Here is a 113,349-nt window from a genome sequence, read left to right as displayed (position 1 = left end):
GGACCCAGCGGTGAGCCCGGTGGGCCACCGGCCCCCGGGCACGTGATCCCCACGAGGAAAGGAACGACGACATGGGTATCGGCGCACGCGAGATCATGATCCTGCTGGTGATCGCCCTCCTGCTGTTCGGCGCGAGCAGGCTTCCCACACTGGCGCGGTCGCTGGGGCGCAGCGCGCGCATCCTCAAGGCCGAGGCCAAGGGGCTCAGCGACGAGAGCGACAACCCCGACGAGGAGGGCGCCGCGCCGCCCGCCCAGCAGGCCGGGCAGCAGGCCGGGCACGACCGGCCGCAGGGGCAGCAGCCCGGGTACGACGCTCCGCCGCCCGCGCAGTCCGCGGGCTACGCCCGGCCCCAGGGACCGGCGCACGGCTACGGACACCACCAGGCGCGTCCGGTCCCCCGGGCCTCCCTGGAGGGTCCGGCGGCACGCTCGGACGACCGCGAGGAGCTTCCGCGGGAGAGGCCCGCCACCGACCGGTGACGTGTGGCCGGACCCCGGTCCCGGCCCGCCCGTCCCCGCGCGGGGACGGGCGGGCCGCCGTCGGTCCGGAGGGACGCGGCCCGTGGGGTCGGGACACCGGGGCGGCCGGACCGCGGTACACCGCTGACCGGTGGCCGGCGAACGCTCCCGCGGGGGCGCCGTTACAGTTCGTTCCATGACGGGACACCTCCACGCGCGGAGTCAGCGCACCTTCGTGGTGCTGCTGGTCTCACTCGTGGTGATGTGCTTCCTGTGCGCCCTGTGCCACGGCACCCCGTTCGGCTCCCGGACGGCACCGGTGTCGACGGTGACGGCCCCGGTGGTGTCCGCCCAGGACTGCCCGGACGGCGACGAGGGGATCGGCGGCGCGGACGCGGCGGACGGCACGGTGACCGCCGGCGGCCCGGCCCCGGACCACACCTGCGATCCTGCCGACGGCCAGGGGCTGCCGACCGCCCAGCCGCTGCTGCCCGCGCTCGGGGCCGCCCTCACGCCGCCGGCGCTCCTCGCGCCCCGTGCCGGTCCCCGTCCGCGCCCCGCGCGCCCCGCCCCGTCGGCCCCGCACGGCCACGGGCTCCTCACCCTGCTCTGCGTCCGAAGGGTCTAGTCACGACCGCACCCGCGCCCCCGCGCGCGGGTGATCCGCCACGCCCCGCCGCGGTGTGGCCCCTCCGTCGTGACCGACCCGGGCGCGTCCGCGCGTCCCCTCCCTTCGGGACACCCACATGAGCAGAAACCTCTGGATCACCGTCTCCCTCCTCTGCGTGATCGCCCTGGCGGGCGCCTCGCTGCTGTTCCTCTCCGGCCGGGGCGACGCGCCGCCCGGGCAGGGCGGCGCCGCCTCCGGGACGCCCGCCCCCGCCCCCGCCGAGCTGCTGGTACGGGAGGACAGCCACCACCTCACCCGGTCCGAGGGCGCCGAGGTGACGGTGGTGGAGTTCCTCGACTTCGAGTGCGAGGCCTGCCGGGCGCAGTTCCCGGTCATGGAGCGCGTCCGCGAGGACTACGAGGGCCGGATCAACCTGGTCGTCCGGTACTTCCCGCTCCCCGGACACGCCAACTCCCGGCCCGCGGCCGCAGCCGTGGAGGCCGCCGCCCAGCAGGGGGCCTTCGAGGAGATGTACGTGCGGATGTACGAGACCCAGGCCGCGTGGGGCGAGTCGCAGGAGTCCCAGATCAGGGTGTTCCTCGGTTTCGCGGAGGAGTTGGACCTGGACATGGCCGAGTTCACCCGCACCATGGCCGCCCCCGAGACCGCCGAGCGCGTGCAGGCCGACTTCGACGACGGGGTCGCGCTGGGCGTGCAGGGCACCCCGACCATCTACGTCAACGGGCGGCAGACCGAGAGCATGCCCGGCTACGAGGCGCTGTCCGCGCTGATCGACGCGGAGCTGGGCGAATGACCGCCGTGACGCCCTCCCCCGGCGCCGCCCGCCCCGGAGCCGACACCCCGGTCGTCAGCCGCGCCCTGCCGTGGCTGCTCGCCGTCGGCGGCACCCTGGGCCTGGTCGCCGCCACCGCGCTGCTGGTCGAGAGGATGCGCGTGCTGGCCGACCCCGGGCACGTGCCCTCGTGCAGCATCAACCCGGTGCTGTCCTGCGGAACCGTCATGGGGACCGCGCAGGCCTCCGCCTTCGGGATCCCCAACCCGGTCCTCGGCGTCGCCGGCTTCGCCGTGGTCGCGACCGTCGGCGCGGCGCTGCTGGCGGGCGCGGGGTTCCGCCGCTGGTTCTGGCTGGGGCTCCAGACGGGCACGTTCCTCGGAGCGGTGTTCGTGCACTGGCTGATCTTCCAGAGCCTCTACCGGATCGGGGCCCTGTGCCCCTACTGCATGGTGGTGTGGGCGGTGACGATCCCGCTCTTCTGGTACGTCACCCTGCACAACCTGCGCTCCGGGCACCTGCCGGCGCCTCCCGGGAGCCGTCGGGTGCTCGCCGTCCTGGCACGCAACCACACCGTGGTCCTCACCCTGTGGGGCACGGCCGTCCTCGCCGCCGTCGGGCAGGCGTTCTGGACGTACTGGTCCACACTGCTCTGAGCGGTGGGTGTCCGCGGGCCGGGGAGGGGCGCCGCCCCGGCCGGTCCCTCTCCGGCCCCTCCGCCGCGCCCCGGCCGCAGGCGCCGGGGCGCGGCGGTGCGCGGGAGATCGTCGCGAGGAGCGCAGGTCCGGACGGGCGGCGCGCGGTCCGCGTGGAGGCGGGCCGCGATTACCCGCCCGGTCGTCGGGTAGACGTGTAGCACCCTGGAACACACCTACTCCCCCCGGAGGCTCCCGTGTTCGCCACCATCGCCGCGGTCCTGTTCGGGCTGGCCCTGCTCCTGGAACTCCTCGGAGAGAACATCCAGGACCTGGTCACCCCGAGGACCCTCACCCTCGGCGGCCTGCTGTTCCTGGCCCTGCACGTGGCCGGCTACGGCACCGGTTGGGGGCGCCGCCGCCGGTGACCCCGGACGGGACCCGGACGCGCCGTCCGCCGAGCGGTCCCACCGGTCCGTGATCCCGACGGCCCGGCCCGGTCCCGGCGGGCGCGAGGGCCCCGCTCGGCGCGCCCCGGATCGAGGACGCCGACCGCCCGCGACCGGCGGACCGGGTCCGACCCGGGCTTTCGACACCCGGGAAAAGCGGTTTACTTTCCGGCCGGCCATCCCCTACAGTGGCGCACGTCCTGTTGTCGACGATAGAGGTGGACGTTGCGCATCTGAGGTCCGCGATCATCACGCGGTACGGCTGAGCCGTACACCGGTCACCCCACGACTGGCTTCCACGCCGTCCGTGACCGCGCGTGCATGCGACCTCGGCGCCAGCAGTCCCCGGCCTCTCGGGGACCTCGTCCGTCTCCCTCGACCCGGCCGCCGCGTGGTGTTCGCCCATCAAGCCACCCGTCAAGCGCTTGCGACCGCGAGGACCACCATGCCAAGTACGCCCACCGCCGGCGTCTCCCTGACCTGCTCCGCCCTGTCCTTCCAGTGGGCGGACGGCACGCCCGTGTTCGACGGGCTCTCCCTCACCATCGGCCAGGGCCGGACCGGGCTCGTCGGCGCCAACGGCACCGGCAAGTCCACCCTGCTGCGGCTGCTGGCCGGGCGGCTGCGCCCTGCCTCCGGCACGGTGACCGCGGGCGGAAGCCTGGCCTACCTCCCGCAGAACATCACCCTGGACACGTCCGTGCGGGTCGACCAGGCCCTGGGCATCGCGGAACGTCGCGCCGCCCTGCGCGCCATCGAGGCCGGTGACGTGGACGAGGCGCACTTCGACGCGGTCGGAGACGACTGGGACGTCGAGGAGCGAACCCTGGCCACACTGGGGTCGCTCGGCCTCGGCCACGTCGAACTGGACCGCACCGTGGGGCAGATGTCCGGCGGGGAGACCGTCCTGCTGCGCCTGGCAGCCCTGCTCCTGGAGCGGCCCGACGTCCTCCTCCTGGACGAGCCCACCAACAACCTCGACCTGTTCGCCCGCCGGCGGCTCTACGAGGCCGTCGACACCTGGCGTTCCGGGGTGCTGGTCGTGGTGAGCCACGACCGCGACCTGCTGGAGCGCGTGGACCGCGTCGCCGAGCTGCGGTCGGGATCGGTCACCTGGTACGGCGGCAACCTGTCCGCCTACGAGGAGGCCCTGGCCGCCCAGCAGGAGGCGGCCGAGCGGACCCTGCGGGCCGCCGACGCGGACGTGCGCAGGCAGAAGCGCGAGCTGGAGGAGACCCGGACCAAACTGGCCCGCCGCCAGCGGAACGGCAAACGGCTGGACGCACAGGGCGGCATCCCCAAGATCATCGCCGGAGGGCTCAAGCGGTCCGCGCAGGAGTCCGCGGGCAAGCTGCGCGGCGTGCACGAGGAGCGCCTCGACGAGGCGCGCGAGCGGCGCGAGGAGGCGGCGAACGCGATCCGCGACGACGCGGAGATCAGGGTGAGCCTCCCGCACACCGCCGTCCCCTCGGGCCGCACCGTGCTGCGGGCACAGGACCTGTCACTGCCGTTCGGGAGGCTGCGCGGGGGCGGCCTCGAACTGCGCGGACCCGAGCGCGTCGCGTTGATCGGGCGCAACGGGGCGGGGAAGACCACGCTGCTGCGCACGCTCACCGGGCAGCTCGCGCCGTCGTCCGGCGGGGCCGAGGTGTTCGTGCCGATGCGGTTCCTGCCGCAGCGGCTGGACCTGCTCGACGACGGGCTGAGCGTGATGGAGAACGTGTCGCGCATGGCGCCGGGGGTCACCGACCAGCACATCCGGTCCCAGCTCGCGCGGTTCCTGTTCAAGGGGAAGCGCGCAGAGCAGCCCGCGGGCACCCTCTCGGGCGGGGAGCGCTTCCGCGCCGCCCTCGCCGCGACGATGCTCGCCGCGCCGGCCCCGCAGCTGCTCCTGCTGGACGAGCCGACCAACAACCTCGACATGGCCAGCGTGCGGCAGCTGTCGGGCGCGCTCGACTCCTACGAGGGCGCGCTGGTGATCGCCAGCCACAACCTGTCCTTCCTGGAGTCGGTCGGCATCACCCGGTGGCTGCTCCTGGACGAGGAGCTGCGGGAGACCACCGCCGACGGGGTGCGCGAGGTGCTGGAGGCGGAGGAGTCGGGGTGACGGGCCCGCGGGTCGCGTTCCGATCCGGGGGCCGGTGAGTAGCGTGGTTTCCATGAGCAACGGAGAGAACGCTGTTCCCGAGATAGACCCGTCCGTCCCGCCGAGCGGGACCGGCTGCCGGGAGTGCCAGGAGGGCGGCGGATGGTGGGTGCACCTGCGCCGGTGCGCCGCCTGCGGGCACGTCGGCTGCTGTGACTCGTCGCCCGGGCAGCACGCCACGCGTCACCACGAGGGCACGGGCCACCCGATCATCCAGAGCTTCGAGCCGGGCGAGGACTGGTTCTTCGACTTCCGGGGCCAGCAGATGGCGATCGGCCCGGAACTCGCGCCGCCGAGCAGCCACCCGGTGGACCAGCCGGTCCCCGGGCCCGAGGGCCGCGTTCCGCCCGACTGGACGCAGCGCGTCAACCCCTGAGAACGGGGGCGTCCGATGCCCGCCCCGGCCGCACGGGGGCGGGCCGGGCGGGCCGCCGCCCGCGCCAATGACGCCCCCAGGTGGCGGCCCGGACCGGCCGTGTGGCTAGGGTGCCCGTGATCCACCCTCCCGTGGGCCCCGGCAACGGCGCCGGACCGTACGCCCCGGCATCACCCCTGACGATCAGGAGGAACCCGGCATGTTCCGCAAAGTGCTCGTGGCCAACCGGGGCGAGATCGCCATCCGCGCCCTGCGCGCCGGATACGAACTGGGCGCCCGCACCGTCGCCGTCTTCCCCCACGAGGACCGCAACTCCCTCCACCGGCTCAAGGCCGACGAGGCCTACCAGATCGGCGAGCCCGGCCACCCGGTCCGCGCCTACCTGTCCGTCGACGAGGTCGTCCGCGCCGCGCGCGAGGCCGGGGCCGACGCGGTCTACCCGGGCTACGGCTTCCTGTCCGAGAACCCCGGGCTGGCCCGCGCCTGCGCGGAGGCCGGCATCACCTTCGTCGGCCCGCCCGCCGAGGTGCTGGACCTGACCGGCAACAAGGCCAGCGCCGTGGCCGCCGCCCGGGAGGCAGGCGTCCCGGTCCTGGAGTCCAGCGAGCCCTCCGACGACGTGGAGGCGCTGGTCGCCGCCGCAGACGGGATCGGCTTCCCGCTGTTCGTCAAGGCCGTCGCGGGCGGCGGCGGACGCGGCATGCGCCGCGTCCTGGACTCCGGGCAGCTGCGCGAGTCGATCGAGGCCGCGATGCGCGAGGCCACCACCGCGTTCGGGGACGCCACGGTGTTCCTGGAGAGGGCCGTGGTCAACCCCCGCCACATCGAGGTGCAGATCCTCGCCGACGGCCAGGGCGGTGTGGTCCACCTCTTCGAGCGGGACTGCTCGCTGCAACGGCGCCACCAGAAGGTCATCGAGCTGGCCCCCGCGCCCAACCTGGACCCCGCGCTGCGCGACCGCATCTGCGCGGACGCCGTGCGCTTCGCCCGCCAGATCGGCTACCGCAACGCCGGCACGGTCGAGTTCCTGGTCGGCGAGGACGGCACCCACGTCTTCATCGAGATGAATCCGCGCATCCAGGTCGAGCACACGGTGACCGAGGAGGTCACCGACGTGGACCTCGTCCAGTCCCAGCTGCGGATCGCGGCCGGGGAGACCCTGGCCGACCTCGGGATCGCGCAGGAGACCGTCTACGTGCGCGGAGCGGCCCTCCAGTGCCGCATCACCACCGAGGACCCGGCCAACGACTTCCGCCCCGACACCGGGATCATCAGCGCCTACCGCTCCCCCGGCGGCTCGGGTATCCGCCTCGACGGCGGCACCTCCGCCGCGGGCACCGAGATCAGCCCGCACTTCGACTCCCTGCTGGTCAAGCTGACCTGCCGCGGCCGCGACCTGGCCACGGCGGTGAGCCGGGCCCGACGGGCCGTGGCCGAGTTCCGCATCCGCGGCATCGCCACCAACATCCCGTTCCTCCAGGCGGTGCTGGACGACCCCGACTTCCAGGCCGGACGGATCACCACCTCCTTCATCGAGGAGCGCCCGCAGCTGCTGACCGCACGGCCCTCCGCCGACCGCGGCACGCGGCTGCTGACCTACCTGGCCGACGTGACGGTGAACAAGCCGCACGGGGAGCGCCCCCACCTGGTCGAACCGGCCACGAAGCTGCCGCCGCTGCCCGCCGGGTCGCCGCCCCCGGGGTCGCGCCAGCGCCTGGCCGAGCTCGGCCCCGAGGGGTTCGCGCGATGGCTGCGCGAGTCGCCGCGCCTGGGGGTGACCGACACGACGTTCCGGGACGCCCACCAGTCGCTCCTGGCCACCCGGGTCCGCACGAAGGACCTGCTCGCGGTGGCGCCCACGGTCGCCCACACCCTTCCCGAACTGCTGTCCCTGGAGGCCTGGGGCGGTGCCACCTACGACGTGGCGCTGCGGTTCCTGGCCGAGGACCCCTGGGAGAGGCTGGCCGCGCTCCGCGAGGCCGTCCCCAACCTCTGCCTCCAGATGCTGCTGCGCGGGCGCAACACCGTGGGGTACACCCCGTACCCGACCGAGGTCACCAACGCCTTCGTCCGGGAGGCCGCGGCGACGGGCGTGGACATCTTCCGGATCTTCGACGCCCTCAACGACGTCGAGCAGATGCGCCCGGCGATCGAGGCGGTGCGCGAGACCGGCACCGGCGTGGCGGAGGTCGCGCTGTGCTACACCTCCGACCTGTCCGACCCGGCGGAGAAGCTGTACACGCTGGACTACTACCTCAAGCTCGCCGAGCGGATCGTCGACGCGGGCGCGCACGTGATCGCGGTCAAGGACATGGCGGGTCTGCTGCGCGCCCCGGCCGCCGCACGCCTGGTCTCGGCCCTGCGCCGGGAGTTCGACCTGCCGGTGCACGTCCACACCCACGACACGGCGGGCGGTCAGCTGGCCACCTACCTCGCGGCGGTCAACGCCGGGGCGGACGCCGTGGACGGGGCGGTGTCGTCGATGGCCGGCACCACCTCGCAGCCGTCGCTGTCGGCCATCGTGGCCGCCTTCGACCACTCCGAGCACACGACCGGCCTGAGCCTGGACGCGGTCAACGAACTGGAGCCGTACTGGGAGGCCGTGCGCCGGGTCTACGCCCCCTTCGAGGCCGGGCTGTCGTCGCCGACGGGGCGGGTGTACCACCACGAGATCCCGGGCGGGCAGCTGTCCAACCTGCGCACGCAGGCGATCGCGCTGGGGCTGGGCGACCACTTCGAGGACGTGGAGGCGATGTACGCCGCCGCCGACCGGATGCTCGGCCGCCTGGTGAAGGTCACGCCCTCCTCCAAGGTCGTGGGAGACCTGGCCCTGCACCTGGTCGGGGCGGGGGTGTCCCCGGCCGACTTCGAGGCCGAACCGGGCCGGTTCGACGTCCCGGACTCGGTCATCGGGTTCCTGCGCGGCGAACTGGGCGTCCCGCCCGGCGGGTGGCCGGAGCCGTTCCGCACGCGGGCGCTGGACGGCCGCGCGGACGCGCGCCCCGTGGAGGATCTGACGGAGGAGGACCGCGCCGGGCTGGACGAGGACCGGCGGGCGACGCTCAACCGGCTGCTGTTCCCCGGCCCGACGCGCGAGTTCGAGGAGCACCGGGACGCCTACGGCGACACGAGCGTGCTGTCCAGCGCGGACTTCTTCTACGGCCTGTACGCGGGAGAGGAGCACGCGGTCGACCTGTCCCCGGGCGTGCGGCTCCTCATCGAGCTGGAGGCCCTGGGCGAGGCCGACGAGCGCGGGGTGCGCACGGTGATGGCCACGCTCAACGACCAGTTGCGACCGCTCCAGATCCGGGACCGGGCGCTGGCCTCCAAGGTGCGCGCCGCGGAGAAGGCGGACAAGTCCAACCCCGGGCACGTCGCCGCGCCCTTCGCGGGCGTGGTCACGCTGGCGGTCGCCGAGGGCGACGAGGTCGAGGCCGGAGCGACGGTCGCCACCATCGAGGCGATGAAGATGGAGGCGTCGATCACGGCGCCGAAGGCGGGCACCGTCACACGTCTGGCGATCGACTCCGTGACGCGGGTGGAGGGCGGCGACCTGCTGGTCTGCCTGCGCTGACACCGGACGCCGGGCCGCCCGCGCGGCGGCCCGGCCCGGGTCCGACCCGGGTTCGGAACAGGAGCGCGGGGCGGTTCCCGCGCGGACGGCGCAGACCCGGAGGCCGGGATCCGATCCGCCGGGGAGACCGCGCCGGGGGTCCGCGTACCCTCGAAGGGTGACGAACACGCTCGATCCCGACAACTCCGGGGTCGCGGCCGCCCGCATGCGGGAGGTCCTGGGAGAGGGACCGGTGGTCGCGCTGACCGGGGCCGGTGTCTCCACGGACTCCGGGATCCCCGACTACCGGGGCCCCGGCTCCCCGCCGCGCACACCGATGACGTACCAGCAGTTCGTCGGCGACGCCGCGTTCCGACGCCACTACTGGGCGCGCAACCACGTCGGCTGGCACTACGTGCACCGGACACTGCCCAATGACGGCCACCGCGCGCTGGCCGAACTGGAGGCGGCGGGCGCGGTGTCCGCCGTCATCACCCAGAACGTGGACACCCTGCACGAGGCAGCGGGCAGCAGGCAGGTCGTCGACCTGCACGGCCGCTACGACCGGGTGGTGTGCCTGGGCTGTTCGGAGGTCGTCAGCCGGGCGAGCCTGGCCGAGCGCCTCCTCGCGCTGAACCCCGACTTCGCCGACGGCGTCGCCGACGTCGAGGTCGCGCCGGACGCCGACGCGGTCCTGGCGTCCACCGAGGGGTTCCGGGTGGCCGACTGCGGGTCCTGCGGCGGCATGCTCAAACCGGACATCGTGTACTTCGGCGAGAACGTGCCCAAGCCGCGCGTGCTGGAGGGCTACCGGCTCGTGGACGAGGCGTCGGCCCTGCTGGTGGCGGGTTCGTCGCTGACGGTCTTCTCGGGGCGCCGGTACGTCAAGCGCGCCGTCGAGCAGGGCAAGCCGGTGGTGATCCTCAACCGGGGGGAGACCCGGTCGGACGACGTCGCCGCGCTCACCGTGGACGCGGGCTGCTCGGAGGTCCTGCGCTCCCTCGTGCGCGCCTACACCGCCTGATCTCCGGGCCGCCCCGCCGGGGCGGGTTCCAGGGGTCGCCGCGACGCCGAAGGCCGGTTGCCTGCCCGGAGCAGTTCAGCGGGGCGCTCGGCCGGGACGTCCCGGCCGAGCGTTGTGGGCGGGCGCCCGTCGGGCTGGACGGCCACCGCTCCCGGATGCTCGCCGCACGAGGGTCGCCGCCCCGGAGGCCTCCTGACGGCACTCCCTAGCGGACGCGCTGGAACTCCACCATCCGCTCCACGCGCCGGAAGCCGAACCGCAGGTTGACGTCCCTCATCGGCGCGTTGTCCGGGTCGACCCAGGTGCGCACCTGCGTGGACCCCGGGTGCTCCCGGGCGAGCACCTCCAGGTTGCGCAGTTTCAGCGCGGAGCCGAGCCGCAAACCCCGGTGGGCGCGCATCACCAGCGTGTCCTCCTGGTACACCTCTCCCCCGCTCCCGGAGGGGACGAGGACCATGCTGTAACCGGCCAGCTCACCGGAGGGGGCCTCCGCGACGGAGACGACGGTGCCGTACTCCTGCCCCTCGCGCCGCCGCTCCTCGGCCCGGACCCGCGCCGCGTCCCACACCTCGGGCTCGGTGTCCAGCTCCCCCGTGGGCACGTCCTGCGCCATGGCCGTGCGCATCGTCGCGTAGGCCTCCACCAGCTCCTCCGGGCACCGGCCCGTCCAGGTCCGCAGCCGGTACGGCCCGGTGTGGGTGGGGATCGCGGACAGCCGCTCCGGCTCCACCGGCAGGTCGAGCACGAGGTAGTCCTCCTCGTGCGCGGACTCGAAACCGTGCGCCAGGGCGAACGCCGCCCCGGGCCAGTCCCCGGGCGCCCACCCGTCGGGCACGTAGACCTCGCCCAGCGCCGTGGTGCGCCCCTCCTCCGCCATCACCTCCCCGGCGAAGGCGAGCAGGGCGCTGCCGTGCCCCCGGCGGCGGCAGTCCCGGGCCACGGACACGTCCAGCTCGGCCAGGTGCCGGTTCTCCAGGTCGGGCAGCTCCATGAGCAGGGTGCCCACGACCCGGCCGGCCTCGGTCGCGGCATACACCCGGTACCTCCGGTCCTCCCGGGGCGCGGTGACCATCCCCCGCAGGTCCGCGTAGCCCATGACGGCGGCTTCCGGCCGGTCCGCCAGGGCCGCCTCGCGCATGGTCGAGTGCCAGGCGCGCAGCGCCGTGTCGTCCGTGGTGTCGATGCGGCTGATCACCGGATCTCTTCCTCTCGTCGGGTCGGTGTACTCATCGGGTCGGCGCTCCCTCCCGCTCCGGTTCGTCGAAGCGGCGCAGGCGGGGCGACGCCGCGGCCAGCAGGGCCGCGGTGAGGCCCGCCAGTCCGGCGAGCCCCAGCAGCAGGGCCGTCGCCCCCGTTCTGCCCTCACCGAGGAGGCCGGACGCCATCTCCGCGCCGCCCCCCTCGAACAGCGGCGTCAGGACGTAGTCGACCACGGGCCCCGCCACGAGGAGGCCAAGCGGCAGCGATGACTGTGCGAGGAGTCGGCGGGCGCCGAAGACGCGCCCCTGCACCCGCGCCGGCACCCGCGCCTGCCAGACGGCCTGGTAGGCGGCGTTGACGGCGGGCAGGGCGGCCCCCGCCGCGAACGCCGAGGCCGCCCACAGCCAGGGCGTCTGCGCGACCCCCATCAGGAGCGGCCCGGCCGCGGATCCGAACGCGGTCCCCCCGAGGACGAGGGGGATGCGGCCCACCCTCGCTCCGACCGCGCTGACCGCCAGCGCCCCCGCGACCCCGCCGGCGCCGCCGACCGCCAGCACCGCTCCCAGGACCGCGGGGTCGTCCCCGCCGCGCAGCATGAGCAGGGGTGTGGTCAGGGCGTAGGACACGGCACCGGAGAGGTTGAGCACGAAGAAGAGGGCGAGGAGGATCCACAGCCCCCGGCGCCGCGCGATGTAGAGGAAGCCGAACGCCAGGTCGGCGCGGAGCGCCGGCCACGGCCGCGGCCCCGCGGCCGGCCCGCCCTCCGCGTCCGGGCGCCCCGCCGTCCGGACCGGCTCGGGAACGCGCACCGCCAGGAGGGTGACGACCGCGAACCCGAAGGTGAGCAGGTCCAGGGCGAGGACGACGGACAGGTCCGTCGTCCTCAGCAGGACACCGCCCAGGGCGGGGGCGAGGATCTCCGAGCTCGGGTCGGCGAGGCTGATCATGCCGTTGGCCCGGGTGAGGCCGGACTCGGGGACCAGGAGGGGCACCAGCGCGGAGTAGGCGACCATGTGCAGGGACTCCATCACGCCCTCGACCACGGCGATCGCGTACAGGTGCCAGACCTCCAGCCCGCCGTTGAGGTAGAGGACCAGGACCGTGCAGGACGTGGCCGCGAGGACGGTGTCGCTGACCAGGATCGCGGCGCGGCGGCCGCAGCGGTCCACGACCACCCCCGCGACGGGCGCCACGGCGAGGCCCGGCGCGAGGGAGAGCAGGGTCAGCAGGGCGAAGAGCGTCGCCGAACCCGACTCGCCCCACACCCACAGGGTCACCGCGAACCAGGCCGTGCCCGATCCGATCATGGAGAGGAGCTGGCCCGCCCAGACCAGGGAGAATCCGCGCATGCCCGGCGCTACCCCGCCCCGCCCCGGGCCGCGTCCTCCCGGTGGGGAAGCGGCGGGATGGTGACCAGTGTGAAGCGCTCCTCCCCGGCGACGGGGTCCACCCAGTGCCAGGCGCGGGGGTCGTGCTCGACGAAGGTTCCGGCGCGGTCGGGCACGAACACCACCGTCGCCTCGTCGTGCTGGGCGTTCAGCCCGTCCTTGTCGGAGGTCGTGAGCATGTAGAGCCCCTGGCGCAGGGAGTCGCGGTGCGGCAGCACGTAGTCGCCCCGGTCGTACCGGTTGACCTGGACGTAGTAGTCGCCCGGGCGGGTGCCCGCCGGGGCGGCGCCCGCGAAGATCGCCGCCCTGAGGTCGTCGGGCATGCGGTCCGACGGGAGGACGTGGTACCGGTCGTCGTCCTCGTACTCGGAGTCCCGGTAGGGGTCGAAGGGGTCGCTGCCCGGCGGCCGGGGAGGGGCGGACGGGTCGGGGTGGTCGGTGAACAGGCGCCGGTGGCGGCGGGCGAGGGCGACGATCCCCGCGCAGTCGGCGACTGCTCCGGGGACCACTGTCAGGGGTTTCATCGGACTCCCATCAGAACGGTGTGGCGCGACCGGTCCTGGCGGACGGGGCTCACCCACGTCCACGCGTGCGGGGGCAGGAGGAGGGCGGTGCCCGCCCGGTCGAGGAGCCGGTCGAAGCGCGCGCCGGTCCAGGCCGTGACCCCGTCGGTGTCGGAGTCCTCCAGGGGGAGGACCAGGGCCCACCCGCCGTCCGCGGCGTCGCCAGCCCTCCGCGGGAGGGTGAAGTCGCCGGTGCCGTGCCGGTGGGCGCGCACGGTGGACGGGTCCGGCGTGCAGGGCAGGTGGGCGACGGCGGCGAGAACGCGTGCGCGGAGCCCGGGGAGGGCGTCGCCCACGACGAGCTCGGTGTGCCGGGAGCGGGCCCCGTCGAGGTCGGCCGGGGCGGAGGGCGGCAGCCCGGCCATCGCCGCCGCCACCTCCCCCAGCAGGGTGCGGGCGGCGGGCACGTCCACCCGCCCGGTGGTGGGGGGCATCGGGGTCTCCTTCACTCCAGGTCCGTCAGGTCGACGGGTTCGGCGCCGGGGAAGGCGCGCCGCAGGGCGGCCGTGTCGGGGTGGGCGGCGACCTCCAGGAGGAGTTCGAGGACGGCCGTGCGACCCCACCCGGCACGGGAGCCCATCGCGACCTTGAAGAGTCCGCGCCCCTCCCTGAGGGAGGGGATGACGCACTCGAACCGGTGGGCGCGGAAGCCGAAGCTGGACCCGTGGACGAGGGGGAGGCCGCGGCGCCGGGCCTCGTCGCGCAGGACACCCAGCAGGACTCCGTGGTGGTCGAGCCGGTCCTCGCGCAGGTGGCAGACGACGAAGGGCGCCTGTGCCCACGGCAGGGCCCGGTGGTCGGACAGGGAGGGGTGGGCGATCCTGGCGAAGAGGCCGCGTTCCTGGTCGTCGAGGAGGCGTGCGGCGAGGGCGTTGTTGCGGAAGACGCCGCGCGCGTGGTCGCGGGCGCTCGCCCGGTCCAGGACGAACGGCGCGCTGAGCAGGGAGAGGGTGGCCAGGGCGGGGCCGGCGCCGGTGACGGTGCGCATCTTGCGCAGGTAGGCGGCGAGGTCGCGGGCCGGGGGCAGGGAGGGATCGTCGCGGCGCGCGTACAGGGACACGACGCCCAGGTTGCCGAGTTCGAGGCCGCGCTGGTCAAGTTTGAGCCCGGAGCGCACCTCGGCGAGCAGGACTCCGGGGGCGCCGATCTCCTCGACGATCCGTTCCATGGGCCAGGCCGGGGAGACGAGGGTGGAGTCGACGACCACCAGCCCCGGGCGTCCGCCGCGCCGCTCCGTCCACGCGCGCAGCAGGGCGGGCAGGTCCAGGGCCTCCAGCTCCCAGTCGTAGCGGACGGGTTCGAGGAGGAGGACGTCGGCGCCGCCGCGGGTGACGGTGGCGCACAGCTCCTCCTGGGTCGCGGCCCGCGACCACCGCAGGCAGTCGTCGCCGATCAGGTCGAGCAGGACCGCGGTCTCGTAGTAGGCGCCCCACATCGTCAGGCGCAGGGGCCGGTCGGCGGTGGGGCGGGTGAGCCCCTGGTACCCCTGGACGACTCCGGCGATGGCGGCCATGCCGCTGGAGTAGACGACGTGGGCCCCCTCGTGGGCGCGGAGCCGGGTGTCCTGGGCGGTGAGCCGGTCCTCCAGGGCGTGGCACTCGATGTTGCGCTCGTAGCTGTGCCGGGAGGGCCTGCCCGCGGGCAGCCGTACGGGGGTTCCCAGCGGCGGTGACTTGAGGAGGTGGTCCGTGAAGCCGTGGGCGTGGGCCGTCCACAGGGCGCGGAACCCGGACTCGGCGTCGTCGAGCGCGCGTTCGAGCCGGGGGCCGGGGACGAGCCGGTGCAGCGCGGCGGTCTCCTCACGCCAGCGGTCCAGGCCGGGGACGGTACGGGCGGTCCCGTGCGGGGCGTGCGTGCCGTCGGCGCCCGGGGGGAAGCAGAGGTCCGCCAGCCGTTGGAGGGCCGTGACGTCCGGGTCCGGGCCGGGAGCGGCGGCTGCCGAGGGGGCGCCGCCGCCCTGCGGCTCCGGAGCCCGGGCCACGGGCGCCGGGGCGGCGGGGGCCGGGTGCCCGAAGGCCCCGGTCCCCAGCGCTCCGGCACGGTCGGCCCGCGGCGGCTCACCGGTCGGCGCCGCGCGACGGGACGTCTCGGTCATACCCCACCCCCTCCGCTCCCGCCCACGGCGACCTCCCGTGGGCGACCCCATCCGTGCAGGTCGCGAGCCATGCTCGCGGTGTAGGCCCCGGCGGCGTTGAACACGAGGCGGTCCCCCTCGCGCAGAGGGGGCAGCGTCACCTCCTCCGCGAGCACGTCGTTCTCGTAGCAGGTCACCCCCGCGATCAGGTGGGGCTCGGGCGTCCCGCCGCGTTCGGGCATGCGGGCCACGACGCGGGGTCTCCCCCAGGTGAAGAGGTTCCAGCCGGAGGCGTCGGCCGTCGCGCACCTGCCGAGGTCCGGGTGGGCGTCGACGGAGCGCAGGGACACCACGAGGAAGCCCGCGAGGGCGGTCAGCAGCATGCCGGGTTCGAGCAGGACGCGGACCTGTGCGCCCGCGAGGCCGGCGGCGACGCGCTCCCACGCCTCCCTCGCCCTGCGCCGGTCGGCGTACAGGGCCGTGAACCCGCCGCCGAGGTTGAGCTCCCGGACCTCGGGGAACACGCGCGTGCAGGCGGCGAGCGCGGCGGCCAGGCGCTCGGCGCGCCGGGGCGTGCCGATCTCGCCGCTGTGGACGTGCAGCCGGGTGACCCTGGTCCCCGTCCCTGCGAGGAGGCGGTGCAGCTCGGGCGATGCAGGGTCCACGCCGAACCGGCTCAGACGGCGTCCGGCGGTCCGGTCCGCCTCCGCGACGGGGACGCGCAGGCGCAGCCCGATCTCGGCCGGGGGGTCGGGGGCGCGGGTGAGTGCCCGCAGCTGGTCGAGGCCGTCGACGTCCACCAGTGCGCCCTCCCGTGCCATGGACGCCAGGTCCGCCCCGGTCAGCCCGGGGCCGGTGACGCTGACCGGCGACATCCCGGCGTCCCGCGCCGCACGCCACTCCGCGGGCGAGGCGGCGTCGGCCCCGACCCCCAGCCCGGCCAGATGGCGGAGCAGGGGCGGGAAGCGGTTGGCCTTCAGCGCGAAGAGCAGGACGGGGTCGCCGAGACAGGCCAGGTCGTCGCGCAGCGCGCCCACGGTGGCGGAGACCGCGTCCAGGTCGAGGAGGAGGGCGGGCGTCGGGATCCGCTCGGCGGCGCGCAGGACCGCGGCGCCGGGGGCCGTCGGCACGATTGTCACCGGCTCCCCCGGGTGGCGGCGTCGAGTACGCGCAGCAGCAGGTCGGCGACGATCAGCCCGTCGGCCTCACCCTCGCCCGGCAGGAGTTCGACCACGTCGACGCCGACGATCCGGCGCGCGGAGCACAGCCCGGTGAGGAGTTCGGCCAGCTGGGCGTGGGCGAAGCCGCCGGGGAGGGGGGTCCCGGTGGCGGAGAGCACGGACGGGTCGAGGGCGTCCACGTCCACGGTCAGGTGGTACGGCAGGTCCTCCGGGAGCTCGGCGAGGATGCCGTCGAGGGGGGTACGGCAGGCGGACGTCCCCGGCCAGCGGCGGAGCTTGGCGTCGGCCTGTCCCGGCCGGTCCTCCAGCTGGCGGACGCCGAACTGGGCGAGGCGGACCACGCGGGGGTCCCCGACCACCCAGTCCATGACGTTGCCGTGGTGGCAGTGGAGGTCGGCACCGTCCAGGCGGGGCCGCCCGTAGTCGCTGTGGGCGTCGACGTGCAGCACCCCGAGGGAGCCGTGGGCTTCGGCGAGCCCCCGCACGACGGGGAGGGTGACGGAGTGGTCCCCGCCGAGGACGACGGGCAGGCGGCCGTGTCCGGCGACGCGGGACACGATCCTCTCCAGGGAGCCCCACGTGGGGCCTGCGGAGCGGTGGACGTTCGCGGCCACGTCGCCCGTGTCGGCGAGGCGGACCCCGGCCAGGACCCGCCGACCGGTGACCGGGTCCAGCGCCCCGGGGGGACCGGAGGCGGTGTCCCTGTACTGGAAGAGCGCACCGCCGGTGCGACGCAGGTAGGCGGGGGCGAAGCGGCTCCCGGGACGGTGGGAGGCGCCCAGGTCGTAGGGCATGCCGAGGAAGACCACGTCGCAGCCGTCGCCGCGCAGGGCCTCGGCGAGGCTGAGCACGGGGGCGCCGAACATGCCGCCCCGGCCGCCGGGGACCGGGACGCCGTCCGGATCGTGCCGCCGGATGAGTCCGCGCTCGCCCAGGGTGCGGACGACGGCGCGCGTGCGCAGCCCGTTCTCCCCGGACGGGAGGCTGGAGAGGGTGCGCGGCAGGGCGAACGCGGTCAGGACGGCGGCGGTGGCGGGGCCGATGCCCAGCTCCCACCCCTGGACGGTGTGCCACACGACGGTGCGGCCGTCGTCGGCGCCCCGCAGGGCGAGTGCGGGGTCGGTGGCGAGGAGGGTGTCCTCGGTGAACGGGGTGTCCGCCGCGGGCGCCCGTTCCGAGGGGTGTGCTCGCGCGGTGGCGGGTTCCCCCGGCGCGGGGGCCTGCGCGGCGGGGCGCGGTTCCGTGGCGGTCATCGGCGGCTCCGAGGGGTCCGTGTTCAGGGCGCGGTCCCGGCGGCGGTCGCGGACGCCGCGGCGGTCGCGGGGACGGTCTCCTCCGCGGCGGGGAGCATCCGTTCTCCGTCGAACAGGAACTCCTCCGGCGGCGGGATCCGGTTGAACCACCGGGCGTTGGTCATCGTGTAGGCGCCCGTGGCGGTGACGACCAGGCGGTCGCCGCGGCGGCACTCGGGCACGTCCAGGAGGGTGCGCGCCCTGGCCGGGGTCGCACCGAAGAAGTCGTTCTCGTAGAGGGTGCAGCCGGCCACGAGCGCGGGGACGTCCGACGGGCGCGCGTCCAGGGCCAGGACCTGCGGCCGGTTGTGCCAGGGCGCGAGGTTCCAGGCCGAGGCGTCGAGGGTCACGACCCTGGCGCCGAACACCGGGTGCAGCGCCTCCACCGACCGCACCCGGGCGACCAGGTAGCCGTAGGGGGCGAGCAGGGCGCCGCCGGGCTCGAAGCGCAGGGCGATCCGGCGCCCGGTCATCACCTGCCAGCCCGAGACGAGGAAGGCCACGTCGTCGAGGGCGGCGAGGGCCCGCTCGCGGTCCCGGTACAGGTGGAGGAATCCGCCGCCGAGGTCGAGGGTGCGGACGTCGGGCAGGTGCTCGGCCACGGTGAGCAGGTAGCGGGCCTTGTAGCGCAGCGAGTCGGGGGTCATCTGGCCGGTGTGGGCGTGCAGGCGGGTGACGCGCAGGCCGTGCCTCTCCAGCAGGCGGGGCAGGTCGGGGTCGCCGGGGAGGATGCCGAAGCGGCTGTCGGCGGCGAAGGTCGCGTCGCCCTCCAGCGCGCGCGGCAGGGAGACGCGTACGCGGAGCCCCACCTCGGTGCCGGGGCGTCGGCGGCCGTAGGCGTCGAGCTGGTCCGCGGAGTCGCAGTCCGGGGTGACCCCGTGGGCGGCCAGGGTGTCGAAGTCGGCTCCGCCGAAGACCGGTCCGGTGGCGGAGACCTCCGCGAACCCGCATTCCAGCGCCAGGGCGAGTTCGCCGGGGCCGGCGACGTCGCAGCCCAGGCCGAGGGAGGCCATCTCGCGGAGCACCGCGGGTGTGTGGCAGGCCTTGAGGGCGAGGTTGAGGCCGGCGTCCGGCAGCCGGGCGACGTCCCGCCGCATCGTTGTGGCGCCCGCGCGGATGCCGGGGAGGTCGTAGACGAGCGCGGGTGTCGGAAGGTGGGCCGCTAGGGCGAAGAGGCGTTCGCTCGGCGGTGTGAACAGGGGAGTTGCTGATGTCATCGGCGTCCTCCGTCGGGGGCGGGGCGGCCCTCCGGGCCGGTGTCTTGCGGGGACCACCGGCCCGGAGCGGCCCCCCGGGCGCTCCGGGAACTAGTTGGTACGGGGGCGGCTGCCGCCGAGGGTGCCGAGATCCATGGAGATCTCGCGTACGTCGGCGCCGCCGATCTCGCGGATGGACTCGTCGGAGGCCGCGGGGCCCTCGACCCAGGCGTCACCGGTGAACGTGGCGTCGAACTCCTCTTCGAGTTCGACGAGCTTCATCTCCAGCGTGGACATAGGTCTTCCTTTCACTGCATGTGGTGACAAAGGGCCGCATTCGGCCCCGCATACTTCGCGCGAAAGGAGGACCGAACACACCGACCACAGTAGGTTCGCCCACCGGCGGACAACAGCGGAGTGACCGAATCCGGACAGGAAGGCATGCCGACACACCCGAAAGAAAAAGGAGAAAGATCTTCCTCAATGCGATTTACCTCGCAAAACACGAGGCCATAACCCCACAAAAGCCCCATCGCCGACTCGACGAGGAACCAAAGGGAGTTCCTTCCGGAGGAGAAATCAGGCCACCTGGACGCGCTCGGCCAGAACCGCACGGACACGAATCCGGGACCGCCCCGACCCGTGGCACGACCCGGAATGCCGGGGGCGGCGCCCCCGGCAGGGAGTGCCGCCCCCGAAACCTCCAGAATTCCCGCGCGCCCTTTTCCGACCCGGTCGGCCCCGGGGGCGGAAAAGGTGTGACGCCGTCTACCCCGCCGCGTCCCCCGCCTCGACGTGGGCGAAGAAGTCCAGGAGAGCGGCGTTCACCTCGTCCGGACGCTCCTGCTGGGTCCAGTGGCCGCAGCCGGGCAGGGTGACGTCCGCGTGCAGGCGGGGAACGAGGAGCGGCAGGATCTCCCGCAGTTCGGGGATCCCCCGCATGACGGTGACCAGGTCCATGTCCCCCACCATGTACAGCGCGGGGACGTCGATGCCGCGCCCCTGGAAGGGCGACATGAGCGCCTGGTTGCGCTCGATGTTGCGGTACCAGTTGAGCCCGCCGGTGAAGGCGCGGGCGCCGTGCGTCGCGTGGTCGCGGGCGAAGGCCGCCACGTCCTCCTCGGTGAGCCAGGAGGGGAGCTCGTCCGCGGGGGGCAGGGCGTCGAGGAGCGTCCCTCCCTCGGGGACCATCCACAGCCGCGCCTCGTCCGTCTCCGGGTTGTCACCGGAGGCGCCGACCAGGATGCGGCGCAGGGACGAGGCGGGGTCGGCGGCGAGTTCGGCGTCGGCGACGCCGGGCTCCTGGAAGTAGACCTGGTAGAAGCCCTCCCCGTAGATCTGGCGGCTGACCGACGGCGCGGGCATCATCGCGGGCGGGAACGGCGGGACGCTCAGGCCCACGACGCCGCGGACCAGGTCGGGCCGCATCATGGCGGTGCTCCAGGCGACGGGGGCGCCCCAGTCGTGGCCGACGATGATCGCCTCCTTCTCGCCGAGTGCGGCGATCAGGGCGACGACGTCGCCGACCAGGTCCGGCAGCGTGTAGGCGTCGGCGTCCTCGGGCTGGTCGCTGCGCGCGTAGCCGCGCTGGTCCGGGGCCACCACCCGGTACCCGGCCCCCGCCAGCGGCGCGAACTGGTGGCGCCAGGAGTACCAGGTCTCGGGAAAACCGTGCAGGAGCAGTACCAGCGGACCGCTCCCCTGTTCTGCGACGTGCAGCCGGATCCCGTTGACATCGACGTCCCTGTGTTCGACGTTCATCGTGCGCTCCTCGGTGCCTCGGTCAGCAGTGCTGGACACGCTATCCCAGGCGCGGCGGGCCCTCCCGGGTCCCGGCGGGGGGACGCGGGGCGGACCGGAGGGGCTCCCGCCGCCCCCGGCGGCAGGTGTTCGGAGGGCCGGCGGGCGGTTCCCGCCGCTCGTCGTCGGGCGCTCGGCCTCCCCGCGCCGCGCCCGTTGCCGCACGGCGCCCGGCCGGGGCGGGGCACCGCGGAGGCGTCGACGGTACGGGCCCGGTGCCGCCCGTCCGCCACTGGTGCATAGTGGGCGCATGACGGACGAACGACCCGAGGTATCCGACGCGACGGACGGGAACCGCTACGAGATCGGTGTCGGCGGCGAACTCGCCGGGTTCACCCAGTACACGGACACCGGCGCCCGGAGGATCTTCTTCCACACCGAGATCGACGACCGCTTCGCCGGGCAGGGGCTGGCGAGCGCGCTGGTGTCGCGGGCACTGGAGGACACGAGGAGCGCGGGGCTGCGTATCGTCCCGGTCTGTCCCTACGTCGCGCGTTACGTCAAGAAGCACCACGGCTTCGACGACGCCCTGGACCCGGTCACCCCCGAGGCGCTGGCCGCCGTTCGGGCGGCCCAGGGCTGAACCGGGCGGCCCCGCCGACGGTGGCTCCGCCCCACGGCGACCGGGGCCGGTCAGGCCTCGCCGACGGAGGCCGCGCGGCGGTCGAGCAGGGCCAGGACCCGCTCGCCCCAGCGGATGTTCTCCTCCTCCAGGGCGATGCCGCCCATGAGGGTGAGGTAGGGACCGACCCGTTCGGCGCGGGCGATGTGCTCGTCCTCGGTGCGTCCGTCGAGCAGCCGCAGGCGCAGGCGTTCGTAGCGGGCCAGTTTGCCGCGCGCCCAGGTGATCCGCTCGGCGACGGAGGCCCGGACGGCCTCGGCGTTCCCCGCGTCCACCGCCTGGACCTGGACGAGGAGCTCGTCGCGCATCGCGGCGGGCCTGGGCAGGCGCTCCGTGTACTCGTGGAGCGCGCGGTGTCCGGCGGCGGTCAGGGAGAAGACCCGCTTGTTGGGACGCTTCTCCTGTTCGACGACGACGGCGCCGATCAGCCCTTCGGCCTCCATGCGGTCGAGTTCCCGGTAGAGCTGCTGGGGGGTGGCCATCCAGAAGTTGGCCACGGAGGCGTCGAAGTTCTTCGCCAGGTCGTATCCGGACGCCGCGCCGTCCAGCAGCGCGGCCATCACAGCGTTGCGCAGTGCCATCCCGGCAGCATAGCCCGTCGCTAGGAAACGACGCGTCTAGACAACTCGTTGCCTAGGGCGGACAACCCTGGACACACGCCGGCGGCCGCTGTTACCCTCCTCCACACTTATTCAACAAGTTGACTATGGAGAGCGCGATGACGCACCCGTTCCGCACGGCGGTCGAGGCGGACGACCACGACGCGATCCACGCCCTGCTCGCCGAGGACGTCGTGTTCACGAGCCCGGTGGCGTTCCGGCCCTACCGGGGCAGGGCCATCACGGCCGCCATCGTGCGCGGCGTCTCCCGGGTCTTCGAGGACTTCCGCTACGTCCGCGAGTTCTCCGGCGCCGACGGCCGCGACCACGCCCTGGTGTTCGAGGCGCGGGTCGGGGACCTGGCGGTCAACGGATGCGACCTCCTGCACACCGACGGCGAGGGCCGCATCGACGAACTGGTCGTCATGGTCCGCCCCCTCTCCGCCGCCACGGCGCTCGCCGAGGCCATGGGAGCCCAGTTCGACCGCATCGCCGGTGAGGCCCGAGAGGAAGAGGAGGGCCGGGGACGGCCGTCAGGACGCTGACCGCGGCGGGGCGGCGCGCCCCCGCCGAGGGGGACACTTCGGGGGCCTCCGCCGGGGACCGCGGGCACCGCGTCTCACAGGAACACGGCGAACACCGTGAGGAGGACCGCGAACACGAGGAACACCGCACCGCCGATCGCGGACGACCTGCGCGCGGAGGCCGCCCCGTCGTCGCCCCGCCAGGGCAGCTCCGGCCAGCGGAGCACCGCGCCGGACAGCGCCGCCGCGACGAGGACGACCAGCAGGTACCACAGGGCCGCCGGGAGGTGGATCCACTGCACGACGACGAGGATCAGGACGGTCATGGCGGTGATGTTGAGCGTCCGGGAGAGCACGTCCCAGCGGTCGGCGAAGCGGAATCGGCCCGACGCGCGCCAGCCCCGCAGGGCGATCAGCGCCGCGTCCACGGAGAGGTAGGCGGCGAGGACCGCCCCGATGGCGAGGGGGATCCAGGTGGTCACGCTTCCTCCAGGAGCAGGGTGTTCGCGACGTCGTCGACGGCCATGGTGGAGTCGGCCAGGACGATGACCGCCCGGCCGCCCTCCCTGTCCAGGGCGAACATCGAGGAGAACCCGCCCGTGCCTCCGTTGTGCCAGGTCACCGTCGTTTCGCCGTGGACGTCGATCCACCAGCCGAGACCGACCTCCGTGCCACCGCCCGCGTCGTGGCGCGGCTCCATGGCGTCGGACCCCGGAGCGTCCCCCTCCAGCAGGGCGCGTGCCAGGAGCTCCATGTCGTCGGGGGTGGACCGCACGCCGCCCATCGGGGCGTAGGCGTGCGAGGTCCAGGGATCGGCGGTGCGCCCCTGGGGCCCGTGTCCGACGGACGCGTCCTCGGGGAGGTTGTCCGGGGTGACGGGCAGCGTGGTCGCGTCCATCCCCACCGGGTCGAGGAGCCGCTCGCGGAGGAGGGAGGCGTAGTCGGCGCCCGTGGCCGCGGCCACGGCGTGGCCGAGGACGGCCGTGCCCATGTTGGAGTAGGCGACCTCGCCACGACCGCTCAGCTCCGCCGCGGCGACCTGCTCGACGAGCGTGTCCAGGTCGGCCTGGTAGGGGTCGCTCCCCCGGTAGTTCGCGACGGCCATGCCGAACGTGGAGGAGAAGCCGGCGGGGAGCCGGGGCAGGCCGGAGCGGTGGCCGGCCAGCTCCGCGAGGGTGACCGACGCGGCGGGAGCGTCGCCGAGGTCGAGGAGCGTGCCGAGTTCGGTGTCCTCCGTGACCTCGCCCCTCTCCACGGCGTCGGCCAGGAGCAGGGAGGTCATGGCCTTGGTCACCGAGCCGATCTCGTAGACGGTGCCGCCGTCGGCGCCGAAGTGGGCGACGCGCGTCAGGTCGCCGTCGATCTCCACGACGCTGGCGCGCTCGCGGGCGTCGGCGGCGAGCAGGGGTCTGGCGCGGTCGAGCAGGCCGGGGTCTCCCGACTCCTGCCCGGACAGCGACGGGACCTGCGGGCGCGCGGCGACGCCGAGGACGAGGACCAGTGCGGCCACCGCACAGGCGGCCACGACGGTCCGCGTCGCGGGTCCGGATCTCATGGGGTGCTCTCCTCTGCCGTTCAGGACGTGCCGCCCACCGCTGTGAGGATGGCCAGCAGGGGGACGACGCGCTCCGGGGGGACGATGTAGTGCCCGCGCCTGACCGAGGTGAGCCACCCGGCCGCGACGAGCAGGTTGACGTGGTGGTAGATCTGGCCGGTGGTGCCGAAGCCGGAGAGCTCGGCCAGGCCCGCGACGGTTCCGGTGCCGGCCCAGACGGCGTGCAGCAGGTTGAGCCGGACCGGGTTGCCCAGGGCGTCGAGGACCGCGGCGCCGCGGGACCAGTCGGCCCCGGCCAGGCGTTCGACCGGCAGGCCCTGCTGCCACTCGATACCGCCGTCCCCGTCCTCCTCCCGGACGATGCCGGCGAAGACCACGCCCCCTCGTCCGACGGCATGCTCCCGGAGCGCGTCCAGGGCGAACAGCGCGCCGCCGAAGCCCTTCGGCGCGGATCCGCCACCCCCGGTGTCCGGGGGCTCCTCCGCGCCCGCGCGGGCCTCGAGGTCGGCGACCCGGGCCTCGAGGTCGGCCAGTCGTTGCTCAGTCGTTCGTTCCGTCACCCGCCCAAGATACATGATATTCCGTAATTACGTAGAAACAGCTGAACCGTGACCACGCCCGCACCGCGCGGCCTCGCGGCGACACGCGGACTTTGCCCTACCGGGAGCGACCGATGAGGACCCGGTGACCGGCCGGGGTCGATCATGAGAGGACGGTGCGGCCCGCGCACCCGTCAGGGACACCCGAGGGGCCGCCCGGGCCCGGACCAGCAGTACGACCGGCCGCCCGGGGCGGCCGGTGAGGAGCCGACATGCGACCGCAGGCAGCCAACGGCTGGCAGTACTTCGTCGCCACACTGCTGATCGTCATCGGGGCGATCAACGTCTTCCAGGGGATGGTGGCGCTGTTCTCCCCCGACTTCTACATCGCCACGGGCTCCGACATGCTCTTCCTCGAGTACGGGTCCTGGGGCGTCCTGCTCGGACTGTGGGGAGCGGTCCTGGTCGTCGCCGGCCTGGCCGTGCTGTCCGGCAGCACCTGGGCGCGGGTGTTCGGCATCGTGCTCGCCTCCCTGAACGCCCTCGCCCAGCTGGCCTTCGTGGTGGCCATGCCCCTGTGGTCGATGGTGGCCATCGCCGTGGACATCCTGGTGATCTACGGTCTGACCGCCGGCTGGCCGACCAGGGTCTCGGAGGCGCCCGGGCAGACCGAGCACGAGGCCGTCTACCGCAGCGGCTACCGGGCGTCCCACGAGACGCCGCGGCCGACGCGCTCGCCGGAGGAGAGCACCGGTCGTCAGCAGACCACCGGACACGGCTCCTGACCCCGGCCGCGACCGCCCCCGCTCCAGGAGCGGGGGCGGTTCCGTGTGCCCGACCCGTCCGCGCGCGCCCGCGCCTCCCTCCCCCTGCGGACTCCGTGCGCCGGGGCGCGCCCCCGCCGGGACGCCCGTCGGCGGCCCGGCGGGCGCGACCGGCTCAGTCCCCGTAGAGCTCCGCCAGCGCGGCCCCGTACCTCTCCCGGACGACACGCCTCCGGAGCTTGAGCGACGGGGTCAGCTCCCCGCTCCCCGGACCCCACTCCTCGGTGAGCGTCCGGTGGTACTTGATCTGCTCGGCTCGGCTGAGCCGGGCGTTGGCCGCCTCGACCGCGCGGCCCAGCTCCGCCACCACCTCCGGATGGGCGGCCAGGGCCTCCCAATCCCCTCCGGTGTCGATGCCCCGCGCCGCCGCCCACACCGGAGCCGTCTCCCGGTCCAGCACCAGCAGGGCCACCAGGTAGGGCCGCCGATCCCCGTGGGCGTACGCCTGGCCGACGAGGGGGTGCTCCTTCAGGGCGTTCTCCACCAGGGCGGGCGAGACGTTCTTGCCGTTGGAGGTGACGATCAGCTCCTTCTTGCGGTCGGTGATCCACAGGTAGCCGTCCTCGTCCAGCCGGCCGACGTCCCCGGTGGCGAACCAGCCGTCGGCGTCGGTGGCCGGCCGGATCGACCCGTCCGGCCCCAGGTAGCCGCCGAACACCGACTCGCCCCTCAGGAACACCTCGCCGTCGTCGGCGACCCGGAGCTCCACGCTGCCGAGGGGGCGGCCGACCGAACCCAGCCGGAACCCTGTGGAGGGGGTGTTGGCCGTGGCCACCCCCACGCACTCGGTGAGCCCCCAGGCGTCCATGACCACGATGCCGAGCCCCGCCCAGAACCGCACCACCTCCAGCGGCATGGGCGCCGACGCGCTCGCCGCCCAGGTCACCCTGTCCAGGCCGGCCCTGGCCAGGAGGGGGCGCAGGACCAGGGCGCGGACCCCGTCGAAGCGCTCCTGGAGTTCGGCGGGCACCGGCTCGCCGCGTTCGCGCACGGCGGCGTGCTCCACCGCGACGGCCGCGGCCCCCTCCACGGCGGCGCGCCACTCGTCGGGGAGCCGGGCGATCCCCGCCCGCATGGCGGACGCGAGTTTCTCCCACACGCGCGGCACTCCGAAGAACTGGGGCGGACGCACCTCCTGGAGGACGCCCGCGAGCTCCTGGGGGTCCGGGCACATCCACACGTGGGAGGCGCGCATGACCGGCAGGTAGAGGCCGAGGACCCGCTCGGCGATGTGGGCCAGCGGCAGGTAGCAGATGTGGTCGGGCGACTCCGGCAGCTCCACGACCGCGTCCACGGCGGTGGCGTTGGCGAGCATGTCGCGGTGGGTGATCGGCACACCCTTCGGATCACCGGTGGTCCCCGACGTGTACAGGACGGTGAGCAGGTCGTCGGGGGTCGGGGCCGGCCTGCGCTCGAACGCGGCGCCGCCGGGGGCGCCGGACAGGTCCCCGTAGGGGGTGTGTCCGCGACCGGTGTGGGCCCCGTCCACCACGACCAGGGTCGCCAGGGGCGTGTCCGGATCGGCGACCAGCCCTTCCCAGGCAGCGGCGACCGCCGCGTTCTCGACCACCGCGAGCCGGGCGCGGCTGTGCCGAACGATGTAGGCGACCTGCTCGGGCGCCGCGGTGTTGTAGACGGTGGTGGGGACCGCGCCCGCGTGGACGAGGGCGAGGTCGGAGAGCCAGTGCTCGGACCGGTTGCCCATCATCAGCAGGACGCGGTCACCGGGCTCGACCCCGTGGGCGGCGAAGCCCCCGGCGAGTTCGGCGACCCGGTCGCGGACCTGCGCCCAGGTGAGCGTGGTCCATTCGGAGGCCCCGGTCCCCCGCCAGGACAGCGCGGGGGCGTCGGGGTGTTCGCGGGCGGTGCGCGCGAGCAGGTGCGGAAGGGTTCGGTCGGTGGGGACAGTGGGGGGCATACGTGCTCCTGGCGGTCGTCCTGACACTGTGACCTGAAACACATCGGACTTTATCATTTCCCCTGCAACAGGGATATTCGTTGTCCTTGATTGTTTTTCGGAAAACAGCGTGGATAAACCGACGAATCCGTGTTTCACCCACACGGAGTCGAGGAGCGGGGCGGCGGCGATCGGCACCCCGGGACACACGGACCGGCGCGGCCCGGGTCACGGGGTGCGGCGGGCCCGCGTTCAGCGCGGGCGCGGGTGCAGGTGGCTGGTGACCGCGAGCCGGTTGTAGAGGTTGATCATCGCGATCGCGGCGATGAGGGCGGCCAGTTCCTGGTCGTCGAAGTGCGCGGCGGCGGCCTCGTAGGTCTCGTCGGACACGCCGTGTTCGCCCAGCCGCGTCATCTCGTCGGTGAGCGCGAGGGCGGACCGCTCCGCCTCGGTGAAGACGGCCCCCGCCTCGTACCAGGCGGAGACGAGGAACAGCCGCTGCTGGGTCTCACCCTCCTTGAGAGCGGCCCGGGTGTGCAGGTCGACGCAGAAGGAGCAGCCGTTGATCACCGAGGCGCGCAGCTTCACCAGTTCCAGCAGGGTCGCGTCCAGGTGACCGGCGACGATCTTGTCGATCTCGTCCAGTTTTCCGTAGACGTCGGGGAGCTTCTTCGCCCAGATCACACGTGTCCTGGCCACGGGAACCGCCTTCCTCGTCGGACGCCCCTCCCGTTTCCGTCCGGGCGGGCCGGGACGCCACCGGTGCACTGCCGCCAACGCTACCAACGCCGCCCTTTCCGCCCCCGGTCGGATCGGGTTCCGGCGCCCGGCCGCCCCCGGCCACCGTTTCTCCTGTACGGGGAAAACGCGCCGTGATATCGAAGAACACCCTTTCTTTGATTTTCTCCCTTTCCGGCCGATGATGTTACGTTCCCTGAGGATCACAGGGACCTACCCCCGGGGAGAACCCATGCCCGCCGAACCGGCGCCGGTGAGCCGCCCGACGAGCGGCGCGCCGGAGGGGCCTCCCCCGTCCGTCCGCGTACTCGCGCGGGGGATCGCGGCGAAGTCCGTCCCCCTCTACCTCTCCATGCTCGCGACGATGGCGGGCGGGATGGTGACCGCGGCGGTGCTGGGCAACTCCGGCACGGCCGAACTGGCGGCCCACGCCCTGGTCATCGCGGTGTTCAACCCGGCGCTGATGGTCGTGCAGGGCGCCCTGCGCGGGTCCATGCCGTTCATCGCCGAGAACGAGGACGACCCCGCCTCCCTGGCGCCGGTGGTCCGGAACAGCCTGTGGCTGGCCCTGTCACTGGGGGCGTTCGGCGGTCTCCTGGTCGCCACCGCGCCCTCCTGGGGACGGCTGATCGGGGTGGCGGCCCCCACGCTCGCCGCGCTGGGACCGTACCCGCTGCTGGTGGGCCTGTTCGTCGTCGTGGCGTCGGTGAGGGCGTCGGCGACCGTGCTGCTCATCGGGTTGGGCCACAACCGCTCCGTGCTGGTGCTGAGTCTGGTCGGGACCGCCCTCGTGGTGGTGCTGACACCCGCCCTCGTCCTGGGCACGGGCCCGGTGCCCCCGCTGGGACTGGCCGGCGCCGGGGTCTCGCTGCTCGTCGAGGGCACCGTCACGCTCGTGCTGGCCCTGTACGTCTCGCGCCGCACGACCGTCCTGCGGGGGCACCGGGTGGGCCCGGGCCTCCCCCACTGTGCCGGTGTGGGCGAGATCGCTCGGGTGGGGCTGCCCTCCGGATCGACCCTGCTGATCAAGTTCGGGGCGCTCAGCCTGTTGGCGCTGGCGGTCGCCCGGATCGGCGCCGCGGACGCGGCCGCCCACCAACTGCTCGTGGTCATCGCCACCTTCGTCTTCGTCCCGGCGATCGCGGCGGGCCAGTCGTGTGTCCCGTTCGTCGCGCGGGCCGCGGGGAGGGGCAGCAGGACCGAGGTCCGGCGCTCGGTCCTGGCCGGCTACGCGGTGGCGGTCCCGCTGGTCGCGGCGAGCGTGGCGCTCGTGTGGGCGGCGGCGGGGCCCTTCGCGGGACTGCTCACCGGGGACCCGGAGGTCGCCTCCGCGGTGACGGCGCTGCTGCCGGTCCTGTGCGCGGTGGTCGTGGCGGACGCCCTCCAGTCGCTCCCGGGGATGGGCCTGCTGGGGTTGAAGGACCCGCGGCCGTCGATGTACACGTTCGCGGTCTGCTACGGCCTGCTGGCGCTGGTGTCGGTGCCCCTGGCGGAGGCCGGCGGGCTGGACCTGCTGTGGTGCGCGTACGCGGTGGCGACGGCCGGCCTGGCGGTGGGCCAGGGCGCCGCCTTCCTGCGCTCGTCCGCCCGGGTCTGACGGGCGCGGTCAGTCCTCCGAGCGCGCGTCGTGGGTGAGCAGGGCCAGCTGCACCCGTCCGGACAGGTCCAGCTTCGTGAGCGCGGCGGACACGTGGGCCTTCACCGTCCCCATCGACATGTGCAGGCGATCCGCGATCTCCGCGTTGGACAGCCCCGCGGTCACGGCCTCGGCCACCTCCCGCTCCCGTTCGGTGAGCAGCGCCATCCGCCGTCGTGCCCGCTCCCTGCGCGTGGGCGCCTCGGATCGCTCGACCGGGTCGTCCCCCGCCACCCGGTCCATCAGGGCACGGGCCACACCGGGTGAGAGCACGGGCTCGCCCGCCGCCGCGCGGAGCACCGCCTCCACGATCCGCGCGGGCTCGGTGTGCTTGAGCAGGTACCCGGCGGCGCCGGCGCGCAGCGCCCGCACCACCGTGGCGTCGGCGTCGAACGTGGTGAGGACGATGACCTGGGGCCGCGCCCCTCCCCGGTCCGGCGCGCCTCCGGGCGGGCCGCCCCCCGCGCGCCGGAGCGGCACTCCGCCCCGCAGTCCCTCGGTGGCGGTGATCCCGTCCACCCCGGGCATGCGCACGTCCATCAGCACCACGTCGGGGCGGTGTTCGGCCACCGCCGCGGCGACCTCGGAGCCGTCCCCGGCCTCGCCCACCACCGCGATGCCGCCGCCTCCGGAGAGCATGATCCGCAGCCCCGTCCGCACCAGCGGGTCGTCGTCGACGAGGAGTACGCGTACGGGTTCGGTAGGCACGGCCACCACTATGACACCTCCGAGACCTCGGGCCACGGCAGGGTGGCGACCAGCCGGAACTCCCCGCCCGCCGGTCCGTGGACGAGCTCGCCGCCCTCCAGCGCGACCCGTTCGGCCAGACCAGTCAGCCCCGCTCCCGCCCCCGGGATCTCGCCGGGGACCACCCCGACCGGCAGCACGCTGGTCACCGACACCTCCATGTCCCGTCCGGGGCCGCCGCGCACCCGCACCCCCACCCTCGCGCCGGGGGCGTGCTTGCGCGTGTTGGTCAGCCCCTCCTGCACCACCCTGTAGACGGTGCGCCCCACCTGCCCTCCCGGAACGGCCCCTCCGGGGACGTCGAGGTCCCAGGCGACCCGCTGCCCCGCGGCTACCGCCTCCTCCACCAGGCGCCCGACGTCGGCGATCCCCGGCGGGGGCGCGGCGGTACCGGTGTGGTCCTCCGCCGCGCCCGGCACGGTGTCGGTGGAGCGCAGGACCGCCAGGACCCCGCTCAGCTCCTCCAGGGCGCGGTGCGCGTTGTCACGGATGACCCGGACGGCCGCGCCGAGCTCCGCGGCGTCCAGCGGTGCCGCGGCGCCCGCCTCGGCCCGCTCGGTCCTGTAGGCGAGCGCCCCGGCGTGCACCGACAGCAGGGACATGCGGTGGGCGACCACGTCGTGCATCTCCCGGGCGATGCGGCGGCGCTCCTCCGCCCGGGCGTCCTCCAGACGGCGCTCCCGGTCGGCGCGTTCGCGCCGGACGTCCGCCCGCAGGCGCTCGACCAGCTGGCGGCGGGTCCGGATGGCCACGCCCCAGCCGACGCTGGCCGCGACGACGGAGAGCGCGAGCGCGATGGAGAGGATGCTCTCACCCCGACCGGGCGGGACGGTGAGGAACCAGGGCAGGCCCAGGACCATGGTGACCGCCACCGCGGACGCCGCCTGCTGCCACGGGCGGCGGGCCGCGAGGCCGATGAGGGCGATGACCAGGGCGGCGGTGGCGGAGTTGGAGAACGCCCCGACGACGCACAGGACCATGCCCACGGCCAGGGGGTGGCTGCGGCGCCACCACAGGGCCAGGCAGCCGACCGCGCCGCCGACGGCGTCGGGCACGAACAACCACCGCGGCACGTCGTGCGACATGCCGATCAGGTGGCCGAACACGTAGCCGGCGGAGACGTTGAGCCACCACAGGACGGCGAGCGCGAACAGCAGGATGTCCGCCGACGCGTCGCGTCGGCGACCGCCGGAGCCGCGGAACACACCCGCGTCGCCGGGGCCCGGCCCGCCCCCGGCGCCCGCGCCGGTCACCGCCGGTGTCGTACGCACTGGCCGCCCTCCCTCGCCTCGGCACAAGCCTAGGGCGGCGAACGCCCCGCCCGCCTCGGTCCGGCGGCCGTCCCCCGGGTGGCCGGTCGGCCGATCGGACAGCCGGTTCTGACCACTTGGACGATGCGCCCGGGCTCGCCCGGCGCCAGTCTGGAGACATGAGTGACGACGTGCCCGCGCTGGAACTGGTCGGGCTGACGAAGACCTTCAACGGGACCAGGGCCGCCGACGGGGTGTCCCTGTCCGTCCCCCGTGGGGCGATGCTCGGCCTGGTCGGCCCCAACGGGGCCGGCAAGACCACGTCGCTGTCCATGGCGGTGGGTCTTCTGCGCCCGGACGGCGGGACCGCGCGGGTGCTGGGCTCGGACGTGTGGTCGGACCCGATCGCCGCCAAACGCCTCCTGGGGGTGCTGCCGGACGGGCTGGCGCTGCCGGAGCGCCTGACCGGCGGTGAACTCCTCGACTACTGGGGGCGGTTGCGAGGGCTCGACCGCGGGGTGGCCCGGGCACGGGCCGAGGAACTGCTGCGCGTGCTGGAGCTGGATGGCGCCGAGGAGGACTCCGTCCTCGTCGCGGAGTACTCGACGGGCATGCGCAAGAAGATCGGCCTGGCCACCGCCCTGCTGCACGCCCCGAAGGTCCTCGTGCTGGACGAGCCGTACGAGGCGGTCGACCCGGTGTCGGGGCGGGTGCTCACGGCGATCCTGCGGCGGTTCACCGACGGAGGCGGCACGGTGGTGATCTCCAGCCACGTGATGGCGCTGGTGGAGCAGCTGACCGACCGTGTGGCCATTATCGCCCGGGGCCGGGTCCTGGCCGACGGGACCCTGGAGGACGTGCGGGGGGCGGACGCCACCCTGGAGGACACCTTCGTGCGCCTGGTGGGCGCCCGCGAGGTCGGGGAGGGGGAGTTGACGTGGCTGGCCTCCTGATCCGGCTGAAGTTCACCCTGCTGGGCCACTCCGCCACGGGGATGCGCCTGCTCGGGATCGCCCTCGCCGTCCTGGGACTGGGACTCACCTGGTTCTTCGCCCTGACGGCGGGTTCGGACGACGTGCGCGCCGACCTTCTCACCCTGGTGTTCGCGGTGTGGGCGGCGGCGTGGATGCTGGGCCCGACCGTCGCCAACGGCACGGGGGTCCTGCGCTCGCAGTACTTCGCGCTGCTGCCCCTGGACCGGCGCAGGCTGGGCGCGCTCCTCCTGGTGACCATGTTCTTCGACATCGGCCCCGCCCTGACCCTGGTGGCGCTGGCCGCCCTGGCCTGGCACGCGCTGTCGGTGGATCCGGCGGCCCTGCTGGTGGCGGTCCCCGGGTTCCTCCTCCTGTGGGTGCTCGTGATCTCCCTGTCCCGGCTGGTGTTCCGCGCCCTGGGCGCGGCCATGCACTCGCGGCTGGGGATGGAGATCGCGTCGGTGCAGTGGGGGCTGATCCTCGCCGGGATCTTCTTCGGGTGGATGGCGGTCCAGCCCGCGTTCTCGGCGACGCTGAGCCTGAGCGAGAACGGCCTGGGAGAGGGTGCGGTCGGCACCGTGTTGGCCGTACTGCCGACCTCGTGGCCGGTGCTCGCCGTACAGGCCGCGGCGGCGGGGTCGTGGGGTGCTGCCGCCGCCTGGCTGGGAGCACTGGCCCTGCTCACCGGGGCCCTGGTCGCGGTGACCTCCGTGCTGCTGGCCCCCCGGGTCGAGGCGCGCGGCGTGCGGCGCCGGAGCAGGCCCCTGGGGGCGCGTCCGCTGACGGGCGGCGGTCCCGGGTTCTCCCTGCTGCCGGACACCCCCCTGGGCGCGGTGGTCGGCAAGGAGCTGCGCCAGTGGTGGCGCGACCCGTGGCGCGGCCTGGAACTGCGCGCGTCCCTGTGGGCGGCGCTGTTCATCGGCCTGCTGACCTGGCCGAGCGACCAGTTCTCCTTCTTCACCCCGTTCGCCGGTGTGATCGCCGCGTTCATCATGGTGCTGGCCACCGCGAACATGTACGGGCACGACGGGACGGCCGTGTGGCTGTCGGTGGTCGGCCAGGACCGGGGCTCGGTGCGCGCCGACGTGCGGGGCCGCCAGGTGGCGATCCTGCTCCTGATCGTGCCGGGCGCGACCCTGATGAGCACGGCGTTCGTCCTGGCGACGGGCTCCCACTGGGCGTGGCCCCTGGTGATCACCGGGATGGCGGTGTTCTTCGGGGTGGGCAGCGGGCTGTCGCTGCTGCTGTCGGTGGTGGCGCTCTCCCCGGGGGTGGACCCGCAGCTGAGGGTGGACGCCAACGACACGGGCGACAACCAGGTGCAGGTGTGGATCGCGCTGGTGGCGCTGCCCGTGCTGTCGGCGCCCGCCGTGCTCGCCGCCGTGTTCCTCGGCCTGTCCGGCCTGCCGTGGCTGGCCGTGCCGGTGGGCCTGCTCAACGGGGCGCTCGCGGCGTGGTGGCTGGGCCGGGTCGCGTACCGGCGGCTGGAGGCGCGGCTGCCCGAGACCTTCACCCGGATCAGGTACGGCAAGGCGATCGCCCTGCGGACGGTGCCGGAGGACGGCTCCTGGCTGGACCGGCTGGAGCGCACCGCCATCGCGGGCAACGCCGAGACGAGACCGACCGGCTCATGAGCTCCCGGGTCCCAGGACCCGGGTAACAGGCGCGGCGCGATCCAGGACGGGGATCGCGCCGCGCCGTCTGTCGTGCGGGGGCGCCCGCCCCCGGGCCGCGCACGGCCCCGCGCCACGGGCGCGCACCCCGCCCCGGTCAGGCCGGGGGTGTGACACGCACCTCGGCGAAGACGCCGGTGAGCCCGTCCAGGAAGGCCGAGAGCGCCAGCTCGAAGCTCGCGTCGTCGATCTCCGTGGCGTGCTCGGCGAGCCGGTGGGCCTGCGACAGGTTGGGGTAGCGGTCGCGGTAGACGCGTACGTCGTCGTCGAACCCCCGGGCGAAGGAGTTGGTCGCGGCGCCCACGATCAGGTACTTCGTGGAGGCGCCGATCATCGTGGCGTAGCGGGGCGGCCAGCCCGCGCCCACCAGCCCGCCGTGCACGGCGTCGGCGCGCCGCAGCGCCTCCTCGCGGCGGCCGGGGCCGGCGGACACGACCGGGAGGAGGTGCGGGTGCTCGGCGAGGGCGTCGCGGTAGGAGCGCGCCCAGACGGTGAGGCCTTGGCGCCAGTCGCCGCCGGCGAACCCCGAGACGTCGATGTGGGCGGTGACCGCGTCCGCGACCTCGGTGAGCAGCTCCTCCTTGGTCCGGTAGTGGCTGTACAGGGAGGCGGCCTGCACGTCGAGCTCCTGGGCGAGCTTGCGCATCGACAGCCCGTCCAGCCCGTCGCGGTCGATGAGCGTGAGCGCCGCCTGGCGAATGGCGGGCCTGCTCAGGATCGGCGTCTTGGGTCGGGCCACGGGGTTGTCCCTTTCTCCGCTGCGGGGGACGCCGGTTCCCTCCGGTGTCCGGCCCGATCATCGCACGTCAGTGCGGGGCGCACGGCCGCCCGCCGGACTCCGCGGCGGCGCAGGTCGCGCGGGGGCGCGGCTCTCGATGCGGGGCCCGGACGCGTGGGATCCCTGATGCGGTGACCTCTTGCACGCACGGCCGGGTACACCGTACCCTCAACTAACCGAACACTGTTAGGTTATTGGGGAGCAGGCCGTGATCGATTTCTCGTTGAGCGAAGAACAGCGCGCCGTACGCGACTGGGTGCGGACCTTCGTCGAGCGGGAGCTGATGCCGCTGGAGAACGAGGTGCTGCGCCGTGAGCGCGAGGGGCACCCGCCCGGCCTGAACTCCGAGGAGCGCACCCGCCTGCGCGAACTGGCCCGCAAGTCCGACTTCTGGGGCGTGGAGACGCCCACCGAGTACGGCGGCATGGGCCTCGACCCGGTCACGGCGGCGATCATCGAGGTCGAGCTGGGCAGGACGTTCCTGACCTTCAAGTTCGGCGGCGAGGCCGACAACATCCTGTACCACGCCAACGAGGAGCAGAAGGAGCGCTACCTACTGCCCACCATCGCCGGCGAGCGCCGCTCGTGCTTCGCGATCACCGAGCCCGGCGCGGGCTCGGACGCCAAGGCGATCCGCGCCCGCGCGGTGCGCGACGGCGACGAGTGGGTCGTCAACGGCGAGAAGACCTTCATCACCGGCGGCAACGAGGCCGACTTCGCCATGGTCTTCGCGGTCACCGACCCGGAGAAGGGCGCCGACGGGGGCGTGACCTGCTTCCTCGTGGACCGCGACGCGGGCTGGACCTCCGAGCCCATCGACACCATGGGCGAGCGGCGCCCCGCCTCCCTGGTCTTCCAGGACGTGCGCGTGCCCCACGAGAACATCCTGGGCGAGGAGGGCCACGGCTTCTCCCTCGCCATGAAGTGGATCGGCAAGGGCCGCTACCTGCTGCCCGCCCGCGCGCTCGGCGGGTGCGAGCGCCTGCTGGACATGGCGATCGAGTACTCGCGGACCCGGGAGACCTTCGGCGCGCCCATCGCCGACCGCCAGGCCATCCAGTGGATGATCGCCGACTCCCAGACCGAGATCGAGGCGCTGCGCCTGCTGGTCCTGCACGCCGCCTGGCAGGTGTCCGTGGGCCGGGACTCGCGCCACGCGCAGTCCATCGCCAAGCTCTTCGGCGGTGTGAAGGCGAACGAGATCGTCGACCGGGTCATGCAGATCCACGGCGGCATGGGCTACACCCGCGAACTGCCGATCGAGCGCTTCTACCGCGACGTCCGGCTGCTGCGCATCTTCGAGGGGACGGACGAGATCCAGCGCCGCACGATCGCCCGCGACCTGCTCAAGGGCCACATCAAGGTGGGCGCAACCTTGGGTTAGGCGGACGAAGGGGCCCGTGCCGCGCCCGCGGGCGCGGCACGGGCCCCTTCGCGCTCCGCGTGTCGGGGTCCGCGGCGACGGGTGCCCAAGGGGCTCCTAGCGGACGGCGACCAGGTCGCAGACGAAGATGAGGGTCTCGCCCGGCTTGATGGCGCCGCCGGCGCCGCGGTCGCCGTAGGCCAGGTCCGGGGGGATGACCAGCTTGCGCCGGCCGCCCACGCGCATGCCCAGGACGCCCTGGTCCCAGCCGGAGATGACCTGGCCGGAGCCGAGGCGGAAGCTCAGCGGGGCCCCGCGGTTCCAGCTGGCGTCGAACTCCTCGCCGCTGGAGAAGGCGACGCCCACGTAGTGGACGTCGACGGTGCTGCCGTGTCCGGCCTGCGCGCCTTCGCCGACCGTGATGTCGGTGCTCTCCAGGGTGGTGGGCGGCGGGCCGCCGATGAAGTCGATCTCCGGACGCTCGAGCGCCATGGTGGTACCCCTCGTGGGTGCAGTGGGAACAGAGAGGCCCAGGGTATCGGCGCGCGACCACCCCCCGCGCGCCCGGTCCGGGGAACCGGCCCCGCCCCGGCGGACAGGACGACGGAACGTCAGAGGGCGCCGACCGTCGCCGCGATGACGTGCCCGTGCCCCTCGACCTTGATCGGCCCGCTGTCGGCCTGCACGAACACCGACTCGCCGCGGTGCAGGGTCAGGCCCTGACCGACCTCCGCGACCAGTTCCACCCGGCCGCGGAGGGCCAGCACCACGATCGGCCCCTCCCCCGGCAGGTGGGCCGTGACACGGCCCGGTCCGATCTCATGCAGCGCGAACTCGGGCGCGGCGGGCCGGAACTCCCGCCTCCCCTCCAGGAAGCCGGGTTGGGCGTAGGGGATCGGCAGCACCGAGAAGTCCACCACGTCCAGGAGCTCGGCCGCGTCCACGTGCTTGGCGGTCAGCCCGGCGCGCAGCACGTTGTCGGAGCTGGCCATCACCTCGACGGCGGTCCCCTGGAGGTAGGCGTGCAGGTTGCCGGCGGGCAGGAACAGGGCCTGCCCCGGCCACAGCGTGATCCGGTTGAGCAGGAGCGACGCGACCGCGCCCGGGTCGCCCGGATAGCGCGTGGCCAGGTCGACGACGATGTCGCCGTGGAGCCCGTGCGGATCGGACGCGGACCACTCGGACACGAAGTCGTCGAGCAGGCGGTCGCGGTCGGCGTCGGGGAGGGTGAGCAGCCGGGTGAGGGCCGCGCGCAGGGCGGCGTGGGTGTCGGGAACCGCGAGGTCCGCGCGCAGCAGCACGGCCAGCTCGCACGTGAGCCCGCCCAGTTCGGCGGCGGTGGCCGCGGGCTCCCGGAAGCCGCACAGCGCCTCGAAGGGCTCCAGTGCGAGCAGGAGCTCGGGTTTGTGGTGGGGGTCGCGGTAGTTGCGGTGGGGCGCGTCGACCGGGATGCCCGCGCGCTCCTCGGCGTCGAACCCGTCCCGGGCCCGGGACGCGTCGGGGTGCACCTGGAGGGACAGGGGCGCCTCGGCGGCCAGGAACTTGAGAAGGAAGGGCAGCCGTCCGCCGAACCTCTCCGCGGTCGCACGCCCCAGCACCCGGCGCGGGTCGTCGGCGATCAGGCGGGGCAGGGGTCTGAGCCCGTCCTCGCAGTGGGCGGTGCTCGGGGCCCCGTGGTGCGCGCCCAGCCAGAGCTCGGCCTGGGGTGTGCCGTCGGGGTCGGTGCCCAGCAGCCGCGGGATGGCCGCGCGCGCCCCCCAGGCATACGGTCGTACCTGGTTGGTGAGCCTGTGCATCCGCCCCCCGCTTTCCCGTCTGCGTGCTCTCACCCCGTGGACGCTCCGGCGAGGTGGCAACAGTCTCGCGAAGGGAGCCGTTCCGGTCGACACGGCACGCCCCACTTGTTGAGGTAGTGCACACTTCACCTCGCGGGGTGGGCAGGCACCCGACTCCTGCGGGGCCCGACGGCGGCTACGAAGTTACTGGGAAGTAAACCACGATCGTGGACACGTGAACAGCACCTCATGGTCACCTTCCGGAGACTCGGACGACACCCCTTCCCAGGGGTCGCGGGCGCCCCTGCCCCGGCGCGACGGGTGCGGGAGCCCCGACCGTCGCACCGACCCGCTACCGTGTCCCGGTCATGATCGTTCCCCGACGTGTGAGGCGGACACATGAGGCTACGACAGGGAGGCCCGGGCGACCTTCCGGCGGTACTGGCGATGTTCGACGACACCGTCGCCTGGCTGGCCGCGCGCGGACGGTCCGGGCAGTGGGGCGACCGGCCGTGGTCGGGCGACCCCGACCGGGTGCGGCTCGTCGAGGGGCTGGTCGCCGACGGGCTGTGGGTGGCCGAGGTGGGCGACTCCCCCGCGGGCGTCCTCACCATCCGCGAGGAGGCCCCCGCGTACGCGCCCCCGGCCGGGGAGCGCGAACTCTACGTGCGCCTGCTGCTCGTGTCCCGGGACCACACCGGGGCCAACGTCGGCGGCAAGCTGCTCGCGTTCGCCCGGAGACAGGCCCGCGGCCACGGCATCGGCCTGGTCCGCGTGGACTGCTGGTCCGGCGGCGACGGCGCGCTCATCCGCTACTACGAGGGCCAGGGCTTCACCCCGACCGTGCGGGTACCCGTGGGCGAGAAGGAGGTCCAGGTCCTCCAGCTCCGCCCCTGAGCCGGGGCGCCCGGACCGGCGGCGCCCGGACCGGACCGCGCCCCTCACGGTCGGCGGCGCACCTTGTCCGAGGCCTCCACCAGGCGGTCGATCATGCTCCGGGTGAGCGCGGGGTCGGGCTGGGGCAACCCGGCGATCGCCGACATGTACAGCCCGTCCCCCGCGCGCAGGATGATCTCGGCCAGGACCGGGTCCGTGAGCTCCTCGTGCAGCAGACTCCCCCAGTGGGAGAACAGGTACTGCACCGTGCGGGTGGCCTCCTCCGGCATGTCCTCCTGACCGCGCAGGGCGGCGATGACCGCCCAGTACAGTTCGCGTTCCTCCGGGCTCTGCGGCAGCGACGTGCGCAGGAACACACGGACCACCCCCTCGCCGCCCTCCCGGGCCTCGCGGAACTCCTCCTCCGCCAGCCCGCTCAGGCGTTCGATGAGGCCGGTGAGCATCGCCGCCTTCGACGGGAAGTGGTAGAGGAGGCCTCCCTTGGACACCGAGGCCGCGCGGGCGACGGCCTCCAGGGTCACCCCGGAATAACCCTCGCTGATGAGGATGTCCTGTAGGGAGTCGAGAATTCGGTCGCGGGTGTTCGAAGCGTTCACGATTGACACTGTACCGTCCGGACGGTACTGTACCGTCTGGACGGTTGAAGAGTCCCGCGGTGTACCCGCGGTCGACCAGACTTCCCGCCCGCCCGCCTGCCCGACCTGGAGCCCGCTGCCTCCCGTCGGGCCACAACCGCGCCCCCGGTCGGGGTGACGCGCAACCAGCAACACGTAACGAGGAAAGATGAGCTCCGCCAAGGCCGGAACCGGCCCCACCAACGCGCGCGCCCGCGACGAAGCGGCACCCGCCCTCGCCGGGCCGCGGGAGTGGGCCGCCCTCGCCGTCCTGGTCCTGCCCGTGGTCCTGATCTCGGTCGACTCGACCGTGCTCGGGTTCGCCGTCCCCGCGCTGAGCGAGGACCTGCGGCCGACCGGCGGCCAACTGCTGTGGATCGTCGACGTCTACGGCTTCATCCTGGCCGGCCTCCTGATCACCATGGGCTCGCTCGGTGACCGCATCGGCCGCCGGCGCCTGCTCATGATCGGCTCCGCGGCCTTCGGCGCGGCCTCACTGATCGCGGCGTTCGCACCCACGGCGGAGACCCTGATCCTCGCCCGGGCCCTGCTCGGGCTGGCGGGCGCCTCCCTGATGCCGTCCACCCTGTCGCTGCTGCGCAACATCTTCCTCGACGCGCGCCAGCGGCTGCTCGCCATCGCCCTCTGGGCGTCGGGCTTCTCCGGAGGCGCCGCGCTCGGCCCCATCCTGGGCGGTTGGCTCCTGGAGCACTTCTCCTGGGGGTCGGTCTTCCTGATCAACCTGCCCGTGATGGTGCTGATCCTGGTTCTGGTCCCCCTGCTGGTGCGCGAGTCGCGCAACCCGGAGGCGGGGCGCATGGACCTCCTGAGCGTGGTCCTGTCGATGGCCGCGATGCTGCCCGCCGTGTACGGGATCAAGAAGCTGGCCACCGAGGGCCTCGGCGTCATGCCGATCGCGTCCCTGGCCGTCGGCCTGGGCCTGGGCTACCTGTTCGTGCGGCGCCAGAAGCAGCTCCGGGAACCGCTCATCGACGTGGGCCTGTTCCGCTACCGCGTGTTCAGCGTGGCCGTGGCCACGAACCTGATGATCGTGTTCTCGCTGGTGTCGTCGCTGTTCTTCCTGACGCAGTACCTCCAGCTGGTGCTCGGCATCTCGCCGATGCGCGCGGGTCTCGTGCTGGTGCCCGGCCTCGTCCTGTCGGTCCTCGCGGGCCTGGTCGCGGTGCGGGTGTCGCGGCACCTGAGCCTGGCCACGGTGATCGGCGGGTCCCTGCTGGTGACCGCCTCCGGGTTCGCGGTCCTGGTCCTCGCCCCGGAGGGCGGCGCCACCACAGGAGTGGTGACCGTGGCGCTCGGCTTCTCGCTCATCTCCACGGGCGCGGGGTTCGCCGAGACGCTGACCAACGGCGCGATCATGTCCGCCGCCCCGCCCCAGCGCGCCGGCGCGGCCTCGGCGATCTCCGAGACCGCCTACGAACTGGGCGCGGCCCTGGGCGTCGCGGTGCTGGGCAGCGTGCTGACCGCCTCCTACCGGTCCCAGCTGACCGGCGTGGAGGGGGTGCCCCAGGGCGCGGTGGACGCGGCCCGGGAGACCCTCGGCGGCGCCGCCAACGCCGCCTCCGACCTGGGCGGCGCCACCGGTGACGCCCTCATGGGCGCGGCGCGGTCCGCGTTCACCGACGGCATGCACCTGACCAGCGTGATCGCCGTGGTGATCGTGCTGGCCGCCGCCGCCCAGGTGTGGGTGCTGCTGCGCGGTCTGGGCAACCCTGCGGTCGAGGTGTCGGAGTCCCCGGCCCCCGAGGGCGAGGCGGACTCCCCGGTGTCCGCGGCCGTGGCGGGTCCCACCGGGGGCGCGGAGGCCGCCGGGGCCCACGGGCCCGCGGACGCCGTGTCCCGGACCGGCCTGTAGCCGGACGCGGACCGCCCGCCGCCGGGCCGGCGACGGGCGGCGGGACGGGTGGTGCGAGCGGCGGGCCCCGGAGGAGTCTTCTCCTCCGGGGCCCGCGCGTGTCAGGGGAGGCCGACCAGTTCGACCTCGGCGCCGTCCCAGTCCGGCGGCACCACCGCGTAGGCGTCGGCCAGGGCCGCGCCCCGGAGGCTGCCGGGACGGTCGTGGCCGACGGGCACGGCCCGGCCGTCTGCCAGGCGCACCGCGATCAGCCGGGTGTCCGCCGGGTGCGGCACGACCCCGTGGTCCAGGGCGGCCCGGGGCAGGCGCCGTCCGGGGTCGGCGCGGCCGGTCATGGCGCTCAGCAGGGGGACCAGCAGGGTCACCGCTGCCACCAGCGCCGCTCCGGGGTTGCCGGGCAGTCCCACGAACACGGTGCGGTCCGTGTACGCCAGCAGCTGCGGATGGCCGGGACGGCACGCGACACCGTCCACCACGACGGTGGCCCCCAGGTCGTCCAGGACCGAGCGGAAGTGGTCGGCCGGGCCCCGGGAGGACGAGCCGCACACGGCGACCACGTCCGTGTCGCCGCCCTCGGCCTCCGCCAACAGCGCCGACCGGTCGTCTCCCAGGTGCCTCACGCGTTCGAGCCGGGCTCCGGCCCAGCCGGCGATCCCCGGCAGCAGGGGCCCGATGGCGTCGCGCACCCTCCCGTCCCCGGGCAGGCCCTCGGTGGCGACCTCGTCACCGGTGACCAGGACCGACAGCCGGGGACACGACACGGGCAGGGTCTCGTGCCCCAGGCTCGCCGCCAGGCCGAGCACCGCCGGACCGATCACCGAACCCCTGGTGAGAACAGTCTCACCGGGCGCGGTCTCCTCCCCCGCCCAGCGCACGTGGCGTCCGCGCTCCGCGGGACCCTCCACCTTCCCGTCCCGGGTCGTCGCGCGTTCGTACGGCAGGACGCTCTCGGCGCCCTTGGGCACCCGCGCGCCCGTGGCGATCTCCACGGCCTCGCCGGGGCGCAGCCCGGCACTGCTGGCGGGCGCGCCCGCGAGCTGCCTGCCCACCAGCAGCCAGGGGCCCGGCCCCGCCACCGCGAAGCCGTCCATGGCGGAGGCGTCGAAGGCGGGCAGTCCCACGAGGGCGCGGACGTCCGCGCCGAGGACCCCGCCCAGGGCGCGGTCCAGCGGCACCTCGCGCTGGGCGGCGCCCCTGCGCGCGCCCAGCGCGACGGCCTCGGCACGCGCCTGCGCCCACGACCGGTGCGCGCCGCGTGAACCGTGCGCTCCCCGGCCTCCGGGGCCCGCGGGGACCCCCGTGGAGCCGTGCGCCGGCCGGGCCGCGTCGGCTCCGGCGGCGCGGTGGTCCTCGTGGGGGCCGTGCTCCGCGTGTGCTCCGTGTGCCCCGGGGACTCCGCCCCGGCGGGTGTCGCCGCGGATGTCGCCGCTCCTGCCCATGCCGCCTCCCGGTCGTCGCGCCAGCGAGTCCCCATTGTCCCCCCGTGCGCACCGACGCGGACGCTACCGCTGCGCCCGGGCGCGTGAGGGGACCCCGGACCCCGCCGCGCGCCCCGCGCCGGGCGCGTTCCGCGCCTCCGGCGGCCCCTCTCCCTGCGCCGATTTGCCGTCTGCCGACTTTCCGCTAAAGTTCTTATCAGCAGCACGGACGGGGCCACGGAGGACGCGGCCACCGACCACGCAGCAAGCGGACGTGGCTCAGCTGGTAGAGCATCACCTTGCCAAGGTGAGGGTCGCGGGTTCGAATCCCGTCGTCCGCTCGGAGGAGACGCGAAGGCGCCCAGGCGCTTGCGCGCAACTCGGTGGAGTGGCCGAGAGGCGAGGCAGCGGCCTGCAAAGCCGTCTACACGGGTTCGAATCCCGTCTCCACCTCAACACCGCTTCGCGCGGGCGATTAGCTCAGTTGGTTAGAGCGCTACCTCGACACGGTAGAGGTCACAGGTTCGAGTCCTGTATCGCCCACCAGCATCACCCAAGGCCAGAGCTTCGGCTCTGGCCTTCGGCGTTCCCGGGGTTCCCCGCTCGGAGGACATCCGGGAGACCGTCTGCCCGGGGCCCTCCCCCGTTCCCGTTCCCGGGCAGTGAGCGCTTGCACACTCCCCCGTCACAGGTGTTCGAGCACGCTCGGCACACGCCGCTCACGGCGAGTCCGACATCGGGTTCCTCAACTCCAGTGAGCGGCTGCATTGGTAGCACCCGCCCCGGCTGACACGCGCGAAAAGGGCCTTCGGTACCGGTGTGGATTGCGACATCTACCCCGACCACCAGAAGGCCCTCGACTGCACGCCCGGGTCGTTGACCTGTCCCCGGCCCCGGCGGTGTGGGTGGTCGTCGCGTCGCCTTCCTCGCCTTCAGCGCACCCCCTCGCCCGTGTGCGGCGATCGGCTGGAGAGCGCTCGCGCCGGGGGCATGGCGGGGACCGCCGTGAAGACGGGAACGGTACCGGAGGCCCTGTCCCCCGCCACCTCGCCCTTCGCCCTCTTACGGGACGACCGACTCCGCGCCCTGGTTCTCACGGCCCCGGCCGTGGCCCCGGCCGCGCTGGGGCTGTGGGCACCGCACCGCCGGAGCATGCCGGTGCGAACGCCACGGCGCCCTCTCGGAGTCGCAAGCGGTGGCATGACACGGTGTCTCCACGACCAGGCGTTCCGTCACTTAATGTCAGAGGAATCACAATTCCTCCACAAAAGGTGGACACTGCCCGCCGACCATGATCAACCTCCTTCGCAGAGGGCACGACACCCAGTGGCAACCGGACGGAAACAGGAGGTCGGAACCCCGGCCCGCCACGACGCCCACGTCCCCCACAGACGAAGGACCCCCATGACACCCCCCAGCGAAGAGAAGCAGGCGGCGGACGCGCCGTCGCCGAAGTCCGACACGCGCCCCGAGGGCGGGTTCTCCCGTTCCCGGGTCATCGGACTCATCGCCGGCCCGCTCGTCGGGCTGCTCGTGTACCTCCTCATGCCGGACATGCCGCTGCCGCTCGTCGAGGGCGAGGACGAGGCGGTCGTCTCGGCCAACGGACGCATGGTCGCGGCGGTCACCGCGTTCATCGCGCTCTGGTGGGCGACCGAGGCGATCCCGATCCCGGTCACGTCCCTGCTACCCCTGGTGCTCTTCCCCGTGATGCTGGAGGGCACTCCCATCGCGGGCGTCGCCTCCTCCTACGGGTCCGACACCATCTTCCTGTTCATGGGCGGCTTCATGCTGGCCCTGGCCATGCAGAGGTGGAACCTCCACAAGCGGATCGCCCTGACCATCGTCTCCAAGGTCGGCTCCAACAGCGCGGGGCTGATCGGCGGCTTCATGATCGCCACCGGGTTCATCACCATGTGGGTGAGCAACACCGCCACCGCCGTGATGATGCTCCCCGTCGGCCTGTCCGTGATCACGGTCCTCACCCAGTTCCGCAAGGGGCGCACCGACGCCAACTTCGCGACCGCGCTCATGCTCGGCATCGCCTACGCCTCCTCCATCGGCTCGGTCGCCACCATCATCGGTACCCCGCCCAACGTGCTGATGGTCGCCTACCTCGCCGACACCCACGACATCACCATCGGCTTCGGCCAGTGGATGCTCGCCGGGGTCCCCCTGGCCGCGGTCTTCCTGCTCATCGCGTGGTTCGTCCTCGTCCGGGTCTTCCCTCCGGAGGCCAAGAGGGTCGAGGGCGCCCAGGAGCTGATCCGCTCCGAACTCGACGCGATGGGCCCGATGTCCCGCGGCGAGAAGGCGGTGTCGGCGGTGTTCGCACTGGCCGCCCTCTCCTGGATCTTCATCCCGGTCCTGGCCAGGACCGAGGGCGTCGGAGGCGCTCTGCCGTGGCTGGCCAACATCAGCGACGCCGGCATCGCCATGACGGTCGCCGTCCTGTTGTTCCTGCTCCCGGTCGACCGCCAGGGCACCCGCCTGCTCGACTGGGACACCGCCGTCCAGCTCCCGTGGGGCGTGCTGCTGCTGTTCGGCGGCGGGCTGGCGATCTCCGCCCAGTTCACCTCCAGCGGCCTGAGCGCCTGGATCGGCGGACAGGTCTCCGTGCTCGGGGGCATCCCGCTGTGGGTGCTGATCCTCGTGGTCACCGCGCTGGTGCTCTTCCTGACCGAGCTCACCAGCAACACGGCGACCGCCGCCACGTTCCTGCCCATCCTCGGCGGGGTCGCGATGGGCATGGAACTCGACGTCCTCACCCTGGTGGTGCCCGTGGCCCTGGCCGCGACCATGGCCTTCATGCTCCCGGTGGCCACCCCGCCCAACGCGATCGTGTTCGGTTCGGGATACGTGCGCATCGGTCAGATGATGCGCGGCGGCCTGTGGCTCAACCTCATCGCCATGGTGCTCATCCTCGGCGCGATGTACGCCCTCTTCTCCTGGGCCATCGGCATCACGCTCTGACCGCACGCCCGGTGGTGGGGGCGTGCACGCCCCCACCACCGGGGCCCATGGCCTCGGCACAGCCCGGAAGGTCCAGTCGGCGGTGGCGACCATGCCCGGGGGCGCGGTCCAGGCGGGGCGTCCGACTCGGCCGTTCCAGGATCCGGGAGTCCCGGACCGCCCGCCACTTGACCTTCTTCCCCTTGTTCGGAATGATCCGAACAAAGCGATCGAGGGTGGACCATGGACGGCGTGAGCGGCTTCGTCGAAGAAGCCGGGGTGTTCTACGAGCGGCTGGGACTGAGCAGGACCGAGGGACGCGTCATGGGATGGCTGTTGAGCGCGCCCGAGGACAGTGCGGACGCACCGCGGCTGTGCGGGGAAATGGCGGTGGCCAAGAGCAGCATGAGCGTCGCACTGCGCAGGTTGGAGCAGGTCGGGCTGGTGGAGCGCTTCCGCCGGCCCGGGGAACGGAGGGACCGCTACCGGCTCGCGGAGGACGTCTTCGAGCAGGCGTTCCGCGCGAAGATGGCCGAGTTCGACCGGTTCCGCGGTCTGGCAGAGCGGGGGCTGGCCGTCGTGGGCGACGATCCGGCACGGCGCGCACGCCTCGAACTCATGCGCGACATGTACGGATTCATGGCCGAACGCTTTCCGCTGCTCCTGGACGAATGGGACCGGGTCAAGGAGGAGCGTCGGCGATGAGGGCACTGATCATCACGACCGGCAGCCGCGGTGACGTCCAACCTTTCGTGGCCCTGTCCCGTGCGCTCACACAGTCGGGGCACGAGGCCGTGATCGCGGCGCCCCGAAGGTTCGGAGCGCTCGTCTCACGCCACGGAACGGAGTTCCTGCCGATGGACGAGGGCGTGCTCGCCCTCCAGGACGACCTCACCCACCGTGGCCTCCTCACCGCCCTGACCTCGGCAAGGGCGGTCGCACCGCTCCTGCGTGCGTGGCTGGACGACGTGGCCCGACTTGTCGGCACCGAGTGCGACGTCGTCGTCTACGCGCCCAAAGCACTGGGGGCCACCGATCTGGCGGACCGGATCGGTGTTCCGTCGATCGCCGCGCTGACGGTTCCGTTGTACACGCCCACGGGGGAGTTCGGCACGCCGCTCGTCCCCGCCCGGCTGCCCGCGGCCCTCCGCCGCCCGAGCTGGCGCTTGGTCTCCGCCGTGGAAGGAGCCCACCGCGGGCTGGTGGGCCGCTGGCGCTCCGGACGGCTGGGCCTGAGCGGCCCGCCCGCGAAGCTCGCCGAACGCATCGCCTCCGAGGGCGCCCTGCACCTGTGGAGCCGCCATCTCCTGTCCGCTCCGGCCGACTGGCCGTCCGGGGCCGCTCCCCTGGGCGCCCTGGGTCTGCCTCGCGAGAGTGGGTGGACCCCACCGGAAAGCCTGACCCGGTTCCTGAGCGAAGGCGAGGCACCGGTGTACGTCGGGTTCGGCAGCACGGTGGCGCGCGACCCGGACGGGCTCACGCGGGCGGTCGTCGAGGGCGTGCGCCTCAGCGGTCGACGGGCGATCCTCGCATCCGGGTGGGGAGCCCTCTCCTCCCGCCCCCAGTCCTCGAAGGAGGTACTGGTGGTGGACGAGGTCCCGCACGACCACGTGTTCGCGCACGTGGCGGTCGCGGTACACCACGGCGGGGCGGGGACGGTGGCCGCCGCGCTGCGTGCCGGCGTTCCCCAGGTAGTCCGGCCCTTCGTCGGCGACCAGTGGTTCTGGGGCCAGCGTGTCCGCGCGATCGGTGTCGGCCCCGCACCCCTGACGGGAAGGCTGTCACCTGAGAGCGTGGCCGCCGCGATCACCCGGGCCACCGAACACACCGACCGGGCCGAAAGACTGGCCGAACTGGTGAAGGAGGAGGAGGCCAACGCTCCGGGCGACGCCGTCCGGCGCGTGCTCGCCGCGGCCTCGCGCGCGTCCTGACGGGCTGCGACTCCTTCCCCCGAGGACAGAACCGGAACAACCGCCGGTCCTCCGGTTGTCGATTCTCGCGGATCGCCGGAAGCCCCTCGCACCCCGCCGGCGGATCGAAGAACTCATCGAGGAGGGTCGAACCGACTGGCGAGCTGCGCCCCGGTGGGCAGCACCCCTGCGTACCGGGTCATTGGATGCGGACGCAGTGTGTACGTTCCGCGCGGCGGTCCGGAACTCGTGCAAGAGCAGCTCGTACGCACCGCTCAGCACGAAGGCCGGCCAGGTGTGGATGATCCTCGACCACATCGTCGGATCAGCCACCGCGACGTTCGCCGCCGAAGAGGCCACAGAGCCGAGGATCACCAGGGGCCACGGCAGCAGACCGCCCTTGCGATCGCGGCGAGCATCGCCCAGCAGGGTGATGGAGGCGCCGTCGATCATGCCGTCGACGGAGAGCGGGAGGAGGGCGGCGCGCCACTCGGGTTCGCCGTGGCACAGGGCGAGTTCGTACGTGTGGGAGTAGGACACCACCGCGGCGGTGCCCGCGAGCAGCAGCACGGCCGCGATGGCGACCGATCGTGACCAGCGTGAGGCCTCCATCCCGATCACCCCTTCCGGTGACCGAGGGACCTTGGCGAGGCTGGGAGCCCGCCCCCGTCCGGCGGGGTGGGAGGCGGCGTCTCCCACCCCGCGCTGGGAGGTTTTTGAAAGACGCGAAGGCCTCCCCACAGCTCCCCACCGCCGCGAAGGCCCCTCAACGGAACCCTCCGGCCCGGGTGAACACTCGTTGACCCAGGTCTCTGCGGTGCCGCGACCACCTCGATACGGCAGAGGTCACAGGTTCGAGTCCTGTACCGCCCACCAGCATCACCCAGGGCCAGAGCTTCGGCTCTGGCCTTCGGCGTTCCCGGGGTTCCCCGCTCGGAGGACATCCGGGAGACCGTCCTACAAGCCCTCCGCCGCGAGCGGCGGTCGGGTCGGCGGGACCGCGCTGCCCGCCCCGGCTCGTCCACGGATCCGCCCGTGAAGCCCCCGTGCACCGCCCGGTCCCGGCCCTCCGTGGACGGGAGGGCCGGGACCGGGCGGTGTCTGCGTGCAACGGGTCGGGAGCGGCGGCGCGCCCGGGGCGCCCGGTTCGGGGCGTGTTCCGGCGGTCCGGTCCCGGCCCTTCGCCGTGTCGTGCCCGGTCCTCAGACGTCGGCACGCTCCGCCGGCCACGGTTCCCCGCCTGGGCCGGGGCCCGGTCCGGGGCCCCCGGAACGGTCGCGGTCGTGCTCTTTGAGCCAGCGCACGAGGGAGACGGCGACCAGGCTCAGGATGATGATCAGGGGGAAGGCGGTCACGACCGACAGGGTCTGCAACGCGTCGGTGCCTCCGGCGGACATCACCGAGACCGACACCGCGGCGAGGACGAGGGCCCAGAGCACGCGGTTGGCCCGTGAGGGCTCGACCTCGTTCGGCAGGTCGCGGGAGGTGGCGGCGCCCATGATGTAGGACGCGGAGTCCAGCGTCGTGGCCAGGAAGACCAGCAGCAGCACCAGGAACAGCGGGGTGATGATCCAGCTGAGCGGGAACGCCTCCAGCGTGGCGAAGATGGCCGGCACGGCGCCCTCCGCCTCCAGTGTGTCGACGATGGGCGCATCCCCCCGCAGCTCGAACGCCATGCTGGAGTTGCCGAGCAGCGCGAACGAGAGCCAGCAGCCCAGGCTTCCGAAGCCGCACATGCCGACGATGATCTGCCGGACGGTGCGGCCCTTGGAGATCTTGGCGCAGAACATGCCGACGAACGGCCCGTAGGAGATCCACCACCCCCAGTAGAAGACGGTCCAGACCTCCTGGAAGCCCGACCCGCCGACGGGGTCCGTGTAGGTGCTCATCCGCACGATGTTCTGGGCGAGCAGGCCGACGCTGTTGGTGAAGGTGTCGATGACGAAGACCGTCGGGCCCACAGCCAGGACCAGGACGCCCAGAACGGCGGCCAGGTAGAGGTTGAGGTTGGCGAGGCGCTTCAGGCCGCGGTGCAGGCCCAGGGCGACGCTGCCGGCGAACAGCAGGGTCCACAGGCCGATGACGACGGTGTTGAGTGTGGCGCCCGGCTCGAACCCCAGCATGCGGGAGGCGCCCTCCGCGACGGTGGGGACGGCCAGGGCCAGCGAGGTCCCCGCGGCACCGATCATCCCGAGGATGAAGAAGACGTCGATCAGCCGCCCCGGCCAGCGGTCGACGCGGTCGCCTAGCACCCCGCGGCAGGCCTCGCTGAGGCGCAGGCGGCGGATCCTGCGTACGTGGTAGGCGTAGGCGAGGGCGAGGGTCGGGACGCAGAAGACCGCCCAGGCGGTGGGGCCCCAGTGGAAGAGGGGGTAGGTCGCCGACCATTCGGCGGCCTCGGTGCTGTGCGGTGCGAGTTGGAAGGGGGGAGCCGCGTGGTAGTGCGCCCACTCGATGATTCCCCAGTACATGAGGCCGCCGCCGATCGCGGCGGTGAAGATCATCGCGAGCCAGGTGGGGGTGGAGAACTCGGGGCGGTCGTCGGGAGCGCCCATCCTGATACGGCCGTACCTGCTGAGGACCAGCCAGGCGAGCAGTAACGCGAGCCCGGCGACGAACCACATGTACGCCCAACCCAAGTCGGACTGAAGCCACGACAGGACACCGCCGAGCAGGCGTTCACCCGTCTGCGGAGCGATCACGAACGGTGCGCTGAAGCCGACCACCATGATCAGCGCGGGCCAGAAGACTTTGTTGTCGATGTTCCAGCGGATGACTCGGGTCACCTCCGGGTTCGAGGGCACGGACCATCCAGTTACTACTGTGTTGCGTTTGACTAATCAACCAGTCAGTTATCGCATCGTTGCAGTTCACCTCCACCCCCACCGACTGTTGTGACCTGCAAAATGCATGGCAGTAAGGGTTTGATGGGCTTGTCGCTGTCAAGTCGACATCTCTGTAACGAAGTGGCATCCTCGAGTGCGTTGCGAAAATCGCTATTCCGCTGTTACGTTCTCACCCGTGAGCGACAACGTGACCGACGACGTGCGCGGCAGGGCCCGCGAGGCGATCCACCGATCCGGCCTCTCCCAGCGGCAGTTCGCGACCAGACTCGGCATCGACCCGAGCAAACTCTCCAAGTCCCTGACCGGCACCCGGCGTTTCACCGCCCGGGAGTTGGCCGGTATCGCCGACGAGACCGGGGTGACGGTCAACTGGCTGCTCAACGGCCAGGACGACGCCGAGACGGTCTCGGTGGCGCCGCGCGACTCGTCTGCGGTGCGCCCCCCGCCCGCGAACCCGGACGACCACCCGGGGGCCGCCCGGGAGCACAACCGGAAGCTCCAGATCATCGAGGCCGCGTGGACCCTCATCGCCGAGCACGGGTACCACTCGGTCCGTGTCGCCCAGGTGGCCCAGGCCTGCGGGACGTCCAGCGCCACCGTCCACTACCACTTCCCGACCCTGAACCACCTCCTCGTGGAGGCGCTGCGCCACTCGGTGAAGCAGGCGTTCGACCGCCAGGTCGCGGGGCTGCACACCATCGCGGACCCGTACGAGCGCCTCCTGCGACTCATCGAGCTCCAGCTCCCCGGTTCGGACCGGCTGCGCCTGGAGTGGTCGATCTGGCTCCAGGTCTGGACGGCCGCGGCCCTGGACCCCGGGATGCGGGAGCTGCACGCCGACTCCTACCTGCGCTGGCACGAGACCATCGCCCGCACTCTGCGGGAGGGGAAGGAGAGCGGCGTCTTCGGTGATCTCGACGTCGAGGAGATGACCAGGCGCCTCACCGCCCTCATCGACGGCATGGGCATCCAGGTCATCACCGGGATGCCCGGACGGTCCGTCGAACAGATGCGCTCCACCCTGCGCTCGGTCATCGACCGTGACGTCCTGGGGCACTGACACCGCCGACACCCGCCCGCGGACCCCCGGCCCGCGGGCCCCGACCGTGCCCATGCGGTGCCGGGCGACCCGCCCGGTCCCCGCCCGAAACCCCACACACAGAGACGGAGCGCCTCCGTGAGCGACACCTTGAACCCCAACCCCATCCTGACCTGCGCCCTCACCGGTGCGGGGGACACCGTCGGCCGGAGCGAGCACGTCCCGGTGACGCCCGGGCAGATCGCCGCCGCCGCGGTCGAGGCAGCCGAGGCCGGCGCCAGCGTGGTGCACATCCACGTTCGCGACCCCGAGACGGGCGCCCCCTCGCGGGACAACGCCCTCTACCGGGAGGTCGTCGACCGCATCCGCCAGACCGGCACCGACATCGTCATCAACCTGACCGCGGGCATGGGCGGTGACCTGGTGATCGGACAGGACGATCCGCTGCGGTTCGAGGAGGGCACCGACCTCGTCAACGGCCTGGACCGTCTGCCGCACGTGGAGGAACTGCTGCCCGACATCTGCACCCTGGACTGCGGCAGCCTGAACTTCGGCGACGGCAGCCAGGTCTACATCTCCACCCCGGACATGCTGCGCGCCGGCGCCAAGCGCATCCAGGAGCTCGGGGTCCGTCCCGAGCTGGAGATCTTCGACACCGGCCAGCTGTGGTTCGCCAAGACGATGCACGCCGAAGGCCTCATCGACGACCCGTCGATGTTCCAGCTGTGCACGGGCATCCCCTACGGTGCGCCGTCGGACCCGGGTGTCCTCCAGTCGATGGTGAACCTGCTCCCGGCGGGCGCGCAGTGGGCGAGCTTCTCCATCGGCCGCAAGCAGATGCCGTGGGTGGCGCAGTCGGTGCTGCTCGGCGGGCACGCCCGGGTGGGCCTGGAGGACAACCTCTACCTCAGCCGCGGCAGGAAGGCCACCAACGGCCAGCTCACCGAGAAGGCGGTCAGCATCATCGAGCACCTCGGCGCCCGGGTGGCCACGCCGGACGAGGCCCGCGAGAAGCTCGGACTCCGCAGCGCGTCCTAGGTCGTGGTCCGTGGATGCTTTCGGTTGACTCGGCGCTTGCGCCGATCGACGCGAGCGGCTTCCAGGCCATCTCCCGCAAGACGGGTAGCGCGGGTCAGCCCGGGTTCGGCTGTCCGAGCGCAGTCGGCGCGGCGAGAGGCAGCCCGGGGGACGCGAGCCCGGAATGATCCGCGGAACGCGGCCTAGCCCCACCCACACAGAACAGCCGAGCGCATGAGGAGCACGATGACGGAGAACGCGAGAACCACCCCCGGGGCCGTGCGTACGGTCGCCTGCGTCGGAGCGGGTGTCATCGGGGGCGGCTGGGTCGCCCACTTCCTGGGACGCGGCTACCGGGTGGTCGCCTGGGACCCCGCCCCGGACGCCGAGAGCAGGTTGCGCGGGCTGGTCGCCTCCGCCTGGCCCGCTCTGGAGAACCTGGGCCTGGCCGAGGGAGCCGCCATGGCGAACCTGCGGGTCGCCGACACGCTGGCCGAGGCCGTCTCCGAAGCGGACTTCGTCCAGGAGAGCGCACCGGAGCGCCTCGACCTGAAGATCGACCTGTTGGCCGAGATCGACGCCGCCACCCCCGAGGGCGTGGTCATCGCGTCGTCCACCTCCGGCTACAGCATGAGCGAGATGCAGGTGAGGGCACGGACGCCGGAACGGCTCGTGGTCGGCCACCCGTTCAACCCGCCGTACCTCGTGCCCCTGGTCGAGGTCGTCGGCGGTGAGCGGAGCGAGCGGTGGGCCGTCGACTGGGCCTCGGACTTCTACCGCGCCGCGGGCAAGTCGGTGATCAGCATGGAGCGGGAGCTCCCGGGGTTCATCGGCAACCGGATCCAGGAGGCCGCCTGGCGCGAGGCCCTGCACATGGTCGCCGAGGGAGAGGCGACGGTCGAACAGATCGACCTGGCGATGACCAGCGGGCCCGGGCTGCGCTGGGCCTTCTTCGGACCCTGCCTGACCTTCCACCTGGCGGGGGGAGAGGGCGGCATGGCGCACATGCTCGACCACTTCGGCCCGTCCCTGAAGTCCCCGTGGACCCGCCTCGAGGCGCCCGAGCTGACCGCCGAACTGCGGGACCGCATGGTGGCGGGCACCGACGAGGTCGTGGCCGGCCGCTCCACCGCCGAACTGATCGCCCAGCGCGACCGCCGTCTGATCGCGGTGGCCCGGGCGCTCGAGGAGGTGGAACGCGCGGAGGCCGCCGAGCGGACGGGGGGAGAAGCGTGAGCGCGCCCCTCGTCCAGCGGCTCCGGCCCGAGTGGATCGACTACAACGGTCACCTCAGCGAGGCCTACTACGTCCTGATCTTCGGGTTCGCGACGGACGCGCTGATGGACCGGGTCGGTCTGGACGCCGCCTACCGCGAGCGGACCGGCTGTTCGCTGTACACGGTCGAGGCGCACGTGCGGTACCTGCACGAGGTCGCCGCCGACGCCGAGGTCGAGGTCCACACCCGGGTGGTCGCGGGCCCGGACCGCCCAGGCACCAGGAAGGCGCGGCTCTGCCACGAGATGCGGGTCGGCGGTGTGCTGGCGGCGACCGAGGAGCTCATGGCGCTCCACGTGGACCAGGAGCAGGGCCGGGCGGTGCCCTTTCCCGACGAGGTCGCCGCGCGGCTCGCCGACCTGGCCGAGCCCGCACCCGACTACGCGGGGCGCGCCGTCGGCCGGTAGTACTCCGCCGCCCCGCCTCCGGCGGCTTCCGGCAGGCCCCGGGGCGGCGGACGTCCCGGGGCGTGCCGCCCGACGCCGGGCCGGATGGCGCCGGCCGGGGCGGGGTGGGAGCCGGGGTTGTCGCGCTCCGGGGACGCGGCCCCCGGCCGCGGCTTCCCGCCGCGCGGAACCTCGGCGGTCCGACGGCCGTGCGCGGGTTCCCGGCACACCGTCCCCGGAACGGGCAGCCCCTCCGCGCCCGCACGCGGGACGTCCCCTCGGCGCCCGCGGATCCGCCGCCGGGAGGCGTACCGACCGCGCGCACCCCCGCGGCCGCAGGCGATCCGGTGCGTACGGAGCCCGGCACGATGGACCGCGAACGCGGACGAACGAGACCCTGCCCCACCCAACATCATCACGACACGTAGTTGAAGTGTCCCCGGATGTAGTGATGGTCACAGTGCGAGTCAATTTTAGTTAGGTTAGGCTCCCCTTGCTCGGTTTTCGTATCCGGGCAGTGTCTTTACGTAGTTCATCCCCTCATGCCCCCATCCGGTCCACGGATGCCTTTGGCATGTCCGCTTTCAGGAGGACGACCTATGAACTTCCTCGCGAGGTCCGTGCAGGACCCGCCGACCGAGGAGCTCGGTTCCGACGCCGCCGGGGCCGCGGACGCCCCCGACGCACCACCCCTCCACGCGTCCGACCACCGGGCCCAGCTCCTCGACGCGCACAGCGCCGAGCGCTACCGCACCCTCACCACCTGGGCCGTGGACCGCGTCGCCGACCGGATCGCCCGGGTCGACCGGCCCTTCACCGGAGCCACCGCCGAGGACCTGCGCCCCGGGATGGACCGCGTCGACCTGGACCGGCCCCTCAACGACCCGGGCGCCGCCCTGGACGAACTCGAGCGCCTCTACCTCGACGACGCCGTCTACTTCCACCACCCCCGCTACATGGGCCACCTGAACTGCCCCGTGGTCCTGCCCGCCCTGCTCGGCGAGACCGTCCTGTCCGCGGTCAACTCCTCCCTCGACACCTGGGACCAGAGCGCGGGCGGCACCCTCATCGAGCAGCGCCTGGTCGACTGGACCGCCGGGCGCATCGGCTTCGGCGAGGCCGCCGACGGGATCTTCACCAGCGGCGGCAGCCAGTCCAACCTCCAGGCCCTTCTCATGGCCCGCGACGAGACCCACGCGCGCCACGGGGGCCGTCTCTCCGAACTCCTGCCGCGGATGCGGGTGCTGACCTCCGAGGTCGGGCACTTCAGCGTCGCCAAGTCGGCCGCGCTCCTCGGCCTCGGCTACGAGTCCGTGATCACGGTGGCCTGCGACGACCGCCGCCGCATGCGCCCGGACGCCCTGGCCGCCGAACTGCGCCGCTGCCGGGAGGAGGACCTGGTCCCCATCGCGGTGGTGGCCACCGCCGGGACCACCGACTTCGGCAGCATCGACCCCCTCCCCCGGATCGCCGACCTGTGCTCCCGCCACGGACTGTGGATGCACGTCGACGCCGCCTACGGCTGCGGCCTGCTGGTCTCGCGCCACCGTCACCTGCTCAGCGGGATCGAGCGCGCCGACTCGGTGACCGTGGACTTCCACAAGTCCTTCTTCCAGCCGGTGAGCTCCAGCGCCGTGGTCGTGCGCGAGGGGCGCTCCCTGCGCCACGTCACCTATCACGCCGACTACCTCAACTCCCGCTCCGACGGCAGCACCCCGGTCCTGGCCCCCAACCAGGTGGACAAGAGCCTGCAGACCACGCGCCGCTTCGACGCGCTCAAGCTCTGGCTGACCCTGCGGACGATGGGCGCGGACGGGGTGGGCTCCCTCTTCGACAGCGTGCTGGAGCTGGCAGCCGTCGGGTGGTCGCTGCTGGACGCCGACCCCCGGTTCACGGTGGTCACCCGGCCCGCCCTCAGCACCCTGGTGTTCCGGTGCGCCCTGCCCGGAGTCGCGGAGGAGATCGCCGACGGCGCCAACCGGTACGCCCGGGAGGCCCTGCTGGCCTCCGGCCGCGCCGTCGCGGCCCGCACCACCGTCGACGGCCGCCCGTACCTGAAGCTCACCCTGCTCAACCCCCGGAGCACGCGGGAGGACATCGCGGAGGTGCTGGACCTGCTCGCCGGGCACGCCGAGCGCTACGCCGCGGAGCACGGCGCGTCCACCGCCCCCGCACCGGGCGCCCCCGCCGCCGGGACGGCCGGCACCCCGCCCACCCCCGCGAACGAGTCAGGGAGGAACCGTTGACCGGCGACCACCACCCCCGCACCCCCGACGGCGAGCGGATCCACGACTTCGCCGCCATCGGCATCGGGCCCTTCAACCTGGGTCTGGCCTGCCTGAGCGCTCCCATCCCCGGCCTGGACGGCCTCTTCCTGGACCAGAAGCCGGAGTTCGACTGGCACAGCGGCATGCTGCTGGAGGACGCGGAGCTCCAGACCCCGTTCATGTCGGACCTGGTCACCCTGGCCGACCCCACCTCGCCGTACTCCTTCCTCAACTACCTGAAGGAGTCCGGGCGGCTGTACCCGTTCTACATCCGTGAGCGCTTCTACCCCCTGCGCGCCGAGTACAACGACTACTGCCGCTGGGCGGCCCGGAAGCTGGGCGACGCGGTCCTCTTCGGCCGGCGGATCGACACCGTCGAGTACGACCCGGAACGGGCCGTCTACCTGCTGCACAGCACGGACACCGCGACCGGCGAGCGGCACCTGCACCGCGCCCGCCGCCTGGTGCTCGGCACGGGCACCCCGCCGTACGTCCCCGCGCCCTGCCGGGACCTGGGCGGGGACGCCGTGCACAGCTCGGACTACCTGTACGCGAAGGAGAACCTCCAGTCCAAGCGGAGCATCACGGTGGTCGGCAGCGGGCAGAGCGCCGCGGAGATCTTCCACGACCTGCTCCAGGACGTGGACGGCCACGGCTACCAGCTCAACTGGGTCACCCGCTCGCCGCGCTTCTTCCCGCTGGAGTACACCAAGCTCACCCTGGAGATGACCTCCCCGGAGTACGCCGACCACTTCCACTCCCTCCCGGACGACACCCGGGACCGTCTGGTGACCTCGCAGAAGAACCTGTACAAGGGCATCGACACCGACGTGATCAACGCGATCTACGACCTGCTCTACGTCAAGAGCAGGCTGGGCCCGCCGCCCGTGCGGCTGCTGACCAACACCGAGGTCACCGGGGCCGGGCACGATCCGGACCCGGGCGGATACCGCCTGGAGCTGCGCAACACCGACCAGGAGCGCGACTTCACCCTGGACACGCAGGGCCTGGTCCTGGCCACCGGTTACCGGTACCGGCGGCCGGACTTCCTGGCGCCGGTCTCCGACCGCCTCGCCTGGGACGCCGCCGGTCGCTTCCGGGTGCGCCGCGACTACCGGGTGGACGCCGACGCGCACGCCGCCGCCGGGGAGGCCGTGGACGGGCCGGGCGCGCAGGCGCCGCCGGGATCGGTGTTCGTGCAGAACGCCGAACTGCACACCCACGGCTTCGTCTCCCCCGACCTGGGCATGGGCGCCTACCGCAACTCCTACATCCTGCGCGCGATGCTGGGCCGCGAGCCCTACGCCGTGGAGCGCTCGATCGCCTTCCAGGAGTTCGGCGCACCCGCTCCACAGGCCCCCGGCTCCCCGGACTCCGGGTCCGCACCGGTGGGGGACGAGGCGCTGGAGGTGACCAACCGATGAGCCGGTCCGCACAGACCGCCCGGCTCCCGGGCGGTCTGACCAGGGTCGACCCCGGACTGGGCGCGTTCGCCGTCCGCCCCGTCGACCCGGACGCCGACATCCCGCTCCTGCACAGCTGGCTGACCGAGCCCCGGGCCCGCTACTGGCTGATGACCGAGGCGAGCGAGGAGGACGTGGCCCGCCAGTTCCGGGCCGTGCACGACTCCGAGCACGAACAGGCCTACATCGGCACGTGGGAGGGCGGGCCCCGCTTCCTGGCCGAGCTCTACTCCCCCGGCCACAGCGAACTGGCCCCCCACTACGACGTGCTGCCCGGGGACACCGGGATGCACTTCCTGGTGGCGCCGACCGACAGCCCGGTGCACGGGTTCACCCGGGCCGTCATCACCACGGTGATGGAGCTGGCCTTCGCCGCCTCCGCCACCGAGCGCGTCGTCGTCGAACCGGACGTGCGCAACCACCCCGTCCACGCGCTCAACGAGGCGGTGGGCTTCCGGATCGAGTCCACCGTCACCCTGGGCGAGAGCCGCAAGGACGCCTACCTGAGCACCTGCACCCGCGACCAGTTCCGCTCCGCCCTCGCGGCGGCCGCGCCCACGAGAGGAGTCGACCGATGACCGTCAGCCACCCAGGGAAGACCTTCGCAGGAGGGCAGGACACCGGGGCTCCCGTCCCGGAGGACGGACACTCCGGGGCCCCCGCCGCGGGACACCGGTCGCTCCCCCGGGCGACCGGCGTCCCGGACGACCCGCGCGGGGCCTCCGCCCACCTGGACCCCGACCTGTGGGACCGGGCCAACCGGCTGCTCGTCCGCAAGGCCCTGGCCGAGTTCTCCCACGAACGACTGCTCACCCCCGAACCCGGCGCGGACGGCACGTACACCGTCCGCACCGACAACGGGAACGCCTACCGGTTCACGGCGCGCGTCATGGCCCTGGACCACTGGAAGGTCGACGCCGACAGCATCGTGCGCCTGGACGGCGACGGCACTCCAGCGAAACCGGACGCGCTGGAGCTGGTGCTGGACCTGCGCGACACCCTCGGCCTGGGCGAGGAGGTCCTGCCGGTCTACCTGGAGGAGATCACCAGCACCCTGGCCAGCAGTACCTTCCGTATGGCGAAGGGCCGGACCGGCGCCGCCGAGCTGGCGCGCTCCGGGTTCCAGGAGATCGAGGCGGGGATGACCGAGGGACATCCCTGCTTCGTCGCCAACAACGGCCGCCTGGGCTTCGGGGCGGACGAGTACCTGGCCTACGCACCCGAGGCCTCGGCCCCGGTACGGCTGGTGTGGGTGGCCGCGCGCCGCTCGCGCACCGCCTTCTCGCACTCCGCCGACACCGACCCCGCGTCCTTCCTCCGGTCGGAGCTGGGTGACGGCGTCCTGGCCGCCTTCCGCGCGGAACTGACCGGCCAGGGCCTCGACCCGGACGACTACCACCTGATCCCCGTCCACCCGTGGCAGTGGTGGAACAGGCTGGCGGTGACCTTCGCCGCCGACGTGGCCCGCCGCGACCTGGTGTGCCTGGGGTACGGTCCGGACGAGTACCGGGCCCAGCAGTCCATCCGCACCTTCTTCAACACCTCCGCCCCGGAGCGGCACTACGTCAAGACGGCCCTGTCGGTGCTGAACATGGGGTTCCTGCGCGGGCTGTCCGCGGAGTACATGGAGGCCACCCCGGCGATCAACGACTGGCTGGTCGGACTGGTCGAGGGCGACCCGGTCCTGCGCGGCACGGGGGTCGAGGTGCTGCGCGAGCGCGCCGCGGTGGGCTACCGCACCTCGCACTACGCACGGGCCGCCGCCAAGGGCTCGCCCTACCTGAAGATGATCGCCGGGCTGTGGCGCGAGAGCCCGGTACCGAGGCTCGGCCCGGGTGAACGGCTCGCGACGATGGCGTCGCTGCTGCACACCGACGCCGACGGCGGCTCCCTGACGGGGGCGCTCATCGCCGAGTCGGGCCTGCCGCCGGCCGTATGGCTGCGCCGCTACCTGGACGCCTACCTGGTCCCGCTGCTGCACGCGTTCTACGCGCACGACCTGGTGTTCATGCCGCACGGGGAGAACGTCATCCTTGTCCTGCGCGACGGGGTGCCCCAACGGGTGCTGATGAAGGACATCGCCGAGGAGATCGCGGTGATGGGCGCGGACGTGGAGCTGCCCGAGGCGGTGGAGCGCATCCGCGCCGAGGTGCCCGAGGACATGAAGCTGCTGTCGCTGTTCACCGACGTCTTCGACTGCTTCCTGCGGTTTCTCAACGGCATCCTCGCCGACGAGGGCACCCTGGCGGAGGAGGACTTCTGGCGGACGGTGGCGGAGTGCGTCGCCGACTACCAGGCGTCGGCACCGCACCTGGCCGGGCGCTTCGAGCGCTACGACCTGTTCTCGGACCGGTTCGCGCTGTCCTGCCTCAACCGGCTCCAGCTGCGCGACAACCGCCAGATGGTGGACCTGGAGGACCCCGCCGGGGCGCTCCAGCTGGCCGGCACGCTGGAGAACCCGATCGCGGCGCACCGCCCTGGAGGCGCCGCCCGGTAGGGGGCGGGGCCGCCGCGGGCGGGGGCGTCCCCGCCGGAACCCCCACACCGGTTCCGGAGGTCGGGCCGCGGGAACGGCGGGGCACACGGGGCCGGGTCCCGTGCCGCACGCCGTGCCGCACCGTCGGGGCGTGTTCCGGAGGGATCCGGCACACGCCCCGACCGCGTCCGGCGGCCGTCCACCGGTCGGCGCGGACCGGCCTCCCGGTCCGGCCGCCCCCGTGTGAGGGCCGCCACAGGGACGGGGTGCGGCGTCGCACACCACCCCGCGTCGGCGCAGGTGGGAGCCCCGAGCCGCAGAACGGAACAGGTCCGACCACCACAAGCGCGACCATTCGGAAACCCACGTCGCCGCGCTCGCGCGCTTGGTACTTTCCGTGTGCTCGACGGACGCCCCGCGTCCGGACGCACCACGGAGAGGACGTTTCCCATGGGCACGACCCGCGCGCAGGTGGCCCAGCACCTGCCAGAGGCGTACAGCGCGCTGGCCCGGCTCGGCACGGTCGTGGACGCCGCCCTCGACGACGACCTCCACACCCTCGTCAAGCTCCGCGCCTCGATCCTCAACGGCTGCGCGTTCTGCGTCGACATGCACCACCACGAGGCCCTCGCCTCCGGGATGTCCCCGCAGCGCGCGGCCCTCGTCGCGGCGTGGCGGGAGGCGGGCGCCCACTTCACCGAGGCCGAGCGCGCCGTGCTGGAACTCGTCGACGCCCTGACCCTCGTCGGCGGGAACGGCCTCCCCGACGAGGTCTACGCGCGCGCCTCCGCACACCTGTCCGAGCAGGAGATGGTCGCGCTCATCACCGCCGTCGGCCTCGTCAACCTCTACAACCGCCTGGGCGTGGGCACCGGCATGGCACCACCGGTGCGCTGACCGGGCCGAACACACGGGGCCCGACCGCGGGCGGGGCGCTGACGCCCCCGCCCGACGGGGTGCGCGCACGAGGACCGGCCGTTCCGGGAGCGGCGGGCGCCGCTCCCGGGATGCGGGGTCAGGCGGGACGACGGCCCTGCACGGAGTAGATCACGCACGAGCAGGCGCGGAACGAGGGATCGTCCAGCAGCCCCCGCACCCGCGCCAGCCCCTCGTCCGTCATCCCCTCGCGCACGAAGGCGTCGCGCAGGTGCAGGGTGTGGTGGCGGATCAGGTGGACCCCCGGGGAGTCGGCGTCCCACAGTTCCACGTGCGGGCGGGGATCGACGTCGACCAACCCGGCCCGGCGCATCGCCTCTGCGGCGCCCCTCCCCCACGCGGGGTCGGCCCCGGCCCGGGTCATCAGCCGGATCTTCGCTTCCAGGAACTCCTCGTACAGGTCCCGGGCCCCGGGGTCGGGCATGAGCAGGGAGGGCCCGTAGGTGATGTCGAACTCGTCCAGCTGCAGCACGCCGCCCGGTTTGAGGGCGCGCACCAGGCGGTCCAGGACCTCGATCCGCTCGGGCAGGTGCAACAGGACCAGCCGCGAGTGGATCAGGTCGAAGGCGGCCTCCGGCAGGGGGTCGCGGGTGACGTCGTGCCGCCACACCTCCAGTCCTTCGGCCGGGGTGATGTGGTCGGGTTTGACGTCGGTGGCGACCACCCCTCCGCCGGGGGCGACCCGCGCCGCCAGCCAGTGGGCGACGCCTCCGCCGCCGGCGCCCACCTCCAGGCAGCGCCACCCGGGGCCGACGCCGGTCTCGGCCAGCCGGCCGGTGGTCAGCGGGTCGTAGGCGGCGGACAGGAACCGGTGCTGGTCGTGGGCGTTCTCGTTGTGGTTGTCGAAGACGTAGCCGGGTCCGGCGGTGGCGGTGTCCGTCATCGTGGGCCTCCTGGGAGTACGGTCGGTCGGTCGCGGACCGCCCCGGCCGCCAGCCGGGTCAGGGTGGCGGTGCACACCTTCCCGGTCGGGCCGAGCGGCAGCGCGGGAAGGAACAGCACGTGTTCGGGCAGGGCGCGGACGTCCACGCCGTGGCCGTCGCGCAGGTGCGCGATCAGTTCGCGGGAGGTGGGCGGGTCCACCCCCGGCAGGGGGCAGACGCAGGCGCACATGCGCTCTCCCAGGTCGGGGTCGGGCACGGGGACGCACTGCGCCTCGCCCAGTGCGGGGTGGGCGGCCAGGGCGCGCTCCACCTCCGCGGGGAAGAGGGTGACCCCGCCCCGGATCACCGTGCGGCGCAGCCGGTCCACGACCCACAGGGTCCCGTCGTCGTCCAGCCGGCCGGCGTCGCCGGTGCGCACCCAGCCGCCGGGGTCGCGCCGTTCGGCGTCGAGTTCGGGTGCGGCCACGTGGCACAGGGGCGTCATCGGTCCCCGCGCACGGATCTCACCGACCTCCCCCGTCGGCAGCGCCCGTCCCCGGGGGGCGCACACCCTGATCTCGGCGACGGCCGGGTCGGGGCGTCCGGCCATGCCGGGCACCCAGGCTCCGGGGTCGTGCGCGGTGTGGCAGTTGACCCCGTCGGTGGAGCCGTAGACGTTGACCACGGGTCGGCCGAAGCGCCGTTCGCACAGGTCGCGCACGTCGCGGTGCAGGGGCGCCCCGCTGGACACGAGCGCCCGCAGCGACCCGGTGTCGGCCGTCTCCTCGACCAGGGCGGTGCGCCGCAGCATGGTGGGCACGCCGATCAGGTGGGTGGGCCGGTCGCGTTCGACGGAGCGCAGCACGGCCACGGGGTCGAAGCGCCCGGGGACGACGAGGGCCGCTCCGAGCCGGACCAGGGACACGATGCCCAGCGATCCGAAGGAGGAGGCCAGGGGGACCGGGATCAGGGCGCGGACGGGGCCGCCGCCGAGCAGGGCACGCGCGTAGTTGCCCCGCCCCCCGGCCATGGCGTTGTGCGAGTACGCGACCATGGTCGGTTCGCCCTCCGACCCCGAGGAGACGAGGATGCGGGCGGGCGACTCGGGGTCGGGACGTGCTCCTCCGGGCGGGGACGCCCCCGCGAAGGGGCCGTCGGTGTCCAGCGCACCGCCGTCCGCGCACCAGACCGGTGTGCCCCGCGGGTCGCCCTCGCGGGCGGGGTCGGTGACCACGAGCGCGGCACGGGACCGGTGCAGCAGGGAGAGCACGTCGGCGCGGGAGCGCCCGTACGGGATCGGCAGGGCGACCGCTCCGAGGGCGGCGATCGCGAGTTCGACCGCGATCGCGTCCCTGCCGTCGGGCAGCAGCACCCCGATGACGTCGCGTGCGCCGGCCCCGTGGTGGGCGAGGGCCGCGGCGGCCCGCCGCACCCGGGCGGCCAGTCCGGCGCGGTCCAGGGTCCCTCGCCCGTCCACGACCGCCTCCCGCGCGGGATCCTCGCCCACCCGTGCGAGGAACAGGGAGTACATGTCCAGGCCGGGGCACAGCCCCTCCCCGACCCACCGGGCGCGCAGCGCGGCGGGGACGAGATCGGTCAGCACCAGGCCGGCGGCGGAGGTCCAGGTCGTCACCGGCCCTCCCCGTCCAGGGGGGCGAACGTCCACGGCGCACGGGGGAGGGAGACCCCGTGGACCGTCGTGAAGGACTCCGGGAAGGCGGCGGCCACCGCGAGCGGGTCGGCGACCGGTGGCGTCCCGGCGCGGGGCAGGTGGGCGGTGCCGCGCCCGACCCGGCGCAGCAGGCGGGCGGCGTCGACCAGCGCGGTCCGCGCCGTCGCACCGGCCCCGGTGCGGGCGCGCAGCAGCAGGCCGGCCAGCGCCGCCTCGGCCGCGATGATCCCGCCGAGCACGTCGGTCAGGGTGACCAGGGACGGGGCGGGGGCCGTGGCGCCGTCGGCGACCAGGTCGGCGATCCCGCCGTGGGCCTGGACGAGGAAGTCGGTGGCGGGGATCCCGGGGCCGGGGTCCTCGTCGGCCCACCCGTCGGCGTGGACGTGCACCAGGCCCGGGGCGCGGGCCGCGAGGTCGTCGGCCCCCAGGCCGAACCGCTCGGCACGGCCGGGCGGCCAGTTGTAGAGCAGGACGTGGCCGGAGGCCGCCAGGTCCGCCGCCGCGCGGCGGCCCCCGGCGGTCTTGAGGTCGAGGCGGACCGCGCCCTTGCCCCGGTTCAGCGCCGCGAATCGGGCCGAGAGGTCTCCGGCCAGGGGCGGGACACCGCGCATGGGGTCGCCGCCCGGCGGTTCGACGCGTACGGTGTCCGCGCCGAGCAGGGTCAGCAGCAGGCCCGCCAGGGGGCCCTGGACGCGGTTGGTGGCCTCCACCACCCGCAGCCCGGCCAGCGGCCCCGCACCGGCGGCCGACCACGGCGGCAGGTCGGGGCCCAGCCCCTCCGCGGTGCCGCGCAGCCGCCACGGCGACACGGGGTCCTCCTCCGCGGCCGGGACCGGGCGCAGGGGGACCACGCCCACCCCGCATCCCCGGGCCGTGTCGCGGACGGCGGCGAGCGGCAGTGCGGCGAGGGTCGCGAACAGTGCGGCGGGCAGGGGGCACACGGCGGTGGCGAAGCGGCGCTGGAAGGGCGCCCACCCGGTGGCGATCGCCTTCGGGGGCGCGCCCAGGGCCTCCCAGAACCGCAGCCACGCCTCGGGGTCGAGGGTCTCGATCTCGAAGCGGACCCCGTCGGCGGAGCGGAACGGCGGCGGCTCCCCCTCGCCCGTGACGGACGGCGTCCCCCGCGCCGCGGTGGCGTCGGCGACGTACGGGGCCACCGCCAGGAGGGCGGCGCCGGCCACCGAGACGGACGCCCGCAGCGCCGGTCCCCCGCGCGCCTCGGTGAGCACGGCCACCGACACCGCCTGGGCGGCCAGCACCCCCGCGCACACCGAGGCATGGTCGACGGGCAGGAACCGGGGACCTCCCCGGGCCAGCCCGTGCAGGTGGGCCAGGCCGCACGCGGCCTGGACGTCGCGTTCGCCGCTCAGGGCCGCCGAGGACGGCGACCACGCGATGTCGCACCCGGCCCGGCCCCGCCCCGGACCGGAGACCAGGTCGATCCGCCCGGCGAGCGCGCCAGCCTTCCCGGGGGCCCGGTCGACCTCGCACCCCAGTGCCCGCAGGCGGGCCGCCGCGACACGCACCGGCACCGTGTCGCCCACGGCCCGGACAGCGGTCCCCGCCAGGGGAGGGGCCGCGACCGCCGTCGCGGTCACGTCCACCGCCCCTTCCCCGGGGTGTCGGGGCCCAGCCCGAGGTTCTCCCGGAGCACGCCCCGGCGGACCTTCCCGGTACCGGTGCGAGGCAGGTCGTCCCAGGTGAGGACGGTCGGCTCGGCCATCGTCGGCAGGTCGAGGACCGCCTCCTTCCAGACTCCGGGGGCGAGCGTGCCGTCCACCGTGGCCACGACCGGGACGGGCGGACCGTCGGCGACCCCCAGCACGACGCACTCCAGTACCTGGGGAAGCCGTTCGTCGACGACGTCCTCGATCTCCAGGCAGCCGCCGTCGGCCAGGGCGTCCACCGCCCGGTCCACGAGGCGGACCGCTCCGGTGCGGTCGATGGACCCGATGTCCCCGGTGGCCCACCACTGGCCCACGAGCTTGGACCGCCAGCGTCCCTCCTCGCCGACGTAGCCCAGGCACAGTGCGTCGGTGCGGCAGAACAACAGGCCGGGCGTGCCTGCCGGTACGGGGCGCAGGGTGCCGGGGTCGACGGCGCGCAACCGGGTCCGGCCCGGGATCGGGCGCCCCAGGTCGCGGGTGGTGGGGTCGACCCACTGCCTCCGGGCCAACGACCGGCGGGTGAGGAACCGGAAGGTCAGCGGCCCCGTCTCGCTCTGTCCCCACCCCTGCATCCACACCGGTGAGCGCCGCCGCCCGGCGTTGAGGAAGGTGCGGACGGTGGACGGGTGCACGGCGTCGAAGGTGCTGACGAACAACCGCACCCGCCCGAAGACGTCCCCCTCCTGGTCGACGTGCCGCTGCCAGCGCACCAGGGTGGAGGGCTGGGCCTCCAGGGTGGTGGGGCGGTGCCGGCGCAGCGCGGGTCCGGCCTCCTCCCAGTCGGGCGAGGTGATCAGCGAGATCGCCTCCGGGAACATCCACAGGACCCCCGCCGTCCAGGCCAGCGCCCGGCCGTGCGCGTAGGACATCGAGGAGGCGACGGTGTCGTCGCGCCGGCTGCCCAGGACCGGCCACCGGTGCGATTCGAACCCCGCGAGCCTGCGCAGGATGGTGCGGGTGGAGTGCACTGCCAGTTTCGGCACACCGGTGGTCCCGGAGGTGTGCATGATCGCCAGCGGGGCGTCCAGGTGCGGGCGGTGCGCCGGCGGCGCGGTCCCGCCCCGCACGTCGTCCAGGGAGAGGGCGCGCTCCGCCGTGCCGTCCACCACCAGGGTGCGGGCGGCGTGGACGGAGGGGTCGCTCCCCGCCGCCCGGGCGGTGGCGAGCAGGTCGGTGTCGGTGACCAGCAGCGCCGGGTCCAGCCTGCGCAGGAGGATCCCGAGGGTGTCGGGGGCCAGGTGCGCCGACAGCGACGCGGGCACGGCGCCCAGGCGGGCGGCGGCGCACGACAGCAGCACGTAGTCCCAGTGGTTGCGCTTGACGACGGCGACGCGGTCACCCGGCCGCACCCCCGCCTCGGCGAACCACCCCGAGACCCGGCGCACCAGGTCGGCGACGGCCGGCACGTCGAGTTCGACCCCGGCCCCCGGGGCGATGTCCAGGGGCCTGCTCAGCCGTACGGCGGTGGCGGAGCCGCGTGCGGCCAGGTCGTCGAAGAGGGTGCCCAGGTGGATGGGTTTGCTCAGCGGTGTCATCGTGCCTCGGTCGGGATCGTTTCGCGGGTCGTGGTGAGCCTGGCCGACATACGGTCGGCGGCCGTGAAGGCCGATGCCACCGCCCCCTCGCTGCACGGGCGCAGCGAGGTCCAGTCGCCGGCGTAGTCGACGGCGGCCAGGGGGCGGTCGACGAAGGCGGGGCGTGCGGCCAGCGCCCGGGTCTCGGGCAGGGGCAGGCCGTACCGGAAGCGGTGCACGATCGTGCGCCTCACGCGCGCCGCCACTCCTGGCAGGAGTCGCTCGGCGCGTTCCGCGAGGCGCCGTCCCACCTCGTCGTCCGGGGCGTCGGCCAGGTCGCGTGCCGCCGCCGGGGAGGCGACCAGGGAGACCAGGCCGCGTCCCCGGGGCGCCCGGCCCGGGTGTTTGGCGTGGTCCGCGGTGACCACGGCGAGCAGGGGGTCGTCGGGCACCATGACGGCGAAGCCGCGGCGCGCCCCTCGCGGGGACATCGGCGCGTCCAGCAGCAGGGACACCCGGAGCATGGGCGCGTACCCGCAGGCCTCCAGGTACTCCCGTTCGGCCGGGGGCGCTCCGGGGTGGAGGCGCAGGGCGACGGGGGCGGGCACGGCCAGGACGACCGTGCGTGCGGTCACCGGCCCCCGGGGCGAGTCCAGGCGCACTCCGTCCGGTCCGGTCACCACCCCCGTCACCGGGTGGTCGGTGCGCACGTCGAGCCGGGCGGCCAGCGCCCGGGGCAGGGTGTCCATCCCGTCCCGATAGGTGCGCCAGGTGGCGGTGCTGCCGGAGGCGGCCAGGTGTGCGGCGAAGGGGGCGGCTGCGGCCCGCTCGGGCGGCCAGCCGAAGAACCCGGAGGCCAGCGGGCCCAGGAGGCGTTCGCCCACCTGCGGGTGGTACCGGCTCAGGAGGTCGGCGACGGTCGCCTCCCCCAGCCCGGCCCGCTCGGGGTGTGCGGGGTCCAGCCCGGCCCGGTCCAGGCGCCGCAGCAGGCGGGCCAGGTCCAGGCGCGCCCGCGCCGACAGTCCCATACCGGTGAGCAGCCCCAGGGGGCGTCCGGCGTGGGGACGGGCACGCCCGCCCCACCACACCGACAGGGCGTCGCGCACCAGCGGGATCGCCTCGGGGTCGGTGTCCAGGCCGATGGCGCGCACGAGCCGCCATGTCGCCGGGTAGGCGTCGGCCGACGGGATCATCTCGGCGCCGGTGTCGACCAGGTGGCCGTCGGTGCGCAGGGTGCGCATCCTCCCTCCCACGGCGTCGGCGGCCTCCAGCACCCGTACCGTGCGCCCCGCGGTGGCCAGGAGGTGCGCGGTGGCGAGTCCGGCGGGGCCGGCGCCCACCACCGCCACGTCGAGCGGCGTGCTCACAGGACGCCCGGCAGGAACGCGGCGACCAGGTTGGCTCCGATGAGGAGCACGACCGTGACCCGGTGGGTGTGGATGGCCATGCGGCGCGCGCGCAGGATGTCGCCGAGGACGAACCCGATGAAGAGCTGCGCCACCCGGAGGGCGATGACGGGCAGCAGGGCGACGGTGAACCACCAGGGGGCGATGCCGAGCAGGTGCGAGCCGGTGACCAGCAGGGTCTCCAGTGCGGTCAGCGCGATGATGAAGACCTTGTTGGCGCGCGGCGAGACCTTCGCGGCGACGGTGATGCGGCCGGCGGCCCGGTCCCCGGCGGCGTCGTTGGTGTTGGAGTACAGGCCGAAGATCATGGGGCCGCCGCCGAACACCAGCGCCTGGACGATCACGAAGCCGTCGACGTTCCCGACGAGCAGCCCGTAGGGGACCAGGACCCACCCCACGCCCAGGCCGACGAGGAAGATCTCCTGGAAGCCCCGGTAGCTGATCTTCAGGCCCCAGGAGTACTGGACCGACGCGACCAGGCACAGGGCCGCCCCGGCGACGGCCCACAGGGGCCGGTTCGGGGCGAGCGCCACCACCAGTGTCCACAGGACGACGCTCGTGGCGGTCGCCGCCCGGCCGAAGCGCAGCGCCTGGGGTTCGGTGAGGGTCCCGTGGACCAGGGGTTTGCGGGCCAGTCGGCGTCGGGCGGCGTCGGAGCCGTAGTTGGCGGCGTCGGAGCCGTCCCGGTACCCGGTGACGTCGTCGAAGGAGACCATGGCGGCCACCACCGCCACCTCGGCGACCAGGACGAGCAGCAGGAATCCGACGGTGTCGGCGCGCGCCCCCAGCAGGGGCAGCGCCATGGCGAACACCAGCGGCAGGCCGATGTAGTAGTCGACGATGTCGAGTTTGGCCAGCCGGGCGTAGGCGCCCGGGGTGGGCCTCGGTGCGGCGGGCGGGGCGGACGCCGCGGGCGGCACGGTCATGTGGTCGGTCATCGGTTCCTCCCGTGGGCGAACGCGCGCACGGCGGCGATCACGTGCTCGACGCGTTCGTCGGTCAGGTGCGGGTACAGGGGCAGCGAGATGTTGCGGCGCGCCGCGTCGCGGGCCCGGGGCCACTCCCCGCCGCGGTTCGCGTACGGGGCGAAGGCCGGCTGCTCGGGCAGGACGCGGGGGTAGTAGACGTGGGTGTCGACCCCTGAGGCGGCCAGGTGGTCGCGCAGCCCGTCGCGGTCCTCGCACAGCAGCGTGTAGACGTAGGGGAAGCGCCCGTCCCCGCCCACGGGGGGCGCGACGACTCCGCATCCGGCCAGGTCGGCGAGGTGCGAGGAGTAGTGCGAGCAGATCGCGGTGCGGCGGGCGACGCGCTCCTCCAGCCCCGCCATGCGGTGCAGCTGGAAGGCGGCCATCACCTCGTCGAACCGGCTGTTGTGGCCGATGCGGTGGTGCAGGAACCGGTGGCGACCGTCCTGGCCGTGGTTGCGCAGCATCCGCAGCCGGTCGGCGAGCTCGGCGTCGCCGGACAGCGCCACACCGCCCTCACCGGGCATGCCGAAGACCTTGACCTGGACGAAGGAGTACACCCCGGCGTCGCCCCACAGCCCGGCGGGGCGTCCCCGGAGCGTGCCGCCCTGGGCCAGGGCCGAGTCCTCGACGAGCCGCACCCCCGCCCTGGTGGCCAGGTCGCGCAGGCGCGGCATGTCGGCCATGACGGAGAACATGTGCGCGGGCATCAGGGCCCGGGTCCTGTCGGTGACCAGGCGCTCGGCGTGGTCGGGGTCCATCGTCAGCGTCACCGGGTCGGTGTCGGCGAACACCGGGGTCGCGCCCCGCGCCAGGACGGTGCTCGCCAGGGGGGCGCAGCCGAAGGCCGGGACGATCACCTCGTCGCCGGGACCGACGTCCATGGCGGCCAGGACCAGGGTGAGCGCGGAGGTCCCGCTGGAGCAGGCGACGACGTGGTCCGCGCCCAGGGAGGTGCGCAGGGCGTCCTCGAACCGGGCGGTGCGCCGTCCGAGGATGAACTTCTGCTCGGGATCCGTGCCGACCTCGTACAGGGCGGCGAGGAGGGCCTCCCGGTCGGTGTCGAAGAGGTCGGGCGGGAAGAACGGGATGGCCCGTTCGGTGGTCACGGTCATCGGGACCCCCCGGTCAGGAAGCGTTCGACCTCGTCGCAGACGCGGTCGACCCGCTCCTCGGACAGGTCGGCGTACAGCGGCAGCGCCACGGCCGACCGGCACACGGCCTCGGCCCGGGGCAGGGCGCCCGGCCGGTACCCCAGGTGGGCGAAGCACGGCTGCAGGTGCAGGGGGCGCGGGTAGTAGACCTCGGTGCCGATACCGGCGGCGTCGAGGTGGGCGACGAGGCCGTCGCGGTCGTCCACCTCGACGAGGTGGACGTAGACCACGCGTTCCTCGCCGGACCGGGTGGCCGCGTCGCCGGGGACGGCGCGCACACCGGGCAGGCCGCGCAGACGGTCGTCGTAGCGGCGCGACAGCACGGTGCGGCGCCGGATGTCGGCGTCGAGCCGGGTCAGCTTGGCCAGCAGGACGGCGGCCTGGAGGTCGTCCATCTTGCTGTTGCCACCGGTGACGACCGTCGGGTTGGAGATGCCGGGGAACGCCGCCAGGGTGTGACCGGAGCGCCCGTGGTGCCGCAGCATCCGCGCGGTCTCGGCGATGGCGTCGTCGTCGGTGAGCAGGGCCCCGGCGTCGCCCACCGCCCCCAGGGTCTTGGCGGGGAAGAAGGAGAGCACGCCGCCCGCGCCGAGCAGGCCTGCGTGCGTGCCGTGCAGGCGCATGCCGATGGCCTCGGCGCTGTCCTCGACCACGGTCAGCCCGTGCGCGCGGGCGACGCGGCCCACGCCCTCCATGTCGGCGAGCCGGTCGAAGAGGTGGACCGGCATGACCATGCGGGTGCGCGCGGTGACGGCGTCCGCGACCGCGTCCGGGGAGACGCCGTACCCGTGGTCCTCGATGTCGGCGAAGACCGGAACGCCGCCGGCGTGCACGACGGCGGTGGCGGTGGCGACGAACGTGTAGGCGGGGACGATCACCTCGTCTCCGGGGCGCAGGCCGGCGGCGCGCAGCAGCAGGACGAGGGCGTCGGTCCCGGAATTGACGCCGACGACGTGGCGGGCGCCGGTGTAGCGCTCCATTTCCCGCTCGAATTCGGCCACCATGGAGCCGTGGGAGAACTTACCGTCGCCCATGACGCGGACACAGTTCCCCTCGATCTCCGGCCATAGTCTTCGGAAGCTCTCGGACTGATCGAAGAAGGGTATGCGCGAGCGGCCCCCGCCGCGTTCTCCCGTGGCCGGGGAGGAGAGTGCCGACTTCATGTCTTCCGTTCTACGAATAACAGGGGGGACCGGAACCCGGCCGCGCCGTGGGCGCGGCCGGGCCGGAAGGGGTCGGGATCCAGGGGGGATCAGACGCCCAGGAGGGGGATGTCGTTCTTGCCGAGGTGGTAGTCGCGCACCGCGGCGACGAGCTCGGTGACAGTGAGGGAGCCGTCGTTGTCGGTGTCGATCTCGCGGAAGGCCTCGCCGGCCTGCTCGGTGCTCAGGCCGATGGCGGCGAACCACCGCTCGAGCTCGCTCGGGTTGATCTCACCGTCGCCGTCGGTGTCGGCGATGGCCATGATCGCCTGGATGGTCGGCTGGAGGACCTCGGAGAATCCGGCGTCGCCCCTGCTGACGATCTCGCTCTCGGCCGCCCGGACGAAGTCCTCCTTGCTCATCTGCTCGGTGCCGGCGGCCTGCGCCAGACGGTCGAACAGGCCCAGGTAGGCGCCCCGGAGGCCGGTGGCCCCGGGAGCCGAGGCGTCGACGCCGAAGCGGGAGAGGATGCCCTCGATCTCCTGCTCGAAGTCCGAGCGCTCGATCACGCCGTTGCCGTTGTGGTCCCACAGACGGAAACGCTCTTCGAGGCGGTCGTTGGCCTTGACGGCGGTCGTCATCCGTTCTCCTTCAAGTGAATAAATCGAGAACAACAAAAGCAATACCAAGGAGAGGAGAACTGAAATGCGATTCGAGAATCGCTCTCCCTCGATTCGAATATTACCGAACCAGGGACCCCAGAAAAGCCAATCCAGGAAAATTATCGATGCTGCGTGAATTTTATTTCGGACATTTTTCGACATTAGTCGCGGATGGTGTGGAAAAAAGCTCGGCCACGGTGCGCGAATTCCCCTGGCGGAACACCACGGGTTCCTCCGGGCACAGCCCCAGATCGCGCCCGGTGGGAGCCGGATCGGCGTGGATCAGCACGTTGTAGTGGTTGGGCGTGTGGCAGGCGTCGAACCCCAGCACCACGCCCACCCGGCGCGGGCCGATCCACACCTCGTCGCCGCGGTCCACGACACCGGCCGCGGTGATCTCGGCGAAGCCCAGGAACCCCACCCTGTCGATCCGGGCTCCCCCCGCGGTCTCGGTGTGGTCGGTGGCGACCAGCTCGTGGACCTCGCCGGCCCGCACGCACCGGCTCGCGAACGGTTCCAACCGCATGCCGCGCTCGGTCCTGCGGTGCACCAGGACCTTGAGCAGGGTCGCGGCCACGTCGCGCTTGGCCCCGTCCTCGTGCGGGTTCACCGGGCCACCCGCTCCCCGAGCTCCGCGGCACGGTAGGCGTCCGCGACCAGGCGCAGCGCGGACACCCCGGCCCCGTCCTCGACGCGTCCCCCGCGCACCCGCCGCGCGAACTCCGCGGCGATGCCCTCGTACTCGTGCCACAGGGACTCCTTGAAGGCCGGACGGCCGGCCAGCAGGTCGGCCGTCCACTCCCGCCCGTCGGCGGTGCGCACGACCACGTCCTTGCGCTCCCCCGGATGGGACCAGTCCAACAGCACCCGCGCCCGGGCTCCCCCGGCCGTCAACGCGACGTCCGCGCTCCGGTCCACGCCCTCGGAGTCGTACCCGACCCGGGCGCCGGTCACCTCGGCCCTGCCCAGCAGCGCCTCCACCAGGTCGAAGGCGTTGGGCCCGTTGTCGGCCACGCACCCGCCGCCGCAGCGCTCCGGGTCCAGGTACCAGGTGTCGTCGCCCGCGTGCTCCTCGATCCGCTCCAGGTAGCGCACGGTCACCTCGGTCACCTCGCGCCCGACGAGCCGCTCCCGCAACGCCGCGAACTCGGAGTTGTACCGGCGGTGGAAGGCCGTGGACAACGGTACCCCCCGTTCCCGGGCCAGGGCGGCCAGGGCCTCCCCCTCCGCCAGGTCCAGGGCCAGCGGCTTCTCGACGCACACCGCGGCCCCGGCGACGAGGGCGTCCGCGCAGATCCGGGCGTGCGCGTCGTTGGGGGCGGTGACCACGACCGCGTCCAGGCCCGCCTCCGCCAGCATCCTCGTGTGGTCGGTGTACCCGGCCGCCCCCGGCGGCGGCCCGGCGACCCTGGACGGGTCCAGGTCGCACACGGCCGCCAGGTCCCAGTCCGGGGACGCCGCCAGCGCCACCAGGTGGAACCGGGAGATCACCCCCAGGCCGACCACGCCCACGCGCAGAGGTCCGCTCATCGTCCCTCCCCCGCGACCGCCGGCGCGGGGATCCCCGCGCGTTCGGCCACCTCGACGAGGTCGGCGTACAGCCCCGCGGCCAACGGCACGCCCCGGGCACGGCGCTTACGCGCCGTGCGGTGCTCGTGCCAGCCGGGGTAGCGCACCGGGTCGCCGGAGTCGACCGGCGGACACGCCGTCACCACCCCGAACAGCTCCTCGGCATCGGTCTCCGCCCCCTCCCTCAGCGCGTCGGGGGCGATGGCGAGCATCAGGAAACCGATGTCGTCGTCACGGCCGGAGGGTCCGCCGTCCCCGGCCAGGGCCTCGGGTGCGGGTCCCCGGCCGGCGCCGGACACCACCGCGGACAGCACCTCCACCAGCAGTCCGAGGCCGAACCCCTTGAACCGTCCGGCCTCGCCGCCGAGCCACATCAGGTGCGCGCTCCCCGCGTCGAACGCGGACGGGTCGGTGACCGGGGTCCCGTGGTCGTCGCACAGCACCCCCTCCGGCAGCGCGCGCCCCTCCCTCGCCGCCTGCCGGACCCGGCCCGTCGGCGCGGCCGTGGTGCTCATGTCCAGCAGGAACGGCGGGTGCGCTCCGGCGGGGGCGGCCGCGCTGAGCGGGTTGGTCCCCAGCAGGGCCGCGGCGCCGCCCGGCGGCCGGGCGATGCGCTGGCGTCCGCAGTTGCTCGCGACCACGCCGATCATGCCGTGGTCGACCGCGCGCAGCGCGTGGTAGCCGGCGCAGCCCAGGTGGGTGGCGCCGCGCACCGACACCAGTCCCACCCCGTGGTGTCCGGCCCGCCGCGCCGCGAGGTCCATCGCCTCCGACGCCGCCCACAGGCCGAGCGCGCGCCGGGCGTCGAGCAGCACGGCCGCGCCCAGGTCGGCCACCACGCGGGGTTCGGCGCGGGGGTCGGCCCGCCCCTCGTCGAGCAGGGGCAGGTAGAGCCCGGCCAGGTTGGCGACGCCGTGGGAGTCCATCCCGGTGAGGTCGCCGTGGCTCAGGGCGCGTGCGGCCTCGGCCGCCCGGCCGCGGGGCAGGCCCCGGCCCGCGAAGACCTCCGTGAGGAAGGCCAGCAGCGCGTCGTGGTCGACCGGCACGGTCGCCCGTTCCGGTGCTTGCGGTGACTCTGGGGAGAGGGTGGTCACGATCCTCCGTCGGTCTCGTGGGTGAAGGCGGTCAGCAGACGGGCCACCGTGTCGGCGAACCCGTCGAGGTCGGCCAGGCGGGCGCGCTCGTCGTCGCCGTGCGCGCCGTCGGCGGCCAGGTCCCCGGGCCCCAGCACGACCGTGCAGGTGTCCGGGACTCCCGCCATCCAGATGGCGTCGCAGGTGAAGGCGGGTTCGTCGTCGGGCCAGGGGGACGCCCCGGCCCGGCGCACCAGGTCGTGCCCCCACCGGTCGCGGTCGTCGAGGACCGGCAGGCCCCGTTTGGTCCAGTCCAGGCGGGTCAGGCGGCGCGCGTCGGTCGCGGTCCGGGCGAAGAGGGCGGTGCCGCCGAAGGCGGCGCCGAACTCCGCGAGGGCGGTGTCGAAGGCGTCGTCCACCGCCCCCTCCAAGGCCCTGCCCGCTCCGGCGTCGGCGTAGGACAGGTTGAACAGCAGGTCGCCGGTGCCGTACACCCGGTTGTGCAGAGTCCCGGTGTGCAGCCCCGCCACGCACACCGCCCCGTTCCGGGCGTGGCCGTCCAGGGCGCGGCCCATGCTCTGCGCGAGGAACCCCAGCAGGACCGAGGCGTTGTGCCCGCTGTGGGGCCGGTCGTCGACGGCGTCGTCGCCGCGGACCGACACCCGTGCGGTCATGGACGCCGTGGAGCGGGTGAGGAACCGTCCCGACGTGGGTTCGCAGAACACGTTGAGCCGTCCGGTGTGGCCGCGTTCGACCAGGGGCCGGGTGCCCAGCACCCCCATGGCCCCGCCCTCCTCGCCCGCGACCGCCTGGACGACGACCGCGCTGTCGCGCCCGAGGCCCGGCGAGCGCTCACGGGCGGCGCGCACCCCGGCCAGGAGCGCCACCGCCGGCCCCTTGGCGTCGATGGCGCCGCGTCCGCGGAAGACCTCGCCGTCGAAGGAGACCGGGGGACCGCCCGCGACGGTGTCCAGGTGCACGTTGAACATCACGGTGCGTTCGCGCGGCACGGTGTCGGGCCCCAGCCGCAGGACCAGGCTGGGCTGGCAGGCGAGGAAGCCGGGGTCGGCCGCCGCGGCGGCGCGCACCGTCGCGGGCACCCCGGGCCCCGCCAGGTCGGCCGGGTCGGCGGGGGCGTGGCGGACCACCCGGAACCCGGTCCCCGCGGCTGCGCGGGCGTAGTCGCGCTGGGCCTCCCACAGGCGGGGCGGCGGGCCGGCGGCGCCGACCTCCAGGGGGCCGGCCGTGGGCGTGGCCATCAGCCGGAGCAGCAGGGAGTGCTCCTCCGCGGTGAGCGTCATCGGACCGCCTCCGTGCGCCAGATCCGGTTGACCGTCTCCTCCAGGGCCCGCCCGTACTCGACGAACGCGGCGGGGTCGCCCCGGCCCGGGTCGGCGCCGGTCCCCCGCAGGTGGGGGCGCAGGTGCAGGTGGGGCTCGATGGACAGGGCTCCCCGATAGCCCCGGTCGGCCAGGATCCGCAGGCACCCGGCGACCCCGGCCCGCCCCCGGCCGGGCAGCACGTAGGCGGTGTCGCCGCCGGGGGTGTCGACGGCGTCCTTGACGTGGACGTGGGCCACGTACTCCGCGAGCGGGCGGAGCATCGCGACCGCGTCGTAGCCGTGGGCGACCCCGTTCCCGGTGTCGAACAGCACGCGCAGCGCCGGGCTGTCGACGTGGGCGATCAGGTCCAGGGCCCGGTCGGCGTCCTCCCCCGCCCAACCGGCGCAGTTCTCGTGCACCAGGACCAGACCGGCGTCCTCGGCGCGGTGGACCAGCGCCCGCACCCGCGTGCGGACCAGGCGCCCCCACGCGGCCTCGGCCATCCCTCCGGAGGGGTAGGACATGATCCGCACCATGCGTGCGCCCAGGACGGCGCAGCGCCGGGCCAGGACGTCGAGTTCGGCCAGGTCCGCGGAGAAGTCCCCGGTGGCGGGGCGGGACCAGTCGCCGATCTTGGCCGCGACGGCGACCACCTCCATCCCGGCGGCGCGGATGCGCTCCGCGGCCCGCTCGAAGTCGGCATCGCCCATCGCGGCGACCGGCACGCCGTCCAGGGTGCGCACCTCCAGCAGGTTCCAGCCGAGCTCGCGCACCGCGGCGATCTGGTCGGGCAGTCCCGGGGCGGCCTCGTCGCCGATCCCGGCCAGGCGGGGCGGTTCAGGCGCCGACGACACTGTCGACCTCCCGGGGGGCGGTGTGCGGGGAGCAGAGGGTCTTGGCCTCGGCCAACAGGCGGACGGCCTCCACGTGGACGGGCAGGTCGCCCCGGGCGCGGCGGGGGCGGGAGTAGCGGGTGTAGCAGGCGCGCAGGAACGCGGTGAAGGCGTCGTCGCGGAAGACCGACCGGGTGGGCTCCCGTCCCGGTGCCGCGACCGACAGCTGGGCCGTGTGGTCGGCCTCGCTGCACGGGTAGTGGCCGGTCAGGACGACCTCGTCGAACTCCAGCACGATGCGCCGCTCGCGCAGCGGCGCGGTCAGGTCGGACTCGATCCGGGTGAGCACACCGGTGTGGTGGACGAGGTCCAGGCGCGCGCCGCCCAGGCCGGGCAGGCGCGCCCCGTCCACGACCATGTCCTCCAGTTCGGCCGCCGCCACGTCGGCTCCGCCGGCGAGTGACACGACCACGGCCAGGGCGTGGGGGACCTCGATGTCGAACGCGGTGGGGTGCCCCGGCGACTCCAGGCTCCTGGTGAACCGGGGTTTGTGCTGGAGCACCGTGACCGCGCGGAGGGCGCCGAAGGCACCGGACCGCCGGGCCGCCGACAACCGCCTGCTCAACGTGCTGGCCGACCAGGGGGTGGCGACGCTCAGGTCCAGGTCCCATCGGCGGCGCAGGCGGGCGATCGCCGCGAGTTCGACCAGGTCCAGGGCCAGCGGCTTCTCCACGATGATCCTGCGGTAGCCCAGGCGGGCCAGCGACTCCATCGGCCCCGCTCGCAGGTGGGGCGGTGTGCACAGGTGGACCACGGTGTCCCTGGGCGGGCGGCGGCGGGCGGCCTCCTCCGGGGAGGCGACCGCCAGGACCCCGTCCCCACCCGGGCGGAGGGGGTCGTGGCCCATCACCGGCCCCGGCGCGAAGAGGGCGGGGGCCGCCGCCCGCACCTTGGCGAGCGACGGCAGATGCAGTCCTTTTCCTGACCTGCCCAGGCCGACGATGAGGGTGTGCAGCATGGAGGGAGCGCGCCTTTCCGTTCGCCGTCACCATCGTTCCGCGCCTTTCCGGGCGGTCGGAACCATCGAACGGAAACCCACCTTGGAGCATCACGGAAAAAGCGTCAAAGCGGGAAACACCCGCCCGTGCCCCAAACCCGGGCCCCACCATTCCTTAATCGGGAAGAAGAAGAGGGAAAAGTGGTGGGTGCACCAATGGGGAGCATTGCCCGTTTTCGTCGGCCTATGGGCTCAGGCCACGGAGAAGCTGAACAGGCCGCTCGGCGGGGCGTGCCACCCGCGGTCCGGGGCCACGGTCACCCCGGGGCCGAAGCACCTCGTGCCGGCGTGCAGGCGTACGTTCGCGTCGGTCAGGTTGACCAGGACGTGTGCGGTGTCGGGAAGCCGGACGCAGCTCCCCGGGGCGGGGTCGGAGTAGCGAACGAGGTCCTCGAACTCGGTCGTGAAGACCACGACCTCACCGGTCGCCGCCTGCGCGGGGGCGGCACCCAGGAGCATGCTCCCCATGACCATGGCGAACACGGCGGAAAAAGCCTTCATTCCACCATCCTTTCTCACTTCATGTGCGTTTCACGGAGACGACCCCCTCGGCCGCCAACGACACGGAGGACCGCCGGGACGATCTTCCCGGACACCCTCACCCCACCGCAAGCGGAAGTCCGGAATCTCTTTTCGGGCTGCCGGGCGAGAACGAACAGAACCTCGGCATCACTGCCACGAAAAAGAATGCATTTCGCTCTTATGATGATGAAACGGGCGAAGGTCGGCCGCCACGAGGGCGTGCGCACACGAAGCCCCCGCCCTTCCGGGCAGCCCCGGTGGTGCGGTCGCGGCGCCGGGCCGGGGGGTGCCGCCCCCTCGGGCGGGCCCCCGTGCGCACCCGGCCCTCAGATCTTGCGGAAGTCCCAGCTGGTGGCCTTCTCCGGCACGAGCCGGAGCCAGGCGTGGCGGCCGTCGACCGGCATCTCGTCGGTCCCGAAGTACTTGCGGGCGTAGAGCCGCTCGGGTTCGGCGAGGTCCGGATCGGGCGTCCGGGTACGGGGCACGTCGCCGACCCTCTCGATCCTGCCCCTGAGCTCGACCCCGCGCAGTTCCCCGTACTCACGTCCCGCGTCGACCAGGACGGCCGCCCTGGGGTCGCGTTCGAGGTCGGTCCACCGCTGGCTCCTGACGATCGACCACAACCACAGGGCGGCGCCGTCCCACACGAACCACAGGGGTGTCAGGTGCGGCCCGTCCCCGCCCGCGGTGGCCACCCGGCAGGTGTGCTCCTCCCGGAGGAACGCCGACCGCTCGTCCTCGTCCATCGCGATCCTGCGGCCGCGGCGCTGTTCCCTCACCCTGTGCTCCCGCTCCCTCGGCGACGCGGCGGACACCGCCCCGCGTGTTCTCGTCGTCGGCGTCGCGAGCCTAGCCGTCGGACAGGGCGGGCCGGGCCTCGCGGCGGTGGCCGCGAGCGTCTCCCCAGTGGGAGCCGGAACGGCCGCACCGGGAGCCGCCCCCTTCGATCCCGCCCGTGCACCGTCCGGACGGTACGTTCTAGTTCCGGGACCCACAGCCCGTGGACGGCTCCCACACACAGCGGGCGAGGCGGCCGGGCCCCGTCCTCGCCCCCACACGGAGGTTCGAGTGCCGATCAGGAACAGGAACGTGCTCATTGCCGGAGGCGGAGCGGCAGGACCCGTGCTCGCCCACTGGCTGGCCCGCCACGGGTTCGCGCCGACGGTCGTCGAGCGCGCGCCGGAACCCGCGGCGGGCGGCTACCTCGTCGAGGTGTCCCCGCAGGGGATGGGCGTGCTGGACCGGATGGGCGTGGGCGAGAGGGTCCGGGCGGCGGGCGGCCCCCTTCCGGACGTGCACTCCTACATCAGCGGACGCGAGCGGCCGATCGTCCTGCCGCAGGGACACGTGGGCGCGGTCGCGATCAGGAGCGGGGACCTGTCCCACATCCTGCGCGACCGGGCGGGCGACGGGGTCGAATACCTCCTCGGCGACTCCGTCGTCTCCGTCGACGAGGACGCCGACGGTGTGGACGTCGTGTTCGCGCACGCGCCGGCACGCCGCTTCGACCTGGTCGTGGGCGCCGACGGTCCGGACTCGGCCGTGCGCGGGCTGGTGTTCGGCTCCGGCGCGGACGGGCACGCCGAGCACCTGGACGTGAACCTGGCCGCCTTCGAGATCGACAACCACCTCGGCGTCAGAGACGTGATGATGTGCCGCGTGTGGCCCTACCGCGGATGCGTCGTCACCACCTTCCCGGGCAACGACCGGCTGGAGGTGGAGCTCCTGATGCGCAACAGGACCCCGGCCGCCCCGGCGGAGATGGACCTGGAGGCGCGGTACCGCTTCCTGGAGGAGGTCTACGGCGAGGACGGCTGGGAGGTCCCCGGCCTGCTGCGCGCCATGCGCGGGGCGGACGTGCGCCTGGCGCCGTCGACCCAGATCAGGCTGGACGTGTGGAGCAGTGGCCGGACCGTGCTGGTCGGTGACGCCGCCTACGCCGCGGACCCGATGGCGGGCCAGGGGACGGCCCTGGCCCTGATGGGCGCGACGGCACTGGCCGGGGAACTCGTCTTCGCCGAGGGCGACCACGAACGGGCCTACTTCTCGTACGAGGCGTCCATGCGCGGGACGGTGCGGGCGGCGCAGAGCCTCGGCCCGGCCCTCACCCGGGACTTCGCCCCCGAGGGCAGCCGGGGCGAGGTGTGGCTGCGCGAGCGCGCCGACGCGGCGCTGATGTTCGGCAGCCGCCTGATGGCCCAGTACGGCGCCCGTTCCGGCTACGAGTACGTCGGCGACGACTTCCCCGCCGACCGGTACGCGCGCATCCTCGCCCCCTGACGCGCGGCGGCCCGCACAGGCCGCGGCCCGGACCCGGGGGGCGCCCCCGCCGGTCCGGGCCTCGCGGGATCAGCCGCAGTTGGTGGCGGGGAGGGTGATCGTGGCGGTGCCGATGGTGCCGCCCCAGTTCATGCAGTGGCCGGCTCCGCTGCGGTAGACCGGACCGGCGTAGGTGGTGAAGTTGCCGGCGTCGCGCACCCAGGTGCTCTCCCCGGTCCTGCGGACCATGGCCTCCATGAAGGTGGCGGCGCCGGGGTTCGTGCGCACGGTCACCACGCAGTTGTAGCCGTTGGAGTTGTTGTAGGTCAGGAACGCGGTGCCGCGGTTGTCGGGGAACTCGATCCTGTTGACCTCGACGTAGCCGCTGCCGCAGGCTCCGTTGTAGGTGGCGGCGGCGGCCGGGGACGCGGTGGCCGTGACACCGGTGACCGCGAGCGCGGCCGCGGCGGCGAGGGCCGCGGCCCTGCCCAGGAAGTTCTTCACGTCATCTCCTCCGGGTCGGGGCGGTCAGCCGCAGTTGGTGTTGTTGCGGTGCTCGTTGGTGCCGTCGATGTAGCCGTACCAGTCGACGCAGCGCCCCGCCGCGCTCAGGTAGACCGGGCCCGCGTAGGTGGTGAAGTAGCCCGCGTCCGTCGCCGCGTTGGCGGGGTTGTCGCCGGAGCGGACGACGCTCACCACCATCTCCACGGCGGCCCCCGGTGTCGCCCGGACCGTGACGGCGCAGTTCCTGCCGGTGGAGTTGTTGTAGGTGAGGTAGACGGTGCCCTTGTTTCCGATGTCGGCCTGGTTGACGACGTTGTAGCCGGTTCCGCACACCCCGTTGTAGGGCGCGACGGCGGCCTGGGCCGGGCCGGCCAGCATGAGGGAACCCGCGGCGGCAACCGCGCAGAGCGCACTCGTGGCGATGAGCTTCCGGAGCTTGTCCATGTCACTTCCCCGTCTCTGTGGCGTCGGGTCCGACGCAGGGGAATCGTCTCCGGGGGGACTTCCTTTCTCCTTCTCATCCGCTTTCGTCCGGCTCCCTCGCCGGTGGGGGCGCCCTGCCTCCCAGGAGTCCGCGGGGCCCCGCGCCGTCGGGCGCGGGGCCTCCGCGGCGGGCGGCCCCGGAACCGGTGGCGCCCTGTCAGGGCTGTCGCCCGCCGCCCTCCCGCAGGGCCCCGGTGATGCGGTGGTAGAGGCCTCCGGAGGTGAGCCCGCCGTCCACGACCATCTCCGCGCCCGTGACGTAGCGGGACGCGTCCGACAGCAGGAACAGCACCACGTCCGCGATCTCCTCCGGGTCGGCGACCCGCCCGGCGGGCACCGACCGCAGGCTCTCGTCGACGAAGTCGTCCGACCCCGAGCGGAGCAGCGGCGTGTCCACCAGGCCGGGGTGGAGGGAGTTCACCCTCACGCCCGCCCCGGCGAACTCCAGCGCGCCCACCTTGCTCAGCCCGCGCACCCCCCACTTGCTCGCGCCGTACCCCGCGGCGAAGTAGCCGGTCATCCCCGCGATCGAGGACACGTTGACCACCGACGCCGCACCGGACTCCCTCAGGAGCGGGGCCATGTACTTCATGCCGTAGAACACGCCGGACAGGTTGACCTCGACCACCCGCCGCCAGTCCTCGTCGGTGGTGTCCTCGATCCCGAAGCGGTGGCTGACCCCGGCGTTGTTGACCAGGCCGTCGAGCCGTCCCCCCTCCTCGCCGATCAGGTCGCGCAGCTCCCTCCAGCCACCGGGATCGGCGACGTCCAGCCGCGCGGACCGCGCCCATCCGCCGTCCCGGCGGATCCGGTCCGCGAGGTCCCGGCCCCGCGCCTCCTCGAGGTCGGCCACCCAGACGCGGGCCCCCTCGGCTCCCAGCGCCAGCGCCTCGGCCCTGCCCATCCCTCCGGCGGCCCCCGTCACCAGGACGGTCCGCCCGGCCAGTCCGTGCCCCATGTCCGCTCCTTCCTCGTCGTTCGCGTACTCAGTCGACCCTCAGTTCGGTGCCGCGCGTCTCGGCGACGAAGAAGACCGTCACCAGGGTGATCAGCGCGGTGAGGACGAAGTAGCCCGCCGGGGCCAGCGAGTGGCCGGTGGCGCTGATCAGCCAGGTCGCCACGAACGGCGCGGTGCCGCCCAGGAGCGTGTTGGTCACGTTGTTGCCGAGCGCGATCCCGCTGTAGCGGGTGGAGGCGCTCAGCATCTCGGCGTAGGTGACGAACGAGGCGCCGTTGACGACCGAGACGCAGACGAAGAGGACCGACTGGCCGACCACGGCCGCCCAGGCGGGCCCGGCCGCCATCATCATGAACATCGGGAACCCGAGGAGGGCCGCGCCGACGCTGCCGATGAGGATGACCTTCCTGCGGCCGATCGTGTCCGCCAGGTAGCCGGAGAGCGGGAGCGTCGCCGCGCCGACCACCATGGCCACCGCCGTGGACGCGAAGGCCAGCTGGGACGAGTGGCCCGCCGTCGTCTGGAGGTAGGTGGCGGCGTACACCGAGACGATGTAGTACCCGCCGGTGATGACCGCGCCCAGGCCGATGATCTTCAGCACCGACCGCCAGTTCGTCACCAGCAGGGTCTTGATCGGCATCTTCTTCGTCTCGCCCTGGTCGGCGAGCTCCTTGAACTGCGGGGTGTCGTCGAGGTGGCTGCGGATGTACAGGCCGATCACGCCGATGGGGAGGCTGAGCAGGAACGGGATCCGCCACGCCCAGTCCAGCATCTGCTGCTCGGTGAACAGCGAGGTCGCCGCGAGGGCCACCAGTGCGGCGAACAGCGATCCGAGGTAGGTCCCGGAGTTGACCAGCGAGGTCTGGGTGGCGCGCCAGCGGGCGGGGGCCGACTCCGCGACGAACGCGTTGGCACCGCCCAGTTCGCCGCCGGCCGCGAACCCCTGCACGCAGCGGCACAGGACCAGCAGGGTGGTCGCCCACACGCCCAGTGTGAAGTAGTTGGGCAGCATTCCGATGAGGGCCGTGGCCAGCACCATCAGGAGGATCGTCCACGACAGGGCCTGCTTGCGCCCGTACCTGTCCCCGATGTGCCCGAAGAAGATGCCGCCGGGCACGCGCATGAAGAACGCGACGGCGAAGGCGGCGAACGTGCCCATGAGGGCTGCCGTCGGGTCCTCCGAGACGAAGAAGAGCATCGCCACGAAGGTGGCCATGTACCCGTAGATGCCGAAGTCGTAGTACTCGACGACGGTGCCGATGATCGCCGCCCGGATGACCTTCACCCGGGACTGGAAACCCCCGTCGGCGGTGGTCGTGCTCGGTCCGTCCGCGGACCTGTGGTCCAGTGGCATGCTGCCTCCTCGGGCAGGGTCGGTCCGGTGGGCGTGGCAGCCGTCCGGTCCTGGTGGTTCTGGGGGTGGGGGGCACGGCTCCGGGCTCAGCCCCGGGCCGCCGCCCCGCGGCCGGCGATGCGGCCCATGGTGATGGCGTTGGCGACCGCGTTGCCGCCGCCGACGTAGCGGAGGCCGAGGACCCCGGCCCCCGCCTCGCCCGCGGCGAAGAGCCCGGGGATGGTGCGGCCGTCGCGGTCGAGCACGGCCGCCGCGGAGTCGATCTCCATCCCCGCGTGCGTGCAGACGAGTTCGGTCGGCAGGAGGAGGGCCGCGTGGAACGGCCCCGTGCCGATGGGGTCGGGGTTGTCGCCCTTCCCCTTGTTGCGCAGGCTGAGGTGGCGCAGGAAGCGCGCGTCCTCCCCGAGCGGGAGCTGGGCGTTCCAGGTGTCCACGGTCGCGCGCAGGGCCCCGGGCGGGACGCCCATCAGCTCGGCCAGCCCCTCCAGGGTGTCGGCCCTCAGCGTCCGGCCCGCGTCGGCCTCCTCGGTGACGCGTTCCGGCGTCCAGTCCGCGTACCCGGAGGGCAGGGAGGCCCTGGCCCGGTCGTCGAAGACGCACCAGACGGGCCCGTCCTGGGCGTCGATGATCCCGGTGGAGACCGCGTAGGACGCGTCCTCGTCCATGAAGCGACGGCCGGACCGGTTGACGTACACCCGCGACACCGGGGGGAACCCGGACTGCCAGTGGTGGTGCCGCTGGAAGTACGCGGTGGGCAGGCGCAGGCCCCACCCCGCCCCGGTGACCGAGGCCCCGACGCCGTCCGCGAAGCGGATGTGGTCGCCGCGGCTGCCCGGGGCGGCCACGACGAACGCGTGCTCGCCCGCCTCCAGCGCCGCCGGGTAGTACTGCGCGAGCAGGCCGGGGTCCCGGGAGAGCCCCCCGGTGGTGACCACGACCGCTCCCGCGCGGACCTCGACCCCGTCGGCGACGACGCCGACCACCCGGCCGTCCTCCGCCACGAGCCGTTCGACCCGGGTGTTGAGGACGGTCTCGACCCCGTGGCGCCGGCAGGCCGCCGCGAGGACCTGCACCAGGCCCAGCCCCTGGTCCTTGGGGACGTGGCCCCGCCAGACGTCCTCGACCCCGGCCTGGCACAGGCCGGGCATGTGCGCGTTGGTGGACACCCGCGCGGGGACCTCGACGCCGAGGCCGATGAGCCAGTCGAGGGTGGGCCCCGCGTTCTCGCAGAAGGTGCGCACCAGGCCCGGCTCCAGCATCCACTGGTTCAGGTCCATGTAGTGCTGGTAGAACCGCTCGGCGGTGTCCTCCACCCCCACGCCGCGCTGGACGCTGGTGGCGGCGGCGGTGAAGAGGCCGGCGGACAGCTGGGTGGACCCGCCCAGTTCGGTCTCGGCCTCGAACAGCAGGACGCTCGCCCCGGCCTCCGCCGCGGTCGCCGCCGCGGCGAGTCCGGCTCCCCCGCCGCCGATGACGACGACGTCGACGGACTCCTCGGCGGACGCGGTCGGCTCAGACATGGCGCGAACCTCCGTCCACCGCGATGCTGTGACCGGTCACGTAGCGGCTGCTGTCGGAGAGCAGGAACAGCAGGACGCCGACGACCTCCTCCGGGGAGCCGACGCGGTGCAGGGGGACGTTGTCCAGGGCGGCCTCCAGGGCCTCGGGATCGTCCTGGAGCCACCTGGTCATCTCGGTGTCGATGAACCCGGGGGCGATGGAGTTGACGCGGATGCCCCGGTCCCCGAGCTCGACGGCGAGCGACTCGGTGAGGTGGCCGACGGCGGCCTTGGACGCGCAGTAGGCGCCGCGGCCCCTGCGCACCCGCACGGCGGAGACCGAGGACATGTTCACGATGGCGCCGCCCGGCCCCATGTGGCGGGCGGCGGCCTGGGCGCCGTGCAGGACGCCCTTGACGTTGACGTCGAGGACGGCGGAGATCTGGTCGGCGGAGATGTCGTCGACCAGGGCGTACGGGAAGACACCGGCGTTGTTGACCCAGTAGTCGAGGGCTCCGAACTCCCCGACGGCCGCGAGGGCGAGTTCGTCCTGCTGGCCGGGGTCGACGACGTCCACGCGGTGCGAGGCGACCCGGCCCGGCCGGACACCGGGCGGGTTCGCGGCCAGGTCGCGGTTGATCTCGTCGGCGGTCCGTTCCATGTCGGCCCCGTTGAGGTCCGCTCCGACGACGTCGACCCCCCGGCGGGCCAGCGCCGCCGTGAAGGCGCGTCCCATGCCGCGGGCCGCACCGGTGACGACGGCGGTGCGGCCGGCCATCTCGGGGTGGACGACCTCCATGGGACGGTCGAGGACGCGCGCGGGGCCGGTGCCCTCGTGCTGGGTCATGGCGTGTGCCTTTCGGTGGGTGGGGTGCTGTGTCGGAGGGCCCGGCGGCGGGGCCTGCCGGGCGGCCGGTCCTGCCGGGCGGCCGGTCCTGCCGGGCGGCCGGTCCTGCCGGGCGGCCGGTCCTGCCGGCGTCGACCGCTCAGGCGGCGTCGTCGCGCCTGACGTCGCGGCGCGCGACGCGCCAGTCGTCGCCGTGTCGGACGAGCAGGTCGTGGACCGTGGTGAGGCGCAGGAGCCGGGTGCCGCCCGTCACACTCGTGGCCACGACCTGAAGATAGGCGCTGACCTGGGCTCGCGCAGGGTTCACGGACTCCACGTACACGTTGGTGACCACGTGGCGGTGCACCTCTCCCGCGGCCCGGGCGTTGCGGGCGAAGTCCTGGGCGAAGTCGCGGAGAGGCGCCCGTCCGGCGACGGGGGCGGGATAGGTCGGCGAGTGGAACTCGCCGTCGGGGGTGAAGGTCCGCGCCCACCCCTCGGCGTTCCCGGAGTCGATCAGGTGGGACTGGCGCGCGTAGAGCTGGTGGATTCCGATGACCAGGGTGCCGTCCATGAACCCTCCCCAGGTGTGCGATAATCGCACTAGGTGTGCAATTAAAAGTTAACGTATGTGTCCCACGTCACCGGCGTCAAGAGGCGGGGTGTATGTTCGCCCTGCGAGAGGAGCCCGATGCCCACCACACCGGCCCCACAGCCGGACACACGGACGTCCAAGACCCTGCACAACGGGATCGAGGTGCTCGAACTGCTCAGCCGCAGCCCGCACGGGCTGTCGGTGACCGAGGTCGCCGAGGGGATCGGGGTGCACCGCACGGTCGCGCACCGGCTGGTCCGCACCCTGGAGGAGCACCGGCTCTGCAAGCGCGACGCCTTCAAGCGGATCACGCTCGGCCCCGGCCTGGTCGCCCTCGCCGAGTCGGTGGAGGTCGATCTCCGCGAGGTCGCGCGGCCGGTCCTGACCGACCTCGCGGAGGCGCAGGGCGCCACCGCGCACCTGGTGGTGCCCGAGGGCCCGGACGAGGCCCGCGCGCTCATGGTCGTCGAGCCGCGGCACGCCAGGGCGCACATCGCCTTCCGCACGGGCAGGGTCGACCCCCTCGACAAGGGCTCCGCCGGGCTGGCCCTGCTGTCGGCCATGCCCCCGCGCCCCGGAGAGCGGGAGGAGGTCGCCCTGGCCCGCCGGCGCGGCTACGCGGTCTCCCACGCCGAGGTGACCAATGCCGTCACCGGCGTCTCCGCTCCGGTGATCAGCCCCCGCAACGGCCCCGTGGCGAGCATCGGGATCTCGGTCCTCGAACTGGACGATCCGGCGCCGTTCGGCGCGGCCGTGGTCGAGGCCGCGCGGCGGATCGCGGGTATGGTGCACCTGCCCTGAGCCGACCCCGGGCCGGTCGCACCCGGCGCGGCGGCCCTGTGACCTGCCGTCGGACACGGCCGGACCCTCCACCTCCGCGCGGTGCGTACGCTATCGGCGTCGGCAGATCCCGGAGGACGGGGCGCCGGCATGTCGACGGACCCCGGGTACGGCCCGCCGGGGTCCACCCCTCCCCCAGGGCACGAGTGGAGACCGACCCGTGAGGATCAGCAACGAGTTCACCGTGAACGCGCCGGTCGAGCGAGTATGGCGCCTGCTCACCGACGTGGAGGCGGTGGCCCCGTGCGTGCCCGGCGTGAGGCTGACCGGGGTCGACGGCCCCCTGTACTCCGGTGCGGTGCGGGTCAAGGTCGGCCCGGTCGTGGCCGCCTACTCCGGCACCGCCCGTTTCACGGAACTGGACGAGAGGGAGCGCCGGGCGGTGCTCGTCGCGTCAGGACGGGCCAGCCGGGGATCGGGGAACGCGTCGGCGACGGCGACCGCGCGGCTGCGGGCCGAGAACGGGAGGACCGTGGTCAGCGTCGAAACCGACCTCACGGTCACGGGCCGACTCTCCGAGTTGGGCGTCGGCGCGATCAGTGGCGTGGCGGCCTCGCTGACGGCACGCTTCGCGGCGGCCCTGGAGGAGGAGTTCGGTCTGGCCCCCTACCGGTCCGGGGACGCGGGACCGGTAGGGGAGGCCCCTGTGGAACGGACCGCGGTCGACGGGTCCTCCGGATCCGGCGACGCGCACCGGACGGCGGGGACCGGCAGCACGGAGGCTGCGGACGGGGCCGGGGGCGCCCGGCCCGGGCGGAGCACGGTGGACGGGTCCCCCGGGGCGGAGGGGACCACGGAGCCCGGAGCCCGCGGATCCGGCGGGACCGACACGGTCGGTGAGCCCGACGGGACCGGTGAGCCTCACGAAACAAGCGGGGCGAACGGTACTTGTCGTGACCACAGTGAAAAAAATGATGACAAGATTCCCGAAGCCTCCACTGAGGACGAAAACGCCTCTGATCAGGCAGAACACCCGAACCGACACGTCTCCCCCGCCACTGCCGGGGAGGACGGGCCCTTGGGGAGCTCCTCCGTGTCTGATATCACAAGCGGTGTGACCGGTGCTCAGAAGTTCCCCGACCCCATCGACCTCGCCCCGGCGACCGCCCCGGGAGGGGCGATCGCCGACCGGGTCTGGCCGCTCCTCGCCATCGTGGTCGTGGCGGGCGGCATGATCCTGGGCTACGTCTTCTTCACCTGAGCCCGCGCGTCCCCGGCCTCCTGCACCGCCCCGGCCGTGAGGCTGCCCAGGACGGCGAGCTTGTCCGCGGACTCCGACCCCGGGAGCGCCCGGTACACCTTCAGCAGCAGGTCCGGGGCGCTGGTGGGGCGGAAGGTCTCGTACACGAGGTCCAGATCGCCGACCAGGGCGTGCCGTACCTGGAGGACGTCGGTGGTCTTCTCCCGGACGTCGGCCCTGGCCCACAGTCTGGCGAAACGCGGACTGCGCACCGCCAACTCACCGATCAGCGCCATCAGCTCGGGGTCGTCGGGGGTGTGGGCCGCCGCGGCGCGCACCGCCGCGACCGTCGACGCCGTCGTGCGCTCCCACTCGCGGTGGAAGCCCGGGGCCCTCTCGTCCAGGAACAGGAAGCGAAGGGTGTTCCCGCCGACCCCGACGTCGGAGTACAGCGCCCGCCCCAGGTGGTTGGCGGCGACGATGTCGTTCAGCGAGTCGACCAGCAGCGCGGGGTGGTCCCGCCACTCGTCCACGAGGGCGGTCAGGTTCTCCCCGACCGCGCTCCGCCGCCGGTGCGCCGCACCCCTCGGCCCCGGCGTCGCGATGGCGAAGAGGTACCGCTGCGCGTCGGCCCCCAGCCGCAGCGTGCCGGCCAGGGCGTTGAGGACGCTCGCCGACGGATGCTGTTCACGCCCCTGTTCGAGGCGCGTGTAGTAGTCCACGCTGAGTCCGGCCAGGGACGCCACCTCCTCGCGGCGCAGTCCGGGGACGCGGCGCCGTCCCCCCGGGGGGAGGTCGACCTCCTCGGGGCGGACCCGGCCCCGCCGGGCCCGCAGGTAGTCGCCCAACACGTTGGCGTTGTCCATGGCCTCATGCTAGGCAACGCCCGGAGGGCGAGGGAGGGTGTGCCGCACCCAGGGTGGACCGCCGGCGCTCGCCCTCGTCGGCCGCCCGGCCGCCTTCCGTCGGCACACGCCGCGACCGGTCCGCGGCGGTCCCGGGGAACGCTGCGCCGGGACGTGGCGGCGCGGCCCGCGGCACGGGCGGCGCACCGTCAGCGGGTGGGACTCCGGTCGCTCCTGCGGTTGTAGGACACACGCAGGTCCTCCGGGGCCACCTCGCGCCCCTCGGCGTCGACGTATCCGACGCGCACGGGCGCCCCGGTCACGTCCTCGACGAGGGACAGCGGGGCCCCGTCGGGCTGGAGGTGGGCGTTGCCCCACTGGAACAGCGCCATCACCGCTGGCATGAGGTCGCGCCCCTTCCCGGTGAGCAGGTACTCGTAGCGGGTGCGGGCACCCGGCTCCCGGTACGGTTCGCGGCGCAGGAGTCCGGCCGCGGTGAGCTGCTTCAGCCGGGCGGCCGCGGCGGCCTCGGTGACGCCGACGCGTTCCACGAACAGGTCGAAGCGCGTGGTGCCGTAGAAGGCCTCACGGAGGATGAGCACGGACGTGTGCGGTCCGATGACGTCGAGGGCCCTGGTGATCGAGCACCCGTCCGGCTTCCACGAGCGCAGGTCGGCCAGGACCGGGTCCAGTTTGATCGACATGCGAACAACCTACCCGTCCGCGCCTCGGACGCCCGGCCGCCGACGCGCGTCCCCGCGCGCGCCCGCTGGTCCCGGGGAGCGGGGCGGAACGCCCCTCAGGCTCCGCCCAGGCTCGTGCCGGGCAGCCGGGTGGCCAGCCACTGGTCGTCGGAGTCCTGGCGCAGTTCCAGTGCGCCGGGGTCGTCGCCCCCGGCGAAGACCAGGGTGACCGTGGCGATCGGGGTGTCCCCGTCCAGGTCGGTACCCATCACGGCCTCACCGACCTCGGCGCCCTCCGCGTCCGGGAGGGACTCCGCGTAGGCGGGGAAGGCCTCGGCGCAGTCGGCGGCGCCGTGCGCCTCGACCAGCACGTTCTGGGCGGCCGGGTCGATCAGCGCGCAGCCGGCCTCGCCGTCGACCGCCTGGAGGGAGGCGAGGAAGCCCCCTGCGGCGCGCAGCGCGTCGGACTCGGCCCCGGCCTCGGCGTTCGCGTCCCCTCCCGCACCGGCGTCGGACTCCTCCGCCTGCTCGGAGGCCTCCGGCGCCTCCTCCCCACCGGCGCAGGCAGTGGCGGCGAGGAGCAGTGCCAGGGGCAGGGCGGGCAGCAGGAGCCGTCGCATGGGGGGCCTTCCGAAGGGGGTGTGACACGTCCGCACCATTGTTACCGCATCCACCCGATCGGTGACCACAGGTGCACGCCGCCGCGCCGCGGCCCCGGCGGGAATCGTGGGCCGGTCCCTGCTCCCGCGACCCCGCGGACCCGCGCTCTCCCCCGGGCGCGCGGAGGCGGGCCCCGGCGCGGACGGCCCCGGTCCGCGGGGGCGGGGTTGTCCGCGTGTCCGGGCTCTGGTGATATGGAGGAGCGTGGCGCCCGTCACCCCGTCGGGCCCCACCGGAACCCGTCCTTTCTGGCGCACAGAGCACGCGCGGGCGTGCCACGGGCGGCTTCGCCGCGCGTCCGCGCCGGAGGTGACATGACCTACCCGCTGCGGGAGGACCACAGGACGGACCCGTTCTCACGGATCCCGCCGGAGCTCGGCGCGCGGCTGCGACCGCAGGTGCCCTCCCTGGTCGAGGAGGCGCTGGAGGACCTCCGGCACAGGGCGTCGGGGCACGCTCCGCCCCTGGAGGCCACCGGCGCCGAGGGGCTGCGCAGGGCGATCTCGGCGGGAGTCCACGGGTTCCTGGACCGGGTGGAGGGCGGCGCCCCGCCCCCCGGCCTCCCGAACGCGCTGGCCGCGGAGTTCCGGGCGCTGGGAGCCTCCGAGGCCCGGCACGGACGCACCCTGGAGTGCCTGCACACCGGGATGCGCACGGCGGCCGCCGCGGCGTGGAGGAGGCTGGCCGTCGCGGACGCCCTCACCCGCGATCACATGGGGGTGCTGGGCGAGGCGATCTTCGCGTTCCAGGAGGAGATCTCGGGAGCGGCGGCCGAGGGGCACGCGCGGGTGCGCGGCGCCGGCGCGGACGCCCTGCACCGGCGCCGGGTCCGCCTGCTGGAGGCACTGCTCGCGGAGGCGGGCACCGGGTACGACGCACGCGCGGTCTCGGCTCTGGCCGGGGCCGCCCGGTGGCGGGCGCCCGAGCGCGTGGCGGTGGCGCTGCTGTTCCCGGACGGCCCGGAGGCGCAGGCGCCGGCGCTGCCGTCGGACGTGCTCGCCGACCTGGACCGGGCGGAGCCGTGCGCGCTCGTGCCCGACCCGGAGGGGCCCGGCCGGCTGCGGTCGCTGAGGCGCGCGCTGCGCGGGGCCGGCGCGGTACTCGGGCCGAGCGTCCCCCTGGACCGGGTGCCCGTGTCGTTGGCGCGCGCCCGCGACCTGGCGGAGCTGGTGCGGGCCGGGTTGGTCGAGGGCGGGGGCGTGCTGCGGTGGAGCGACCATCTGCCCACGCTGCTGCTGACGCGCGACCCCGCGCTGGTCGCGGAGTTGGCGCGGACCCGGCTGGCACCGCTGGCCGGGCTCCGCGCGCCGCAGCGCGAGCGGATGGCCGACACCCTGCTGGCCTGGTTGGAGTCCGGCCTGAACGCCAACGAGGCAGCGGACCGGCTGCGCATCCACCCCCAGACGGTGCGCTACCGGATGCGCCAGTTGGAGGAGCTGTTCGGCGAGCGGCTGCGCGACCCGGCGGAGCGCTTCGAGTTGGAGCTGGTGTTGCGGGCCCGCGGCCTCCTCCGCCCTCCGGCGGAGGGCGGAGGGTAGCCGTCCCCGGGCGGAGGCCCGTGGTCCGGGGCGCGGTTCAGCCCCGGGGCGCCAGTGCGCGCACGACCGCCGCCGGGTCCGCGGACGACTGCCCGATCGGGGCGATCACCGGGGTCGTCACACCGTTGTCCGCGTAGGCGCGGACCCGCTCGCGGCAGTACTCGGCGGGCCCGTGCACGATCAGGTCGTCCACCACCGAGTCGGGGATCGCGGCGAGGGCCCCCTTGCGGTCGCCCTCGTCCCACTTCCTCCACATCGGGGTCAGCTCCTCGCGGCCCAGCCACTCGTGGAAGGCCCGGTACACGGGGACGTTGAGGTAGGCGGAGACGGCCCACCTGCCGATCCCGCGGGCGGTCTCCGCGTCGGTGTCGGGGATGACGAAGATCCTGGCCACGACCTCCTTGTCCTCCCCGGACGCGCGGACGTAGGGGGTCACCGTGCGCACGTCCTCCGCGGACAGCCAGTTGACGACGGCGCCGTCGCCCTCGCGGCCCGCGAGCTTGAGCATGCCCGGGCGCAGGGCGGCGACCAGCAGCGGTGGGGCCTGCTCCGGGACCGCGCCGAGGGTGAAGCCCCCGACGCTGAACGTGTCGTAGTCGGCCGTGACCTTCTGCCCGGTGAGCGCCGTCCGCAGGAACCGCACGGTGTCGCGCACCTTCTTGTACGGCTCGTCGAACGGGATGGAGTTCCACCGCTCCACGATCACGTTGGAGGAGGTGCCGATCCCCAGGGCGAACCGGCCCGGCGCCGCCGCGGCCATGGTCGCCGCGCTCATCGCCAGTGTGGCGGGGCCGCGCGTGTACACGGGCACGATCGCCGTGCCGAGCCGCAGCCCGGGCGCCCACACACTGGCCAGGGCCAGCGGGGTGAACGCGTCGGTGCCGTTGGCCTCGGCGGACCAGACGTCGGTGTAGCCCAGGTCCGGCATCTGCTCGATGACGGAGCGCTGGTCGGGCAGCGGGACGCCCTCCAGCGGGATGGTGATGCCCCAGCGAGTGGTCATGGCGACTCCCTGTCGGTTCCCGGAGACCGGATCCGGTGCGGTTCCTCGTGTCGACAAGCACCGTACCGCCCGGTCGGTTTGTTGTCTGCGCTCCCTCCCCCGCAATCCCCGGCGCCGGACCCGCCGCCCCGCCGCGTCCCGCGCTCCGCGCGGGGCCGGACCGACACGGCGCCCCCGGCCTTCGTCGCACGGGGCCGACGGGGCATATGTTCGTAGGGACCGTCCCCCGGGCGCCGCCCCGCGGCGGAACAGTCCGGCCGGGCGGGGACAGCCGCCCCAGACGAACGAAGGAGGCCCTTCCGTGGCCACGCCACCCTCCCCCTACGACTTCCTGCCCCAGGTCGCGTCGTTCACCGTGACCAGCGACGACGTCGCAGACGGGCAGACCCTGCCCACCGCCCAGGTCAGCGGGATCATGGGCGCCGGAGGCAAGGACGCCTCACCGCACCTGGCCTGGAGCGGGTTCCCCGAGGGGACGCGGAGCTTCGCCGTCACGTGCTTCGACCCCGACGCACCCACCGCCAGCGGCTTCTGGCACTGGTCGGTGGCGAACATCCCCGTCGAGGTGACCGAGCTGGTGACGGGCGCCGGCGACGGCTCCGGACTCCCGGAGGGCGCCGTCACCCTGCGCAACGACGCGGGCGGAAACCGGTACGTCGGAGCCGCCCCTCCCGCCGGGCACGGGCCGCACCGCTACTTCTTCGCGGTGCACGCGGTGGACGTCCCCCGCCTCGACGTCGACGCGTCGGCGAGCCCGGCGTTCCTCGGCTTCAACCTGTTCTCCCACGCGATCGGCCGCGCCCTCCTCACACCGGTGTACGAGCAGGCGTAGGTCCGCGGGGGGATCCCGGGATTCCCGAGGGGGCGGTCGGTGCGGCGCGGCACCGACCGCCCCCAGCCCTTTCCTCCCGGGGGCCGATGGGTACACGCGCAAGGCACCCGTCCGGTTGTCCTGGCAACCGGATCCGGCCAATCACGGGTGCCCGGGCACACCTCGGTCTAGGCTCTGTCTATCGCCCGGACCGCCTCCCGAACACGCCTGGAAGGGTGCAACCGGTGCCACAGCAGACGTCGAGGAAACCAACCGTCGTAGTCACGACAGCGGGGTCCGCTCCCACCCCGGGCACCATCCTCCACCTGCGCGAACGAGGATTCCGCGTGGTGGCGACGGACATCGACCCCGCCGCCCCGGGCCTGTACCTCGCGGATCGGGGACACCTGGTCCCTCCCGGTGACAGCGAGGCGTTCCTCCCGCGGATGCGGGCGCTGTGCGCCGAGGAGGGGGCCGTCGCGGTCATCCCCCTCGTGGACGAGGAGCTGCTGCCGATCGGCGAACTCGCCGGGGACGGCGTGTCCGTTCTCCTGCCCCGGCCGGACTTCGTGTCCACGTGCCTGGACAAGTACGTCCTCATGCGGGAGCTGGCGGACGCCGGGATCGGGGTCCCCCGCACCTGGCCGGCCTCGGAGTGGCCGGCCGGGGAGACCGCCTCGGCCCCGGGCGGGTTCGTCGTCAAACCGCGTACCGGGCGCGGCAGCCGCGGGGTGGCGGTCATCGACTCGGTCCACGACATCGCCCGGGTCGTGGCGGAGGGCGACTACTCGGCCGACGAGCTGATCGTGCAGGAGCGGATCACCGGCCCGGAGTACACCGTCTCGGTCGTGGTGTGGCGCGACGGCGAGGTCCAGGCCGTGGTGCCCAAGGAGGTCGTCCTCAAGCAGGGGGTCACCAGATACGCCGTGACGCGCCGCCACCACGGGGTCGTCCGCACCTGCCGCGCCGTCCAGACCGCGCTGCGCGCCGACGGGCCGTTCAACGTGCAGCTCTGCCTGGACGACGCCGGTCGGCCGCGGGTGTTCGAGATCAACCCGCGCTTCTCCTCCACCGCGGCGCTGACCGCGGCCGCCGGGGTGGACGAGATCGCGGGACTGCTCGCGCAGGCCGTCCGCGGCGGGCCCAGGCTCACCGACGCGTGGCAGGAGGGCGTGGCGATGGTGCGCCGGTGGACGGACGAGTTCATCAGCGAGGCGGAGTTCACCTCGCACGGCCTCTCGCCCGCCCCGGCGGGCACCTCCCTCCCGAGCCTGCGGGAGACCGGGCCACCGCGGGCGCCCGTGGTCGCCACGGCACCGCTGGACCCCCCGTTCCCGGCCGCTCCGGCGCGTGCGCGGTGATCTCCGGAGCGCAGCCGAGCCCCTCCCACCCCCTGTCCGAGGCGATGGCGGAGGCGGTCGTCGCGGTCGGCGAACGGCTCCGCGAGTGGCGTTCGGACACGGCCGCGCGCGGCGGGGTGTGGACGGACGGCCAGTTCAAGGCCGGCGCCGACGCCCTGGCCCACCGCGCGCTGTCCGAGCGGTTGGCCGCGATCGACGGGAGCATCCCCGTCATCAGCGAGGAGGACCCCGCGTCGCTGACCCGGGAACGTCCGCCGCGGTACTGGCTGATCGACCCGATCGACGGGACGGCGAGCTACGCGCACGGGTTCCCCGGGTACGTCACCCAGGCCGCGCTGGTGATCGGGGGGCGGCCGGAGGTCGCCGCGGTGTTCGCCCCGGAGCCGGAGACCCTGTACACGGCCGTACGCGGACAGGGCGCGCGCCGGGACGGGCGCTCCCTGCCGCCGTTGGACGCCGCCCCGGCCGGCCGGGGCGTGCTGACCGACAACACCCCCGAGCCCCTGGGGATCGCCCACCGGGTCTACGAGCACTTCGGCTACGGCGGGTACCTGGAGAGCGGCAGCATCTCCCTGAAGCTGTGCCTGATCGCCGACGGGTCGGCGCACCTGTTCGTCAAGGACGTCCCGGTGCGCGACTGGGACGTGGCCGCGCCCGCGCTCGTCCTGGAGGAGGTCGGCGGTCTGGTCACCCGTCTGGACGGCGCCCCCTTCGGCTACCGGGGGACCTACGAGCACACCGGCCTGGTCGGCGGCGCGGACCCCTCCGCGTGCCGCGCCGTCTCCCACTGGCTGACCTCCTGACCTGCGGTTTCGCACAGCTGAACAAGGCGTTGGAAACCGTGGCGCCGAGCCCTTTTCCCCACCGGTCGTGGCGCGTATCGTGTGGTCACCAACTCGCGCCTTTGGGGGTGGGAAGTGGAAGGCCGAAGTCTGCCGCTGAGCCGGATGCGCGCCTCGGACGCCGAGCGCGACCAGGCGGTCGACCGCCTCACCGTCGCGTTCGTCGAGGGCCGTCTGGACCACGAGGAGTACGACCGGCGGGTCGGCCTGGCCCTGACCGCCGTCCTGGTCGGCGACCTCCGGCCGCTGACCGCGGACCTTCCGGGCCCCGAGCCGCAGCCGCACCGCGCGGCTCCCCACCGCGATCCCCGGTTCCACGGCGCCCCCTCCGAGGGGGACCTGTCCGTCCTGTCGGTGCCCTGGCGGGAGTGGGGGGACGAGTGGCGCTGGTGGACGGGGGTGGCCACGGCCCTCACCGGCGTGTGGGGGGCGGTGAGCCTCATGGGCGGCGAACTCGTACCGTACTGGCCGCTGGTGCCCCTGGGGATCTGGGCCGCCGTCCTGCTGGCCTCGGCCATCTGGCCCAGCGACGAGGAACCGCCCTGAGGGCGGTCCGGCTGGCGGCCGCCCTGCGCGGCCCCGCGCGGTAGGCGTACCCGGCCGGGCTCGGGGGTGACCGCGACGTGCGGCCCCGCGGTCGCGCGCGGCAGTGCGCCGCGCCGCCCGTCCGGGCCCGCACGTCGTGGCGGACCGGGTCGGGGGCGGGCTCAGCCCACGGCGTGGAGCCAGCGGACGGGCGCGCCGTCACCCGCGTAGCGGAACGGCTCCAGCTCCTCGTCCCACGAACGCCCGGTGAGCAGCTCGATCTCGGCCCCGAGGTCGGTGCCGTTCGCGGCGGCCTGCTCCATGGCGTGGCGCAGCCGCCCCTCGGGCACGAGGACCTCACCGGCCGCACTGGTGACGGCGGTGAACATTCCGAGTGAGGGCGTGTAGCTGTAGCGCACGCCGTCGCACCCGGGCGACCCCTCCTCGGTCACCTCGAAGCGCAGGCGCTGCCACTCGTTCAGCGCCGAGGCCACCGCTCCCGCGGTTCCCGGCTTCCCCTGCCAGTTGAGCTCGGCTCGGTGGTTGCCGGGAGCCGCCGGTTGGGCGACCCAGTCGAGTTTCACGGGTACTCCAACGACGCCCGCGACCGCCCACTCGACATGTGGGCACAGCGCCGCCGGCGCGGAGTGGACGTACAAGACGCCACGTGCGGACACCGAACCTCCTGATACGAACGAGTGCGCTTCCCCGACGCCCTCGTACCACGAGAAGGTTGCATACCCGCCTGAATACTTTTGCCCCATTGTGCCCCACGGGCACCCTGAGAACCAGCTCACCAGCTGGTATTTTCCAGCGTTCCCGTCCCGAACGGCGGCCCCAGGGGTTAGCGTGAGCACCGGACGAGCAGGGAGTCCGATCATAGTGGGGGCGGGTTTGTCAGACCAGTCGCACGAGGACATCCGTGGCACCCAGGCATCTCCCCAAACCGTACTTACGGTACTTCCAGGGGAGAAAGCACCCCTCCTGTTGTCGGTTTCGGCCAGAACCGGCCCCGTTCCCGCCGTCGCCGAACCGCGCGGCCCGGACACCCCCCGCCCCGGCAGGACGGACACCTGCCCCACCCGTCTCACCGACGTCGGTTCCAGCCCCTGCGGCGGACCGGACGGCGACCGGACCCCGCCCGCCCCGGCGGCCGGGGACACGGACGGGTCGGCGGACGAGCCCCCGGACGGTTCGGCCGAGGACGCCGATCTGGTCCGGCGCGCGCTCCGCGGGGAGTACCGCGCCTGGGAGGGGATCGTGGACCGCCACCTGCCGGTGGTGAACGCGATCGCCCGCTCCTACCGCCTCTCCGGACCCGACCGCGAGGACGCCGTGCAGACGGTGTGGCTCACCCTCAACCAGCACCTGCCGCGCCTGCACTCACCCGGTCGGCTCCGCGCCTGGCTGCGCCGCGTCACCCACGGCGTCTGCGTGCGCCAGCGCCGCAACAGCTCCCGCCACCGCACGGTGGACCCCCACGACCTCGAGGCGCTCCCCCTCGCCGGGGCGGCGGACCCCGAGGCGGAGTACCTGCTCGCGGAACGCCGCGAGGAGCTGTACCGCGCGATCCGCGGTCTCACCGACCCGGGCGACCGTCGCGCCGCCCTGGGGTACCTCGCCGAACCGGCCGACAGCGGCGCCGCCGGCCGCGCCGCGCACCGGGAGCACCGCGAACCGAACCCCCGGGCCGCCTCGAACCAGCGGCGCCGCGTGCTCCGCAGACTCCGCCGCCTCCTGGAGGAACCCACGTGAGGAACCGCTCCGACACGGGCCCCCCGTCACGCCCCCCGTCGGCGGAGGCCGGGCGGGCCGCCGCCCTGGCCGCCTTCGACCGGGGGGACGACACCGCCGAACTGGCCCGGACCCGCGCGGACACCGTCCCGGTCACCGAGGCGGCCCGCGCGGAGGACGGCGCGGTGACCGCCACGTTGAGGTTCGAGCACGAGGGCGTGGCAGTGGACCTCCAGATCCGTTCGCACGGGCGGACGCGCTCCGTGTCGGGCCTGGTCACCGGGGACTTCGAGCACGCCGTCCTGCGTGTGCGCCGCCCCGGCTCCACCGACAGCCCGACCGTGGGCGAGGACGGCCGGTTCTCCCTGGACGGGCTGCCCCGGGGGCCGATCAGCCTGTCCCTGCTGAGGTCGGGGCGTCCTCCGGTGGTCACCGCCTGGTTCACCGTGTGACCCCCGGGGCGGGGCGGCGGCGCCCCGCCCCGGAACAGGACGCTCCGAACCCGGATTGGGGACGCGCTCGAACGCACCCCCGTTCATGGGCGCTCGCCCGGCTTCGTCCTGCTTCGCTCCCGCCTGTTCGTCCACAGCCCGGCGGACACCGTTCCCGCGCGGGCCCGCGCCCTGCTATCACTGGAATCGGCCCGCCCCTCGGCGAAAGGCAGACCGGACGTGTCCCTCGGTTCACCGCCAGCCCCCGCCGCCTCCCCCTCCGCTCACCGGCACGGCGACCGCGCGTCGCTCTCCGGCGGGTCCCTGCTCTCCCGGGTGACCCACGGGGTGCGGTTGGCGCAGAGCGGCAGGTTCGAGGAGACCGTGGACCTCCTCACCGACACCCGGCTGCTCCTGAACGGCCATCCGGTGGCCGACGCGGCACAGGTGACGCCGGGGATCCTGGTCAACCTGGGGCTGGCACAGATCCTGTGCGGCCGTTTCTCCCAGGCTGAGGACCACCTGCGCGAAGCACTCTCCCTCACGGAGGAGCGCGGGCTCCCGCTCCTCGGCATGGTGGCCGGCCAGAACCTGGGCTGCCTCGACCTCTACCGGGGCGACGCCTCCTCCGCCATCGCGGCCTTCCACGCGCTCGCCCCGCGTCTGCCCTCCGCCCGGAGGGAGGCCCTGCACGTCGACCTCGCGGAGGCCCTGCTGGCCGAGGGCCTGGTGGAGGAGGCCGCGGAGGCCCTCGCGGACGGCCCCTGGGCCGACGGGAGGTCGACGTCGGCGAGCACGCTGCTGGTGGAGGCCAAACTACGGCTGCTCCGGGGCGACCACCGCCGCGCGGTGGAGCTGACCGGGCGCGTCCGCCACGGGTTCGGCCGGGGGTCGCTCTGGTACCGGTTGGCCTCCCGCCTGGAACACAGGGCGCTCCGCGAGGCCCGCTCCCGCACGCCGTCGCCCGTGGAACGGGCCGAGAACGCGCTGGCGGCCCGGGTCCCGCTGGCCGTCACCGCGAGGGGAGGTCCGCCCGCCCGGCACGAGGCCCTGGCCTCGCTGGCCGCCGCGGACGGTTCTCCCCCGCAGCGGGCGGCGGGGGCGGCCGAGGACCCGCACGTCGTGCGGGCGGGGCTGGAGGGCGCCCTGGCCTCCGGGGACGCGGCAGCCGCCCTCGAATGGGCGGAGCTGGCCCGGACCTGGGCCGTGCCGCGCGTTCCGGGCCCTCTGGAGCGCGCGCCCGAGATGGACGCCCTGGCGGAGGGGTACCGCGACGCACTGGTCCACGACCGGGACGCGGGCGCGGCGGCCCGGCGCTGGGAGTCGGCGCGCTGGTACGCCCACCACGCGGCCCGGGCCCCGGTCCCACCGGGCGGCGCCTGGTTCGCCGGGCACGCGGCGCCCCGCCGCGGGACGCCCCCGGGTCCCGCGGCCACGCCGACGCGCCCGCAGACCGTCAGGCGTCCGGGAGGCGCCCGGTTCGACGACCGCCCGGTCCCCGTCACCGGCCCCCTCCTGGAACGGCTCGGGGACCGGGCGTTCCTGCGGTACACGAGGACCGCGGACGACGCGGTGGTGCTCATCGCGGTAGCCGGGCGCGTGCACGCCCGCGCGCTGGGACCGCTCCCCCGGGTGGCCCGGGCCCTGTCCCGGTTCGTCCACCCGCTCCTCGTCCCCGGGCGCCCGCCGGGGCCGTCGGCGCGCGAAGCGGCCAACCTCGCCACCCGGGCCCTGCTCGGCCCCGTCCTCCCGCTGGTCGGGGACCGTCCCCTGGTGGTGGCCGGCGACCCCTACCTGGGCGACCCTCCCTGGGGCATGCTGCCCTCTCTGCGGGGCCGCCCGGTGAACCTGGCGCCCACCGCCCGCTTCTGGCTGGACCTCCACGGGGATCCCCGTGCGGGGGCGCCCCGCCCGGGCCGGGTCCTGCTGGTGGCCGCGCCCGAACCGGAGGGCGCGGCCCGCGAGGTCGCGCAGCTCGCGGGCCTCTACCCCGAGGCGCGGGTGCTCACCGGCGACCGGGCCCTGCGCGGGGACGTGCTGGCCGGGATCGGACGGGCCGACCTGGTGCACCTGGCCGGGCACGGGCACGTGCCCGACCGCTCCCCCATGCTCGCCTCCGTCGGCCTCGCCGACGGCCCCCTGCTCGCCTGCGACCTGGCCGCGCTCTCGGGCGTACCGGACGTGGTGGCCCTCTCGACCTGCTGGAGCGGCCGGGACTTCGCGGGCCGCTCCGGCGCTCCGCTCGGGTTCGCCGGCGCGCTCCTGGCCGCCGGGGCGCGCACCGTGGTGGCCAGTCCCGTCCCCGTGGGGGACTCCGGCACCGGGGAGGCCATGCGCCGCTTCCACCGGGCCCTGGCCAACGGGGTGCCCGTGCCCGAGGCGGTGGCCGTCCACCTCGGGCCGCTCGGCTTCTGCTGTTTCGGCGCCTGACCGGCGCCGCCCGGACCGGACCCACGAGGGCTCACGCGTGGCGCCCGGCCGCCGGCGGGTCCGTGCCCCGCCGCCCCACGGGGGTCGTCACCAGCCGCGTTCGCGCCACTCCGCGAGACCGGGGCGCTCGGCTCCCAGGGTGGTGTCGGCTCCGTGCCCTGGGTAGACCCAGGTGTCGTCGGACAGCGCCCCGAACACGCGCTCCTCCACGTCCCCGAACAGGGTGCGGAAGTCCTCGTCCGACCAGGTGCGGCCGACGCCGCCCGGGAAGAGCGAGTCACCCGAGAACAGGTGGGTGCGGCCGTCCGGGTCGTCGTAGCGCAGGGCGATCGACCCGGGCGTGTGCCCGCGCAGGTGGATGACGGTGAGGGAGCTCTCGCCCACGGGGATCCGCGTGCCGTGCACGACGGGTTCGTCCACCGACACCGGGAGCTCGTCCCCGTCGTCGGGGTGGGCCACCGTCCGCGCCCCGGTCTGGCCGACCACCTCGGCGAGGGCCGTCCAGTGGTCCTGGTGGCGGTGGGTGGTGATCACCCGGGCCAGTCCGTCCTCGCCGACCATGTCCAGGATCCGGTCCGGCTCGGCGGCCGCGTCGATGAGTACCGCCTCACCTGTCGCGTGGCAACGCAGCAGGTAGGCGTTGTTCTCCATCGGGCCGACGGTGAGTTTGCTGATCGTCAGGTTGGTTAGTCGTCGCAGGTCGGCGGGACCGCCGACCCTCGTATCTCCGGAGTAGCTCACCCGACCATTGTGGCCTGCCGGCGGGAGCGGACGCACCCGGGCCGCGCATGCCGGACGCCCGGTGACCCGGGCGTCCGACCTCTCCGGCCCGGAACTCCCGCGCCGGCCCCCGTGCGCCCGTCCGCCGCTACTGCGCCCAGCGGGGTGAGCGCTTCTCGAAGAAGGCCGCCCGGCCCTCGGCCGCGTCCTCCCCGGAGAAGAACTCGGCGGACAGCTCGCCCATCCGCGTGAACGCCTCCCGGCGCCGCTCGGGCGCGGCCAGGGCGCCCGCGCCGAGCTCGCCCAGGAGCTCCTTGGTGCGGGACAGCGCGCGCGGGGCCGAGCCCCGCAGCCCCTGGAGGACCGCGTCCACGGCGTGCGCCATGTCCCGGTCGGGCACGGCCTGGGTGAGCAGCCCCGCCTTGGCTGCGGCGGAGGCGTCGAACAGCTCACCCGTGAGGAAGTAGCGGCTCAGCTGGCGCGAGTGCATCCGCGCGGACACCGGCACGGAGATGATGGCCGGGACCACGCCGATCCGCACCTCGGTGAAGGCGAAGGTCGCGCTCTTGGGCGCGAGCGCGATGTCGGCGGCGGCCACCAGGCCGATCCCTCCCGCGCGGGCCGCGCCGTTGAGGACGGCGATCACCGGTTTCGGGGCGCCCATGATCTGCTCGAAGATCTCGGGGAGCTCGGGGGCGGGCTCGGCGGGGGTGCCCTGGAGCGTCGCTCCGACCTCCTTCAGGTCAGCCCCGGCGCAGAACACCGGGCCCGTGCCGGTGATCACGATCCCGCGCACCCCGTCGTCGGCCACCGCCTCGGCGAGCGCCTCGGACAGTTCCGAGCGCAGCCGTGCGGAGAGCGCGTTGCGGTTGCGGGGGGAGTCGAGGGTGACCGTGGCGATGGCACGGTCGACGGCCAGGGTTACCAGGGGGACGTCGTCCGGGGGCGTCGGGGACGGGTGCTGCGTCATCGCAGGCTGACCTTTCTCCGTGTCCGTCTCCGCGTGTGCGGAGAAGGGGTGTGAACCGCGCGCGGACCTGTCGGACACGACGCGCGTACGCGCCCGGTGGGTGACCGGTCGCGTCTCGCTTGTGGCGGTATGCGCGAATCCGATTCAACCTTAGACGGCCCGAATGTTAAGGCACCACGCTTCGTCACACCCGGTTCGTTAAGTCCCTGTCACGCGTGGCGCACCGGGTGTTACGCAATCCGGCAAAGCCCGCCTTTCCCCGTCGCCGTCCTCCGCCGCGGCCCCCGGGCACACGCGCCGGGGGGCGCGGACCCGCAGGTCCGCGCCCCCCGGAGGAACGGGCCGCCGTCGGGCGGCGGTTCAGCGCGTGGTGGCCGTGGACAGGGCCTCGGCGAAGTGCAGCATGGCGGAGACCGCGGCGGGGCCGTCAGCGGCCTCGCTCACCCGCAGGGTGAGGGGTTCCGCGGTGATCGCGCCCGTGTACCCGTGGTCGAGCTCGCACGTCTCGTCGGCGCAGGCGGCCGGTTCGAGGTCGATGTTGGCGACAGCGCCCCAGTTGACCGACAGGTTGACGCTCAGCACCAGCTCGCTGGGCAGGCTGCCCGGGGTGTACTGGGCCGGGTTGGGCACCACCCGGGTCAGGGCGACCGACTGGATGTTGCCCATCTGGATGCTGTCGGTCGTGGTGGAGGCGTGCGAGGTGCCCTCCGTCTCGTTCGGCGGGTGCTCGTCCGTGTGGCACACCACGAGCCGGGTCTCGGTCAGCAGCATCACGGTGATGTGCCGCCGCATCTCCATCGCCGGGTCGAAGGTCGCCTCATGGTGCACGATGAACGCCTCGGCGCTCTCTCCGCCCAGGGCCTGGGCGACGGCGTCGATCACCAGCGCGGGGTAGTACCCGCTGCGTTCGATCTCCAGTCGCCAGTCCGTGGACACGGCACGTGTTTTCCTCATACCCCTATCCTGCCTCTTTCCCGTGACACTTCGCGACCGGCCGGAGAAGAGGGAGGACCAGCCCCTGATCAGAACGTCACCCCGCGCAACCGCCGCGGCCCCGCGTCCGGACGTACGTCGGGGGCCTCCCGCAACCACATGCGGGCGCCCAGGACGTGGGCGCCGGTGGCGTTGACCAGGACCGGGTCCAGGTCCACGTAGCCGATCTCCGGAAACGCCTCCACCAGCCGGGACACCCGGATGAGGAGTTCCTCCAGCGCCTCCACGTTGGGCTGCTCCGCGAGCGAGGTCGCGCCCGCGGGCAGTCCGAACAGCAGGGGCGCCGCGCGCACCGCGTGGATGAGGTCCGCGGCGTCCATGTCGGTGAGGGGCGCCAGCCGGAACGCCCGGTCGTCGAGGAGTTCGGCGGTCACGTCGGCCAGGCCGAACGAGACCACCGACCCGAAGGACTGGTTGTCCCCCGCCCTGATCACCGTGGGCACTCCGGGCGCGGCCATGCGCTGCACGACGAGCCCGGCCTCGGCGCCGAACCGGTCGTGCAGCGACAGGAAGGCGCTGCGCACGTCCTCCGGTGTGCGCAGGTCCGCACGGACGAACGTGCCGCCCGCGCGCACCCGCAGGTCGGGTGAGTCCGCCTTGACGACCACCGGGTAGCCGAGTTCCCCCGCGGCGACCACGGCCCCCTCGGCCGAGGACACCGGGATGTCCGGGTAGGCGGCGATGCCGTAGCAGGACAGCAGGTCGCGGGCGTCCTCGCTGGAGATCGCCGTCTCCTCGTCGTAGCGGCGCTCGCCGCCGAACCAGGCGATGTCGTCCGCCGACGGCTTGGCGTTCCTGAGCGCGCGGACCAGGGTGGCGCGGGCCCGCGCGCCGTCGATGTCGGGCAGTTCGGGGTGGCGTCCCGGCTTGCGGTTGCGCCACTGCGTGTAGCGGGTCGCGTAGGCCAGGGCGCGGACCGCGTCCTCGGGTGAGGGGTAGGAGGGGACCGACCCGCGCAGGGTCTCACCGCTGTCGCCGACGTGGCGCAGCTCCTCGGGGAGCCCCTGGCGCCCCAGGTAGGTGGCGACGATCGGCTTGTCGGAGTCGAGCGAGCGCGCCCGCAGCACCCGTGCCACGTCGTCGGAGATGGGGTGGAGGGCGGGGATGAAGACGACCACGACCGAGTGGACGTCCTCGGCCGCCAGCGCCGTCTCCAGCGCGAGGTCGAAGTCCTCCGCGGTGGCCTGGGGGCCGAGGTTGACGGGGTCGTGGGGCTTGAGGCCCTGGCGGACGGCCGCGTCCTTGACCAGCAGCTCCAGGGAGTCGGAGTTGCCGATGATGCCCACCCGGGGCCCCTTGGGCAGTGGCTGGTAGGCGAACACCTGGGCGGCGTCGAACATCTGCGTGATGTCGTCGACCCGCACCACCCCGGCCTGCTGGAACAGCGAGGTGACCGCGTAGTCGGGCAGGGAGAGCCCTCCCGCGGCGTGGCCCGTGGGGGTGGTCTGCGCGGAACCTCCGCTGCGCACGGCCACGACGGGCTTCTGCTTGGCGAGGCGTCGCGCCAGCCGGGTGAACTTGCGCGGGTTGCCGAGCGACTCCAGGTACTGGAGCACGACCTCGGTGGCGGGGTCCTCCTGCCAGTACTGCATGAGGTCGTTGCCGGACACGTCGGCGCGGTTGCCCGCGGAGACGAACGTGGACAGGCCCATCCCCCGCTCGGCGACCCGCTGGAGGATCGCCCGGCCCAGGGCGCCGGACTGGGAGAAGAACCCGATCGATCCGACCGGCGGCAGGTCCGGGGAGAGGGTGGCGTTGAGCGAGACCCTGGGGTCGCTGTTGGCGATGCCCAGGCAGTTGGGGCCGACGACGCGCATCCCGGCGGCGCGGGCGGTGCGCACCAGCTCGTCCTGGCGTTCACGGCCCTCCGGACCGGTCTCGCCGAACCCGGAGCTGACCACCACCAGCCCGAGCACGCCCTTGTCGGCGCACTGCTCGACGACGTCGACGACCATGTCGGCGCGGACCGCCACGACGGCGAGGTCGACCTGGTCGGGGATGTCCAGGACCGAGGGGTAGGCGCGCACGCCCACGACCGCCTTGGCCTCGGGGTGCACCGGGTACACGGGCCCCTGGAACTCGCCGCCGAGCAGGTTGCGCAGGGCTGTCTGCCCGATGGTGTGGGCGGTACGGCTCGCGCCGATGACGGCGACCGAGTTCGGGAACAGGAGCCGGGCGATGGAGCGCGACTCGGCGCGCTGCTCGCGGGCGCGCATGACCTCGGTGGAGTCGTCCGTCGGCTGGATGTCCAGGGTGAGACGGATGACACCCTCGTCGAAGGTCTGCTGGGCGGTGTACCCGGCCTCGCGGAAGACGTTGATCATCCGACGGTTCTCGGGCAGCACGTCCGCGATGAAGCGGCGCACCCCCCGCTCCCGCGCGGCCGCGCCGATGTGCTCCAGGAGCACCGACGCCAGTCCGCGCCCCTGGTGGCCGTCCTCCACGACGAAGGCGACCTCGGCCTCCTCCGGCGCGACCTTGTCGTAGCGCACCACCGCGACCAGGGAGTCGGAGATGGTGGCGACCAGGGCCACGCGGTCCTCGTAGTCGACCGTTGTGAAACGTTTCACGTCGCGGTCGGAGAGCTTGGGATAGGGCGCGAAGAACCGGTAGTAGATCGTCTCCGGGGAGAGCCGTGCGTGGAACTCGCGCAGCAGGTCGGCGTCGTCAGGGGTGATGGGGCGCATGTGCGCGGTGCCTCCGTCGGTGAGGACGACGTCGGCTTCCCAGTGGTTCGGGTAGGACTGCACGACTGCGAGACTAGACGACAATCGGTCGAATCCGGGGAAAGTCCATGCGGGCACCGCGAAAACACCGCACCGGGCTCGCCCTGTGCACCCTGCGCGGTCCCCGGTGCCCTTCTCCGAGCCGACCGGCCACGTGGGCCGGGTGCAAGCGACAGAGGGCGCCCGGACCCCGGCGACGCCTTCCACGGCGCCGTTTCGCGCCCCTCCTCCGACGTGTGGCCGGGGCGCGTTCACTTCGTTACACGCCGCTGACGGTTCACCTGTTAACGTCGTGCGAGCACGGATTCTTATAACCCTCGGTGGTGGCTGGCGAAATGACACGAGTGGTCGTGATCGGTGACCTGATGACCGACGCCGTCGCGCGCGCGTTCCACCCGTTGGCCCGCGGCAGCGACACTCCGGCGTCCGTGATCATGTACGGCGGGGGCTCCGGGGCGAACATCGCCTCCTGGCTCTCCGTGGAGGGCACCGACACGACGTTCGTCGGGCGCCGCGGCTCCGACATCACCGGGCGGACCCGTGAGATGGAACTCATGGGCTACGGGCTGGACTCGCGCATGGTGATGGACCCGGAGCGGCCCACGGGCACCTGCGTGGTGATGATCACCCACCGGGGCGACCGCACGATGCTGAGCGACCCGGGCGCCAACGCCCGGCTCCAGCCCGAGGACCTCCCCCGCGACGTGTTCGGTCCCGACGGGCACCTGCACGTGTCGGGGTACACGCTGATCAACGCCGACTCCCGGCGCGCCGCACGGGTCGCGCTGCGGATGGCGCGCGAGAGCGGGATGTCGATCTCGGTCGACGGCGGCTCGCACGCGCCCCTGGAGCGCGCGGGCGCGGAGAACTTCCTGGAGTGGACCCAGGGCGCCCGGCTGCTGTTCGCCAACGTCGACCAGGCCCGGGTGCTGACCGGGCGTGACGAGCCCGAGGCCGCGGCGAAGGTGCTCACCGCCTGGTTCCCCAACGTGGTGCTCAAGCTCGGCCAGGGCGGCGGCCTGTGGGCGTCCAAGACCCGCGACGACTGCGTGACCGCGCCCGCCGAGCCCGTGGAGCCCTCCCCCGGATCGGTGGGGGCCGGAGACGCCTTCATCGCGGGGTTCCTCCCGGCGTGGCTGGCCGGACGCCATCCCAAGGAGGCGCTGGGCCGGGCCCACCGCCTGGCCGCACGCGCCCTGCACCAGCCGGGCGCCCGCCCTGACCTGGGCGAGGGGCAGCCCGTACGCCGCGGCGCCCCCCGCGGCCAGCGCATCCGCTGACCCCGTTCCCCGCGTGCCGCCGGGTCCCCCGGCGACGCCGTTGCGCCGTGCCGGCCGGGACGGCGGTCCGCGGTGCGGCCCGCCGTCCCGGCACCTGCGCTCACCCCCCGGTGGTGGCCAGGGTCAGCGGCAGCACCTCGGGGGCGCCGGCGCTTCTGAGCAGGGCGGCGCCCACGGTCAGGCTCCAACCGGTGTCGGTGTAGTCGTCCACCAGGAGGACCGGCCCGGGTGTCTGGGCCTGGACCTCGGCCAACCGCTCGCGCAGCTCGTCGCCGACGCTCAGGGACGTGTACACCTGGGCCAGGCGCATGGCGCTGTTGTGCCTGCGCTGCTCCCTGCCGCCGCGGTACTCCAGCGCTCCGACCGGGGTCAGCCGGCCCAGCCGTGACAGGCGGGTGGCGAGGTCGTTGATCAGGGCGGGCCGGGTGAGGGACGGCATCACGACGACGCCGACCGGCCTGCGCTCCCATCCCCAGGTCGCGAGGACCCGCACCACGCCCTGGAGCATCCGCTCGTCGACCGGGGCGTCCGGCGCGTCGTCCGCGAGCACGCGCCGCAGCTCGTTGCCCCACCCGATGTCGGTGAGGCGGCCCAGGGCCCGCCCCTCGCCCGCGCGGAGGTCGTCCTTGATCTTCCCGGACAGGCTCACACCCAGGGTGTCCATGCCGGACGGCCACTGCCTCCGGGGGGCGATGGGCGTGCCCGGGCGGTCGAGGTGCTCAGCGGCGGCCTCCTGGCGCCCGGGGTCCACGTCGGTGCTCCAGTACTCGCCGGTGCACACGTCGCAGCGCCCGCAGGTGACGCTGTCGGGATCGTCCAGCTGACGGCGCAGGAACTCCATACGGCAGGTGTCGAGGTCGATGTAGTCGAGCATGGCGCGCTGCTCGCGCTCCCGGGCCTCGGTGACGGCCGCGTACCGCTCCGCGTCGTAGCTCCACGGCCGCCCGGTGGCCTCCCAGCCGCCGCGGACCCGGCGGACCGCGCCGTCCACGTCCAGCACCTTCAGCATCTGCTCCAGTCGGGTGCGGCGCAGGTCCACCCGGGTCTCCAGCGCGGCCACGGAGAGCGGTCGGCCCTCCGCCCCGAGCACGTCCAGGGTCTGGCGGACGGTCTGCTCCGGCGGGAAGGACAGCCCGGCGAAGTACTCCCAGATCTGGGTGTCCTCGCGGCCGGGAAGCAGGACCACCTCGGCGCGCTCCACCCCGCGCCCGGCGCGGCCGACCTGCTGGTAGTAGGAGATCGGGGACTGCGGTGCGCCCAGGTGCACGACGAATCCCAGGTCCGGCTTGTCGAAGCCCATGCCGAGCGCGCTGGTGGCGACCAGCGCCTTGACGCGGTTGGCGAGGAGGGCGTCCTCGGCCTCCCGGCGCTCGTCGGGGTCGGTCTGCCCCGTGTAGGCGAGCACCTCCAGCCCCTGCTCGCGGAGGAACCGGGCGGTCTCCTGGGCCGCGCTGACGGTGAGCGTGTACACGATCCCCGAGCCGTGGACCTTGGGAAGGTGCTCGGCGAGCCAGCTGAGCCTCGCGGTGGGGTCGGGCAGGCGCGCGACGGCCAGCCGCAGGCTCTCCCTCTCCAGCGAGCCGCGCAGCACCAGTGTGTCCTGGCGCTCGCCGCCCGCCTGGAGCTGTTCGGCGACGTCGCGGGTGACCCGCTCGTTCGCCGTGGCGGTGGTGGCCAGGACGGGGACGCCGTCGGGAAGGTCGTGCAGCAGGGAGCGGATGCGCCGGTAGTCGGGACGGAAGTCGTGGCCCCAGTCGGAGACGCAGTGGGCCTCGTCGATGACGACCAGGCCCGCGCCCGCGGCGAGCTCGGGCAGGACCCGGTCGCGGAACTCGGGATTGTTGAGGCGTTCGGGGCTGACCAGAAGGACGTCGACCTCGCCCGCGGCGACGTCGGCGTAGGTGGCCTCCCACGCGGTGGTGTTGGAGCTGTTGATGGTGCGGGCCCGGATGCCGGCCCGCTCGGCGGCGGAGATCTGGTTGCGCATCAGCGCCAGGAGCGGGGAGACGATGACCGTGGGACCCGCGCCCTCGGCCCGGCGCAGCGCCGTGGCCACGAAGTACACCGCGGACTTGCCCCATCCGGTGCGCTGGACGACGAGTGCTCTGCGGTGCTCCGCGACCAGGGCGTGGATGGCGGTCCACTGGTCCTCGCGCAGTCGGGCGGAGTCCCCGGCGAGGGCCCGCAGGTGCGCCTCGGCCTGCTCGCGCAGCGCGCCGCCGGAGGCGTCGGCGGGGACGGTGGTGTCAGCGGTGGGTGTGGCCATGCCTTCCTTGGTACCAGAGCCGGGGGACATCGGAGCGGTCGTCCACAGGCCGACCGCGCGCGGGGCCCCGGTTCCCGCGCAGGCGGAGCGGCCCGCAGCCCGCAGGGAACCGGGCTCCGGGGAAACACGAAAGACACTCCGAGTAACGAAACGGAAACTATCCGTCTTCCCGGCATTGCACTCCCGAGCGGACATCTGAACACTCGACGCCAGGGCTCACGTCTGGGGCCGCTCACATCTGGGAGCGCTCCCGGACCTTCGCGAATGGCATGGCGAAAGGACACGGACATGCATCGACCATGGGGCCGGACCAGCCCTCGACAGGCCTCATCGGAGGCCTCAGCCCACCGCCGGGGAAGGCCCTCGCGCCCCGCGCTCCTGGCCGCCGGAGCCGCCCTCCTCCTCACCGGCGCGGTCACCCCGGCACTCACCGGTCCCGGGACCCCGTCCACCGCGGCCACCACCGCCGCCGCGGGCGCGGCGAACGTCCCGGTGGGCGCGGGCAGCTACACCGACACCCTTCCGGCCGGGGCCTCCGGCCCCTCCGACCTCAGCGGGGCGCCGGTCTCCCCCAAGGTGACCGACGACTACGAGGGCGCCGCCCCCACCAACGAGTGGTGGTCCTCCCTCATCTTCCAGCGCTACCCGGAGAACCCCCACGGCGAGAACCTCTTCGCCCACCCCGCCAGCTACCACCCCCACGAGGGCGGCCTGGAGATGGGCTATCCCGACACGCCCTCGCTCGTCGCCGAGGGCCTCAAGTACGAGCACCCCCACGCCGCCGACCTGTCCCTGGGCGCGGTCGGGCTCGACTCCCCCGACACCCGTGTGGCCGACAGCGGCGACTGGACGGTCACCGCCGAGTGGCAGGGCGGCGGCCCCACCCTCCGCGTCACCATAGGCCAGGGCCTGCCCTTCGCCTACGCCCGGACCAGCGGCGGCGACGCCGAGGTGAGCTTCGAGAGCCCGCCCGACGTCTGGCACGAGGACGGCTCCGTCGTCGGCGCGAGCGTCGACGGCCGCCACTACGCGCTGTTCGCGCCGTCGGGTTCCCCCTGGACCCGGTCGGGCGACACGTTCACCGCCGCCACCGGCGACGACGGCCACTACTCCGTCGCGGTCCTGCCCTCCCCCGAGGACCTGGACGCCTTCGCCCCCTACGCCCACTCCTTCGTCACCGGCTCCGTGGTCGACTACGAGTACGACGAGGCCGGATCCACCCTGACCAGCACCTACCGGGTGGAGACCGAGGCGGTCGAGGGCGACCGGACCGGCACGCTCATGGCGCTCTACCCCCACCAGTGGGACAACGCGGTCACCGACGTGTCCGGCCTGGCCTACGCCTCTCCGCGCGGTGAGATGCGCGTGGCCGAGGGCGGGAGCTTCACCACGGAGCTGACCACCAACGGCGTGCTGCCCAGCCTGCCCACGGCCGACGGCGTGGACCAGGACCGCATGCGTCAGCTCATCGACAAGGTCCTCGCCGACGACGAGCTCTTCCCGGAGCCCGGCGACACCTACTGGGACGGCAAGGCCATGGGCCGTCTCGCCCAGCTCGTCCCCATCGCCGACTCCATCGGCCACACCGAGGCCCGCGACGAACTCCTCGGCCTGGTCAGGGACCGTCTGGAGGACTGGCTGACCGCGGGCGACGCCCGGCAGTTCCACTACGACGCCGAGTGGGGGACCATGCTCGGCTACCCCGACAGCTTCGGAGCCGCCCAGGAGCTCAACGACCACGACTTCCACTACGGCTACATCGTCTCGGCCGCCGCCGTCGTCGCCCGCTACGACCGCGAGTGGGCAGCCGAGGACGCGTGGGGCGGCATGGTCCGCCTCCTGATCCGCGACGTCGCCGCCACCGACCCCGACGATCCGATGTTCCCGCGCCTGCGCTCCTTCTCGCCCTACGCCGGGCACGGGTGGGCGTCCGGGCACGCCGGGTTCGCCGCGGGCAACAACCAGGAGTCCTCCTCCGAGGGCATGCACTTCGCCGCCGCCACGACCC

The 113,349-nt window shown here is 73.8% G+C and carries 102 protein-coding genes, 3 tRNA genes and 1 pseudogene (2 of these 106 running past the window's edge); 47 read left to right on the top strand and 59 right to left on the bottom strand.

Features of this window, described 5'->3' with window-relative positions; all coding sequences use genetic code 11:
• The 10 genes from Q8791_RS06350 to Q8791_RS06305 all read left to right on the top strand — a co-directional run.
• On the top strand, positions 1 to 46 hold the 3' end of the coding sequence (locus Q8791_RS06350; protein ID WP_330090638.1) for a response regulator. It extends 701 nt beyond the left edge of the window; 46 of the gene's 747 nt are visible here — the last part of the coding sequence; its start codon lies off the left edge, out of view; its stop codon occupies positions 44 to 46.
• Between the two features lie 25 nt (positions 47 to 71).
• Entirely contained in the window at positions 72 to 482 is a 411-nt protein-coding gene (locus tag Q8791_RS06345) for a twin-arginine translocase TatA/TatE family subunit (RefSeq protein ID WP_330090637.1), read from the top strand.
• Positions 483 to 657: 175 nt separating this feature from the next.
• Positions 658 to 1,089, top strand: coding sequence for a hypothetical protein (locus Q8791_RS06340; RefSeq protein WP_330090636.1), 432 nt, complete (start codon positions 658 to 660; stop codon positions 1,087 to 1,089).
• A gap of 118 nt (positions 1,090 to 1,207) precedes the next feature.
• Positions 1,208 to 1,885, top strand: a complete 678-nt coding sequence (locus Q8791_RS06335) for a DsbA family protein (protein ID WP_330090635.1) — start codon at positions 1,208 to 1,210, stop codon at positions 1,883 to 1,885.
• Positions 1,882 to 2,520, top strand: coding sequence for a vitamin K epoxide reductase family protein (locus tag Q8791_RS06330; RefSeq protein WP_330090634.1), 639 nt, complete (start codon positions 1,882 to 1,884; stop codon positions 2,518 to 2,520). The genes Q8791_RS06335 and Q8791_RS06330 overlap by 4 nt, the downstream gene beginning before the upstream one ends.
• Positions 2,521 to 2,756: 236 nt before the next feature.
• Complete coding sequence (locus Q8791_RS06325) at positions 2,757 to 2,927, top strand: hypothetical protein (RefSeq protein ID WP_330090633.1); 171 nt, start codon at positions 2,757 to 2,759, stop codon at positions 2,925 to 2,927.
• Positions 2,928 to 3,393: 466 nt separating this feature from the next.
• Entirely contained in the window at positions 3,394 to 5,055 is a 1,662-nt protein-coding gene (locus tag Q8791_RS06320; RefSeq protein WP_330090632.1) for an ATP-binding cassette domain-containing protein, read from the top strand.
• Between the two features lie 52 nt (positions 5,056 to 5,107).
• Positions 5,108 to 5,470 carry a UBP-type zinc finger domain-containing protein gene (locus Q8791_RS06315; protein WP_330090631.1) on the top strand — a complete coding sequence of 121 codons (363 nt, stop codon included), beginning with the start codon at positions 5,108 to 5,110 and terminating at the stop codon, positions 5,468 to 5,470.
• Between the two features lie 199 nt (positions 5,471 to 5,669).
• Entirely contained in the window at positions 5,670 to 9,044 is a 3,375-nt protein-coding gene (locus Q8791_RS06310; protein WP_330090630.1) for a pyruvate carboxylase, read from the top strand.
• Positions 9,045 to 9,201: 157 nt separating this feature from the next.
• Positions 9,202 to 10,047 carry an NAD-dependent protein deacetylase gene (locus Q8791_RS06305; RefSeq protein WP_407941963.1) on the top strand — a complete coding sequence of 282 codons (846 nt, stop codon included), beginning with the start codon at positions 9,202 to 9,204 and terminating at the stop codon, positions 10,045 to 10,047.
• A gap of 205 nt (positions 10,048 to 10,252) precedes the next feature.
• Here Q8791_RS06305 and Q8791_RS06300 read toward each other — a convergent pair whose 3' ends face one another.
• The 10 genes from Q8791_RS06300 to Q8791_RS06255 all read right to left on the bottom strand — a co-directional run bounded on the left by Q8791_RS06300 (position 10,253) and on the right by Q8791_RS06255 (position 20,702).
• Positions 10,253 to 11,242 (bottom strand): GNAT family N-acetyltransferase, encoded by a 990-nt coding sequence (locus Q8791_RS06300; RefSeq protein WP_330090629.1) that lies wholly within the window; start codon positions 11,240 to 11,242, stop codon positions 10,253 to 10,255.
• A 31-nt stretch (positions 11,243 to 11,273) separates the two neighbouring features.
• Entirely contained in the window at positions 11,274 to 12,596 is a 1,323-nt protein-coding gene (locus Q8791_RS06295; protein WP_330090628.1) for an MFS transporter, read from the bottom strand.
• Positions 12,597 to 12,604: 8 nt separating this feature from the next.
• On the bottom strand, positions 12,605 to 13,159 hold the full coding sequence (locus Q8791_RS06290) for a hypothetical protein (protein WP_330090627.1): 555 nt from the start codon (positions 13,157 to 13,159) through the stop codon (positions 12,605 to 12,607).
• Complete coding sequence (locus Q8791_RS06285) at positions 13,156 to 13,632, bottom strand: hypothetical protein (protein WP_330090626.1); 477 nt, start codon at positions 13,630 to 13,632, stop codon at positions 13,156 to 13,158. Before Q8791_RS06285 ends, Q8791_RS06290 begins: the two co-directional genes overlap by 4 nt.
• Before the next feature lie 11 nt (positions 13,633 to 13,643).
• Entirely contained in the window at positions 13,644 to 15,293 is a 1,650-nt protein-coding gene (locus Q8791_RS06280; RefSeq protein ID WP_330090625.1) for a PLP-dependent aminotransferase family protein, read from the bottom strand.
• Entirely contained in the window at positions 15,290 to 16,411 is a 1,122-nt protein-coding gene (locus Q8791_RS06275; RefSeq protein WP_330090624.1) for a diaminopimelate decarboxylase family protein, read from the bottom strand. Before Q8791_RS06275 ends, Q8791_RS06280 begins: the two co-directional genes overlap by 4 nt.
• Complete coding sequence (locus Q8791_RS06270; protein WP_330090623.1) at positions 16,408 to 17,706, bottom strand: arginase family protein; 1,299 nt, start codon at positions 17,704 to 17,706, stop codon at positions 16,408 to 16,410. Before Q8791_RS06270 ends, Q8791_RS06275 begins: the two co-directional genes overlap by 4 nt.
• Before the next feature lie 23 nt (positions 17,707 to 17,729).
• Entirely contained in the window at positions 17,730 to 18,962 is a 1,233-nt protein-coding gene (locus Q8791_RS06265) for a diaminopimelate decarboxylase family protein (protein WP_330090622.1), read from the bottom strand.
• Positions 18,963 to 19,052: 90 nt separating this feature from the next.
• Complete coding sequence (locus Q8791_RS06260; protein WP_330090621.1) at positions 19,053 to 19,238, bottom strand: hypothetical protein; 186 nt, start codon at positions 19,236 to 19,238, stop codon at positions 19,053 to 19,055.
• A 471-nt stretch (positions 19,239 to 19,709) separates the two neighbouring features.
• A complete protein-coding gene (locus tag Q8791_RS06255; protein ID WP_330090620.1) occupies positions 19,710 to 20,702 on the bottom strand; it encodes an alpha/beta fold hydrolase in 993 nt (330 codons plus the stop codon).
• A 289-nt stretch (positions 20,703 to 20,991) separates the two neighbouring features.
• On the opposite strand from Q8791_RS06255, the gene Q8791_RS06250 reads away from it, so the two are divergent.
• The gene (locus Q8791_RS06250) at positions 20,992 to 21,324 is read left to right on the top strand and encodes a GNAT family N-acetyltransferase (RefSeq protein WP_330090619.1); all 333 of its coding nucleotides are present in this window, start codon (positions 20,992 to 20,994) and stop codon (positions 21,322 to 21,324) included.
• Between the two features lie 50 nt (positions 21,325 to 21,374).
• On the opposite strand, the gene Q8791_RS06245 is transcribed toward Q8791_RS06250, so the two are convergent.
• Entirely contained in the window at positions 21,375 to 21,944 is a 570-nt protein-coding gene (locus Q8791_RS06245; protein WP_330090618.1) for a PadR family transcriptional regulator, read from the bottom strand.
• Between the two features lie 137 nt (positions 21,945 to 22,081).
• Between Q8791_RS06245 and Q8791_RS06240 the strand changes: the two genes are divergently transcribed.
• Positions 22,082 to 22,507 (top strand): nuclear transport factor 2 family protein, encoded by a 426-nt coding sequence (locus Q8791_RS06240; protein ID WP_330090617.1) that lies wholly within the window; start codon positions 22,082 to 22,084, stop codon positions 22,505 to 22,507.
• 74 nt (positions 22,508 to 22,581) lie between these two features.
• Here the strand turns inward: Q8791_RS06240 and Q8791_RS06235 are convergent, their stop codons facing one another.
• The 3 genes from Q8791_RS06235 to Q8791_RS06225 are packed head-to-tail and all read right to left on the bottom strand — an operon-like array spanning position 22,582 to position 24,616.
• Positions 22,582 to 22,968, bottom strand: coding sequence for a hypothetical protein (locus Q8791_RS06235; protein WP_330090616.1), 387 nt, complete (start codon positions 22,966 to 22,968; stop codon positions 22,582 to 22,584).
• Positions 22,965 to 24,041 carry a serine hydrolase domain-containing protein gene (locus tag Q8791_RS06230; RefSeq protein WP_330090615.1) on the bottom strand — a complete coding sequence of 359 codons (1,077 nt, stop codon included), beginning with the start codon at positions 24,039 to 24,041 and terminating at the stop codon, positions 22,965 to 22,967. The genes Q8791_RS06235 and Q8791_RS06230 overlap by 4 nt, the downstream gene beginning before the upstream one ends.
• Before the next feature lie 20 nt (positions 24,042 to 24,061).
• Positions 24,062 to 24,616: an ArsR family transcriptional regulator gene (locus Q8791_RS06225; RefSeq protein ID WP_330090614.1), complete on the bottom strand. Its 555-nt coding sequence runs from the start codon at positions 24,614 to 24,616 to the stop codon at positions 24,062 to 24,064.
• 236 nt (positions 24,617 to 24,852) lie between these two features.
• Here Q8791_RS06225 and Q8791_RS06220 point away from each other — a divergent pair, with 236 nt between their 5' ends.
• Positions 24,853 to 25,365: a DUF7144 family membrane protein gene (locus tag Q8791_RS06220; protein ID WP_330090613.1), complete on the top strand. Its 513-nt coding sequence runs from the start codon at positions 24,853 to 24,855 to the stop codon at positions 25,363 to 25,365.
• A gap of 154 nt (positions 25,366 to 25,519) precedes the next feature.
• Here the strand turns inward: Q8791_RS06220 and Q8791_RS06215 are convergent, their stop codons facing one another.
• Both Q8791_RS06215 and Q8791_RS06210 read right to left on the bottom strand, forming a co-directional pair.
• Entirely contained in the window at positions 25,520 to 27,322 is a 1,803-nt protein-coding gene (locus Q8791_RS06215; protein ID WP_330090612.1) for an AMP-dependent synthetase/ligase, read from the bottom strand.
• Positions 27,323 to 27,553: 231 nt separating this feature from the next.
• Entirely contained in the window at positions 27,554 to 28,000 is a 447-nt protein-coding gene (locus tag Q8791_RS06210; protein ID WP_330090611.1) for a carboxymuconolactone decarboxylase family protein, read from the bottom strand.
• Between the two features lie 271 nt (positions 28,001 to 28,271).
• Between Q8791_RS06210 and Q8791_RS06205 the strand changes: the two genes are divergently transcribed.
• Positions 28,272 to 29,636 carry an MATE family efflux transporter gene (locus Q8791_RS06205; RefSeq protein ID WP_330090610.1) on the top strand — a complete coding sequence of 455 codons (1,365 nt, stop codon included), beginning with the start codon at positions 28,272 to 28,274 and terminating at the stop codon, positions 29,634 to 29,636.
• Between the two features lie 9 nt (positions 29,637 to 29,645).
• Here the strand turns inward: Q8791_RS06205 and Q8791_RS06200 are convergent, their stop codons facing one another.
• Both Q8791_RS06200 and Q8791_RS06195 read right to left on the bottom strand, forming a co-directional pair.
• Positions 29,646 to 30,389, bottom strand: a complete 744-nt coding sequence (locus Q8791_RS06200) for a response regulator (RefSeq protein WP_407941962.1) — start codon at positions 30,387 to 30,389, stop codon at positions 29,646 to 29,648.
• 2 nt (positions 30,390 to 30,391) lie between these two features.
• Complete coding sequence (locus tag Q8791_RS06195) at positions 30,392 to 31,693, bottom strand: sensor histidine kinase (RefSeq protein WP_330090608.1); 1,302 nt, start codon at positions 31,691 to 31,693, stop codon at positions 30,392 to 30,394.
• A 158-nt stretch (positions 31,694 to 31,851) separates the two neighbouring features.
• Here Q8791_RS06195 and Q8791_RS06190 point away from each other — a divergent pair, with 158 nt between their 5' ends.
• Both Q8791_RS06190 and Q8791_RS06185 read left to right on the top strand, forming a co-directional pair.
• The gene (locus Q8791_RS06190; RefSeq protein WP_330090607.1) at positions 31,852 to 32,625 is read left to right on the top strand and encodes an ABC transporter ATP-binding protein; all 774 of its coding nucleotides are present in this window, start codon (positions 31,852 to 31,854) and stop codon (positions 32,623 to 32,625) included.
• A complete protein-coding gene (locus Q8791_RS06185; RefSeq protein WP_330090606.1) occupies positions 32,610 to 34,280 on the top strand; it encodes a hypothetical protein in 1,671 nt (556 codons plus the stop codon). The genes Q8791_RS06190 and Q8791_RS06185 overlap by 16 nt, the downstream gene beginning before the upstream one ends.
• 136 nt (positions 34,281 to 34,416) lie before the next feature.
• On the opposite strand, the gene Q8791_RS06180 is transcribed toward Q8791_RS06185, so the two are convergent.
• A complete protein-coding gene (locus Q8791_RS06180; RefSeq protein ID WP_330090605.1) occupies positions 34,417 to 35,058 on the bottom strand; it encodes a TetR/AcrR family transcriptional regulator in 642 nt (213 codons plus the stop codon).
• 247 nt (positions 35,059 to 35,305) lie between these two features.
• On the opposite strand from Q8791_RS06180, the gene Q8791_RS06175 reads away from it, so the two are divergent.
• Positions 35,306 to 36,481: an acyl-CoA dehydrogenase family protein gene (locus tag Q8791_RS06175; protein ID WP_330090604.1), complete on the top strand. Its 1,176-nt coding sequence runs from the start codon at positions 35,306 to 35,308 to the stop codon at positions 36,479 to 36,481.
• 96 nt (positions 36,482 to 36,577) lie between these two features.
• On the opposite strand, the gene Q8791_RS06170 is transcribed toward Q8791_RS06175, so the two are convergent.
• On the bottom strand, positions 36,578 to 36,952 hold the full coding sequence (locus Q8791_RS06170; protein WP_330090603.1) for an FKBP-type peptidyl-prolyl cis-trans isomerase: 375 nt from the start codon (positions 36,950 to 36,952) through the stop codon (positions 36,578 to 36,580).
• 119 nt (positions 36,953 to 37,071) lie between these two features.
• On the bottom strand, positions 37,072 to 38,256 hold the full coding sequence (manA, locus tag Q8791_RS06165) for a mannose-6-phosphate isomerase, class I (RefSeq protein ID WP_330090602.1): 1,185 nt from the start codon (positions 38,254 to 38,256) through the stop codon (positions 37,072 to 37,074).
• Positions 38,257 to 38,634: 378 nt separating this feature from the next.
• On the opposite strand from manA, the gene Q8791_RS06160 reads away from it, so the two are divergent.
• Positions 38,635 to 39,132, top strand: a complete 498-nt coding sequence (locus tag Q8791_RS06160; RefSeq protein ID WP_330090601.1) for a GNAT family N-acetyltransferase — start codon at positions 38,635 to 38,637, stop codon at positions 39,130 to 39,132.
• A gap of 44 nt (positions 39,133 to 39,176) precedes the next feature.
• Here the strand turns inward: Q8791_RS06160 and Q8791_RS06155 are convergent, their stop codons facing one another.
• On the bottom strand, positions 39,177 to 39,728 hold the full coding sequence (locus Q8791_RS06155; RefSeq protein WP_330090600.1) for a TetR/AcrR family transcriptional regulator: 552 nt from the start codon (positions 39,726 to 39,728) through the stop codon (positions 39,177 to 39,179).
• A gap of 187 nt (positions 39,729 to 39,915) precedes the next feature.
• Here Q8791_RS06155 and Q8791_RS06150 point away from each other — a divergent pair, with 187 nt between their 5' ends.
• The gene (locus tag Q8791_RS06150; protein WP_330090599.1) at positions 39,916 to 41,619 is read left to right on the top strand and encodes an MFS transporter; all 1,704 of its coding nucleotides are present in this window, start codon (positions 39,916 to 39,918) and stop codon (positions 41,617 to 41,619) included.
• Between the two features lie 101 nt (positions 41,620 to 41,720).
• On the opposite strand, the gene Q8791_RS06145 is transcribed toward Q8791_RS06150, so the two are convergent.
• On the bottom strand, positions 41,721 to 43,058 hold the full coding sequence (locus Q8791_RS06145; RefSeq protein ID WP_330090598.1) for a molybdopterin molybdotransferase MoeA: 1,338 nt from the start codon (positions 43,056 to 43,058) through the stop codon (positions 41,721 to 41,723).
• Positions 43,059 to 43,305: 247 nt separating this feature from the next.
• Between Q8791_RS06145 and Q8791_RS06140 the strand changes: the two genes are divergently transcribed.
• The 6 genes from Q8791_RS06140 (at position 43,306) to Q8791_RS06115 (ending at position 47,920) form a co-directional block, all read left to right on the top strand.
• Positions 43,306 to 43,378 (top strand) — tRNA-Gly (locus Q8791_RS06140).
• Positions 43,379 to 43,419: 41 nt separating this feature from the next.
• Positions 43,420 to 43,490: transfer RNA gene (locus Q8791_RS06135), tRNA-Cys, on the top strand.
• 16 nt (positions 43,491 to 43,506) lie between these two features.
• Positions 43,507 to 43,583, top strand: a tRNA-Val gene (locus Q8791_RS06130).
• 858 nt (positions 43,584 to 44,441) lie between these two features.
• Positions 44,442 to 46,010 (top strand): SLC13 family permease, encoded by a 1,569-nt coding sequence (locus Q8791_RS06125; RefSeq protein WP_330090597.1) that lies wholly within the window; start codon positions 44,442 to 44,444, stop codon positions 46,008 to 46,010.
• Positions 46,011 to 46,232: 222 nt separating this feature from the next.
• A complete protein-coding gene (locus tag Q8791_RS06120) occupies positions 46,233 to 46,694 on the top strand; it encodes a GbsR/MarR family transcriptional regulator (RefSeq protein ID WP_330090596.1) in 462 nt (153 codons plus the stop codon).
• Positions 46,691 to 47,920 carry a glycosyltransferase gene (locus tag Q8791_RS06115; RefSeq protein ID WP_330090595.1) on the top strand — a complete coding sequence of 410 codons (1,230 nt, stop codon included), beginning with the start codon at positions 46,691 to 46,693 and terminating at the stop codon, positions 47,918 to 47,920. The genes Q8791_RS06120 and Q8791_RS06115 overlap by 4 nt, the downstream gene beginning before the upstream one ends.
• A 192-nt stretch (positions 47,921 to 48,112) precedes the next feature.
• On the opposite strand, the pseudogene Q8791_RS06110 reads toward Q8791_RS06115, so the two are convergent.
• Both Q8791_RS06110 and Q8791_RS06105 read right to left on the bottom strand, forming a co-directional pair.
• Positions 48,113 to 48,511: pseudogene (locus Q8791_RS06110) on the bottom strand (DUF2637 domain-containing protein); the annotation flags it as partial.
• A gap of 590 nt (positions 48,512 to 49,101) precedes the next feature.
• Positions 49,102 to 50,685 (bottom strand): BCCT family transporter, encoded by a 1,584-nt coding sequence (locus tag Q8791_RS06105; protein ID WP_330090594.1) that lies wholly within the window; start codon positions 50,683 to 50,685, stop codon positions 49,102 to 49,104.
• Positions 50,686 to 50,920: 235 nt separating this feature from the next.
• Between Q8791_RS06105 and Q8791_RS06100 the strand changes: the two genes are divergently transcribed.
• From Q8791_RS06100 to Q8791_RS06060, 9 genes are all read left to right on the top strand, one after another.
• The gene (locus Q8791_RS06100) at positions 50,921 to 51,805 is read left to right on the top strand and encodes a TetR/AcrR family transcriptional regulator (RefSeq protein ID WP_330090593.1); all 885 of its coding nucleotides are present in this window, start codon (positions 50,921 to 50,923) and stop codon (positions 51,803 to 51,805) included.
• A gap of 117 nt (positions 51,806 to 51,922) precedes the next feature.
• Positions 51,923 to 52,822 carry a BKACE family enzyme gene (locus Q8791_RS06095; RefSeq protein WP_330090592.1) on the top strand — a complete coding sequence of 300 codons (900 nt, stop codon included), beginning with the start codon at positions 51,923 to 51,925 and terminating at the stop codon, positions 52,820 to 52,822.
• Between the two features lie 225 nt (positions 52,823 to 53,047).
• Positions 53,048 to 54,037, top strand: a complete 990-nt coding sequence (locus Q8791_RS06090; protein WP_330090591.1) for a 3-hydroxyacyl-CoA dehydrogenase NAD-binding domain-containing protein — start codon at positions 53,048 to 53,050, stop codon at positions 54,035 to 54,037.
• Entirely contained in the window at positions 54,034 to 54,483 is a 450-nt protein-coding gene (locus Q8791_RS06085; protein ID WP_330090590.1) for a thioesterase family protein, read from the top strand. The genes Q8791_RS06090 and Q8791_RS06085 overlap by 4 nt, the downstream gene beginning before the upstream one ends.
• A gap of 578 nt (positions 54,484 to 55,061) precedes the next feature.
• Entirely contained in the window at positions 55,062 to 56,708 is a 1,647-nt protein-coding gene (locus Q8791_RS06080) for a pyridoxal phosphate-dependent decarboxylase family protein (RefSeq protein WP_330090589.1), read from the top strand.
• Complete coding sequence (locus Q8791_RS06075) at positions 56,705 to 58,153, top strand: lysine N(6)-hydroxylase/L-ornithine N(5)-oxygenase family protein (protein WP_330090588.1); 1,449 nt, start codon at positions 56,705 to 56,707, stop codon at positions 58,151 to 58,153. The genes Q8791_RS06080 and Q8791_RS06075 overlap by 4 nt, the downstream gene beginning before the upstream one ends.
• Complete coding sequence (locus Q8791_RS06070) at positions 58,150 to 58,770, top strand: GNAT family N-acetyltransferase (RefSeq protein ID WP_330090587.1); 621 nt, start codon at positions 58,150 to 58,152, stop codon at positions 58,768 to 58,770. Before Q8791_RS06075 ends, Q8791_RS06070 begins: the two co-directional genes overlap by 4 nt.
• Entirely contained in the window at positions 58,767 to 60,689 is a 1,923-nt protein-coding gene (locus tag Q8791_RS06065; RefSeq protein ID WP_330090586.1) for an IucA/IucC family protein, read from the top strand. The genes Q8791_RS06070 and Q8791_RS06065 overlap by 4 nt, the downstream gene beginning before the upstream one ends.
• Before the next feature lie 429 nt (positions 60,690 to 61,118).
• Complete coding sequence (locus Q8791_RS06060; RefSeq protein WP_330090585.1) at positions 61,119 to 61,565, top strand: carboxymuconolactone decarboxylase family protein; 447 nt, start codon at positions 61,119 to 61,121, stop codon at positions 61,563 to 61,565.
• A 118-nt stretch (positions 61,566 to 61,683) separates the two neighbouring features.
• On the opposite strand, the gene Q8791_RS06055 is transcribed toward Q8791_RS06060, so the two are convergent.
• From Q8791_RS06055 to Q8791_RS05975, 17 genes are all read right to left on the bottom strand, one after another.
• Complete coding sequence (locus tag Q8791_RS06055; protein ID WP_330090584.1) at positions 61,684 to 62,487, bottom strand: methyltransferase; 804 nt, start codon at positions 62,485 to 62,487, stop codon at positions 61,684 to 61,686.
• On the bottom strand, positions 62,484 to 64,100 hold the full coding sequence (locus Q8791_RS06050; protein WP_330090583.1) for a class I adenylate-forming enzyme family protein: 1,617 nt from the start codon (positions 64,098 to 64,100) through the stop codon (positions 62,484 to 62,486). The genes Q8791_RS06055 and Q8791_RS06050 overlap by 4 nt, the downstream gene beginning before the upstream one ends.
• Positions 64,097 to 65,737 (bottom strand): CoA transferase, encoded by a 1,641-nt coding sequence (locus Q8791_RS06045; protein ID WP_330090582.1) that lies wholly within the window; start codon positions 65,735 to 65,737, stop codon positions 64,097 to 64,099. Before Q8791_RS06045 ends, Q8791_RS06050 begins: the two co-directional genes overlap by 4 nt.
• Positions 65,734 to 67,341 (bottom strand): class I adenylate-forming enzyme family protein, encoded by a 1,608-nt coding sequence (locus Q8791_RS06040; RefSeq protein WP_330090581.1) that lies wholly within the window; start codon positions 67,339 to 67,341, stop codon positions 65,734 to 65,736. The genes Q8791_RS06045 and Q8791_RS06040 overlap by 4 nt, the downstream gene beginning before the upstream one ends.
• Complete coding sequence (locus Q8791_RS06035) at positions 67,338 to 68,687, bottom strand: protoporphyrinogen/coproporphyrinogen oxidase (protein WP_330090580.1); 1,350 nt, start codon at positions 68,685 to 68,687, stop codon at positions 67,338 to 67,340. The genes Q8791_RS06040 and Q8791_RS06035 overlap by 4 nt, the downstream gene beginning before the upstream one ends.
• Positions 68,684 to 69,664 (bottom strand): UbiA family prenyltransferase, encoded by a 981-nt coding sequence (locus tag Q8791_RS06030; protein ID WP_330090579.1) that lies wholly within the window; start codon positions 69,662 to 69,664, stop codon positions 68,684 to 68,686. Before Q8791_RS06030 ends, Q8791_RS06035 begins: the two co-directional genes overlap by 4 nt.
• Positions 69,661 to 70,806, bottom strand: a complete 1,146-nt coding sequence (locus Q8791_RS06025; protein WP_330090578.1) for a DegT/DnrJ/EryC1/StrS family aminotransferase — start codon at positions 70,804 to 70,806, stop codon at positions 69,661 to 69,663. Before Q8791_RS06025 ends, Q8791_RS06030 begins: the two co-directional genes overlap by 4 nt.
• Entirely contained in the window at positions 70,803 to 72,008 is a 1,206-nt protein-coding gene (locus Q8791_RS06020; protein ID WP_330090577.1) for a DegT/DnrJ/EryC1/StrS family aminotransferase, read from the bottom strand. Before Q8791_RS06020 ends, Q8791_RS06025 begins: the two co-directional genes overlap by 4 nt.
• 89 nt (positions 72,009 to 72,097) lie before the next feature.
• A complete protein-coding gene (locus Q8791_RS06015) occupies positions 72,098 to 72,628 on the bottom strand; it encodes an EF-hand domain-containing protein (protein ID WP_330090576.1) in 531 nt (176 codons plus the stop codon).
• Between the two features lie 160 nt (positions 72,629 to 72,788).
• On the bottom strand, positions 72,789 to 73,259 hold the full coding sequence (locus tag Q8791_RS06010; protein WP_330090575.1) for a DUF6917 domain-containing protein: 471 nt from the start codon (positions 73,257 to 73,259) through the stop codon (positions 72,789 to 72,791).
• Positions 73,256 to 74,179: a Gfo/Idh/MocA family protein gene (locus Q8791_RS06005; protein ID WP_330090574.1), complete on the bottom strand. Its 924-nt coding sequence runs from the start codon at positions 74,177 to 74,179 to the stop codon at positions 73,256 to 73,258. The genes Q8791_RS06010 and Q8791_RS06005 overlap by 4 nt, the downstream gene beginning before the upstream one ends.
• Positions 74,176 to 75,312, bottom strand: coding sequence for an Ldh family oxidoreductase (locus Q8791_RS06000; RefSeq protein ID WP_330090573.1), 1,137 nt, complete (start codon positions 75,310 to 75,312; stop codon positions 74,176 to 74,178). Before Q8791_RS06000 ends, Q8791_RS06005 begins: the two co-directional genes overlap by 4 nt.
• A complete protein-coding gene (locus Q8791_RS05995) occupies positions 75,309 to 76,592 on the bottom strand; it encodes a M20/M25/M40 family metallo-hydrolase (RefSeq protein ID WP_330090572.1) in 1,284 nt (427 codons plus the stop codon). The genes Q8791_RS06000 and Q8791_RS05995 overlap by 4 nt, the downstream gene beginning before the upstream one ends.
• Entirely contained in the window at positions 76,589 to 77,467 is an 879-nt protein-coding gene (locus tag Q8791_RS05990) for a sugar phosphate isomerase/epimerase family protein (RefSeq protein ID WP_330090571.1), read from the bottom strand. The genes Q8791_RS05995 and Q8791_RS05990 overlap by 4 nt, the downstream gene beginning before the upstream one ends.
• A complete protein-coding gene (locus tag Q8791_RS05985) occupies positions 77,451 to 78,464 on the bottom strand; it encodes a Gfo/Idh/MocA family oxidoreductase (RefSeq protein WP_330090570.1) in 1,014 nt (337 codons plus the stop codon). The genes Q8791_RS05990 and Q8791_RS05985 overlap by 17 nt, the downstream gene beginning before the upstream one ends.
• 231 nt (positions 78,465 to 78,695) lie before the next feature.
• Positions 78,696 to 79,004, bottom strand: coding sequence for a hypothetical protein (locus Q8791_RS05980; RefSeq protein WP_330090569.1), 309 nt, complete (start codon positions 79,002 to 79,004; stop codon positions 78,696 to 78,698).
• Between the two features lie 347 nt (positions 79,005 to 79,351).
• Positions 79,352 to 79,804 (bottom strand): pyridoxamine 5'-phosphate oxidase family protein, encoded by a 453-nt coding sequence (locus Q8791_RS05975; RefSeq protein WP_330090568.1) that lies wholly within the window; start codon positions 79,802 to 79,804, stop codon positions 79,352 to 79,354.
• 289 nt (positions 79,805 to 80,093) lie between these two features.
• On the opposite strand from Q8791_RS05975, the gene Q8791_RS05970 reads away from it, so the two are divergent.
• Entirely contained in the window at positions 80,094 to 81,305 is a 1,212-nt protein-coding gene (locus tag Q8791_RS05970; protein WP_330090567.1) for an FAD-dependent monooxygenase, read from the top strand.
• Between the two features lie 69 nt (positions 81,306 to 81,374).
• Here Q8791_RS05970 and Q8791_RS05965 read toward each other — a convergent pair whose 3' ends face one another.
• From Q8791_RS05965 to Q8791_RS05935, 7 genes are all read right to left on the bottom strand, one after another.
• Positions 81,375 to 81,788 carry a spore-associated protein A gene (locus Q8791_RS05965; protein ID WP_330090566.1) on the bottom strand — a complete coding sequence of 138 codons (414 nt, stop codon included), beginning with the start codon at positions 81,786 to 81,788 and terminating at the stop codon, positions 81,375 to 81,377.
• A 24-nt stretch (positions 81,789 to 81,812) separates the two neighbouring features.
• Entirely contained in the window at positions 81,813 to 82,232 is a 420-nt protein-coding gene (locus Q8791_RS05960; RefSeq protein WP_330090565.1) for a spore-associated protein A, read from the bottom strand.
• Between the two features lie 196 nt (positions 82,233 to 82,428).
• On the bottom strand, positions 82,429 to 83,229 hold the full coding sequence (locus Q8791_RS05955) for an SDR family NAD(P)-dependent oxidoreductase (RefSeq protein WP_330090564.1): 801 nt from the start codon (positions 83,227 to 83,229) through the stop codon (positions 82,429 to 82,431).
• 28 nt (positions 83,230 to 83,257) lie between these two features.
• Positions 83,258 to 84,583, bottom strand: a complete 1,326-nt coding sequence (locus tag Q8791_RS05950) for an MFS transporter (protein WP_330090563.1) — start codon at positions 84,581 to 84,583, stop codon at positions 83,258 to 83,260.
• A gap of 86 nt (positions 84,584 to 84,669) precedes the next feature.
• A complete protein-coding gene (locus Q8791_RS05945) occupies positions 84,670 to 86,103 on the bottom strand; it encodes an FAD-dependent oxidoreductase (RefSeq protein WP_330090562.1) in 1,434 nt (477 codons plus the stop codon).
• Positions 86,096 to 86,929: an SDR family NAD(P)-dependent oxidoreductase gene (locus tag Q8791_RS05940; RefSeq protein ID WP_330090561.1), complete on the bottom strand. Its 834-nt coding sequence runs from the start codon at positions 86,927 to 86,929 to the stop codon at positions 86,096 to 86,098. The genes Q8791_RS05945 and Q8791_RS05940 overlap by 8 nt, the downstream gene beginning before the upstream one ends.
• Before the next feature lie 139 nt (positions 86,930 to 87,068).
• Positions 87,069 to 87,482: a nuclear transport factor 2 family protein gene (locus tag Q8791_RS05935; RefSeq protein WP_330090560.1), complete on the bottom strand. Its 414-nt coding sequence runs from the start codon at positions 87,480 to 87,482 to the stop codon at positions 87,069 to 87,071.
• A gap of 117 nt (positions 87,483 to 87,599) precedes the next feature.
• Between Q8791_RS05935 and Q8791_RS05930 the strand changes: the two genes are divergently transcribed.
• Together Q8791_RS05930 and Q8791_RS05925 are read left to right on the top strand one after the other, a co-directional pair.
• On the top strand, positions 87,600 to 88,304 hold the full coding sequence (locus Q8791_RS05930; RefSeq protein ID WP_330090559.1) for an IclR family transcriptional regulator: 705 nt from the start codon (positions 87,600 to 87,602) through the stop codon (positions 88,302 to 88,304).
• 199 nt (positions 88,305 to 88,503) lie between these two features.
• Positions 88,504 to 89,544, top strand: coding sequence for an SRPBCC domain-containing protein (locus tag Q8791_RS05925; RefSeq protein WP_330090558.1), 1,041 nt, complete (start codon positions 88,504 to 88,506; stop codon positions 89,542 to 89,544).
• Here the strand turns inward: Q8791_RS05925 and Q8791_RS05920 are convergent.
• The 3 genes from Q8791_RS05920 to Q8791_RS05910 all read right to left on the bottom strand — a co-directional run bounded on the left by Q8791_RS05920 (position 89,526) and on the right by Q8791_RS05910 (position 91,671).
• Complete coding sequence (locus Q8791_RS05920) at positions 89,526 to 90,389, bottom strand: helix-turn-helix domain-containing protein (RefSeq protein WP_330090557.1); 864 nt, start codon at positions 90,387 to 90,389, stop codon at positions 89,526 to 89,528. The two genes, Q8791_RS05925 and Q8791_RS05920, sit on opposite strands and share 19 nt — an antisense overlap.
• A 188-nt stretch (positions 90,390 to 90,577) precedes the next feature.
• On the bottom strand, positions 90,578 to 91,072 hold the full coding sequence (locus Q8791_RS05915; RefSeq protein WP_330090556.1) for a winged helix-turn-helix transcriptional regulator: 495 nt from the start codon (positions 91,070 to 91,072) through the stop codon (positions 90,578 to 90,580).
• A 95-nt stretch (positions 91,073 to 91,167) separates the two neighbouring features.
• Positions 91,168 to 91,671: a hypothetical protein gene (locus tag Q8791_RS05910; RefSeq protein WP_330090555.1), complete on the bottom strand. Its 504-nt coding sequence runs from the start codon at positions 91,669 to 91,671 to the stop codon at positions 91,168 to 91,170.
• Positions 91,672 to 92,025: 354 nt separating this feature from the next.
• On the opposite strand from Q8791_RS05910, the gene Q8791_RS05905 reads away from it, so the two are divergent.
• Complete coding sequence (locus Q8791_RS05905; RefSeq protein WP_330090554.1) at positions 92,026 to 93,249, top strand: PucR family transcriptional regulator; 1,224 nt, start codon at positions 92,026 to 92,028, stop codon at positions 93,247 to 93,249.
• Positions 93,250 to 93,286: 37 nt separating this feature from the next.
• On the opposite strand, the gene Q8791_RS05900 is transcribed toward Q8791_RS05905, so the two are convergent.
• Positions 93,287 to 94,252 (bottom strand): LLM class F420-dependent oxidoreductase, encoded by a 966-nt coding sequence (locus Q8791_RS05900; RefSeq protein WP_330090553.1) that lies wholly within the window; start codon positions 94,250 to 94,252, stop codon positions 93,287 to 93,289.
• Positions 94,253 to 94,553: 301 nt separating this feature from the next.
• Between Q8791_RS05900 and Q8791_RS05895 the strand changes: the two genes are divergently transcribed.
• From Q8791_RS05895 to Q8791_RS05880, 4 genes are all read left to right on the top strand, one after another.
• The gene (locus Q8791_RS05895; RefSeq protein ID WP_330090552.1) at positions 94,554 to 95,084 is read left to right on the top strand and encodes a YbhB/YbcL family Raf kinase inhibitor-like protein; all 531 of its coding nucleotides are present in this window, start codon (positions 94,554 to 94,556) and stop codon (positions 95,082 to 95,084) included.
• Between the two features lie 224 nt (positions 95,085 to 95,308).
• On the top strand, positions 95,309 to 96,424 hold the full coding sequence (locus Q8791_RS05890) for an ATP-grasp domain-containing protein (RefSeq protein WP_330090551.1): 1,116 nt from the start codon (positions 95,309 to 95,311) through the stop codon (positions 96,422 to 96,424).
• Positions 96,425 to 96,468: 44 nt separating this feature from the next.
• The gene (locus Q8791_RS05885; RefSeq protein WP_330090673.1) at positions 96,469 to 97,227 is read left to right on the top strand and encodes a 3'(2'),5'-bisphosphate nucleotidase CysQ family protein; all 759 of its coding nucleotides are present in this window, start codon (positions 96,469 to 96,471) and stop codon (positions 97,225 to 97,227) included.
• Positions 97,228 to 97,341: 114 nt separating this feature from the next.
• Positions 97,342 to 97,812 (top strand): DUF1707 SHOCT-like domain-containing protein, encoded by a 471-nt coding sequence (locus Q8791_RS05880; protein ID WP_330090550.1) that lies wholly within the window; start codon positions 97,342 to 97,344, stop codon positions 97,810 to 97,812.
• A gap of 161 nt (positions 97,813 to 97,973) precedes the next feature.
• On the opposite strand, the gene Q8791_RS05875 is transcribed toward Q8791_RS05880, so the two are convergent.
• Positions 97,974 to 98,468: a DUF3145 domain-containing protein gene (locus Q8791_RS05875; protein ID WP_330090549.1), complete on the bottom strand. Its 495-nt coding sequence runs from the start codon at positions 98,466 to 98,468 to the stop codon at positions 97,974 to 97,976.
• Positions 98,469 to 98,778: 310 nt separating this feature from the next.
• Here Q8791_RS05875 and Q8791_RS05870 point away from each other — a divergent pair, with 310 nt between their 5' ends.
• The 3 genes from Q8791_RS05870 (at position 98,779) to Q8791_RS05860 (ending at position 102,386) form a co-directional block, all read left to right on the top strand.
• Entirely contained in the window at positions 98,779 to 99,546 is a 768-nt protein-coding gene (locus Q8791_RS05870) for an RNA polymerase sigma factor (RefSeq protein ID WP_330090548.1), read from the top strand.
• Entirely contained in the window at positions 99,543 to 99,977 is a 435-nt protein-coding gene (locus Q8791_RS05865) for a hypothetical protein (RefSeq protein WP_330090547.1), read from the top strand. The genes Q8791_RS05870 and Q8791_RS05865 overlap by 4 nt, the downstream gene beginning before the upstream one ends.
• Positions 99,978 to 100,196: 219 nt before the next feature.
• Complete coding sequence (locus Q8791_RS05860; protein ID WP_330090546.1) at positions 100,197 to 102,386, top strand: CHAT domain-containing protein; 2,190 nt, start codon at positions 100,197 to 100,199, stop codon at positions 102,384 to 102,386.
• An 87-nt stretch (positions 102,387 to 102,473) separates the two neighbouring features.
• Here the strand turns inward: Q8791_RS05860 and Q8791_RS05855 are convergent, their stop codons facing one another.
• The 4 genes from Q8791_RS05855 to Q8791_RS05840 all read right to left on the bottom strand — a co-directional run bounded on the left by Q8791_RS05855 (position 102,474) and on the right by Q8791_RS05840 (position 107,819).
• Positions 102,474 to 103,127 (bottom strand): MBL fold metallo-hydrolase, encoded by a 654-nt coding sequence (locus tag Q8791_RS05855; protein WP_330090545.1) that lies wholly within the window; start codon positions 103,125 to 103,127, stop codon positions 102,474 to 102,476.
• 127 nt (positions 103,128 to 103,254) lie between these two features.
• Positions 103,255 to 104,076 carry an enoyl-CoA hydratase-related protein gene (locus Q8791_RS05850; RefSeq protein ID WP_330090544.1) on the bottom strand — a complete coding sequence of 274 codons (822 nt, stop codon included), beginning with the start codon at positions 104,074 to 104,076 and terminating at the stop codon, positions 103,255 to 103,257.
• A 360-nt stretch (positions 104,077 to 104,436) separates the two neighbouring features.
• A complete protein-coding gene (locus Q8791_RS05845; protein WP_330090672.1) occupies positions 104,437 to 105,012 on the bottom strand; it encodes a DUF5998 family protein in 576 nt (191 codons plus the stop codon).
• Between the two features lie 86 nt (positions 105,013 to 105,098).
• The gene (locus Q8791_RS05840) at positions 105,099 to 107,819 is read right to left on the bottom strand and encodes a bifunctional acetate--CoA ligase family protein/GNAT family N-acetyltransferase (protein WP_330090543.1); all 2,721 of its coding nucleotides are present in this window, start codon (positions 107,817 to 107,819) and stop codon (positions 105,099 to 105,101) included.
• A 320-nt stretch (positions 107,820 to 108,139) separates the two neighbouring features.
• Here Q8791_RS05840 and Q8791_RS05835 point away from each other — a divergent pair, with 320 nt between their 5' ends.
• Positions 108,140 to 109,075, top strand: coding sequence for a carbohydrate kinase family protein (locus Q8791_RS05835; RefSeq protein WP_330090671.1), 936 nt, complete (start codon positions 108,140 to 108,142; stop codon positions 109,073 to 109,075).
• A 100-nt stretch (positions 109,076 to 109,175) separates the two neighbouring features.
• Here the strand turns inward: Q8791_RS05835 and Q8791_RS05830 are convergent, their stop codons facing one another.
• Entirely contained in the window at positions 109,176 to 111,341 is a 2,166-nt protein-coding gene (locus Q8791_RS05830; protein WP_330090542.1) for a RecQ family ATP-dependent DNA helicase, read from the bottom strand.
• Between the two features lie 288 nt (positions 111,342 to 111,629).
• Here Q8791_RS05830 and Q8791_RS05825 point away from each other — a divergent pair, with 288 nt between their 5' ends.
• A protein-coding gene (locus Q8791_RS05825; RefSeq protein ID WP_330090541.1) for a glycosyl hydrolase crosses the window boundary here: on the top strand, positions 111,630 to 113,349 show its 5' portion. Its footprint extends 641 nt past the window's final position; the window shows 1,720 of its 2,361 coding nt (coding positions 1-1,720); its start codon is at positions 111,630 to 111,632; the stop codon falls past the right edge of the window.

The organism is Nocardiopsis codii (genome assembly GCF_036327455.1).
GTDB lineage: Bacteria > Actinomycetota > Actinomycetes > Streptosporangiales > Streptosporangiaceae > Nocardiopsis > Nocardiopsis codii.
This window is presented reverse-complemented; position numbering and strand designations above follow the sequence as displayed.

What these genes read in the sequence shown, in the direction of transcription:
- Q8791_RS06345 (WP_330090637.1), top strand. Translation starts at nt 72, where the DNA reads ATGGGTATCGGCGCACGCGAGATCATGATCCTGCTGGTGATCGCCCTC.
- Q8791_RS06340 (WP_330090636.1), top strand. Translation starts at nt 658, where the DNA reads ATGACGGGACACCTCCACGCGCGGAGTCAGCGCACCTTCGTGGTGCTG.
- Q8791_RS06335 (WP_330090635.1), top strand. Translation starts at nt 1,208, where the DNA reads ATGAGCAGAAACCTCTGGATCACCGTCTCCCTCCTCTGCGTGATCGCC.
- Q8791_RS06330 (WP_330090634.1), top strand. Translation starts at nt 1,882, where the DNA reads ATGACCGCCGTGACGCCCTCCCCCGGCGCCGCCCGCCCCGGAGCCGAC.
- Q8791_RS06320 (WP_330090632.1), top strand. Translation starts at nt 3,394, where the DNA reads ATGCCAAGTACGCCCACCGCCGGCGTCTCCCTGACCTGCTCCGCCCTG.
- Q8791_RS06315 (WP_330090631.1), top strand. Translation starts at nt 5,108, where the DNA reads ATGAGCAACGGAGAGAACGCTGTTCCCGAGATAGACCCGTCCGTCCCG.
- Q8791_RS06310 (WP_330090630.1), top strand. Translation starts at nt 5,670, where the DNA reads ATGTTCCGCAAAGTGCTCGTGGCCAACCGGGGCGAGATCGCCATCCGC.
- Q8791_RS06295 (WP_330090628.1), bottom strand. Translation starts at nt 12,596, where the DNA reads ATGCGCGGATTCTCCCTGGTCTGGGCGGGCCAGCTCCTCTCCATGATC.
- Q8791_RS06290 (WP_330090627.1), bottom strand. Translation starts at nt 13,159, where the DNA reads ATGAAACCCCTGACAGTGGTCCCCGGAGCAGTCGCCGACTGCGCGGGG.
- Q8791_RS06285 (WP_330090626.1), bottom strand. Translation starts at nt 13,632, where the DNA reads ATGCCCCCCACCACCGGGCGGGTGGACGTGCCCGCCGCCCGCACCCTG.
- Q8791_RS06280 (WP_330090625.1), bottom strand. Translation starts at nt 15,293, where the DNA reads ATGACCGAGACGTCCCGTCGCGCGGCGCCGACCGGTGAGCCGCCGCGG.
- Q8791_RS06270 (WP_330090623.1), bottom strand. Translation starts at nt 17,706, where the DNA reads ATGACCGCCACGGAACCGCGCCCCGCCGCGCAGGCCCCCGCGCCGGGG.
- Q8791_RS06265 (WP_330090622.1), bottom strand. Translation starts at nt 18,962, where the DNA reads ATGACATCAGCAACTCCCCTGTTCACACCGCCGAGCGAACGCCTCTTC.
- Q8791_RS06260 (WP_330090621.1), bottom strand. Translation starts at nt 19,238, where the DNA reads ATGTCCACGCTGGAGATGAAGCTCGTCGAACTCGAAGAGGAGTTCGAC.
- Q8791_RS06255 (WP_330090620.1), bottom strand. Translation starts at nt 20,702, where the DNA reads ATGAACGTCGAACACAGGGACGTCGATGTCAACGGGATCCGGCTGCAC.
- Q8791_RS06250 (WP_330090619.1), top strand. Translation starts at nt 20,992, where the DNA reads ATGACGGACGAACGACCCGAGGTATCCGACGCGACGGACGGGAACCGC.
- Q8791_RS06245 (WP_330090618.1), bottom strand. Translation starts at nt 21,944, where the DNA reads ATGGCACTGCGCAACGCTGTGATGGCCGCGCTGCTGGACGGCGCGGCG.
- Q8791_RS06240 (WP_330090617.1), top strand. Translation starts at nt 22,082, where the DNA reads ATGACGCACCCGTTCCGCACGGCGGTCGAGGCGGACGACCACGACGCG.
- Q8791_RS06230 (WP_330090615.1), bottom strand. Translation starts at nt 24,041, where the DNA reads ATGAGATCCGGACCCGCGACGCGGACCGTCGTGGCCGCCTGTGCGGTG.
- Q8791_RS06225 (WP_330090614.1), bottom strand. Translation starts at nt 24,616, where the DNA reads ATGTATCTTGGGCGGGTGACGGAACGAACGACTGAGCAACGACTGGCC.
- Q8791_RS06220 (WP_330090613.1), top strand. Translation starts at nt 24,853, where the DNA reads ATGCGACCGCAGGCAGCCAACGGCTGGCAGTACTTCGTCGCCACACTG.
- Q8791_RS06215 (WP_330090612.1), bottom strand. Translation starts at nt 27,322, where the DNA reads ATGCCCCCCACTGTCCCCACCGACCGAACCCTTCCGCACCTGCTCGCG.
- Q8791_RS06205 (WP_330090610.1), top strand. Translation starts at nt 28,272, where the DNA reads ATGCCCGCCGAACCGGCGCCGGTGAGCCGCCCGACGAGCGGCGCGCCG.
- Q8791_RS06190 (WP_330090607.1), top strand. Translation starts at nt 31,852, where the DNA reads ATGAGTGACGACGTGCCCGCGCTGGAACTGGTCGGGCTGACGAAGACC.
- Q8791_RS06170 (WP_330090603.1), bottom strand. Translation starts at nt 36,952, where the DNA reads ATGGCGCTCGAGCGTCCGGAGATCGACTTCATCGGCGGCCCGCCGCCC.
- manA (WP_330090602.1), bottom strand. Translation starts at nt 38,256, where the DNA reads ATGCACAGGCTCACCAACCAGGTACGACCGTATGCCTGGGGGGCGCGC.
- Q8791_RS06160 (WP_330090601.1), top strand. Translation starts at nt 38,635, where the DNA reads ATGAGGCTACGACAGGGAGGCCCGGGCGACCTTCCGGCGGTACTGGCG.
- Q8791_RS06150 (WP_330090599.1), top strand. Translation starts at nt 39,916, where the DNA reads ATGAGCTCCGCCAAGGCCGGAACCGGCCCCACCAACGCGCGCGCCCGC.
- Q8791_RS06145 (WP_330090598.1), bottom strand. Translation starts at nt 43,058, where the DNA reads ATGGGCAGGAGCGGCGACATCCGCGGCGACACCCGCCGGGGCGGAGTC.
- Q8791_RS06125 (WP_330090597.1), top strand. Translation starts at nt 44,442, where the DNA reads ATGACACCCCCCAGCGAAGAGAAGCAGGCGGCGGACGCGCCGTCGCCG.
- Q8791_RS06120 (WP_330090596.1), top strand. Translation starts at nt 46,233, where the DNA reads ATGGACGGCGTGAGCGGCTTCGTCGAAGAAGCCGGGGTGTTCTACGAG.
- Q8791_RS06115 (WP_330090595.1), top strand. Translation starts at nt 46,691, where the DNA reads ATGAGGGCACTGATCATCACGACCGGCAGCCGCGGTGACGTCCAACCT.
- Q8791_RS06090 (WP_330090591.1), top strand. Translation starts at nt 53,048, where the DNA reads ATGACGGAGAACGCGAGAACCACCCCCGGGGCCGTGCGTACGGTCGCC.
- Q8791_RS06080 (WP_330090589.1), top strand. Translation starts at nt 55,062, where the DNA reads ATGAACTTCCTCGCGAGGTCCGTGCAGGACCCGCCGACCGAGGAGCTC.
- Q8791_RS06070 (WP_330090587.1), top strand. Translation starts at nt 58,150, where the DNA reads ATGAGCCGGTCCGCACAGACCGCCCGGCTCCCGGGCGGTCTGACCAGG.
- Q8791_RS06065 (WP_330090586.1), top strand. Translation starts at nt 58,767, where the DNA reads ATGACCGTCAGCCACCCAGGGAAGACCTTCGCAGGAGGGCAGGACACC.
- Q8791_RS06060 (WP_330090585.1), top strand. Translation starts at nt 61,119, where the DNA reads ATGGGCACGACCCGCGCGCAGGTGGCCCAGCACCTGCCAGAGGCGTAC.
- Q8791_RS06055 (WP_330090584.1), bottom strand. Translation starts at nt 62,487, where the DNA reads ATGACGGACACCGCCACCGCCGGACCCGGCTACGTCTTCGACAACCAC.
- Q8791_RS06040 (WP_330090581.1), bottom strand. Translation starts at nt 67,341, where the DNA reads ATGACACCGCTGAGCAAACCCATCCACCTGGGCACCCTCTTCGACGAC.
- Q8791_RS06030 (WP_330090579.1), bottom strand. Translation starts at nt 69,664, where the DNA reads ATGACCGACCACATGACCGTGCCGCCCGCGGCGTCCGCCCCGCCCGCC.
- Q8791_RS06025 (WP_330090578.1), bottom strand. Translation starts at nt 70,806, where the DNA reads ATGACCGTGACCACCGAACGGGCCATCCCGTTCTTCCCGCCCGACCTC.
- Q8791_RS06020 (WP_330090577.1), bottom strand. Translation starts at nt 72,008, where the DNA reads ATGAAGTCGGCACTCTCCTCCCCGGCCACGGGAGAACGCGGCGGGGGC.
- Q8791_RS06015 (WP_330090576.1), bottom strand. Translation starts at nt 72,628, where the DNA reads ATGACGACCGCCGTCAAGGCCAACGACCGCCTCGAAGAGCGTTTCCGT.
- Q8791_RS06005 (WP_330090574.1), bottom strand. Translation starts at nt 74,179, where the DNA reads ATGAGCGGACCTCTGCGCGTGGGCGTGGTCGGCCTGGGGGTGATCTCC.
- Q8791_RS05995 (WP_330090572.1), bottom strand. Translation starts at nt 76,592, where the DNA reads ATGACGCTCACCGCGGAGGAGCACTCCCTGCTGCTCCGGCTGATGGCC.
- Q8791_RS05985 (WP_330090570.1), bottom strand. Translation starts at nt 78,464, where the DNA reads ATGCTGCACACCCTCATCGTCGGCCTGGGCAGGTCAGGAAAAGGACTG.
- Q8791_RS05980 (WP_330090569.1), bottom strand. Translation starts at nt 79,004, where the DNA reads ATGAAGGCTTTTTCCGCCGTGTTCGCCATGGTCATGGGGAGCATGCTC.
- Q8791_RS05960 (WP_330090565.1), bottom strand. Translation starts at nt 82,232, where the DNA reads ATGGACAAGCTCCGGAAGCTCATCGCCACGAGTGCGCTCTGCGCGGTT.
- Q8791_RS05955 (WP_330090564.1), bottom strand. Translation starts at nt 83,229, where the DNA reads ATGGGGCACGGACTGGCCGGGCGGACCGTCCTGGTGACGGGGGCCGCC.
- Q8791_RS05950 (WP_330090563.1), bottom strand. Translation starts at nt 84,583, where the DNA reads ATGCCACTGGACCACAGGTCCGCGGACGGACCGAGCACGACCACCGCC.
- Q8791_RS05945 (WP_330090562.1), bottom strand. Translation starts at nt 86,103, where the DNA reads ATGTCTGAGCCGACCGCGTCCGCCGAGGAGTCCGTCGACGTCGTCGTC.
- Q8791_RS05940 (WP_330090561.1), bottom strand. Translation starts at nt 86,929, where the DNA reads ATGACCCAGCACGAGGGCACCGGCCCCGCGCGCGTCCTCGACCGTCCC.
- Q8791_RS05935 (WP_330090560.1), bottom strand. Translation starts at nt 87,482, where the DNA reads ATGGACGGCACCCTGGTCATCGGAATCCACCAGCTCTACGCGCGCCAG.
- Q8791_RS05930 (WP_330090559.1), top strand. Translation starts at nt 87,600, where the DNA reads ATGCCCACCACACCGGCCCCACAGCCGGACACACGGACGTCCAAGACC.
- Q8791_RS05920 (WP_330090557.1), bottom strand. Translation starts at nt 90,389, where the DNA reads ATGGACAACGCCAACGTGTTGGGCGACTACCTGCGGGCCCGGCGGGGC.
- Q8791_RS05915 (WP_330090556.1), bottom strand. Translation starts at nt 91,072, where the DNA reads ATGTCGATCAAACTGGACCCGGTCCTGGCCGACCTGCGCTCGTGGAAG.
- Q8791_RS05910 (WP_330090555.1), bottom strand. Translation starts at nt 91,671, where the DNA reads ATGCGACGGCTCCTGCTGCCCGCCCTGCCCCTGGCACTGCTCCTCGCC.
- Q8791_RS05905 (WP_330090554.1), top strand. Translation starts at nt 92,026, where the DNA reads ATGACCTACCCGCTGCGGGAGGACCACAGGACGGACCCGTTCTCACGG.
- Q8791_RS05900 (WP_330090553.1), bottom strand. Translation starts at nt 94,252, where the DNA reads ATGACCACTCGCTGGGGCATCACCATCCCGCTGGAGGGCGTCCCGCTG.
- Q8791_RS05885 (WP_330090673.1), top strand. Translation starts at nt 96,469, where the DNA reads ATGGCGGAGGCGGTCGTCGCGGTCGGCGAACGGCTCCGCGAGTGGCGT.
- Q8791_RS05850 (WP_330090544.1), bottom strand. Translation starts at nt 104,076, where the DNA reads ATGACGCAGCACCCGTCCCCGACGCCCCCGGACGACGTCCCCCTGGTA.
- Q8791_RS05830 (WP_330090542.1), bottom strand. Translation starts at nt 111,341, where the DNA reads ATGGCCACACCCACCGCTGACACCACCGTCCCCGCCGACGCCTCCGGC.